The following is a 115343-nucleotide window of genomic DNA, read 5'->3' as shown; positions in this document are numbered from 1 at the left end:
TATCATATACTATTTTAAATTTAGTTTGATAACTAGGCGATGTATTCTCATCCGGTTGATTTTCAATATAGTCACCTGTCCATTCTACCCTATTCCAAACACTATCATTTAAAAGTCCATCTACTGCAGGAGGTTCTTCGTCACCTATATCATTAGTGACATATATCTTTTTAGGAACTATTTCTGTGGAATCTTGTTCTTGGGCCTGGTTTTCTGATCTGCTTGTTTCCTGTGCGCAAATAAAATAAGAAAATAAGTATACACATAGAAAAAGGGTTGGACTTCTCATTCGTGTTCGTTTTTTGATTGATGTGCATTAAAGACATGCTATTTTTTAAATCGTTACAGGTTTAAAATACTTTATGGATTTTTTAACATTCTTCATTGGAGGTCTTATTTTCAAAATAAAAAAACCATAAAATATTAATGAATAACCATTTGCAATTCAATCTAATAATTGTACATTTGCACCCCGTTTATCGGGAATGAATTGAAAATTGATAATATTTCAAGAGGTGGATACATTAAGTTATAAAACAATTTCAGCTAATAAAGCGACCATTACAAAGGAATGGATGTTGGTTGATGCTGAAGGACAGACATTGGGAAGATTGGCTTCAAAGGTTGCCAAAATATTAAGAGGTAAATACAAAACTAATTACACTCCCCATGTAGATTGTGGTGATAATGTCATTGTAATCAATGCAGAGAAAATTCAAATGAGTGGTAATAAATGGGCGGATAAAACCTATTTACGATATACTGGTTACCCGGGTGGACAGCGAGCTACTTCAGCTAGCAGCTTATTAGAAAAACACCCTGAACGTATTATTGAAAAATCTGTGAAAGGCATGTTGCCTAAAAACAGATTAGGTGCTGATTTATTCAGAAACCTTAAAGTTTATGCAGGTGCAGACCACGGGCAAGAAGCTCAAAAGCCAAAAGCTATTAATTTAAATGACTACAAATAATGGAAGTGGTTCATAAAATAGGAAGAAGAAAAACAGCAGTAGCAAGAGTTTATGTTTCAGAAGGAAAAGGAAACATTACAGTAAATAAGAAGTCTTTAGAAGATTATTTTACTACAGCTACACTGCAGTATAAGGTAAAACAACCTTTTACACTTACCGAAACTGATGGTAACTATGATGTAAAAGTCAATGTATATGGCGGTGGTATCACGGGACAAGCCGAAGCAGTTAGATTAGCCTTAGCTAGAGTAATGTGTGAAATTAATGAAGAGAATAGAACGATACTGAAGCCTGAAGGCCTTCTTACTAGAGACCCAAGAATGGTTGAACGTAAAAAGTTTGGTCAGAAGAAAGCTCGTAAGAAATTCCAATTCTCTAAACGTTAAGAATTATTTGCAAGAAATTGCATCTATTATATTTTTCCTGAATTCATATTCGGGATGAGGTTCATTGAAAATCCTGATTGAATATTTTAATCAGGATTAAATTTTAAACAAAAGTTGTCGTTGTTCCAAAGGGTACAATTAACTTTTTGGAATTTAGTTTAGCATCTAAATGGGTTAGGGCGAAGTATTTATACTGACCACCTACTCATTGCTATCTCAACGGAACGTAAACTAATTTACAAAAGATGGCAAGTAAAATTGAAGTTAAAAACTTATTGAATGCGGGTGTACACTTTGGGCACCTTACACGAAAGTGGAATCCTAACATGGCTCCTTATATCTACATGGAGCGTAACGGAATTCACGTTATCAACCTTTACAAAACGGTAGCAAAATTAGAAGAGGCTAATGAAGCTTTGAAAAAAATTGCTGGTTCAGGAAGAAAAATTCTTTTTGTAGCTACTAAAAAACAAGCAAAAGACATTGTTGCTGAAAAAGTAGCTAATGTTAATATGCCTTTCATTACTGAAAGATGGCCTGGCGGTATGCTTACAAACTTTGTAACTATCAGAAAAGCTGTAAAGAAAATGGCATCTATTGATAGAATGAAAAAAGATGGAACTTTCAAAACGCTTTCTAAAAAGGAACGTTTGCAGGTTGACCGTTTAAGAGCTAAACTTGAAAAAAACTTAGGTTCTATTTCTGAAATGACAAGATTGCCAGGTGCGATTTTTATTGTCGACACTATGCGTGAGCATATTGCGGTTAAAGAAGCACAAAAATTGAACATTCCAATTTTTGCAATGGTTGACACAAACTCTGACCCCAGACCTATTGATTATGTAATACCATCAAATGATGATGCAGGGAAGTCAATAGAAGCTATTTTGACTTCAGTAACAGAAGCGGTAGCTGAAGGTTTAGCTGAAAGAAAGGCAGATAAAGAAGCACCTAAAGAAAAGGCAGCTGCACCAACGGCGCCTAAAGCTGAGAAAACTGAAAAAGTAGCTAAAGAAAAAACGGAACAAGTTGTTGAAAAGAAAACTGAAGCCAAACCAAAGAAAACAGCAACTAAAAAAGCTAAGGCTGATGATTTAACTAAAGTAGAAGGTATTGGACCAAAAGCTGCTGAAGCCTTAGTTGCGGCAGGCGTTGCAACCTTTGTTGATTTAGCAAAAGCTGAAGCTGACAACATCAAAACCATTTTAACAGAAGCTAGTCCTAGATTGGCACATCTTGAGCCAGCTTCATGGCCAAAGCAAGCACAAATGGCTGCGGATGGTAAATGGGATGAGCTAAAAGAATGGCAAGACAACACTAAAGGAGGAATTGAAGACTCAGAAGAGTAATTTAACCTTGAGATAAAACAAAACACAAGCTTTGTGTTTTACTTTACATAATTTTTAAATACAAGAACAAATGGCAAATATTACAGCCGCTGAAGTAAATAAATTAAGAAAGGCTACCGGAGCTGGAATGATGGATTGCAAAAAAGCCTTGGTCGAAGCTGAAGGTGATTTTGATAAAGCAATCGAAATTCTGCGTAAGAAAGGTCAGAAAGTTGCGGCGAAAAGAGCTGATAGAGATTCGTCTGAAGGCGCTGCTATCGCTAAAGTAAGCGCTGATAATTCGAATGGAATTATTATTTCCCTTAATTGTGAAACTGATTTTGTTGCCAAAAACGACACTTTTGTAACATTAGCTAATGAATTAGCTGAAGTCGCACTTGGTTTTGATAGTAAAGATGCATTTTTAGCCGCTCAGTTTAACGGAATGACTGTTGCTGAAAAACTTACCGAACAAACTGGGGTTATTGGTGAAAAGATTGAAATTGGTGGATTTGAAACATTAAGCGCTCCATTTGTGGGGTCATACATTCATGCAGGCAACAAAATTGCAACATTGGTTGGTCTTTCGGCTGCCGTTGATGGTGCTGCTATTGCTGCAAAAGATGTTGCTATGCAAGCTGCTGCAATGAACCCTGTAGCACTTAATGAAGAAGGTGTTGACCAGTCCGTAATTGATAAAGAAATTGAGATTGCTAAAGACCAATTACGTCAAGAAGGCAAACCGGAAGCTATGTTGGAAAATATCGCTAAAGGTAAATTAAAACGTTTCTTTAAAGACAATACTTTAGTAAATCAAGCATTTATTAAAGATAGCAAACAAAGTGTATCTCAATATGTAAAATCTGTAGCTTCTGATTTAGAAGTAACTGGTTTTTCTAGAGTGGCTTTAGGCTAAAACCAGATATTACAACACAAAAAAGCCTGACCAAATTGGTCAGGCTTTTTTATTTTACAAACATTCCAATCCTCAAATCAGCATTAATAATTTTGATTATTTTTGTTCGGACTTCAAAAAAAGCACATGCAATACAAAAGAATTCTTTTAAAACTTAGTGGTGAAGCCTTAATGGGTGAACAGCAATACGGTATAGATGCCAAAAGGCTTACGGAATATGCAGAAGACATTAAAGCAGTTGTAGAGAAAGGAGTTCAAATTGCTATTGTTATAGGAGGAGGAAATATTTTTAGAGGTCTAAAAGGCGCTAGCGAAGGTATGGACCGGGTTCAAGGAGACCACATGGGAATGTTAGCTACAGTTATTAATAGTTTGGCCTTACAAAGTGCTTTAGAAATTGCAGGAGTACAGACTAGAGTTCAATCAGCAATAAAAATTAATGAAGTTGCAGAACCTTTTATTAGAAGAAGAGCAATGCGCCATCTAGAAAAAGGGCGAGTAGTTATTTTTGGAGGTGGAACAGGTAATCCGTATTTCACAACGGATTCGGCTGCGGTTTTAAGGGCTATTGAGGTTAAAGCCGATGTTATTTTAAAAGGAACTAGAGTAGATGGCATTTATTCTGCTGATCCAGAGAAAGATAAAAACGCAACCAAATTTGACAGTATTTCTTTTGATGATGTATTAACCAAGGGTCTTAAGGTTATGGATACAACTGCATTTACTCTAAGTCAAGAGAATGAATTACCAATCGTTGTCTTTGATATGAATACAAGAGGAAATCTGATGAAATTGATCTCTGGAGAGAACATTGGAACTATAGTCAATAACTAGTATTGGCATAATAGTTGATTTTAAAATTGAAATTTTACAATTATGAATGAAGAAGTAACATTTGTACTTGATACAACTAAAGAAGGCATGGACGGTGCGATGTCGCATCTAGAAAAAGCTTTCATTAAGATTAGAGCTGGCAAAGCCAGTCCGATGATGTTATCTACGGTAAAAGTTGAATACTATGGATCCCCTACTCCATTATCTCAAGTTGCAAATGTAAATACGCCAGATGCAAGAACGATATCTGTGCAACCTTGGGAGAAAAGTATTCTTCAAGATATTGAAAGTGCCATTATGAACGCTAATATTGGTTTTAATCCAATGAATAATGGAGAAATGATTATCATCAACGTTCCACCCTTAACAGAAGAACGTCGTCGAGATTTAGTAAAACAAGCGAAAGCAGAAGCTGAAGATGCTAAGGTGAGTATTCGCAGTGCTAGGCAAGAAGCAAACAAGGAACTTAAAAAATTAGAGATTTCTGAAGATGTTTTAGCTAATGCCGAAGTTGATGTGCAAGAATTAACAGACAAATACATTAAAAAAGTTGATGCCGTTTTTGATGTTAAAGAAGTTGAGATAATGAAAGTGTAACTTGTTTTACGCGGTTATTGTTTAGGTACACAACTAATCATTTTCTACCTTTGTTGGTAAGAACACTAAAATGTTAAAAGAGCTTTTTCAAGGTTTTTGGGCTGCACTTGCACGAATTATACTTAGAAACCGAATATTAATACTCCTTTTAATTGTAGCTGTAACAGTTTTCCTAGGTTTTCAATGGAAACATATGCGCTTTTCAAATACCGAAGCCAATGTTTTACCGGATGATCATCCAGAAACAGTGCAATACAATGCCTTTGTTGATTTATTCGGTCAAGAAGACAATGCTATAGTCTTAGCGGTTAGAGATAGTTTACTCTTTTTACCTGATAACTTTAATAGATGGAATAAGCTAAGTAAACAATTTCAAGCTGTCCCAGAAATTGACTTTGTTGTATCAACTGACAATCTTCAAGAACTTGTCAAAGACAACGAAAAACAAGAGTTTATTCTACAACCTCTAATAAAATCAGTCCCTGATACCAAAGAGAAGGTCGCTGAAATCAAAAATCATTTATTTGAAAACATGCCTTTTTATGAAAATTTAATTTTTAATAAAAAGAGTGGCACTGTTCGCACTGTAATATATCTTGATAAAGATATATTGAATACTTCCGTTCGGAATGAATTTATTCTAAATGACCTAGAAACATTAGTAAAAAACTTTGAAGAAGAAACTAGTTTAGATGTTCGAGTTTCCGGAATGCCTTATATTAAAACTTGGAACAATAAGATTATAACAAGTGAAATTGGAAAATTTATACTAGCTGCTCTAGCGGTTACCTCAATTATTTTCTTCTTTTTCTTTAGAAGTTTTAGAGCTACCTTAATTTCAATGTGTGTTGTTATAATAGGTGTTATGTGGGCATTTGGTGTTTTAGGGTTATTTCAATACGAAATAACTATTCTTACAGCTCTTATTCCCCCTTTGATTATCGTAATTGGAATACCTAATTGTATTTTCTTAATTAATAAGTATCAACAAGAGGTAAAAAAACATGGCAACCAAGCATTGTCTTTACAACGCGTAATTTCAAAAGTCGGCAACGCTACTTTAATGACTAATTGTACAACGGCATTAGGTTTTGCAACTTTTATTATTCTAGATAGCGACCTTCTAAAAGAATTCGGAATTGTTGCTTCTATTAACATTCTAAGTATTTTTCTTTTATCACTATTAATAATCCCTATTGTTTATAGCTTTATGGCTATTCCAAAAGACAAGCATTTAAAGCACTTGAGAAAGAAGTGGGTAGATCGTTTTGTAAGTTGGATGGAGCATTTGGTACGAAATCATAGAATAGCAGTTTATATTACTTCAATATTAGTTTTAGTTACCAGTATCATAGGAATATATCAAATTCAAATCACTGGTAGTCGAATAGAAGATTTACCCAAGGATGCCAAATTTTTTAAAGATATCCGCTTTTTTGAAGAAGAATTTGATGGCATAATGCCCGTTGAGGTAGTTGTCGATACTAAACAAAAAAATGGTGTACTAAAACCAGCTACGCTAAGAAGAATCAATCAATTATCGGATGAAATTGATGAAACACCAGAGTTATCAAAGCCAGTATCGATTGTAAACTTAGTAAAATACTCTAAGCAGGCTTTTTATAATGGTATTCCAAAATATTATCAATTACCAACTTCGCAAGAGAATACCTTTATAATGGATGTTGCTCGTAAGTCTTCAGAGAACGGGAATCTTTTAGAAAGTTTTGTTGATAGCACGGGGCAAACCGCAAGAATGACCACCTTCATGCGCGATGTGAAAACAACGCGAATGGAAGAAATTGAAGAAGACCTTATTGAGTCAATTGATAAGATTTTTCCAGCAGAACGCTATAACGTTTACATGACAGGGAAGGCTCTATTGTTTTTAAAGGGAACAAAATACCTAACCAAAAACCTTTTGTTATCCCTGGCATTTGCTATTGGGTTAATTTCGATTTTTATGGCTTATTTGTTTAGGTCGTTTAGAATGATCATTATATCCTTGGTGCCAAATTTACTACCCCTAGTTATTACGGCGGGTTTAATGGGATTTTTAGGGGTACCTATAAAACCATCTACAATACTTGTATTCAGTATTGCTTTTGGTATTTCCGTTGACGATACTATTCATTTTCTTGCTAAATATCGTCAAGAATTAATGGCTAACAAATGGCAAATCAAGAAATCTGTTTATAATGCACTTCGAGAAACAGGAGTAAGTATGTTCTACACTTCAATAGTTTTATTCTTTGGTTTTTCTGTTTTTATCATTTCCAGTTTTGGTGGCACAAAAGCTTTAGGTGGTTTAGTTTCAGCTACATTACTCTTTGCAATGCTCGCAAATCTAATTTTATTACCCTCATTATTATTGTCTTTAGAACGCAGTATCGCCAACAAAACGGTGCTTAAAAAACCTCAGATAGATATCTTACCGAAAGATGACGAAAAAGCCCATGGGAAATAGGGTTTTGATAACCCAATTTTTTTTACAAAAACCTATCTTTGAAACTTAATTTAGACGATACAATAATGGAGCGTATTTCCGTGAAAAAATTATTGGGCACAGCACCAATACATCAAGAAGTTGAAGTAAATGGTTGGGTTAAAACTTTTAGAAGCAATAGATTTATTGCCTTAAATGACGGTTCTACCATAAATAACATTCAATGCGTTATTGATTTTGAAAAGTTCGATGAAGCTATTATAAAATCAATCTCAACGGGAGCTGCTATCAAGATTAAAGGGAATTTAGTAGAAAGTCAAGGGCGCGGTCAAAGTGTTGAAATTCAAGTTTCTGAATTTCAAATCCACGGAACAGCTGATGCAGATACCTACCCTATTCAGCCTAAAAAACACTCTTTGGAATTCTTGAGAGAGAAGGCGCATTTGCGTGTGCGAACTAACACTTTTTCAGCTGTAATGCGTTTACGTTCTGCCTTATCCTATGCAGTTCATACTTATTTTCAAAAAAATGGATTCTATTATTTTCACGCTCCTATTATAACAGGTTCTGATGCTGAAGGAGCAGGAGAAATGTTTAGAGTTACCGCTTTAGATCCTAAAAATCCTCCATTAAATGAGAATGGTGATGTAAATTATAAAGAAGATTTTTTTGGTAAGGAAACCAACTTAACGGTTTCGGGGCAGCTAGAGGCAGAAGCATACGCTATGGCACTTGGTAAAGTTTATACTTTTGGACCCACTTTTAGAGCTGAAAATTCAAATACTTCGAGGCATTTAGCCGAATTCTGGATGATTGAACCCGAAATGGCTTTTCATGATCTTAATGATAACATGGATTTAGCCGAAGACTTTATCAAATGGGTAATAAAGTACATTCTTGAAAACTGCGGGGATGATCTACAATTTTTGGAGAAAAGATTACTTGATGAAGAAAAATCCAAACCACAAGCAGAAAGAAGTGAATTACCATTAATTGAAAAACTGAAGTTTGTAGCTGATAACAATTTCAAAAGAGTTTCTTATACTGAGGCGATTGATATTCTACGAAACTCCAAACCCAACAAAAAGAAAAAATTTGAATATATCATAGAAGAATGGGGTGCTGATTTGCAAAGTGAGCATGAGCGTTATTTAGTTGAAAAACACTTTAAATGCCCTGTTATTCTTTTTGATTATCCAGCAAATATCAAAGCGTTTTACATGAGGCTCAATGAAGACGGTAAAACTGTACGTGCAATGGATGTCCTTTTTCCGGGCATTGGTGAAATAGTAGGCGGTTCTCAGCGTGAAGAACGCCTAGAAGTTTTACAACAGAAAATGGCTGACTTAGGTATTGATGAAGAAGAACTATGGTGGTATTTAGATCTTCGTAAGTTTGGAACAGCTGTTCATAGTGGATTTGGCCTTGGGTTTGAGCGATTAGTCCAATTTGCTACAGGCATGGGAAATATAAGAGATGTCATTCCATTTCCAAGAACACCTCAGAACGCAGCTTTTTAAATTGATTTCTTTAACTTTAAGGTTAAGCAATAAACCTATATGCTAAAGCAGCACCTACAATTTAAACTTTCTCAAAAACTGTCTCCTCAGCAAATTCAGCTGATGAAGTTGATTCAACTGCCTACCCAAGCTTTTGAACAACGATTAAAACAAGAATTAGAAGAAAACCCGGCCTTAGAAAGTGGGAAAGAAGAGAATGAGACTTTAGATGACCCATATGAAGATACTTTTGACGATCTAGGTGATACTGAAAGTATATCCACCGATGATATTAATATAGATGATTATTTAAGTGATGACGAAGTGCCTGATTACCGAACTCAGGTGAATAATTATAGTGTAGACGACGATGAGAAAAGTGTACCATATGCAGCAGGTATCTCATTTAATCAATACTTAATAAATCAGTTAAATACAGTATATCTAAGTGATGAAGAATGGGCTATTGCTGAATTTTTGGTTGGTAGTGTAGACGAAAGTGGCTACATAAGAAGACCATTGACTGATATCATGGACGATTTAGCGTTTACACAAAATATATATACTGAGGAACCCCGTATTGAAAAGGTTCTAAAAATAGTACAGACCCTTGATCCACCTGGTGTTGCAGCCCGAACTTTAGATGAATGTCTAATCATACAATTACAAAGAAAAGAGACCAGTCCATCGGTTGAATTAGCAACATCAATTTTAAAAAAGTCTTTTGATCAGTTTACTAAAAAACATTACAAGAAATTAATCTTAAAGCATAGTATTACTGAAGATGAACTTAAGGACGCCATTAACGAAATAGAAAAATTAAATCCAAAACCAGGAGGCTCTTACTCCGGTAATACTAGAATGATTGAACATGTTGTTCCTGATTTTTCTATAAAGATTTTAGAAGGTGAATTAGAACTTACCCTAAATGGCCGAAACGCTCCTGAATTGCACGTATCAAAAGACTATAACAACATGCTTCAGGGTTATAAGGACTCAAAGGATAAGTCCAAATCACAAAAGGACACGGTAATGTTTATTAAACAAAAATTAGATGCAGCTAAATGGTTTATTGACGCAATTAAGCAAAGGCAGCAAACTTTATTTGTTACGATGAACTCAATTATGAGATATCAAAAAGAATACTTTTTAACGGGCGATGAGCGTAAGCTACGCCCAATGATTCTCAAAGATATTGCAGACCAAATTAATATGGATGTTTCAACAGTATCTAGGGTTGCTAATAGCAAATATGTGGATACCCCTTATGGTACCAAATTAATTAAAGAGTTCTTTTCTGAGTCTATGAAAAATGAACAAGGTGAAGACGTTTCTACCAGAGAAATAAAAAAAATACTTGAAACTGTTATCGGTGAAGAAGAAAAGAAAAAACCCCTTACCGATGATAAGCTAGCAAAAATTTTAAAAGAAAAAGGCTACCCCATTGCTCGTAGAACAGTTGCAAAGTATAGAGAACAGCTAAGCATACCTGTGGCTAGACTCAGAAAACAAATCTGATGAAAGTTCTTTTAAAATCATTCTCTTATGTATTCCACCCTTTATTTATTCCTATAGGTGGCACAGTAGCCTACTTTTTAGTTACACCTAAATATAGTTCACTTGAAATACAGAGCGGGAATATTCTACCTATTTTCATTCTAACGGTTATTATACCAATTATCTTTTTCTTTATTCTAAAAAATCTTGGTTTAATAGGCTCCATTTTTGCACCAACTCTTGCCGAACGTAAATATCCATTGTACATCAGTATTATTCTTTATCTAATGATTTTGTATAAGGTAATACCTCAAAACTATATTAATGAGCTGTATTTCTTTTTTGTAGGGCTCGTTATTGCGTCAGTATCAATATTGCTGCTACTCTTTTTAAAAATTAAGGCAAGTATTCATCTTATGGGTATGGGCAGTCTCCTGCTATTTTTGTTTGGTTTAAGCATTCATTTTGAAACTAATATTACATTTGCTATCGCAATTTTTACCATTTGTACAGGATTGGTTGCTACATCAAGACTTTTTATGAATGCCCACTCAAGAGCCGAATTATTAATTGGAATTTTAATTGGTATCTGCTCGCAATTATTTATGCTGAAGTACTGGTTATAAAATGTAAAAAACGACACCAACTCTTAAAGGTCTGAACTTAATGGCTTGATTATCGAGCAAGGCTGAACCCTTTAATAAAGGTGCTAAACTATAATACAAATGAATATTCCAAGTATTGTAACCAAAATTTAGAGTAAGGCCATATTGCCATTGAGAAATATCATTATTAGTAAACTTTAAATTTTCATTTTGACTATTGAATCTGGCGACAGACAATCTTGAAAAAAGATATTCAGCTTTAACTCCGGCATATATACGCCAAAACTTATAATCTTCAGCATTTGAAGTACGCCACCTTAACTCTAAAGGAAAAGCGATGCTATGTGTTTCAAACTTACTTCGGTTAAGACTATCACTTGATACTGATAGTTGATAATTAATGGCTGAATTTATTTCTGTAGCGATAATATTGCTATAATAAGAGTTAGTATCATAACCGATACCTACACCCAAACCAAAGTTTCTTTTTCTATTTATAGGAATGTCTTTAATAAAACCAAAATGAATATTATAAGATAAATTCCTTTGAATTGTTTCGTCAGAAGGAAGGTCAGTTAAAAAATTATAGGCTATTCCTGCGTAAAATTGATCTTCGAGATAACGACTATTATTACCAGCGGATAAGTTCGCTTCTTGCCCAAGAATTGACAAAGCAGAGAAGAAAAAGATTATAAGGAAAAACAAACTTTTACCCATAGACCACAAAGTAAAACAAAAAATACGCTTATGGCATAAAATACTTTTGATTAAAATTTCAATTAAAGATTATTAAAGATATCACCTTGAATGGTTGTATAATTTACTTTAAGCATATTGACTTTTCGCAGTTCTTTTTTAACATCTGTAACTATGCCCATTTCTGCAGTTTTATCAACCTTCAAAGAAACCATAGCTACTTTCTTCATTTCTTCAGGCATTTTCGAGACTTCTGATAACACGTAAACGCTTATATCCTCAATGTTACCGAATTTACTACCTAATTGAATTTTAGGTTCAGTTCCAACAAAAAAACCGTCTTGAGTAGATTTACCAATTAGAATTTCAATTACTTCATCTAACTGTAATATTTCTTCTGTTTCATTTGCGATTGGCAAGGTGTTTTCCACTAGTAAGTTGGTATTTTTCATGGTTGTAACTGTCATAAAAAAAAACAGCAAGATGAAAACAATATCAGGTAAAGATGCCGTAGAAATTGCTGGTAGTTGTTTTTTATTCTTTCTATTCTTTATCATAATTCCTTTTAATTATTAAACACTTCGTTTTCTATTATCTTTTGTGGATAAAGCTCTTGGATTTTTTTTATCTGCTTTTTTAAAATAACTTTTCTCTCTAAATGAGTATTTTGATTATGATATTCTTCTTCCATTTGAACATAACCTTGATTGAAAAGTCTTTTAGCCTCTCTATTCCTTAATTCATTATACGCTCCAATCAATTCATTTTGTATCATAATATAAAATCCATATGTAGTCTCTCTTTTATGAGACAAAAAAACAATTGCCTTACTCGGATTATCAGAAGAACTTTTATTTCTATTTCCTTTACAGTAAGCACAATAGTCATTTCCATTTATTGTCATACCTCCATTATCTATAAAAGCTTTTGTCAAGTCTCGTAAGCTTGTTATATCCACTACATTATCTTCAACCATTAACTGGTTATCACTATTAATATTTACTCTTAATACATTTCTTTCATTCAATTCAATTTCTGGACCAGGTTCCTTTGGAGGTAGAAGTCTATCGAACCCTTCATCTGTTTTCAATGTTGTAGTGACTAAGAAAAAAATAAGTAGCAAAAAAGCAATGTCAGCCATTGAACCTGCATTCACCTCGGGTATCTCTCTTTTTATTGACATAATTCAATATTTTTTTCTAGGATTATCTTATTGCTTTACAACACAAATAACAATCTTCTAAAAAAATAAAAAAGTAATAATGAGTGAGGACCCCACTTCAATGAGGTATTGGGTCTCAAAGAATTAATTACTAATAAAACAATGAAAAGCTAACAATAGAAAAGAGTAAGCAAATTAATGTAGTCCCTAATAGGAATGCTAATAAATCCAAAAGAATAAAATTTAATTATAAAAAAAGCCTTGAATAAAAATTCAAGGCTTTCTAACTAAAATTTAGTTTTTAACTTATTGAAGGTTATTAAAAGCATCTCCTTCAAATGTTGTATAATTCACTTTCAAGGCATTTACCTTTCTGAGTTCTTGTTTAATATCAGATATCAAACCCATATTTGCTTCCTTATCTACTTTCAATGCGGTAGTCAATACATTTTGAAGCTCTTGCGGCTTTTTCGCACGCTCAGCTAATATATACGACCCTACTTCATTAACACTAGCAAACTTATCGTTCAATTGAATTCTGGTTTCCGTACCGTAAACACTTTCATATTCGCGAGTTGGTTTTCCAGCAAACACATAAATCACTCTATCCTTTTTTTCCAGCTTTTTAATTTCAGTAGCATTTGGTAGCGTATTCTCAACCATAATAGAACTGTCCTTCATAACTGTAACAGTCATAAAAAAGAATAATAACATGAAAACAATATCAGGTAAAGAAGCAGTTGAAACCGCAGGTAAATCACCATCTTTTTTCTTAGCAAACTTGCCCATTAAATTCGTTTTAATTAGTTACTTGAAGTTTCTGCTTCAGACAATTTTTGAGGAAACAAATCTTGAATTCTTTTTACTTTATCTTTCAACTCTTCACGAACACTGCTTGGAGTTTCAGGATTTAAGTATTCAGATTCCATTGCTACGAAGTCACGATTAAATAATCGATTCGCTTCTCGGTTTCTCAAATCATTATATGCACCTACCAATTCATTCTGAACTGTGATGTATGTGGCATACTTTGTTTCTCTATCGTTCTTAAGTGATATAATTGCTTTAGAAGGATTATCAGATGAACTACCATCTCTTTTTCCTTTGCAATAATCACATGAACCATCTCCACCATTATCTAAGAATTCCATAGCAGCCTTACGTAAGTCTTTAATATCCATTAAATTCTCATCAGCTAACAACTGTCCATTCTTATTAATGTTGACAGTGAAAATATTCTTTTGCTTAATAACGACATCAGTATCAGGCGGTTCAATTGGAGGAAGCATTCTATCTAGCCCTGCATCAGTTTCTATGGTAGTAGTTACCAAGAAAAAGATAAGTAGCAAGAAGGCGATATCCGCCATAGAACCCGCATTAACCTCTGGTGCTCCTTTTCTTCTAGGCATAGTTCTTAATTTTATTTACCAATTAATTTTTTAATACCTGGCCAAATCATCAGTAAAACTGCTACAAGAGTCATTCCGAAAAACACATTAAGCATCATTCCAATTGTCTTAACAGTACTGGCTTCAGGTTGTATTTCTTTTCCTTCGAAAACGTCAACAACGGCCTGAGCTTCATCACCACTTGAAAGGGCATAACCTATAATAAAAAGTACAGCTAAACCTCCAATGGCAAATAATGCTTTTTTCAACCCACCAGGTGTAGTCATCATTTTCTTAAGTCCGTAAAACAATGCTAACGCAGTGGCAGCAATCAATAGAATCCATGTTAGAATAAACATTAGATCTATTGAACCACTATCAATTGCCGTTGGATCATCACCGGATGGCATGAAGAAGAAACTCAACGCCGCAGCAATAACACCGATAACAATTAATACAATCTTTAATATTTTCATGATTCGATAGTTTTAAATGTTATCAATTATTTTTTATGGGCAGCCAACATATCAATCAAAGAGATTGATGAGTCTTCCATATCATTTACGATACTATCGATTTTTGCAATAATGTAGTTGTAAAAAATTTGAAGAATAATTGCAGTTATCAAACCAAATACCGTAGTCAATAATGCTACTTGAATATCACCTGCAATAAGTGAAGCACTTAAATTACCAACTGCTGCAATTTTTTGGAATGCCGCAATCATACCTATTACCGTACCCATGAAACCAAGCATTGGTGCAATTGCAATAAATAAAGATAACCAAGACACATTTTTCTCTAATTGACCCATCTGAACACCACCGTACGAGACAACGGCCTTTTCAGCAGATTCTAGACCTTCGCCTATTCTATCTAAACCTTGGTAAAAAATTGAGGCAACAGGACCTTTTGTATTTCTGCAAACTTCTTTAGCTGCTTCTACGCCACCTGAGGCTAATGCATCTTCAACTTGTTGCTTTAATTTTGAAGAATTTGTGCTAGCCATATTAAGGTATATAATACGTTCGATAGCAACTGCAAGACCTAAAATTAAACATAACAATACGATACCCATGAACGCTGGTCCACCTTGGATGAATTGTTCTTTCAAAACTTGGGTAAAACCTTTGCTTGCCTCTTCTGCATCTTGAATCATCGCTGCTGAAGCTGTAGTAGTACCTAAAATAAACATTCCGGCAGTAGCCAGAGTAAAGGATATTTTTTTCATCGTGTTCAAACTTAAAATTAGTTAGTTAATAATGTTAAAGATATAAAAATTTCGCAATTATCAAATTTAAAAAAACAGCAGAGAGGAAGGGATTCGAACCCTCGATACACTTTTGGTGTATACACACTTTCCAGGCGTGCGCCTTCGACCACTCGGCCACCTCTCTATTTTTAAATAGTTAGGCTGCCCAATTAACAAAAAAATAATTAGTTAATAAAATTTAACACGTTAATTTAATCCATTTCTCCGCGCAATGAAGTTTCAAAAACCGTCTTAAATAAGCTACTTGAAATTGTGCTTCCCAAAAGATACATGGCTTTAGTTACCGCTGCCTCGGTTGTAATATCTTTACCATCAATCAATTGTATTTGCGATAGCTTTTTGCTAGTCTCATAATGACCCATTATAACACTGCCACCTGAACACTGAGTTACATTAATTATATGAAGGCCATTTTTTATTGCTTTTTCTAATAATTGAATGAACCAATTGGCAGTTGGAGCATTGCCTGCACCATAAGTTTCTAAAATCAAAACTCTCAAATCAGGTGTTTGTAATACGGAGTTGACCAAATTTTCTCCAATTCCAGGAAATAATTTCAATACTGCTACCCTATTATCTAGCTTTTTATGAGCCTTAAGTTGCGATTTATTCTTTGATGGGTTTAATAAATATGGATGATTCACTTTTAAATTAACTCCCGATTCTACTAATGGCGGGTGATTAGGAGAATCAAATGCTTCAAAATGTTCCGCATTTATTTTAGTTGTTCTATTACCACGATACAATTTGTATTCAAAGTATAAACCTACTTCTTGAATGACCGCCTGACCATTTATTTGAAGCGATGCTATTTGTATGGACGTTATTAAATTTTCCTTGGCGTCAGTTCTTAAATCTCCGATTGGCAATTGTGAACCTGTAAAGATTACAGGTTTTGATAAATTTTCTAACATAAAACTTAAAGCAGATGCAGAATAACTCATGGTGTCACTACCGTGAAGAACAACAAATCCGTCTTGACTAGTATAGTTAGATTCAATAATTACTGCTATTTCTTCCCAATACTTTAAATTCATATTAGATGAATCAATGGGAGTATCAAAAGAAATACTTTTAATAATACAATCAAGTTGACTCAATTCTGGAATATGACTCATAAGCTCATCAAAATCAAAAGCTTTTAAAGCACCGGTTTCATAATCTTTTACCATACCTATGGTACCGCCAGTATATATCAGTAAAATTCTAGCTTTATTTTGCATACCTATTGATTATATTCCAAAAACTTCTTTTGAGTTTTCAGTGGTAATTTCTGCTATAACAGAAGAATCAACATTATATATTGATTCTAGTTTATTTAAAACCTCGGTAATATATGCACTTTCATTTCTTTTGCCGCGATAAGGAACTGGTGCCAAATAGGGAGCATCTGTCTCTAAAACAATATGTTTTAAATCAACTTGATTTAAAAACTGGTCAATCTTGCCATTCTTAAAAGTAGCTACTCCACCAATACCAAGTTTCATGTTATAAGAAATAGCTTTATTCGCTTGTAAAATTGTACCAGTGAAACAATGAAAAATGCCGAACAAATCATCACCTTTTTCTTGCTCCAATATTTCAAAAATTTCATCAAATGCCTCTCTACAATGTATGACAATAGGAAGCTTATACTTTTTTGCTAGTTTTATTTGGTACAAAAAGGCTTCTTGCTGCTGCTTTAAAAATGATTTATCCCAATACAAATCAATTCCAATTTCTCCAATAGCATAAAATTTTCTTTCATCTAGTTGCTCCTCCACATGCTGTAGTTCTTCCAAAAAATTTTCTTTAACATGGGTTGGATGTAAACCCATCATCAAAAAGATATTATCTGGAAAACTTTTTTCTAAATCATACATTGATTGTGTGTAAGTAGAATCAATGGCAGGAATAAAAAACCGTTGAATTCCCAAATCAATTGCTTTTAAAATCACTTCATTTCTATCCTCGTTAAAAGCTTCACTATATAAGTGTGTATGAGTATCTGTTATAATCATGCCGCAAAAATAGGTTTATCTTTATAAACTTACATCTATACAGCACGTTCAAAAAAATATAAAAGTCACATATGAAATCCCTTAAAATATTTCTGAAATCAAAAAAATTTACTCGAATTCCTTTGGTATTAACAGCCACTAATCATTTTGAAGTATCTGCAAAAATCAATGGTATTTCTGGGCGATTTATTTTAGATACTGGTGCTTCCAATACATGTATTGGTATTGATAAGATTACGTTTTTTAATTTAATATCTGAAGCTTCAGAAATTAAGGCTGCTGGTGCTGGTGCGACCGAAATGGAAACCTTAATATCAAATAAAAATAAAGTACAGCTGGGTAATTGGAAAAAGAAGAAACAAAAAATAGTTCTATTTGATTTGGTTCATGTAAATGAAGCACTTACCGCACACCAGGCTTTACCGGTTGACGGTATAATAGGTGCGGATATCCTCAAAAAAGGAAAAGCCATTATAGATTATGGTAAAAACTACTTGTATTTATATCAATAAATTCTCCTTTAAACGAATATCTCTACCAATCATACCTTATAAATTTATCAAAAAGTTAAATTCATAGATCTTAGCATTTCAACTTGAATTACTAAGGATGAACAAATCTTTTAAATACCCAATGCTAGGGTTATTTATTGCCTTACTTGGCTTAGGCTGTCAAAATGATGATACTTACACATTTGCTGAAGAGGAAAATTTAGATAATTCTCTTTTAGAAATAATCAATGTGCGTTTGGGTTCTGCCGAGGCACTAGTATTACCAAATAACGATTACACAAGAATACCTAGTGACCCCAAAAATAAAATAACTCTTGAAAAAGTTACGCTTGGCAAATTTCTTTTTCATGAAACAGGTTTAGCATTAGCTCCGAAGCAAGAAGAGAGCAAAGGCACCTATTCCTGTGCAAGTTGTCATCATGTTAAAGCAGGATTTCAAAGTGGTTTAAAACAAGGTATCGGTGAAGGCGGTATTGGTTTTGGTCTGTTCGGAGAAAATCGTACAGTTAATGCAACCTATGATTTATCTAACATAGATGTTCAACCATTACGATCCCCCACGATTTTAAACTCTGCCTACCAAGATGTAATGTTGTGGAATGGTCAATTCGGAGGCACAAAATCAAATATAGGTACGGAATCTGAATGGACGGAAGGTACGCCAAAAGAAAATAACCTTCTAGGATTTGAAGGGGTTGAAACACAAGCCATCGCAGGCTTAGGTGTTCATCGACTTGTTATTGATTCAGATATGATAATCTCAAATGACACGTATAAGAATCTATTCGACCAAGCCTTTGCCGAAGTCAGTCCTTCTGAGCGTTATACTAAAATACAAGGCGCTCTTGCCATAGCGGCATATGAAAGGTCTGTTGTAGCATCTGAAGCTCCATTTCAAAAATGGCTTAGAGGAGATACAAATGCAATGTCAGAAACTAGTAAAAAAGGAGCTGTTCTCTTCTTTGGAAAAGGTGAATGCTATAAATGTCATTCTGGCCCCGGTCTAAATGGCATGGACTTTCACGCACTTGGAATGGGTGATTTTAAAGAAGACGAAATTATTGGATTTGTTACCGAAAATGATAAAAAAGGTAGAGGTGGGTTTACTAAAAATCCTGAAGACGACTATAAATTTAAAACACCAACACTTTATAATCTAAAAGGATTACAATTTCTAGGTCATGGGGGGAGCTTTAATAGTATTAAGGAAATAGTTACATATAAAAATGAAGCGGTACCACAAAATACCGAAGTACCGAATAGCAATTTATCACCGCTTTTCATTCCTCTAGGTTTAACCGAAGAAGAAATTAGTCAGTTAGTATATTTTATTGAAGAAGGTCTTTACGATAATAATTTAAACCGTTTTGTTCCAGAAAGCCTGCCCACCGAACAATGCTTTCCGAATTCGGATGCCCAATCAAAGATTGATATGGGTTGTGATTAAAAAAAGGAGCTGTAAAAGCTCCTTTTTTTATTTCTTGCTGTAAGCTTTATAACTCCAATGCCTTTTTTACATCACCATCCATCAACAGCTCTATTGGACTTTCCAAAGCCTCTTTTATTGCAACCAAGAAACCTACAGATTCTTTTCCATCTATAATTCTATGATCATAGGACAATGCCAAATACATCATAGGAGCAGCAACTATTTGACCGTCTTTAACAATAGGACGTTCAATTATATTATGCATGCCTAGAATAGCGCTTTGGGGTGGGTTAATAATTGGTGTTGATAACATAGAACCAAAAACACCTCCGTTAGTAATAGTGAAGGTACCGCCGGTCATTTCATCGACAGTAATTTCACCTTCACGGGCTCTAATTGCCAATCGTTTGACTTCAGATTCTACTCCTCTAAAAGTTAAATTTTCTGCATTTCTAATAACTGGAACCATAAGACCTTTTGGGCCAGAAACTGCAATACTTATATCACAAAAATCATAAGAAAGCATTTCTTTACCATCAATCATAGAATTTACAGCTGGATACATTTCTAATGCTCGAACAACTGCTTTTGTAAAGAAGGACATGAAGCCTAAACTAACCCCAAACTTTTCTTTAAAAATTTCTTTATATTCTTTTCTTAAAGCAAATATTGCTGACATATCCGCCTCATTAAAGGTGGTCAACATTGCTGTCTCGTTCTTGGCAGCGACCAAACGCTCAGCCACTTTTCTGCGAAGCATAGAAAGTTTAGAACGAGATTCTCCTCTATTTCCCCCTGTTGGTGTACCCATTGAAGGCACTGCTTTGACAGCGTCATCTTTCGTTATTCGCCCATCGCGACCTGTTCCAGAAACAGAGGAAGCAGAAATTCCTTTTTCATCTAATATCTTTTTTGCAGCTGGTGAAGGTGTACCAGAAGCATACGTTTCTTTTTTTACTTCCGTGGCTTTCGGAGCAGCCTCTTTTTTAGGCACTTCTTTTACCTCTTCTTTAGGAGCCGGAGTAGCATCACCCTCAGGTTTTTTAGCACTAGTATCTATTAAACAAACTACTTCGCCTACAGCAACAGCATCGCCTTCTTCAGCTTTTAAAGTTATAGTTCCACTTTCTTCAGCAGGAAGTTCTAAAGTTGCCTTATCAGAATCAACCTCAGCAATTGCTTGGTCTTTCTCCACATAATCACCGTCTTGCACCAACCATTCAGCTATTTCAACTTCGGTAATGGACTCTCCCGGCGATGGGACTTTCATTTCTAGAATCATCGTTTCTAACTTTATTTCGAGTTTGTAATTTTATCTAAAATTATCTTTTGTTTTATCAAAGACATATTCAATTACTTGTTCATGTCTTCTTTTAGAACGCACTGCACTACCAGCAGCTGGTGCTCCGTAAAACCTTCTTGAAGCTACTCTAAAAGTTTTGGCTTCTTCAAAATGCATTAATAAGTGACCCCAAGCCCCCATATTTCGCGGTTCTTCTTGCGCCCAAACCACTTCTTCTGCATGTTTATACTTTTTAATAATAGCTCGCATTGCTTTGGCTGGTAAAGGGAATAACTGCTCCACCCTTACCAATGCAATATCATCACGGTCTAAATCTTCCTGTTTTGCCAATAAATCGTAATAAAATTTTCCAGTACAGAAAACTAAAGTTTTTACTTTATTAACCTTGCTATTTTCATCATCTATGAGCTCTTGAAAATTTCCGTTTGCTAATTCTTCTTTGGTAGATAATACTTTTGGGTGACGCAATAGACTTTTGGGAGTAAAAACCACTAATGGTTTTCTAAATTCCGCTTTTAATTGACGACGCAACAAATGAAACATATTAGCTGGCGTGGTGACATCCGCAACATACATATTATCCTTAGCACATAATTGTAAATAACGTTCCATTCTTGCCGAAGAATGTTCAGCACCTTGACCTTCGTATCCATGCGGCAATAATAATACCAAACCGTTTTGCAGTTTCCATTTATCTTCTGCTGATGACAAATACTGATCTATAACAATTTGAGCTCCATTACTAAAGTCACCAAATTGTGCTTCCCAAATTGTTAACGTACCTGGGCTTGCCATGGCATAGCCGTAATCAAAAGCCATTACAGCGTACTCTGATAATAAGGAATTATAAATATGAAATTTACCGTTTTGTAATTCTCCAAGTTCATTTAATAGAATTACTTCTTCTTCATGCATTTCAGTCTTTATCACTGCATGTCGATGCGAAAAAGTACCTCGTTCAACATCTTGACCAGTCATTCTCACATCGTATCCTTCTTCAATAAGTGACCCGTATGCCAATAGTTCTCCCATTGCCCAGTCTAATTGGTTATCTTCAAAGTACATCTTATGACGCCCTTTAACCAAGCGCTCTAGCTTACGCAAGAACTTTTTGCCTTCAGGTAGTTTAGTGATACCGGTAGCAATCTTATCTAATTTTTTTAAATCATAACTAGTGTCAATAGGTTTCAACATCGCGTCTTCAGTTTTTTGCTGAAAACCTTCCCATTCATCATTCATAAATGGCGTAATACGTGTCTTTTCTATTTTTCTAGAATCCATCAAATCTTCTTCCAGATTCTTTTTGTATTCTACTTCAAGTTCTTTTACGTAACCCTTTTCAATAATACCTTGATCAATTAATTTTTGAGCATAAATATCTCTTGGGTTTGAGTGCTTTGAGATTGATTTATATAATAACGGTTGTGTAAATTTTGGCTCATCACCTTCATTATGTCCATACTTTCGATAACCCAGTAAATCTAAAAACACATCACGTTTAAATCGCATCCGATATTCCAACGCAAACGTTGCAGCATGAACTACAGCCTCGGCATCATCAGCATTTACGTGCAAAACCGGTGAAAGTGTCACCTTGCCCACATCAGTGCAGTAAGTAGACGATCTAGCATCTAGATAGTTAGTAGTAAAACCTATTTGATTATTCACAACAATATGTATGGTACCTCCGGTATGATAACCATCTAACCTGGCCATTTGAATAATTTCATAAGCAACGCCTTGGCCAGCAAATGCTGCATCACCATGAACTAAAATTGGCAAAACCTCCGACTCATTTTCTGGATGGCTATTATCTTGTTTTGCACGAGCAATTCCTTCTACTATTCCATTAACAGTTTCTAGGTGCGATGGATTAGGTGCAATATTCATGTTGACCATTTTACCCGAGTCAGTTTCGCGCATTGAGGTCCAACCCATATGATATTTTACATCACCATCAAAAATTGCTTCTTCGTAATCTTTACCATCGAACTCACTAAAAATGTCTTTTGGTGATTTACCAAAAATATTAGTTAAGACACTTAATCGACCCCGGTGAGCCATTCCCATTACAAATTGCTTAACCCCTGCGTCTGCAGCCTTTTCAATAATAACATCAAGGGCAGGTATTAAAGATTCTCCCCCTTCTAAGGAGAATCTTTTTTGTCCAACATACTTCGTATGCAAGAAACTTTCAAATGAAACGGCTTCATTTAGTTTTCTTAGAATATTTTTCTTTTCATCAGCTGAAAAATTCGGGTGATTATCATTATTATTCAGCCAATCTTGTATCCATTGAATACGATCAGGTGTTCGAATATACATGTATTCGACTCCTATCGCATCACAATAAATTTTTTCTAAATGATTGATAATATCGCGTAAAGAACTTTGCCCAATCCCAATGATATTTCCAGCATCGAACTTGGTGTCTAAATCACTTTGTGCTAAACCAAAGTTCTCCAGCTCCAAAGTTGGATTATACTGTCTTCTTTCTCTAACTGGGTTGGTTTGAGTAAATAAATGACCTCTTGATCGATAGCCATTAATCAAACGAACGACCTGAAATTCTTTTTGAAGTGACTCGGGAATGGCTATTTGTTGCCCATTGGCCAACATACTGCCTTCACCTGCCAAAATATCAATATCTAGTTCTTCAAGAGAACTCTCCAGTCCGAAATCAAAACCTTGAAAAAAAGCACGCCAACTGGGCTCAATACTATCAGGGCTTTTTGTGTATTTCTCGTATAATTCCGCGAAAAAAGCGGTATGTGCAGCGTTTAAAAAGGAATATTTATCCATTGTAGTGCATTACCAAAAGGTGCAACAAAATTTAATCAAAAATACAACAAATCGCATTTACCACCGTAAATTGTGCGGTAAATTGAAAAACTTTATCATGAAATCACAATTTTCCAAATTCCTATTACAAATCTTATCAATTTTCATTTTTTGTTGTTCTACTATTTTGAATTCTCAATCAAATGGTAATAATGATTTTTGGAAAGATGTACAATTTGGTGGCGGTATCAGTCTGGGTTTTGGAAATCAAAGCTTTAATTTGGGAGTTTCCCCAAGTGGTATTTTTCAGGTTAATTCAGATTTTGCAACAGGTTTGAGCCTCAATTTCAACTATTCAAAGTTTGGTGACGACAAATTATTGGCATACGGTCCCAGTTTCATCAATTTTTATAATCCTCTGCCCTATTTACAACTATCAGGCGAATTTGAACAATGGCGAATTAATATTGATCAAAATTTTAATAGTATTAGCATTGAAGATAATTATTGGTATTCTGCACTATTTTTTGGAATAGGCTATACCCAGCAAAATTTCACTATTGGAATCCGTTATGATGTCTTATTTGATGAAACTAGAAGTCTTTATGCAGACCCCTGGATACCTTTTGTTCGCTTTTATTTCTAACGATATTGGTTTTTGAACCAAACTTTTTGAAATTCTCTTTCAAAAACTAAAAAGGCCACTTCTTTTGAAACCTCAACGATATCATTAGTTTGAACTTTTTTTAAGCTATTTTCAGATATGTCAATTACATATAATAAATTCAAATAATCATCAAACTTTTCAAGTAACAACACGTATAATTTCTCTTGTAATAACTGTAGAATGTCCTTATTAGATGAAGAAATCGGTATTACTAAAGACACATTGGAACGCTTAAAATCTTTTTTGATTTGTAAAACTAGTTTTTCTTGCAACGAAAATTCTTGAAGTTTCCTAAATATTTCTTGGCTTTTTTCAAAATCTATCATAAAAGGTCTTCGTTAAAAACAAAACTTTATTGTTTGTAAACCTTGCCATCCTTCATTACAAAAACAACGTTTTCTAAAGTCTCAACAGCATCTAGTGGGTTTTGCTCAACGGCTACAATGTCAGCAATAAAACCTTCTTTTAGCTGCCCTAGCTCTTCTTTCATTCCAAGCAATTCAGAATTGGTTAATGTTGCTGATTGTAAGGCATCCAGCACTGGCATTCCAGCTTTATGCATGTAACCAAACTCTTTACCATTATCTCCATGCGGGGAAACTCCAGCATCAGTACCAAAGGCAATCGGCACGCCTTTTTTATAGGCTTTTTTGAAAGTTCTTTGACTAACCGGACCTATTTCTTTAGCTTTTTTTGCAACAACAGGGGGCAGAAATCCAGGAATATCAGCCATCGCAGCGGCAGCTTTACCCGCGGAAATAGTTGGTACTAAAAAGGTATTATATTTTATCATTAAATCCATTGTAGGCTCTTCCATTAAGGTACCATGTTCAATGGTCTTTATACCCGCTCTTATAGCTCTTTGCATACCTTCATCACCATGAGCATGAGCAGCTGTTAGCATACCATAATCATTAGCTGTTGTTACTATTGCTTTAATTTCTTCTTCTGTAAACTGAGGATTTTGCCCATTTTTTGCTACGCTCATGACACCGCCAGTAGCAGTAATTTTAATAACATCTGCACCATTTTTGTATCGTTGGCGTACTGCTTTTTTAGCATCTTCTGGTGAATTTACAACACCTTCTTTCGGGCCTGGATTACCCATTAATTCTTTTCGCATTCCATTAGTTGGGTCAGCATGTCCACCGGTAGTACCAATTGCTTTACCAGCTGTAAAAATTCTTGGCCCTACCACTATACCGCGATTTATAGCATTTCTTAAAGCAATATTAACACCAGAACCACCTAAGTCACGAACTGTAGTGAATCCTGCCATCAATGTTTTTTTTGCATAAACAGTTGACTGAAAAGCAACGTCTACATCATTTTTTGTAAAGCGTTCTATATAACGAGTTGGGCTAGACTCACCTTCCATATGCACATGCATATCAATGAAACCTGGCAAAACTACCTTATTCTTCAAATCAATAATCAAATCATTCTCTGAACCTACTATATATCCAGATTGAATAGACTTTATTTTATTGGCAGATACAATAATAGTTTTTTCAACACTTGTTTTTCCAGTGTTTATATCCATTACACTTCCGCAATGTAGATATGTATCTTGCCCCATTAAAAGTCCAGTAATTAAGAAAAAGGCTGAGAATAATGTTAATATTTTCATTTCAATAGTATTTGGTGATTATTATAAAGCACCAAAAGATAAATAAAAAAGGAGGACATCACTGCCCTCCTTTTTTATTTTATTTGATCTGAAAAAATTAAACTGAAACTTTTTCTTCTGATTTTCGAATCTTCTTTTCCCAGTCCCAAGCAGATTTCATGGCATCATCTAAGGTAGATTTGGCCTTCCATCCAAGGGTTTTATTTGCTTTTGTAGTATCAGCAAACGCTTGAACAACGTCACCTTCTCTACGAGGAGAAATCCTATAGTTTAGTTTTTCACCTGTAACTCTTTCAAAACTCTCAATAACTTCTAAAACCGAACTCCCTGTTCCAGTCCCAAGGTTAAAGACTTCAAAATTTTCTTGATTCTTACCCTCTATTAGTCTTTGTAGTGCAGCAACATGAGCTTTTGCAATATCAACAACATGAATATAATCTCTAATACAAGTACCATCTGCCGTAGGGTAGTCATCTCCGAAAACGGATAACTGCTCTCTTAAACCGATTCCGGTTTGAGTAATGTATGGTAGTAAATTTTGAGGAACACCTATTGGCAATTCACCTATTTCTACTGTTGGATGAGCTCCAATTGGGTTAAAATACCTTAAGGCAATAGCCGCTAGTTGCGGATTAACTTTACAAGTATCTTTAATAATTTCTTCTCCAACTTGTTTTGTATTACCATACGGAGATTCAGCAGGCTTAACAGGAGCATCTTCAGTTATCGGCATAATATCTGCCTGACCGTAAACGGTGCACGACGAGCTAAAAATAAAATTAGCATCGCCCTTTTTAGAAAGCTCTTGCAACATATAAACTAAAACTCCAATATTATTCTCATAATATAAAAGCGGATTTTCAACACTTTCACCTACAGCTTTTGAAGCGGCAAAATGTATTACTCCTTCAATATCAGAATGTCTTGAAAAGAAATCTTGGACTTTGTTCTTATCTCTTAAATCAAATTTTTCAAAAATTGGCTTTTTACCCGTAATGGCAACTATTCCATTCATTACATTTTCTGAAGAATTACTAAGATTATCTATAATTATTACTTCAAAACCTTCATTTTGAAGTTCTACGACTGTGTGAGAGCCAATAAAACCCAAACCACCTGTAACTAATATTTTTTTCATCAATAAGAATTTTTTATTAATTGTATCTTTTTTAAAATATTTGCATTTTCCGGAGAATACTCAAGACCACCTTTCATAACTTCTATTGCCTTCTTCTTTTGACCTTTACGATAATAATAGGCACCTATAGAACCATAAGCATTACCAATTGCTTCTTGATTAAAATCCATTGTAGACTCCTCTTTATTTTCAATAAGTCGTTCCAATTGAAATAAATACTCTTGCCCTTTTAGTTTATTATTATCGTTAAAACTTTTTGCTACTAAAAATGAATAGAGATATGTTCTATAGCGATTGTAAATACCAAATTCTTTTAGAAAAGGGTATTTTTTGAGTAAAGAGTCTAGATCAAATTCTCTCTCAGCGCTAACGTTTTTTTGTGCCAAACGATCAATTTCAAACGTCGCTATATAATTTTTAGCATCTAAGTTGTCAGGGTTAAGCTTATGAATCTTATTTGAGTAGTATAAAGCTTCACTTACTCTTTGAAATTTATGAGCTCTATCAGCCAAAACAACGTAATAAACCTCTAATAATTTGTTTTGACATTCTTTGTTATTAATTAAACCTAGTTTTTTTTCAATTGTAGTGTAATCATCATCTAACCACTTATTGTTTGTTAAGATTTTACTTAACTTATATTCCAGATAATCAACATCTTCATAAGAGTCAGCATATTTGACAAACCAATTAAAATTATCAATTCTAGAAAAATCTAATTTATCGATTAAAAAATGAAGAGTTGTCTCAGTAACAATTGCGGCCTTTTTGTTCGTATAAACCTGTTGAGATTTTAGAAAATTATTGTACGCTAGTTCGTATAACTCTTTATTTAAATAAGAAATACCTCTATTAAAATATTGAATCCCAATTAACTCTTCTTTTGCAATACTACCGTCACCGTAAAAATATTCATTAAACGCACGATTATAACCTAATCTATTTACATCGACAGACGTTATTAATTTCATCTCGACCAATTCATCTACTGCTTTCTTCATGAGAGTCTCTGATGGAGCGTAGGAGCCTAATTTACCTGGAACTGTAGTCTCTACTAAAATGTTTAATGTTCTAGGATAAGCTACCAGAAATACGTGAGTCGGTGTTTCCTTAATTTGGTAGGGTATTTCCAAAAAATCAAAAATATGAGCATAAAGGGCAGTCCCTGTTACGCAATTATAAGTTGCATCTTTAAAAATATCTGAGAAATTAGAATCTAGTTCATACTTTTTAAAAAACCTTTCATGAACTTTATTAAATACGTATTTAACCTTTTTCTTATCATTATAAGAACTGACTTTAGTCTTTGTCTTATTGAAAAAATTATTCAACTCAAGATGAATAATCGATGCTTTATCCGCATTATACAATGAATCAATACTCAAAAGAGCGTCAATAAAATTATAGTCTGAATCATTGGAGGCAATTTTATTAAATTGCCTAGCCTCAAAATCAGAGTAAAAGGCAAAATTTAATGAATCTGTTTTATTTTGACCAAAGAAATTCAAAGCAATAAAACAGAACACTAAACCTAAAACCTTATTCATTTTTCTTGACACAATCAATAACTAATTTGGTAATGAAATTGATTTGTTCGTCATCAAGCTCTGTATGCATAGGAAGTGAAATCACCTCTTTGACCAGTTGATTAGTGACTTTGAAATCAGCTTCATTGTAACGATTATCTTGATATGCCTTTTGCAAATGCAAAGGAATCGGATAATACACTCCACATGGAACGGCATTTTCATTTAAATGTTGTACCAATCTGTCTCTTTTTTCTCTCAAAATACGCAAGGTGTACTGGTGAAATACATGACAATCACATACTTCACAAATACCATCACAACCATTCACTGTTTTAGGAAGAATTATATCCCTTTGATTTTTAAAAGCTTCATTGTATTTTCTTGCAGTAGCTCTTCTTTTTGCATTATAAGAATCTAGCCTAGGAAGTTTAGCTCTTAATACTGTTGCCTGTAAAGAATCTAGTCTTGAATTAACGCCAACCACATCATGGTGATAACGTTCATACATTCCATGATTTACAATACCCCGAATAATATGAGCTAAATCATCATCATTGGTGAAAATTGCCCCTCCATCACCGTAGCATCCTAAATTTTTTGACGGAAAGAATGAAGTAGATGCCACATGACCAATGGTGCCCGATTTAGCCTTTTTACCGTCTTTAAAAGTATGTGTTGCACCAATACCCTGGGCATTATCTTCAATTACATATAGGTTATGTTTTTCAGCTATCTCCATAATTGCATCCATATTTGCACATTGTCCAAACAAATGCACAGGAACTATGGCTTTGGTCTTTGGGGTAATGGCTTTTTCAATTGCTTTAATATCAATATTAAAAGTGTCAACTTCTACATCAACCAAAACAGGGGTTAATTGTAAAAGAGCAATTACTTCAACAGTAGCAGCGAAAGTAAAATCTGCGGTAATCACCTCGTCACCTGGCTTTAAGTCCAATCCCATCATACAAATTTGTAAGGCATCAGTTCCGTTAGCGCATGGAATTACATGTTTAACTCCTAAATAATTCTCAAGCTCTTTTTGAAAAGCATGTACCTCAGGTCCATTTATAAAAGCCGCAGTCTCTAAAACCTGTTGCATTGAAGAATTAACTTGACCTTTAATTTCTTCGTATTGACCAACCAGGTCAACCATTTGAATCTTTTTCATGCTTTTTGAATTTTTATTGGATTCTGTGCTTCTTTAAAGCCCAATACCTCAGCTTAAAATTAGAGTTACAAAATTAACAAATTAAGCAGGGCTGATTCAGGTTTCAACTAAGAAATGTATTTTAGCGCAAATACTTTTTTTGTACCATATCTATAACATACTAACACAAATTGCTTGGTTTCATTTGAAATTAATTGCCAGCTTTAAACCTAAAATCAAACTTTTTGTTCAAGGTAGACAAAGAACCTATGAGATTTTAGAAAATCACATTGATAAAGACAATAAAACAATTTGGATGCACGCTGCGTCCCTAGGAGAATATGAACAGGGACTTCCTTTATTAGAAGAATTAAAAAAGAATTTCCCTACCCATAAAATTGTGCTTTCTTTCTTTTCTCCATCAGGGTATGAAATCAAAAAGGATAAAACTCCGGCCGATGTTGTCGTTTATCTTCCAATGGATACAGCAAAAAATGCTAAAAAATTTATTTCTTTAGTAAAGCCTGAACTAGCCATTTTTATTAAATATGAAATCTGGCCAAACTATTTAAAACAATTAGAGCATCAAAAAATAAATGCGATTTTAGTTTCAGCAATTTTTTCGGATAGACAGATTTACTTCAAGTCTTATGGTTTTTTTGTTCGCAAAGCTTTGAAAAAATTTCAGCATTTTTTCGTGCAGGATGACCATTCCATAAAACTGCTCGAATCTATCGGGTTTAATAACGTAACACTAAGTGGTGATACACGATTTGACAGAGTCTCGCAAATAGCAGAAAATGAAAATCAACTTGATTTCATGATTGAATTTAAAGGTCAATCTACCTGTGTCGTTGCTGGTAGTACTTGGCCAGAAGATGAGCAAGTTCTCATTAACTATTTTAACAATTATACCGAGAATATAAAGTTTGTTATCGCACCTCATAACATAAAACCAAACCAGATACGTAAACTAAAAGAGTCGATAACTAAAAATGTAGTGCTCTATTCTGAAATGGATGCCACTAGTCTGAAAGAAGCTCAAATAATCATTATTGACATTATTGGACTATTAACCAAAATTTACAGCTATGCTGATATTGCCTATGTAGGCGGTGGTTTTGCGACAGGGCTTCATAATACTCTCGAACCAGCGGTCTTTGGAATTCCTGTTATCATTGGGCCAAATTTTAATGGATTTAAAGAGGCTGAAGATTTGGTAAAACTCCACGGTGTTATCAGTATTGCAAACAAAATTGAATTTAGAGAGCAAATTACTAAACTTATTGACGACACCGCATACTGCCAAAAAACAGGACAAATAAATACCTCCTACATCAAAAATAAAATTGGAGCAACTAAACATGTCATAAATTATATAACTCAACTTTTTTAATTTTTGGCTAGCTTTAGCAAATTTCAACCTCCATGGATAAACGTATTTTAAGAATTTCTTTAACCGCTGCTCTAGCCGGCTTCTTATTTGGTTTTGACACTGTAGTCATAAGTGGTGCCAATCAGCCCATAAAAGAGTTATGGGGCACAAATTGGTTTTTAGGCGATACCATTTTTACTTTTCACGGGATCTTCATCATGTCTATGGCACTTTGGGGAACAGTTCTCGGCTCACTCTTTGGCGGTATACCAACAGATAAGTTAGGTAGAAAAAGAACCTTATTTTGGATTGGAGTATTATATTTTATTTCGGCAGTAGGTTCGGCTTTGGCTCCTGAAGCTTATAGTTTTTCTTTATTTAGATTTATTGGAGGAGTAGGTGTAGGTGCCTCATCCGTTGCTGCACCAATATATATATCAGAAATTTCAAATGCTGGTAATCGAGGTCGTTTGACTGCCACCTATCAATTCAATATTGTTTTTGGTATTCTAATTGCTTTCATATCAAACTATCTTATCGGAATATTTTTTAACGCCGATGTTTCTTGGCGGTGGATGTTAGGCATGGAAGGGCTTCCTGCATTGATATACACTTTTATGGTATTAAAAATACCTAATAGCCCTAGATGGTTGCTTATGAAAGGGCACGAAGACAAAAAAGCATTAAATGCATTATCCTTATTGGGTGTTGACAGCCTAGAGGCATCAAATAGAATCAAAGAAATAAAAGATGCTTTGATAAAATCGGCAACTACTACTAAAGAAAAGCTTTTTTCAAATAGATTTAAAAAACCTTTGTTCTTAGCATTCTTTTTAGCCTTATTCAATCAATTGTCCGGTATTAATTTTGTGCTGTATTACGCACCTGAAATTTTAGAACGAGCAGGTCTTGGTTCAGGAGAATCATTATTCAGCTCTATTTCAATCGGTGTGATTAACCTCATCTTCACATTTGTTGGTATTTCACTTATTGATAAACTAGGCCGAAAACAGTTAATGTATATAGGTTCATTAGGATACATTCTTAGCTTAGCTGTTGTTGGCTGGTGTTTTTATAGCGGGGCTAGTTCAATTGTGTTACTTATTTTTATCTTAATATTTATTGCATCTCACGCCGTTGGCCAAGGCGCAGTAATTTGGGTGTTTATCTCTGAAATATTCCCAAATAAAGTTCGTGCATATGGCCAATCATGGGGCACAGGTGTTCACTGGGTATTTGCTGCTTTAATCACCTTATTAACACCTACATTTCTAGATGCTGAAATCGGAATTTTCAAAGAGAATCCATGGCCCATATTTATTTTCTTTTCAACAATGATGGTACTTCAATTGTTATGGGTGTTGTTTGTAATGCCCGAAACAAAAGGTATTTCATTAGAAGATTTAGCCAAAAAACTAAGTGGTAAAAAATGACAACCACTCATCGAAACAAAACAGCCACACATGCCTTAAACCAGGTATTTAATCGAATAACTACTTAGGTTTCAAGGTATTTATCATCAGTTTTATGTACATTGAAACAAATTAATCAATTATGGAAGAACAACTATCTTTTGGAGACAAGCTTTTAGAAGGCTTTTTAAGAGTACTGGTCTTTGCTTTAATATTCATATTAATTGCAATTCCGCTTTGTATCTTATTAAACAAAATAGGACTAATAGGATAAAAATAACAAAGCATATAATAGTAAAAAGCCTTTCAATTGAAAGGCTTTTTTATTGCTATAAACTAAGTTTACCCAAATATCAATTAGTAAATCAAATTTTAAAAATTGAATTTAATTCTTGATAAAATTCGTTAATTAAGGACAACATACCACTAAATGAAAAAGCTTCTTGTTTCCAAGAAGCTTTTTATTTTGTGCGGGCGGAGAGACTCGAACTCTCACACCTCGCGGCACTAGATCCTAAGTCTAGCGTGTCTACCAATTCCACCACGCCCGCAAAAGGACTGCAAATATAATTCAATTTTCGTATTGTGAAATAGCAAAATTGATTATTTCGATTTGCCTATCAAAAATTTGAATTTGCTGGAAGAGGTTTCGTAATTTTATACCTCTTTAAAAAACCGTATGGATACCATTAAAAATTATATCGCAACTCATAAAGAACGTTTTCTAAATGAATTAATTGAGTTACTTAAAATACCATCTATCAGTGCAGACCCTGCTTATTCAAAAGACGTGCTGAAAACTGCCGAAATGGTAGAGCAATCCTTAAAAGATGCTGGTTGCGATACTACCGAAATTTGCAAGACTAAAGGATATCCAGTAGTATACGGTGAGAAAATTATAGATTCTAGTTTACCAACAATATTGGTATACGGCCATTATGATGTACAGCCACCAGATCCAATGAATTTATGGACATCACCACCTTTTGAACCTGTAATTAAAAAAACGGAACTACACCCTGAAGGAGCAATTTTTGCTCGTGGATCTTGTGATGACAAAGGTCAGATGTACATGCATGTCAAGGCCATTGAATTTATGATAACAAATGACTTATTACCCTGCAACGTTAAAGTCATGATTGAAGGTGAAGAGGAAGTAGGTAGCGATAGTTTGGCTGACTTTTTAGAGAATCATAAAGAAAAGCTTTCCAATGACATTATTTTAATTTCTGATACTGGAATGATTGCCAATGATGTACCTTCAATTACCACTGGTTTAAGAGGTTTAAGCTATGTTGAAGTTGAAGTAACAGGGCCAAATCGTGATTTACATTCAGGAATTTATGGCGGGGCCGTACCAAACCCGATTAATGTTTTGAATAAGATGATTGCTTCATTACACGACGAAGACAATCGCATTACCGTTGCTGAATTTTATGATAAAGTTGAAGAAGTTTCAAATGAAGAGCGTGCTGAAATGGCAAAGGCCCCATTTGATTTGGATGAGTATAAAAAAGCCTTAGATATTGATGATGTTTATGGTGAAAAAGGATTTACCACTTCAGAACGCTATAGCATAAGACCAACTCTTGATGTTAACGGTATTTGGGGAGGGTATACTGGAGAAGGGGCTAAAACCGTTATCGCGAGTAAAGCCTACGCTAAAATTTCTATGCGTTTAGTACCGCACCAAGACCCAGATGAAATTACTGAATTATTTATAAAACACTTTGAAGCTATTGCACCCAAAGGAGTCAAGGTAAAAGTAACTCCTCATCACGGAGGTTTGCCTTATGTAACTAATATGAATAGTCTTGGATACCAAGCTGCAGCAAAAGCTTATGAAAAAACCTTTAACAAAACTCCTATCCCAGAACGTACTGGTGGAAGTATTCCTATTGTTGCGCTGTTCGAACAAGTTTTAGGCAGTAAAACCATACTTATGGGCTTTGGTCTAGATAGTGATGCCATTCACTCACCAAATGAACACTTTGGAGTTTGGAATTATCTAAAAGGTATTGAGACAATTCCATATTTCTATAAGTATTTTACAGAGTTGAACTCTTAGCTGGTTTTCTTAACAAATTTGGTAATTATAACAATTTGTTGCGCGCCTACTTTGCCTTCAATATATTCAGCATTTTCTTTGTCTAATGAAATACGACGAACTGGAGTACCTTGTTTAGCTATCATACTTGAGCCTTTTACTTTAAGGTCTTTGATTAAAACCACATTATCTCCATTTTCTAAAATCACCCCATTCATATCTCTATGAATAATTTTATCGCTTTCTAAAAGACCCTCACCGGTAGCTTTAGCCCAATTTAATGTTTCATCATCTAGATACATCATATCTAATAGATCTTGCGTCCACCCCTCTGATTTTAATCGTGATAACATTCGCCAAGCAATAACTTTCACAGGATTATGTTCACTCCACATACTATCATTTAAACAACGCCAATGATTGGCATCCATAGCTCCGGGATTTTCGATTTGATTTTTACAAGTATCACAAACCAACAGACTACCATCTAAGCCACCAGAAGATACAGGTGGTACCTCATAAGTTGAAAAATTAGCAGTGGCACCGCATAACTCACAGTTACTACCAGTCCTATTTATTAGGTCTTCTAGCAATCCCATTTAGACTTATTTTATGGATACAAACTTAACCCATTTAGAAAAATATTTACTCTACACTTGTAGAATTAAAATTATTACTCTATGTTTGTAGAGTTAATTCTAATCTTGTAGAGAATGCAGTTATCTAAAACCGAGGAAGAACTTATGAATATTTTATGGAGGCTTAAAAAAGCTTTTATGAAAGATTTACTAGAAGCGTATGAAGAACCTAAACCAGCCACAACAACAGTGGCAACATTATTAAAACGTATGTCTGACAAAGGTTTTGTTGCATACAAAAGTTTTGGACGCTCTAGAGAATATTATCCTTTGGTTAAGAAAAAAGATTATTTCTCCAATCATGTAAACGGGCTCATTAAAAACTTTTTTAATGATAGTCCAAGTCAATTTGCATCCTTTTTTACGCAATCAACAGACTTGAGTAAGGAGGAATTGGAGGCTTTAAAAAAATTAATAGACCAAGAAATTAAAAGAAAATAACATGCTCATTTATCTCTTAAAATCTGCGGCTTGCATGGCCATATTTTTACTCTTTTATAAACTTCTTCTAGAGAAAGAAAACATGCATACATTCAAAAGATGCTATCTAATGTTAGCATTAATTGCATCTTGTGTAATTCCTGGTTTGGTATTTATCGAGTATGTAGAACCTACAGTAACTGCTTACAGCAATACAAACACCATTGTTGAAACTTCAAATCCAATCATCATTGAAACTGCGGCAAGGGATATTGACGTTATAAATTGGTCTTTAATCGCTTGGTCTATTTATAGTATAGGTGTTGTAGTTTTTGGTGTTCGGTTTTTGAGAAATCTTTTTCAAATATTAAATCGCATTCGAAAAAACCCCAAACTTAAAGAACCTTTTAGTATTAAAGTTTTAGTATTAGAGCAGCTGCCTCCGCATACTTTTTTTAAATATATCTTTTTAAACAAAGAAAAGTTCGAAGCTAATTCTATCCCAAAAGAGGTGTTGCTGCACGAAGAAATTCATGCCAAACAACGCCACAGTATAGACGTAATTTTTATAGAATTTTTACAAGTGATTTTATGGTTTAACCCATTAATCTTTTTTTTTAAAAAATGTATTAAACTAAATCACGAATTTCTAGCAGATAGCGCAGTTATTAAGAAAACTATTTCTCCTAGTAATTATCAAAATACGCTGTTATCCTATTTATCACAGGATAGTTTAGAGAAGTATCAATCAGTTAATATGGCAAATGCCATTAATTATTCATCAATCAAAAAACGATTTAAAGTCATGAAAACACACACATCAAAAAAAGCAATTTTATTAAGAAGTTTATTACTCCTGCCGCTTTTGGCCTTAATGCTATATGGATTTAGCGAGATTAAAACTATTGAAAGGACTAATCCTGAAGTAGAAAAACACATCAAAGAAGAATTAGATAAAGTAAATCAGTTAGAAGTAAACTATTATCTAGATGAGGCATCAGAAAAAATGATGTTAGAATACCAGCAATTTATTGTTGATTATGAAAAAACTAATACAATAGAATATAGTTCTTATCAAAGAGTGATTGCCATCTATGATTTAATGACAGAGGAACAGCGAAAATCAGTTAAAAAATATCCTGAATTTCCAGGCTTGAACAACAAAATTTCTAAAAGCAAGCCTCTATCATTATTAAAATTTGAGGATTATAAAAATAAACAAAAATATGCTATATGGATTGATGGCAAAGTGGTGGATAATAAAGTACTAAATGAATTCAAAGCATCTGACTTTGTTTATCATTCGCAAAGTTTTGTATACAAAAACGCTAGAAGCAAAAGATTTCCACAGGAATATCAAGTTAGCCTTTATACAAAAAAAGGATTTGAAAACACATTCAAAAAAGAAGGTGTAAAGAGTATGGACTTAGCAAAATTCAATGTTCTAGCGGAGAAATACAATGCAATCTCGATAGAAAAGCGGGTGATTCCTTTAGAAGATTTAAAAATCTTAGAGTCTATTTATAGAAAAATGAGCAGTGAGCAAAAAGAAAATGCCCAAGCTTTCCCAGAATGTTTATCAAAAAACATTCAAAAAGGGGCATCTCGTGAACAAATGAAGGAGTATAATGCCTTAGCAAAAAAATACAATGAAATGTCTCGTGACAACATGCGTATTTATGTAAAAGATGTGGAGCGTTTGGAATATATATACGGTTTGATGTCCGACAAACAAAAAGCGGATGCAGAGCCTTTCCCAGATTTTCCTAAACCCCCACCTGCACCTGAAACTCCTATATATTTAAGTAATAAAAACACAATTATTGCAGTTCAAGAACCAGCTTCGCCAAGTCTCAATACTATAAAGGGCAAGGCAACTTCTATTCCGCAACCCCCTAGTCCAAAAGTCATAAAAGGTCAAGCAAGTACTATTCCAGCTCCTCCACCACCGCCAATACCACCTTCACCATTAGACCATATAATCGACATGGCTAAAAAAGGAGCTAGTTTCTATTTTGAAGGAAAGAAAATTTCTTCTGACAAGGCAATTGAGCTAATAAAGAAAAACAAAAGCCTAAATATTTCAACTACAAAAAGTAATTCTAAGAATCCGCAGGTAAGAATTTCTAAAGAAGCTATTAAAATTGGTAGCTTGAATAAGAAAAAAGATTTATTAAACTATGCTAAAGAACTAAGAAATAAAAAAGCGCGATTTTATTATAATGATGAGCATATTTCGGCAGAAGAAGGTGTAGTTTATATTGCTGCCAAAGAATATGATTATGTAGAAACATTACCTTGGATAAACAAAACACCCGAAGTAAAAATTTACTCTAAATAGACTATTGTAAATTATAATTTGATGTTAAAGCCTTCTAAATGAAGGCTTTTTCTGTAACAAATCATAAATACTTGCGTTAAATAACTACCGTCATTAAAAGCAAAGCCGAGAACCACATGCCTTTCGACTGCCCTTAAGGTGACATTGAGAACAAATTCATCAAACCAAAAACGAGCACTATTATGTTACAACGATTCTTTATCTTTTGTTCAGGAGCTGACACAGATATTCTTTCAACTTGTTCCAACGGAGAACGCAACAAATATGCAGGTATAGGCGCAACAGTATTCTTTACTGCCGTTATGGCTTTTATAGCAAGCGGATATGCACTTTATACTGTTTTTGATAATGTATATACCGCTATTTTTTTCGGATTCATTTGGGGTCTTCTCATTTTTAATTTGGATAGGTACATTGTGTCTACAATTAAAAAAAGAGACAATATTAAAAGTGAATTATTTCAAGCAGCCCCAAGAATTATTTTAGCGATTATAATTGCTATTGTAATCTCTAAGCCCTTGGAAATGAAAATCTTTGAAAAAGAAATCAATCAGGTGCTACTTGAAGAAAAAAATGCAATGACCCTAGAAAACAAGGAGCAATTGGCTTTGCAATATACCCCAAACATTGAAGCACTAAATCAAGATATAGCCAACTTAAAAAGTGAAATCACCCAAAAAGAAAGTGAAACTAACGCATTATACGATACCTATATTACAGAAGCAGAAGGCACTGCTGGAACTGGATTATTAGGTAAAGGTCCAGTTTATGAAGAAAAGCGTCAAAAACATGATGCATACTTAGCCGAATTACAAAAATTAAAAGCAACAAATGCCGCAAAAATTATCGTTTTAGAAAATGAAATTGTAGCCTTGAATGAAGATTACAATGGTGCTGTGATTAATTCACAACCAATAATCGATGGTTTTGATGGTTTAATGGCTAGAATCAATGCTTTAAACAAATTACCATGGTTACCTTCATTTTTTATTTTCTTATTGTTTCTAGCTATAGAAACGGCTCCTATCATTGCTAAGTTATTGGCACCAAAAGGAGAATATGATTATAAATTTGAAGAAGGTGAAAGTGTTGTTGCAACTTGGGTAACTCAAAAAGTGGCTCAACGCAAATTATTACTATCTACTGATTCGGTAATGAATCAAGATATTTATGAGGATATTAAATCTGAAGAAGAACTATACCGGTATAAAAAGAAGAAAGCAGAAGAACTACTCAGACTTCAAGCAGATTCTTTTCATAAAACTCAAGTAAAAGGCCTATAGTCTAAGCTTCTATTTTAGAATATGCTTTAAGGGCGATTACCAAACTATCCTTCCAATGAGGAATTGCTAGGTTAAAAGTACTCTTAATCTTTTCTTTGTCAAGCACACTAAATTTAGGCCTTTCAGCCGGAGTAGGATATGATTCCGAACGAATTGGTTTTAATTCAATTTGAATGTTTTGTCCGTCAAAAATTGCCTTAGCAAAATCATACCAACTAGCAACCCCCTCATTGCTATAATTATATACTCCATAATCAATACTATGGGCTTTAATGATATACAAAATAACTTGGGCTAAATCTTTAGCATAGGTTGGCGTACCTACCTGGTCATAAACAACAGAAAGTTCATCACGTTCATTACCTAATCGTATCATAGTTTTCATAAAATTGTTGCCAAATTCTGAATACAACCATGATGTTCTTATTATAAAATGTTCATTTAAATTATTAATGATAGCACGCTCTCCTTTATATTTGGTATCACCATAAAAGCCAATTGGTCTGGCAATAGCCTCTTCATTATAAGGTTCATTTAAATAACCATCAAATACAAAGTCGGTAGAAATATGTATTAATACTGTTGTACTTTCATTACAGCTTATTGCTAAATTTCTGGCACCTGAAATATTTACTTTTCGTGCTAAATCTGTATCAGATTCTGCCTTGTCAACATTAGTGAATGCAGCACAATTAATACAATAGGCATAATTGTTAGTAGTAAGTTCTTGTTGCACAGACACCAAATCAGTAATATCAAGCTCTTTTGAAGATTTAAAAACAAAATTAAGCTCTTCATGAGTTGTTTCGGATAACGCCTTTATTGTATTACCTAATTGGCCGGAAGCCCCTGTTACAAGAATATTCATTTTTTAGAGTTGGTATTTTATAATATTAATCTAAAACTACTTCATTAAAAGTAGGTAGTATTTTATCTTTATCAGATATAATAAGTTCTGATTCTTCAATTATCCAATCAATTTTAAAATCAGGATCGTTATACAAAACTCCACCTTCTGACTCTTTATTGTAAAAGTTATCACATTTATAGAAAAAAGTAGCTGTTTCACTTAGTGTTACAAAACCATGAGCGCAGCCTCGTGGAACAAACATTTGTTTTTTATTTGCTGCAGAAAGTCGACTTGTAACAACTTTTCCAAAAGTTTTTGATTGCGGTCTAATATCTACGGCAACATCTAAAACTTCACCTTCTAAAACGCGAACCAATTTTGCTTGTGCATATTGCCCTTTTTGAAAGTGAAGACCGCGTAATACACCTCTTTCCGAAAATGATTGATTATCCTGAACAAAAAAAGGTTTTGCCCCAGTAATTTTTTCAAATTTTTCTTGATTAAAACTTTCAAAAAAATACCCGCGTTTATCTTCAAAAACTTGAGGTTCTAAAATAAAACAACCCTCTATTTGAGTTTCTGTTACTTTCATAATTTCATTAAATAACTTCTAATAAACGCTTACTATAACCGCTTTTTAAAAATGGTTGAGTTAATTTTTTAAATTGATTTTTTGTTATGTAACCCATCTTATAAGCAGATGATTCAATAGCACCAATTTTTAAACCTTGACGTTCTTCAATTACTTGGACAAATTGCCCTGCTTGCATTAAAGAATCAAAGGTGCCTGTATCTAGCCAAGCTGTTCCCCTATCCATTATACTAACTTGAAGGTTCCCTCTTTTGAGATACTCTTTATTCACATCAGTAATTTCAAGTTCACCACGTGCACTTGGGTTCATATTTTTTGCGATTTCAACTACATCATTATCATAAAAATAAATACCCGGTACTGCATAGTTGGACTTTGGATCTTGTGGTTTCTCTTCAATGGAAATAGCTTTGCCATTATCGTCAAACTCAACAACACCATATCGTTCAGGATCATTCACATGATAAGCATAAATAATTCCACCTTCAGGGTTATTATTAGATTGTAGAAGATTTTCTAAACCAGTACCATAAAAAATATTATCACCTAAGATTAATGCAACTTTATCATCACCAATAAATTTTTCTCCAATTATAAAGGCCTGAGCAAGACCATTAGGCTCTTCTTGAACTGCATATTCAAAACGGCAACCGTATTTTCTTCCATCACCTAATAATTTTTTAAAAAGAGGTAAATCATGTGGTGTAGAAATAATTAGAATTTCCCAAATTCCAGATTCTAAAAGGGTAGAAAGTGGATAATAAATCATAGGTTTATCGTAAACAGGCATTAATTGTTTACTGACTGCTAGTGTTAAAGGATGCAATCTGGTTCCTGAACCTCCTGCTAATATGATTCCTTTCATGCTATAATGTTTATTTATAATTTCTTGTTATACAAATTTTGAATCGAGTTTAGAAACATATCTATTAAGATACCATTCTATCGTTTTTTCAATTCCAGTTTCAAAATTTTCATCTGCTTTCCAACCCAAATCATTTTCTATTTTTGTGGCATCAATTGCATATCTGAAGTCATGACCTGCTCTATCATTAACGTAAGTGATTAAATCGTGATATGATTTTTTATCTTCCCGAGGACTTTTCTGGTCCAGCAAATCACATACCTTTTGAGCGATATATAGGTTATTACGCTCATTTCGCCCACCTATATTATAGGTTTCACCTGATACACCTTTGTCATAAGCTAGCAAGATCCCCTTACAATGATCTAACACATAAAGCCAGTCTCGAATATTAGAGCCATCACCATAAATAGGAATAGATTCTTTAGATAAAGCCTTTCTTATGATTGTCGGAATTAACTTTTCATCATGCTGTTTTGGTCCATAATTGTTGGAACAGTTAGTTGTTACTACATTCATACCAAACGTATGATAGTAACTTCTGACAATAAAATCGGAAGATGCTTTTGAAGCACTATAAGGACTATTAGGTGCATATGGCGTTGTTTCCATAAACAACCCTTCTTCACCTAAAGTGCCATATACTTCGTCAGTAGACACGTGATGAAAACGTGAATTCTTATAGGCTTCTTTGTAAATTCCAGGGCCAATCATCCAATGTTTTTTTGCCACATCAATAAGGTTAAAAGTACCAATGATATTGGTCTGCATAAAAGCATCAGGATTGGTTATTGAGTTATCTACATGAGATTCAGCTGCAAAGTGTATTACTCCCTGAAAATCAAATCTTTTAAAAAGCTCTTCCAATAATCCTCTATCACAAATATCTCCCTTAATAAAAGTATATCTTTCTTCAATTTTTAATTCCTTTAAATTTTCCAAATTACCCGCATAAGTCAAAGCATCAAGATTAACTAAATGCACCTCTTTATTCATTTCTAAAAAATAAGGAACAAAATTAGAACCAATAAAACCTGCTCCGCCGGTTACCAAAACGTGTGTCATACTATATAAAGTTTATTACTACTTATATTGTAAATATAATCTTACTTTAAAATTAGAATTAATTATTGTTGTGAAAGCGTGGTTTTAGGTTGTAGAATGCTATTCTTAATGCATTTAATCCAAGCCCAAACGCGAATAAAACAATATAAAGACAATACCTATTTTGCTTGAAAAGTTTTTCTTACTTTAGTTTAGGCATAGCACCTTAAAAATGAACAACCAACCTGTAGATAAACCCTATGTTCTAGCTGTTGATGACGAACAGTTAAATATTGAACTACTTAAGTTTATACTTGAGCGTAATGATTTTGAATATCAAGGCACCAATGATGACGACTACTTCTTTACATTGTTAGAAGAAAAACTTCCTGATCTCATTTTACTCGATGTTATCATGCCTAGAATAGACGGTTTTGAACTTTGTCAAAAGCTAAAGTCCTATTCAGAATATCGTAATATTCCAGTTATTTTTTTAACAGGAAAAGTAAACATTAAAGATAAGGTCAAAGGTTTTGAAGTTGGTGGTATTGATTATGTAACCAAACCATTTAATGAGCAAGAGCTTATTGCCAGAATTCAAACACATGTTGAATTAGTTAGGGCTAAAAACCAAATAGAAAAACAAGCTGAAAATCTTAGGCAATCAAATATTCTTAAAGACAGAATGTTCTCTATTATCGGACATGATTTAAGATCTCCTTTGAGTGCAGCGAAGCTAAAAATGGACTTTATAATGCGGGGTATCATTGACCCAAAAGCAGATAATTTTATAGATGGCACAGTTTACGAACTTTTAAAAACAATGGATGAAGCTTTAAACCTACTTCAAAACTTATTGGGTTGGGCTAAATCAGAAAGTGACCAAATACAAATCATTCCTGAAAAATTAGATGTCCTAGATTTAGTAGAACAAACTTTTAGATTGTTAAAACTAGGTAGTGAACATAAGAAAATTGAACTTATTAATAATGTTACGAAAGATAGCTGGGTATTTGCTGATATGAACACAGTTAAAACCGTTCTAAGAAACTTACTTTCAAATGCAATTAAATTCACACCTATTGAAGGTACTATCAAGGTTAATGGTTTGTTCAACAATTCGCACTTAACTATTGAAATAGAAGATAACGGTCAAGGTATACCCCCTGAGGATATTAATAAAATTTTAAACCCTAATGAACATTTCAGCAAACTTGGCACAGAAAAAGAACCTGGCACAGGACTTGGTTTAATACTCTGCCAAAATTTCATTGAAAAAAATGGAGGCTCACTAAATATCCGGAGTGAAGTTGGAAAAGGAAGCGTTTTCTATTTCAACCTACCATTATTTCAAGAAGAGGTTTAAGCAATCACTTCTGAAGTAGTTCCTCCTCTTTTAGCTCTTTCCCAATTAACGGATTGATTGCCTTTTAAATACCTACCAAAACCTAAGAAAACGGAAAGGTTCATAATGAAAAAATAGTATGGTACAAATAGAATTTTAAGTCGAATCTGTCTGTTTTCTAAAAACCATCCAAGTAATGAAGCGGCGTAAAAAAGTACTTGAGCCCAGAACAAAAGACTAAATACTCCGAATTCAAAAAGACCTTCGTTTTGCGTTAAAATAAAGTTTATTGGAATCAACAAAAGCAATAATAATGGCGTTAATGTCCAACGTAAAACACGATGCGAGATGTATTGAAATGATAAAGTACCATATTTAAAAAAGTTCAATAAGGGAGCAAGTCTAACAACTGATTGAATGCCTCCTGCAGATATTCTAATTTTTCTTTTCAACTCTTCTTTAACATTGGCAGAGGCATTTTCGATGGCATAGGCATCAGGATTATATTGAATTGTATTCCCTTTCATAGCAACTCTTAAGGAAATCATGAAATCGTCTAATAAGGTGTCTTTTTCGACCTCTTGCCATAATTCAGTTCTAATGGCGAAGAGTTCTCCGGCCGCACCAACTACGGAATACAATTCAGCGTCCCATTTTTTTAACTGAGATTCATATTTCCAGTACATTCCTTCCCCAGCACCAGCAGCACTGTCGGCATCTTTTGAATAAATACGTTTTTCACCAGAAACACAACCCACCTTTGGGTTCCTAAAAAGTTTTACGATTTCTTTTATAGAATCTTTACCCAAGTTTGTATTACCATCTGAAAAAATCACAATGGGGGTTTTAACATGCTTCATTCCACGATTCATCGCTGCAATTTTTCCATTACGCGCTGACTCATGCAAAACAGAGACCTCCTTGTATTTTTTTAATAACTCAGGAGTTCCATCATCTGAACCATCAGTGACCCATAATTGAGTAACCTTTTCTTGCGGATAGTTTAAATTTTTAGAGTTGGATACTTTTTCTTCTAAATAGTCTTTTTCATTATAAGCCGCTACAAAAAGTGTCACATCTGGTTCATAATCTTCATTACCAGTAAATGGTTTGCCTAGACCAAATAATCGTCGAAGTTTGATAATACCAAACAATAAAATTCCATATCCTAAATAAGAATAAAAAATAATGAATAAGGCTACCCAAAAAATGATTTTTAACGACTCCATAGTATTATAATTTAAATCAAACTGGCTTCTTTTTTCTTAACAGCTTCCCATATTCCCGTGTTGTGATTAAATTGTTTGATGACCCTAGCAGGGTTACCAACAGCAACTGAGTATGGTGGAATATCTTTTGTAACAACACTACCTGCGCCAACCTGACAATTTCTTCCAATAGTCACCCCTGCTAAAACAACAGAATTAGCTCCTATATGAGCTTCATCTTCAATAATAGTCGGTCGAATATCTAAAGCTTGTTGACTTGAGTTTTTAGAACCGTCAGCATAACCATGATTAAAACCAGATACAAAAACATTTTGACCTAAACCTGAACCATGACCCATACTTACAGGACCTATAACCACACTGCCAATACCAACTCTAACCCTATCACCTAATAAAACATCACCCGAGCCATTATTGACGGTGCAATAAGATTCGATTGTAGTTAGCTTTCCTACTTCAAATCTTTTCCACGGAAAAACATCGATACGACTATTTCTTCTAATGGTTGCCCCTTTACCTTTTTTGTGTTTCAATGGATTTAAAAAACACCTTACCCATAATCTAGGTCTCGGGTTTCTTTTTGGAGCAATTAACTTCAGTGCAAATTGCTTCAACTTAGGGTTCGATTTTATTTTATTGACAATACCCATAATTAAAAATTTAGGCAGATTGTTTAGTTACTTTTAAAATACAATTGTAAATCTCGTTGACATTGTTTTCCCAACTATGCGAAAGACCAAAAGCCTTCCTTTTAGCTTGTAATTCGGAGGAATCTTCTTTTAATGCTCTTTCAATTAATTCCACATAGTCTTCCGAAGTTTTACCTAAATAGGTATGCTCGGCAAAATACTCCATTGCTTTTGTTGCTGAAGCCACTGTAGGTTTTCCCATGGCCAAATATTCATCTATTTTTCTAGGATAATTTCCGATAGTTGCATCATTAATCAACTGAGGATTAATAGCTATATCAAATCCTTTAATATAGTTAGGCAGCTCCGAAGCATCCCTGCTTCCTAAAAAATATATATTATCAATTTCATGTAATTCTGAAGTGTTGAAAGCATCATCTTCAGGACCTACAAGAACAATATTCCAATCTGGTCTAGCTTTCGCTACATCTGCAATTATTTCAATACTCAATCTTCTACTACTTAAAAAACCTACGTAGCCGATTATTGGTCCTTCAAAATCTTTTAAATCTGTTGGAATCTCAATCTCCCTCAATTGATCATTAAACAGAGAGGTGTCGCAACCTTGACCTACCATATAAGAATGCTCTGTGAATTGTTTTCCATATTCGGTGTAGAGAGTAGAGTTATTAACTACACAATCAGCTTTTTGTATGAGCTTAGGCTCTAAACGAACGCCATTTTTTCGCCAATATGGATTCTTGGTTAAATAATCACGCATGTAATACACGTAAAACGAAGGATGTAGATATTCTTTAATGTGTTGCCCTAAAAACATTGAGCTATCATTAAAAATGATATAGTCTTTAAAACCTAATCTTTCAATGGCATCTGCCACATCTGTACAAAATCGTTTTGCGTTGATTTTATTTAATTTATCAAACAACCAACTGGCGTTTAAAAAGTTAGCTGACTCGGTAAGTGTTTTTGGATAAAGATTCCACATTGATTCATTTAATTGAATCAAATCATCTTTTAAGCCTTTTCTTATTTGTACTCGTTTTTTTATTTTTTGAGTTTGTCGTTCTCTATATTGTGAGACTCTATCCATCGGTGGATTCACGTAAAGTACTCGATTATTCTTAGCAAACTCAACAGCAATATTCTTACAATTACTGCCAATTTCAATATCCCAAGCTTGAATGCCCATTACTATAATATCTTTGCCTTTAATCATACCATTGACGTATTTAGTTCTTCATAAACATCTTCATAAAGTGCTAAAACATTTTCTGCCATTGCCTTCCATGAAAAATCTTTCGCTCGTGAAATACCTTTTTCTGATAAAACTTTTGCCAACATTTGATCTTCAACCAATGTCTGCATGGCATTAGAAATTTCTTTAGGTTTAAAAGGGTCAATAATCAAAGCTGTTCCTTCACCCGCAACCTCTGGCATTGATGATGTATTTGAAGTAATTACTGGCACACCACATGCCATGCCTTCTAAAATTGGAATTCCAAAACTTTCACGTAAAGAAGGGTACAAGAAAATAGTACACTGACTTATAATCGCAGGTAATTGCTCATTTGGAACATAACCTAAAAGATGAATTTGTTTTCTTAATTCAGGATGGCCAATGGAACCTAATATTCTTTGCAATTCGTTTTCATCATAATCTAACATCACCAATTGGTATTGATTAGGGTACTGCAAATTGAAATCTGCAAAAGCCCTCAAGGCACCAATCGTATTTTTCTTTGGGTCGGTATTACCTAAAAAGAAGAAAAACTTTTCAGGAAGGTTAAACTTGGTGGTTATTGAAGAAAGTACTCTGCTATCCGTAACTTTTTTAAAATGCTCACCCACGCCATTGTATATAGCATGTAAACGATCATCTTTAAATCCAAAATACTTATTGATTCTGTTTTTTTCATAGTTAGAAACGGTAATAACTTTTTTGCTTTTTTTAATCACAGGTGGCACAAAATACCTACGATACATATTCCCAAGTTTCTGATACCAGGTACCATCTTTCTTAAAAATACTTATGCTTTCTAAGTAAATTATATCATGTAGTGTGGTTACAAGAGGAACTTTGCAAAATATTGGACCTGTATTACTAGTGCAATGCAACACATCACAGCCTTCGCGAAATGCTGCTTTTGGAAGTTCCCATTGCTCCCAACCTGGATAACCAAACTTTGAAGTTAATTCTACTATCTTGAAATTTGGAGCATCCGGAATACAAGTATTGTCTTCATCAGGTTTTACAAAAATGACATATTCATTGGTTTGGTCAATATTTTGTAGATTTTTGATGAGCTCTAAGGCTACCATATCCATACCGTGCTTCTTTTTTCTAAAGAGCCGTTGTCCTTCAATTCCTATTTTCATATTATAAATTTTACTGGCCACTAAGGGTACCGTGCTGGGTATGAATGAATTTTTTATTAGCTCCTTTTAACTTGAATAAGGATAAAAACATCAAAACAAATGCTTTAGGTAGTGTCAAAACCGCTTTCAAGGTTGATAAACTGTAGAACTTTCTTGGTATCGACAATGCGAACGCCAAAACAGTAATTGCAAATGTGATATACCAGTATTCAGAAGAAATAAAACTTGTAACATTTTCAAAAAAGATATCTATTAAAGCGTAAATACTTGTTAGTACAAACACAAGACCTAATAACAAAATTCTTGGCGGAGAAATCATTTGATAAACTTTATCAGCAAAATCAAAATTGCCCTTAAAGATTAACTCTTTAATACCTGAAAGTACATATCTTCTAAAATATATAAACTGTGCTGAAAGCCATCTTTTACGCTGGTTAGAAAACACTTCAGATTTTTGAACTTTTTCATCTAAAACTAAAGCCTTATGCAAGTATTCAATCTTAGTTTTATCTCTTAATAGTTTCAATTCCAGTTCTTTATCAAAACCTCCTACAGCATTTACATTAGCCATTGTAGACTTAAAAAAATGATAGTCAAAAGCCATTCCTGAACCTATTAAAGCCGATGAAAGGCCTAATACTCTGTGTCCTTTTCTAAAAATATGATTATTTACCTCTTCACTTATAGCGTCAAGTATTGCGAATGCAGTATTCGTATTTTTCGCCATACGGTGGCCTTGAACTACCTTATAACCTTTATTAAAAGCATCATTAATTCGCTCAATAAAATCAAACTCCATAATATTATCCGCGTCAAGAACAAGAGCAACATGGTACTGATCACCAATTATATCCATCGCTTTATTTAAGGCCTTGGATTTAGTGCTTTTTTCAAAGGATACCTCAACCAATTCTATGGGAAGTTTACGAAGCTTATTTAAGGTGTTCTCTTGAAATGAATCTGCTATAATGACAACATCAAAAAGTTCTTCGGCATAACTTTGTTCTAAAGCTCTTCTTGCCACCTCAACGATAACATTATCCTCCTTATAACCAGGAATCAATACAGCAAATTTTCGCTGTTTATTAATAATTACTTTTTTCTTTTTTGCCTTGAATATACCGGCAAAAGCAAATAGAAAAATATAAATGGATGCAAATCCGAAATAACCTATGAGTACTATTTCAATTGTATTGATTATGACCTTAAATGCATCCATTCTAACTCGATTAAAATTAAATTAAGAGTTCACCAATTGTTGAATTGATTTATCTTGAAGTGTACTATCGAAGTACTTAATGGTTTTTTCTAAACCTGTTCTTAAATCAACACTTGGCGTCCATTCACTTAGCTTTTCTTTTGCTAGTGTAATATCTGGCTTGCGTTGCATAGGGTCATCAGAAGGTAAAGGCAGATGAATGATTTTTGATTTTGAACCCGTCAAATCAATAATATTTTCAGCCAATTCCAGCATAGTGAATTCACCCGGATTTCCAATATTAATTGGCCCAATGAAATCATCTTCTGTATCCATCATTTTAATCATTCCATCAACTAAATCGCTTACATATTGAAAGCTTCTAGTTTGAGTACCATCACCAAAGACGGTAATATCTTGCCCTTGTAAGGCTTGCATGATAAAATTTGAAACTACTCTACCGTCATCCGGCTCCATTCTTGGACCATATGTATTAAAAATTCTAATGATTTTTACTAATACATCATTTGACTGATTATAATTTACAAAGAGCGATTCGGCACATCTTTTCCCTTCATCGTAACAAGAACGAATACCAATTGGATTAACATGACCCCAATAATTTTCTGGTTGTGGATGTACTTCTGGATCACCATAAACCTCACTAGTTGAAGCTTGTAAAATCTTGGCGTTAATACGTTTAGCGAGGCCTAACATATTAATTGCACCTAAAACGGAAGTTTTAATAGTTTTTATTGGGTTATGTTGATAGTGAACCGGTGAAGCCGGACAAGCTAGATTATAAATCTCGTCAACTTCAATAAAATAAGGCAAAGTGACATCATGCCTAATCAGTTCAAAGTAGGGGTTATCCATTAAATGGACAATCTTGCTCTTACGCCCAGTAAAATAATTATCCATACAAACAACTTCATTTCCTTCTTTTAGAAGACGTTCACATAAATGTGAACCAACAAAGCCTGCACCTCCTGTAACTAAAATTCTTTTCATCTTTTTACTTTCAAAAATTGATTAAACCTCTACTGATTCTTCTGCTTTAATTGCAGCACGTCCTATGCTATAGTAATTGAAACCTATTTCTTCCATTTCTTCCGGATCGTATACGTTTCTTCCATCAAAAATTGTCTGCTCATTCATCAACTTCTGTAGTATTCTAAAATTCGGCATTCTAAATTCAGACCATTCCGTAACAACAATTAGTGCGTCTGCGTCAATAGCCACGTCATATTCATCTTTAGCATATTCAATTGAATTACCCAATATTCGTTCTGCTTCTTCCATAGCTACAGGATCATAAGCACGAATATTTGCGCCCATTGCTTTTAACTGTTCTATAATTACTAAAGAAGGAGCCTCTCTCATATCATCTGTTTTTGGCTTAAATGCTAAGCCCCACATTCCAAATTGTTTTCCTTTTAGATTTTCACCAAAATGCTTTTTGATTTTTTCAACTAAAGTTGTTTTTTGTCTGTAATTAACAGCTTCAACTGCTTTAAGAACTTCTAAAGAATGTCCATATTCATCTGCAGTTCTAACTAATGCTTGTACATCTTTTGGGAAACAACTACCTCCATACCCGGTACCAGGGTAAATAAACTTATTCCCAATTCTAGTATCTGAACCAATACCCTTACGAACTAAGTCTACGTTAGCGCCAACTAATTCACATAAATTGGCAATATCATTCATAAAACTAATCTTAGTAGCCAACATAGAGTTAGCTGCATATTTGGTCATCTCAGAAGAGAAAATGTCCATAAATAATAGTGGGTGACCGTTCATCAAGAAAGGCTTATAGAGTCTATTCATTACTTTCTCAGCACGCTTACTTTCAATACCTACCACAATACGATCTGGTTTCAAGAAATCATCAACAGCACTTCCTTCTTTTAAAAATTCTGGATTTGATGCAACATCAAATGGTATACGTACACCTCTACTTACTAACTCTTCTTCAACAGCAGCTTTTACCTTAAAAGAGGTTCCAACTGGCACTGTACTCTTAGTAATAATTACTTTGTAATCTTCCATATGTTGACCTATTTCACGAGCAACACCAAGTACATACTTTAAATCAGCACTACCATCTTCATCAGGAGGAGTACCAACTGCAATAAACACAGCATCACAATCTTTAATTGCCTTTTGCAAACTTGTTGTGAAAGAAATTCTACCTTTATCAATGTTACGTTCTAAAAGCGCATCAAGGCCTGGTTCATAAATAGGAACTTCTCCATTACGAAGCATATCTACTTTCTTTTTATCAATATCAACGCAGGTAACGTTTATTCCCGTTTCTGCAAAACAAGTGCCGGTTACCAAACCAACATACCCTGTACCAATTACTGCAATATTCATTTATTAAGTTTTTTCGTTATTTATTTGTAAATATTATCTTACATTAACTAGATTAAAAAATTATGTTGTGAAACGTAATTTAAACGTTGTAAATACGTAATTAGAGTTATTGGGCATACCAATCTAGATCTTGAGTACCACCTGAATTAGCCCAGTTTACAAACCGCGGGTATTGTAAAATAATAGGAACACTTTCTGGTGGAGTTTGAAAACCTTCGTAAATATTTAAAGCCCATGGCAGATTTGTACTCGTCTTATAATAACGGCCTATTGATGCGTCACTGAAATCATCTTGTGTCCCTAAGTAATCTGCTTTACTTGTAGGTGGTAAATCTGGTAAATGTATTTCTTTAGCTCTATCTTGATTTGCAATTAAAAAAGCATTGAAAGGTACCTCACCAAGAATTTCAGCATCTACAGGCGTTGAAAAGTCTATCGTGAGATTAATAGTATCGCCTAATAAGTCAAAACAATCACCTGCCACAATTATGACAGTTTCGTCAGAGTTAGTTCCGGTCTCGGTTCCATTCGCCGCAATGGTTTCATAATTACCATTAATGACCTGACCTTCAATACCACTAATATTACTCGGGTTAATTGGAAAAGTGAAAGCAAAACCATTGTGTAATGCCCCTCCAATATTCTCTATGGTAAATGAAGCATCAATTGATGTTACCAAATTATTGCCATTAGCTATAAGATTAAAAGAATATTCGACAGCTAAATCATTAAAATCATAATCGCCTTGACTAGGCCATAAATCCTCATAAACTAATTTACCGGTAGAATTCACAGACGGTAAAAAATTATTAAATGCTTTATTTGGATCAAATGGAAAATCATCTAATTCATCGTTTATGCCATCTCCATCAGCATCATTGGCTACCTCTATTTCGGCAAAGTCGCCAACCTGAATTGCATCTGGTGGATTTGCTCTAGCATAAAATACCGCATCATTAAAATCATCATCTGTTGCGACATCTCTTCTTAAATCTTCGAATCCAAGTAATGTCAATTCTCGTGCCTCATCATAAAGCAGTACCATATGATTACGGGTAGCTTCAGTTGATTCAGGATTAAAATCTGGGTTAGAGTAATAAACTCCATTACCATCATTGACACCACTACCAAACCAACCATTTGCTGCTAAAAACCATGAAATAACCGTATTTTCAGGAAACCTTCCTAGATAAACTCTATCACCAGAAATCAAACCTCCTCCTGAGCCAGAAAATGAAACGTTTGGAAAAATCACACGATGCTCAACGATGTCATTGACCGTTGCTGGTTCATTACCCAAAGTATATGAATAATACCCCAATACATTGCGATAACCTGCCCCTTCAGAAACAAAAGTTACCCATACATCGGCCTCTTCGGTTATAATTAAACTTGTTTCTTTACCTGCTAAAAATTCAGGATTTGAAGATGGAATTCCACCAGGAACATTTTCGGGTAGAGAAGCATTTATATCGTCTAATAAATTTTGTTGAATTACATCGGCAAATGCTAAGTTATCTGGTACACCTTGCGCATTAAAAGTATCAATAAAAGTATAATCGGCCTTTCCTTGTTGTGAAATATAAGTTCGCAGCGGTCTTTCAACACCCTTTCCGGCAGTACCACTACGCTCATAAAACTGATTGTAATCAAAAACAACTTCCTCTGAATCCACCTTTAAACGAACATCATCAATAAGACCAATATAATTTGTGAATATCAAAAGACTATCTAATCTTGAAGACACTGTTAATTGCTTTTCAAAATGACCTTGGTCATTAAATGTTCCGCTGCCAATAGATAGGCTATCTTGAGTTCCAACTTTTGAGTAAATAGAAAAAGTGGCTCCTTTTAAAAATTCAGGAGCATCTAACACCAAGTTTATGTTTTTACTAGTTGGATACTCAAATGACGTTGAAACGTTTAAAACTGATAACGGGTCATCAATAATTTCATCATCATCTGTAATTACCATCTCATCATCAACTATAGGTTGATCTAAATCTTTCTCACTTACACAAGAAAAAAAGAAAAGAGATATTAAAATTAATTTAAAAAAATGTTGATTTTTCATGGGGACTGTGGTTAAGAATGAACTATTTTGTGATGAGTTATATTCCATAAAATTGCTCGCCAAAAAGCCTTCAAATGCTTAAACTGTCTTTTTACAATGAAGGTTATTGTATTCTTAGGAATGGAGATAATTGTTTGAAATAACAAACTCACAAACAAATGGGCAGGCTGAAAATTACGTCTAGCATAAACGATTCGATTACGAGCAATGTAATACGTTTTTAAAGGGCTAGACTTTCCTGTTGAAAGGGACTCTTTATGTAAAATATATGATTTTGGTTGATAGTATACTTTGTAACCTTTGCGTTTTATGGCTTGGGCCCAATCATGCTCTTCGTAATAGAGAAAATAAACTTCAGTCATCATGCCTACCTTTTCTAAAACATGACGAGGAACCATCATTGCAGCACCATGAATTGATTCAGTCTCTGTAGGTTCATCGTAATCACCATTATCTTTTTGATGATAGCCAATACTGTTATTTCTGATAGTCCAGTGGTTCATTGGAGTATAGCCAGCATATTGTATTAATGATGGATCCCAATGGAATTTAATTTTAGGGCTAACCATACCAATAGTTGCATCACTTGCCAAGGTTTGAACCAATGGTTGAATGAAATTTTCTGGTACAATAGTATCATTGTTAATAAAAAGCAAGTATTCACCTTGAGCTACTTTTACTCCCAAGTTATTACCACCTGCAAACCCTAAATTTTCTTCACTTTTAATTAAGTTGACCTCAGGGTACTGTTCTTTTATAATATCCGGATTATCATTAGGCGAAGCATTATCAACAACAATAATTTCAATATTATCATACGACAAATTCCTTAATGAATCGAGCATATCTAAAGTGACACTAGACTCATTATAATTAATGGTTATTATAGAAACCAATGGGTTATTTGTTTTCATAATTCTGTTTTTAAGCCGGACTTAGGTTTCTAATTTGTTTTAATTCTCTTTCGGTTACCTTTTTAGCTTTTTCAGCAATGATTTTTTTATCCATTTTTGGAGCAATGAACATGAATACCATACCTGTGTACATTAAAATACAAGTAGGAAATTGTCCAAAAACACCATTACCATATGATGCACCCATAATACCGAACATGCCGCAAACCAATGCGGCTATTTGCCCTTTTAGCCAAGGGTCCTTTATTTTAAACATCACATTATAAGCCCCGGTTATCAATACGAAGAATAAAATAAAGAGATGTAAATAGAGACCAACAATACCCGTATCCGCCCAAATAGCAACAAACCAACTATCAGTAGCCGTATTTGCTAAAAATGTATTTGGTGTAAATCTTTGTCCCCAGTTACCGGTTGAGCCTATTCCACCACCAAAAGGTCTAGAAGCTAAATAGGTTGATAATTTTCTTTGATTTGCTAAACGAACTTGTAATGAGGCATCATTAGGATCAAATGCCGTTCTCATTCTTCTAACTTGTGCATTATTATTCATTATAGTGGTATGTGCAAAAAACACATATACTCCTATACCCATAATCGCGCCGGCAACCAGAATTGGAATGTTTTTTCTTAAAATCAAAAACATAATACCACCCGCAGCAGGAACCGCAATGGCACCTCGTGTTCCAGAAATTAACATACCATATAATCCTGCTAACGAAACAACAATGCAGAAAATTCGAAACTTCTTACTTTTTGCAAAAAGTGCCAATACACCGAATACAACTCCTGCATGACCTTGTGAGGCTCCAAACTGTCCCGCATCAGAATAAAAAGAAAATATGCGGAGTTTTCCAAAAAGCACATGTGTTAATGCCCCACCATTGTCCAACCATTTTTGTTCAAAAGGGTCTACACCAAAAAACAACTGTTGACAACCTTTTAAGGTTCCAAAAAAGGACATTAATCCCCAAATAATCAGAAAGAACTTTAGGTCTTTAGGTTTATTAAAAATGATAAATAGTAAAGGAACAATCATCCATTGGTAAAGGGCTAAGCCACGCATAGCGTAAAACCAAGCTGCAAAACTTGCAGCTTCCGGATTGACAGCCTGAAACAAAGCGTAACCAAACCAAATAGTTACAAGAAGACTAAGTTGTGATTTTGCTCTACTCCAAGGTATTTTTATTTTAAAAGCCTTAAAGAAAAGCGCTAAATACATTAGAAACAGAAGACCATCAATCAGCAATCCCCAGGTCATAGGCACATATCGTCCAAGACCTAAAATTGTGAAATTGAGTACAAAAATGGTCATTATTCCAATTTTCGGCTTTGCAAACAATACGCCCAAATAGACAATAGCAATAGGTAAAATGATAATAGCTAAACCTACAATCAATCCTTTTGTTGCTGTTAAATGCGCACAGGCAATTGTCAATGAAAGAAGAATTGCAATTGGCAATGGTTCCTTTAAATAATCCGTGCCATATGTTTTATGAAATGGATTCATCGACCGATATAAGTATTTAAGTTTTTGAAAAAGAAAATACCCTCAGGTAAAATTTGTTTCGATTGTATTTGAATCTCTTTTCGTAGAAAATAAAAACCTAAGAAAATTCCTAAAAGGGTAAAAAGAACAGTACCTAAAGCAACCATAACGAGGCTTTCAAAGACAAATACCGCTAAAACATCTATCAAGACATTGGCGATAGTCATAAAAATGACCTTATATAAGTTCAGTTTTGGCCTATTAATACTATCCAACAAAACACCCGTGAAACGGTCAATAGGTAGTAATAACGTATATACTGTGAACACCCTAAAAACGAGGGTTAATAAAGGCAAAGAATCTGCATAAGCATCGCCACCTAAAATTAATATCAAGTATTCTGCAAAGACAAAACAAAAAATAGCCACCGGTATAAACAATAAGGTTATTGCTCCAGAATAGGCGTAAAAGATTTTACGAACTCCATCCAAATCTCCAGCAATGGCTTTTTTAGACATTCGGGGATAGGCAGTCATTGTAAAGCTTCTAAGCGGGATGCCTAACAAATCGGTTAATTTTAAAGGGATAGCGTACATTGCGATTCCGGCAGAACCCAAAATAGGGCTTAATCCTATTATTAACGTATCGGCACTTTTAAGAAGACTTGACCCTATTAAGGTTCCCATAGAGTATTTACCAAAATTGATAAGTTCTTTTTCTATGTTTTTATCAGCATGTTTTAGAAAGACTAAACCATCCCACTTTTTTATAGTACACCAAAGGCTAGAAATTAAATTAACGGCAAGGTTGACCAAAACAATTTCTAAAAGCCCAAGATTAAACCAAAGTCCATTACCTATTAAAAACACGACAAAAAGACCAATGTTCGCAAACCTTACATGCATCATCCGATTGAAGTTTTGCTGCGCTTGAAAAAGAGCAGAAGCCGTATTCCAGCCCAAATTGCATAACGCTAATACCGGATACCAAGTTAGAAATAGTTGGTATCCTTGGTTTATACTCACATTACTAAAGTTCAAAACACCAAGAACTGTCCAACAAAACAAACCAATTAAACCTAAGAGAATGAGGTTTATTCTATAGGAAGATCCTAATAAGTTTTTAAAACGATTCTTATCCGCCCCTGCTAATAATCGGACTACTGATGTTCTCGTCAGACCAAACCTTAATAAATCAACAAACGTTGCAAGGGTTATGAAAAGAACCCAATCTCCAAATAGTTCTTTACTCAATTGGCGAGTTAACAACATGAAGCTCAAAAGACCTAAAAAAGCAATAACTACGTTCGTTAATAATGACGAGATATTCTTTTCTTTCCCAATATTTTTAAGTTTTTGAATCATTAGGCAACAGATTTTTTAGTGAAGAACCTAAATTGCACTACCTTCTTAATCCATCGTCTAATAATTGATCGCTTCTTAGGTATATCTCCCACAACTGTTTCCATTTCGAGTACCTTAACTCCATTCAAAATAATTGAGGGTTCTGGTCCAGTGGTCGCTTCGTTAAATAAAGTCAAGGCGTTTTTATCTGCTTCACCCCACGCCCTATTTGCTCTTGTAACTAAAAAGGTAAAGTCCATCGTTGCCGCTAATTTTACTGGGAACGGGTTTTTAATGATACTTGGTAATTCTAGAATGATAAAGTCATAAAAACTGAAGTCTTTTATAGAACCCGTTTCATCAAACTCTTCAACCTTAGATATTTTATAAAGTTGGTCACTTACCTGATACTGAAGTTTTTGATAACAGGGTTCTTGTAACTCTAAGTCAAAAGAATCGTAAGTAACATGCAGTGTTTTATAATCTAACTCACAAAGTTTTGTAATCAAATGTTTGCATATAAATGTTTTTCCCTCTTCATCTTGAGTAGAAAAGAACATGTTCACAACAGGCATTTTGCCTTTTTCTTTCTTAAACTGATTTAAAATAATGTTTCGAGAAATCGCATTAACTGCCTTGTTGGTTAAATAATCAAAATCAATTTTTTTGCTATTCTCATTTATAACAGGAAATATGGAGGAGACTTTCAAATCAATCTTGTCTTCTGCCCTTGCAGCTGTATTTAAATTACCATCTAAAAATTCAAGAATCAGCACAGTAAAAGTCACAAGAATAAAACCGGCCATGCCAGCTACGATGACCAAAATCATGCGTTTACTAGGTTTTGGATTTATAGGGAAGAAAGGAACTTCTATTAATTTTAAATTTGATTTTAATTCAACATTTTGTTGTCTTAGTTTGGCTAAACCAAGACTATGTAAAAGGCTTAAATATTCGCGCTCTGCAATATCAATCTTTCTTTCAAGTCTTTTCATTGTAGCACCTAAAGGGGAGAAAACCTGATATAATTTTTCAAATTCTAGGCGCTTTTGATCCATTACTTTTAATTGCGCTTTGGTACTTTCAAAAAGTATGGTGTTTTCTAACCAATCAGTTAAAATATCAGTTGAGGCTAAGGTTTTTTCATCATAATCTGTTGAGTATAAATCATTCACCCTGGTTCCTAAACTTTCCTTTAGTACTAACCCTCTTTTTTCAAGGGCAACGACATCCTTAGCATTTTGTAGTCTCTTTACCGAGTCTGTTTCAATACCTAGAGATTTCATTGATATTTCGAAATTCACATCGGCCAATTCATTTCTCAATGTCATAATCTCCTCACTTGAAAGTCTCTTTTTTTCATGAGACTCAAGTTTAGATTCTAAAGTGTTTAATACAGCTTTGGCTCCATAATGCTTGATATGAACTTTTTGATATTCTAGTTCAAAGTGCTCCTTTTCTGAAGCTATATGCTTTGTCTGTTCATAGTAGTTGATGATATTATGAGTTCTATTGAAATCAAGAAGCTCATCTTCAGCAGAACGTAAATGCTTGGTAGAGGTATTCAATTGCCCTTGAAAATACTTTACAACGGCATCAGATTGGTTAACTTTTATCTCTGCATTTAATTTGACAAAAACTTCAGCCAAAATCAATAATGTATTTTGACAAATAGCAGGATCTTCTGATTCAAATTCAATATCCACAAAATCACTACTCAATATTCTACGAACACTAATACGTCCAATAATTTTTTCTATACTATAATCTGGATGCTTCAGATTTATAAGCTCGTAAATAAAATTGGTATGATTAGAATTCTTTAGTTTTTCAAAATTTTCGAAGGTTTTACCAACATCACCTTTAACAGCTAATTTTTTAACCTCATCCGGAACAATTTCCATTAAGGCATCATATTTTTCTCTTGAGATTACTTTTGTGTTCACACTATCTAATGACATGTGTTGTGCAAACAATTTTAGGCCAACCGTTTCAATTGTAGTTCGAGCCTTAATAAGATTTAATAGGTTATCGTAAGCAGTATTTGTAGCTCTAAAGTCTAGTTTTGTGTTATCTAATTCAATTGTTGACCCAGAAGCAATACCAGTATAAACTCGAGCCTTTGAATTGAAAACTTTGGGCTGATCTTGGGTAAGAAAAAACACTAATGATGCCAAAATAATTGGCACCAAAATTAATAGGGCAATATGCCTTAATAGTAATCGAACAAAAAATAGAAGATTGAACTTCATACTTAAAACTCTATTTTGATACCCACTGTTCCTTCTAAAGATTTCAGGGCTATTAAAAATTCTGACCGTTGGGCCTCAAAAGAACTGATGGACTGATTTAACATCTGCTGCAACCTTGTATATTCTGTAACATTTATCACTCCATTTGCGAAGTCTTTATCCGCTCTAACAGATTGTACTTTGTATGATTCAACAATTGAATTTGAAATAAAAAACAAACGGTGCGCTTTTATCAAATCATTATACTGACGGACAATAAGTTGTTCTAATTCCCATTCAGCAAATTCTTTTTGATATTTAGATTTATCAGCCTCAGCTTTGGCATTCTTAATTTCTCTCCCTCTATTGAAAACAGAAGAAAGTGGTAATTTTATGGAAGCTCCAACAACGTATCTACTTTGTTCAGTAGAAAAAAGTGTCTGACTACCTGGGTCGCCAGCTATTTGTTGGTTACTAAGATTGTCAAAAATGCCGTAGTTGTAACCTGCATCTAGATTAATATTATTTAACCAAGCCTTCTTCGCTAAATCTATTTGACCATCCCAATATTCATAATCTGAATCGAAAAATTTCAGCCTAGGAGAATTGTGTTTTGCAATTGTTATTAAAGTATCTAACTGAGGAAGTCGCTGAGATATATCATTTTCTTCAAGACCACGATTTACAAAATCATTTATGGTTTGGGCATGAGAAGAAAACGCGATAAAAATAAGCGCTAAAACTAGTATTCCTTTCTTTATCATTACTATACATTCTCCTTTTGAAATACAGCTTTGAAAGTTCTCAAGATGATCCACATATCTATCATGAAGGCATATTTGCTGTTGGCATATTCCACATATTTCACATCAAGTTGTTTTCTTTCTTCAGTTGACATTTTTGAACTTCTTCCACGTGCCTCAACTTGCCATAAACCAGTAATACCTGCAGGCCCATTAAAACGCTCTGTCCACTCATCTGTGGTCAACATTTCGGCTTCGTATAGAGGTAGCGGTCTATTACCAACAATTGACATATCACCTTTTAAGACGTTAATTAACTGCGGTAGTTCATCAATACTTAGCTTTCTTATAATTTGACCTACTTTGGTGATTCTTGGATCGTTATCAAATTTTACAAAAGCACTTTTAGCACTTTCTTTTCTTTTTTGATTATGTAATACCTCATCAACTTCCGTATCATCACCAATAAGCATTGTATTAGTTGTATTCGTAACTTCTTTTGCCGAATTAGTCTCCGAAGCTTGCTCGGTTTCCTCTTCGTGACCATATTGATTAAGATGTTCAAACTCTTTTAAACGCTTATCAGCATCAGGGTACATTGAACGCAGCTTGAGAAAGTTGAATATTTTATAGCCCGTACCTACACGTTTTGAGATATAATAAACCTTACCCTTAGATTCTAATCGAATTGCAAGAACAACCAATATGAGAAATGGTGCGGCTACTAATAAAACAGAACCTGCTAATAATACATCGAAGGCTCTTTTAAAAAAGCCAATTTTATATTTTTGGGTTTTCTCTGTATGAGTTTGTATTTTTTGTTTTCTTAAGTTCGTTTTAAGCTCTTTAAGAAAATTTACTCTTTCAAGAAGACGAGAAAAATCTACTGGATGAATGAAGAAGTCATCAAAACCTCTGTCCATGGCCAATTGCTTTTCTTGTTTACTCATTTGATTTCCTAATAATAAGAATGGAATTTTATTAGAAGGGTCAAATGTTTTATTGACATAGCTTTTAAATTCAACTAAATCAGCATCCGATAAACTAAATTCGCATAAAATCGCGTCTATATTGTCTGAAGTACCGTGCCATTTACCGTTATGATATTCTCCTTGATTATGAAGCCATTTCAAGGCATGAGAAACTGTTTCAGCATTATATACCTGTACTAAATCTGAATCACGATGAAACTCCTCAACTAAGCGTTGATTCGTACCTATATATAGTATTTGTGTTTTTTGTTGGGTTATAACTTGCATTCTAACTTCGAATTAAAAGTTTATCAACTCTAATCAGTAGTTCTTCTGGGTTAAAAGGTTTTACCATATAATCATCTGCTCCCAATCGCAAACATTCCACCCTATCGGCAGAACTATCTCTACAACTAAGCACGATAATTGGAATATCTGAAAAAAGCCCTGTTTCTTTAATTCTTTTAATTAGTTCAAACCCATCCATTTCTGGCATTTCAAGGTCAGTGATTATTAAGTCTGGCATGTTTCCTTCTTGTAACCAAGTTATGGCTGCAAGTCCGTTATCCATTGTATCAACCTGGTAAGATTGTCCCAAAAATTGTGCTACCAACTCGCTTAAAGACTGTTTATCATCAACTACTAAGATTTTCATTTTGTAAGATTTTTTGTACTTATTATAACGAAATGTAGTACTTATATTACTTTTTATAAATTCAATGTTGTAAAACCACGAGTATCCGTGGTAAGCTTATTGAATACGTATGTTGGACCTGTATATAAGACTAAAAACGAAATCACTTTTAAAAGAATTCTAACTCGTTTTAATATAAAAGCAAATTCATCTTCCATTTCAAAGCACGAAGAAACTACACTTATTAAATCACTATTTTGAAGCAGAGTTTAAATAACAACAACCATAGTTTAACGGATAAAAGCTGTAGACGAATAAGCTCAATTAAAGCAAGCAAAAAAATAATTTATACTAATTAAGAAATAAAAAAATAAGATTACATTCTTTTAATTGTAGTCTTTTTCCTTCTTTTTAATATATTCGCATAGTTCCCTAAACATTTGTTTTAAATACATATCTATGAAACGGGAACTACTACTCACCATTTTTTTAATTACATTTTATTTAAGTCATTGCCAAAACTGTAATTGCGATATAACGCTTAATGGATTATCATCAACCTCTTTAAATATTATCTGGGCCAGCCAGACATCTTATTCCCCTGGTAACACAATTTGCATACCAAGTGGTACTTACCGTGGTATTCGATTTTACGATTTTGAAGGAACCGAAGCAGCTCCTTTAACCATAATTAACTGTGGTGGTAAAGTCATAATCGATGAATCTCATTATTCAGGTATTGATTTTCAACGTAGCAAATTCATTCATTTGACAGGTACTGGAGATTCCATTTATCAATACGGTTTTGATGTTGTAGATACTGGTGGTGGTTCCGTTGGTGTAAATCTTCAAAACTTAAGTACTGATATAGAAGTGGATCATATTGAAGTCTCACATGCTGGTTTTGCCGGTATCATGGCTAAAACAGATCCACAATGCAGTCGCCCTGAAACTTGGCGTCGTAATGGTTTTATAATGAAAAATTTGAATATTCATGATAATTACGTTCATAATACAGGAGGTGAAGGTTTATATATAGGCTTTACTGGCGGTTATAAATTAAACTCTAACCGATCCTGCAGTGGCGATCCTATTTATGGGCATTGGTTAGAAAATGTAGATGTTTATAATAATATTTTTGAAGATATCGATTGGGATGCCATACAACTAAATCTGGTAAGAGCAAATGGTATAATTAGAAATAATACCGTAAAAGATTATGGCACTGATGGTCGGTGGGGTCAATCATTTGCTTTAAGTTTAGGTGGAGGTATTTACTCAGTCCATAACAATTACTTAGAAAACAATAATTTAGGAAAAGGTTGGGGCATGCAGCTCATTAGTGGTCAAAGCGGCACAAAAATCTTTAACAATGTTTTTGTTGGCCCAAAAAAACATGGCATCTTTCTTCATCAACGACATGATTTTGATGACCTAATGAAAGGATATTATATAGTCAATAATACAATCATTGAACCAGAACATGCAGGAATACATTACAATTCAAAAATTATACATCCTATTAACCCTCAAGATAAGTACAGAAAGCAAGACGAGGTACCCAATTTTTTTGTAAATAATCTAATTGTAAACCCGGGGTACGATTTTGAAGGAGGAAATACCTGGAAACAAAACCAAGAAAGCTATGTTGACTTCAATGATAAATCAACAAGAGATAGTATGGCTATTAACATTTATACCAACTTACTGACGCGAGATATGGATACACTTGGACTGGTTGATGTTACAAATAACAATTTCAGTCCGGCCACTTTAAATTCTAATCTAGTGAACTCAGGTACTGATATATCATCTTGGGGAATCACTTTTGATATTTCTACTCAACCAAGGCCTTCAGGTCATAGTCATGATATTGGCGCTTTTGAATTTCAACAAACAAGCGGTAATTTCCTCAGTGCGGTTTTACCTAATTTAATTGATAATTCCCCTTCTGAAACGAGTCTGTTTTATCCTAACCCAGTAAAAACTTCTTTTCAGATTATTAATAAGAAACAAGAAAAGGTACAACTAGAAATAATTTCTTTACAAGGGCGAATAATTTATCAGAATGAATATACAATGGGTAACAATCTCAATGTAGAAGAATTATCATCTGGTTTGTATATCATTAGATTAAAAGCGCAAAACTTTCAAGAGCTTCATAAAATAATTATTCAATAATTAAATATCCTAGTAAAAGTCTGAACTATTTAAGTCCTATCCGAACTTAGAATGTAATCTGTATTTGTAATCTCCATTACTTTTGAGATGGCATTGTTTTGCTTTCCAACTATGGAAACTACTTTATTATTTTTACCTGCATCCTTATAGAGTTGTTCAAAAAATAGGGCTGCAGATGAGTCCATCTCCGTGATATTCTCAATACTTATTACTATAATCTCCGTGGATTCTAATATCGTATCAAAATATATTTTTAAGGCATTGGTGTTTTGTGAAGTTACTCTACCTAAAATTTCAAAAAGACCTCTATTTTCTTTTATTTCTAAAGCCATACGTCATGAATTTTTATTGCTTTACACCATAGCAAAGCACTTAAATAATAACGTATATAATTACTTTTATTGTAGTCTTAATCTTACTTTTTATTATAATAAATTGAGGCGTTTCATCAAACTTGGTCTGTTTGATCTACTGATTGGAATAACATTACGTTCAATTAACACGCTATTATCTTGAATATCAATTATTTTAGTGAAATTGATTATGTAAGACCTATGAATTTGCATAAACAATGATTCTGGTAGTTTTTCTTTAATTTTTTTAAGGGTAGAATGAACTCTATGAAAAGAATCAGTTGTTTTGATCTCTATATAATCACCTTTGGCTTCAATTATTAAAATATCTTGAAACTTTAATTTGATTAAACGTCTATCAATATTGATATATAATTCTCCATTATTGGTTGACGCTCCAGACGCGGCATTTTCAGAATCGTTGGAAGGTGCTACTGGAATGGAATTCTTTAATTTCGAAATTGTCTTTTGAAAACGATCTACGGTAATTGGTTTGACTAAATAATCAACTATAAACTCATAAGAGTACGCTTCAATAGCGAAATCAGTATCAGATGTGGTAAATACAACTCTTGGTGGATTCTTTAAGGTTTGAATGAAATCAATACCAGTCAAAAAAGGCATATGAATATCCAAAAAAATCACATCAACTTCGTTTTGATTCAAATACTTTAAAGCTTCCACTGCATTAGGAAATTCGGCTAGGACATTTAAATCAGTAGAATTTTCGCATAAGTTTGATACGATAGCTCTTGAAGTTAATTCATCATCAATTATAATACAATTCACTTTATGAGATTTTTAATATAAACTCTTCAACCTTATTCAATACCTCTTCAAAGTCGCTATTCAACTTTTCATCACCATATTTTAAGCCCTCTTCATGCTTAATGGCAAGTTTATATGCATTATTCAGCCCTAAAATACCTAATTTATGTTTAATCTTATGCACAACTTTTGCTGATTCTTCTAACTCATTATCAGCAAGATATTTTAAATAATCTTCTTTTTCTTTAGGAAACTCTGCCTGTATTATCGCTAAGAATTTTTTTTCAAACTCTTCATTACCCCCGGCAATTTCTTTGATATAATTTAAATTAGGTACTTCACCCATTATATTTTTGTTTTAATAGTAAAATAAAAGGTTGTTCCTACGCCTTCTTCAGATGAAAGCCAAATGTCTCCTTTATAATAATTGATTATTTTCTTTACCAATGCCAATCCAATTCCGGTAGCATTTGCATCATTTTCCAATTTCTTGAACATATTAAATATTCCAGCTTGTAAATGGGCTGGTATTCCTTTGCCATTGTCTTTAATGCTAAAAAGCCACTTATCTTCATTTTCTTCTGCAGCAATGACTATAAAACCTTCTTCTTCAAATTCAAGTGCATTTACAGCATTTGTTAATAGATTTTTGAACAACTGTTCAATTCTATATTTACCAGTCTGCAATACCGGTAGTTTATCTTTAATTACAATTTTTATAGATGGTGGAACATATATTGTTCTTTCAATTTCTTGTATTAAGTTATTGAGATCAACATTTTTTATCTTTTCTTCAAGAGAGTCAATTGTAGCATGCCTTAAAATACCATCAATTAAACTATCCATTTTATGAAGGTTTTGAAATATTAGATTAAAACTCTCTTCATTTTCTGTTTTAAGTTCTTTCTCAACATCTTCTAAAACCCAGCTAACTAGTGAATGAATATTACGGATTGGAGATTTTAAATCATGTGAAACCATATGAGCATAATTATTCAATGACTCATTTTGTTGTTCTAAATTTCGAAGCAGGCTGTCTTTTTCTGCCGTCATTTCAACAATCTTATTCGTTTGATTTTCTATATTCTCTAGTAACTTTTGAGGATCAAAACCTAATTCACCATTTTCACTTTCATTGGTTCTACTTTCCATAAAGGCCACAGCCTTACTCAAAGCCTCTAACACCTTTCTTTGACTTTCCGTCTCTCGATTCAATCTTTTATTGGCCTCATAAAGCTCCGTTGAGCTCAACGATGTTGCGCGCTGAATCATACTAAGTTTATCGTCATAATCTGAATACGACTTTTCAATCGATTCAAAGAATGATTCGATACCAGGATGATTCTTTAAATCGTCTGGTAAAAACTTTTTTATTTGACGTTTCAGCAGTGAGTGCATTATTCGCTCATTAAAGTTAAAGTCATCGTCTGATTATGAAGCTGACATTCGTTTTTTCCTGCGAATGGAGCCATTTCACCATATGAATAGAAGCCAGTAATCATAGCTTGGTTTCCAATAACATCTTTCACCTCTTCTATTTCTTCTTCGGTACGTTGTGCCAACACAAGTTTTCTACCAACACAACTAACTAATATAGCAAGTTCTGGCTGATTAGTTCGGTTGTTCATAGCCAGTTCAGCTGCATTAGAAGCACCATTAGCGATATCATCCATGGTTGACATCATCAATTGTACTTTGGAATTTACAGGCACATCACCAGCTAAAATCATTGAATTTGCTTCTTCATCAATATTTAGTATGGTACGTACTAAAGGCTCAGCATCCTCACTTTGCTGCACTGTTAATGGATATAATAATGCTGCTTGCGGTAAATCTTTGGCTTTTTCTCCTAGGTATTTTTTGTATAGGTCAAGTGCAGGTTGCCCGTCAATCTCGTATAAAACATTGCCTACGGATTTCGTAATTGTTCTTTCAGGTCCAAATGGTGTCCAACCTCCATAATTCGCATAAGAAACTTCTAAAGCTTCTCCATAAAAACCAATAGCTACTACCTCGCCTTGTTTTGGACTCTCGTTATACGAAGTGAGTGTTTTTTCAAATCGTGCTCCATCACCACATAAACCGCCTGTAATAGATGCCTTAAAATTTTCGTCTGACTCTAAACCTTCAATTAGACCACTTCCATTAACAAAACTTCCGTCAGAAACAATGAACATATGATTTAAATCTTTTTTGTCAAACTTATCAGAAATTGCGCTACCCATTTTCTGAATATCAACATAATCAGAAACATTTTCACTTACAATTTTAAAAGAAGTTTTCTCAAACTCAATTGCTGTAAAAGTTATAGTCTCTTCATAAACACTAGTTTCCATTATTTCACCAGATGTAGAACCAAAAACTAATTCTCCATCAGGGAATATTCCTCTAACTTCATCATATATTTTATCCGATTCCAAAATAAACCGGTCTGCAAAAACCAGTACTAAAGGTTTTATAAGTTTAATCTCATCATTTAAAACCCACTCTCCATTCTTTGTTCTTTTTCCTTGACTAATTTTCATCTTTTTATTTTTTTAAAGTGAAGTAAAATGTTGTTCCTTTCCCTATTTCGCTTTCTAACCAGACTCGACCTTCATATCTATCGATTATCTTTTTCACAATAGAAAGACCAATTCCGGTAGAACGCTCATTATTTCCAATAGATTGGAATATTTGAAAAATCTTTTCGTGATATTCTTTTGGTATACCAACTCCATTATCTTTCACGCTAAATTCCCAATGCGTTGGTGTCTCTTTACAACCAATTTCAACAAGACCCTTTTCTTTTTCAATATTGACAACTGCGTTACTTAAAAAGTTCTGGAATAACTGATGAATCTTGGTTTTATCTGCAAGAATTATGGGTAATTTATTAGTAACCTTAATTTTTACATTATCTGGTATAAAAATAATTTCTTCAATACTTTGAATAATCTCATTAATATCAACCTCTGTATTATCTAAAGCCTCATTATTTACCGTAGAATAATTTAAAATTCCAGTGATTAAATTGTCCATTCCTTCTACTTTCTCTTGCATCATTTTTAGGTTATACCTACCACTTTCATCAAGCTTATCTTTATAATCATCATAAAGCCATGTTGCTAATGCACTAACACTACGTAGAGGAGATTTTAAATCGTGTGAAACAATATGCGCATATTCTTGTAAGCCCTTATTACTAGCCTCCAATTCGTTTACTAATTCTTGTTTCTGATTTTCAAGTAATTTTTGTTTTGTGATATCTAAATGAACACCTATTGAACCTAAAATTTGTCCATTCTCATCATAACGTGGTGCACCACTTATCAACCAATGCCTTTTAGTATTATCTGCAAGCGTTACCTCTACTTCATAAGAATCAGATTCATTTTTTGTTCGTTTTTTAAACTGAGATTTCATCTTTGACATATTGAGTTCGTCTAAGCCCATAATATCAAGTACATTTTTACCTATTAGACGGTCTATGTCTATTCCAATCATCTCAGAATACCTGTTATTGACTAATAAAATTTTACTGTCGGCATCAATCTCAACCAATCCTAAATTCATATTAGCTATTATACTACCATATTTTTCTTTCTGAATTTCTAGATTTCTTCTGTAGTTTTTTCTGAAGGTTACGTCATTATAACTCCATAAATGGCCTTTATAAACGTCATCAATAAATAAAGGAATATAATCACGTTCAAAGGTTCTACCATCTACCAACTCTAGTTCGTCAGAAAGTACTAGTTCTTTCTTTTCTAAAACATGGTTTATTCTTTTTACAGTATGTTCAGGATCTACAAAAAGGTGTTTGTACTTCTGTAATGACTTTTCACAGTTGATACCTTTGAGTTTCTCAGGTGCTAAGGGTATTTTAAAAAGATTACAAAACATTTGATTGGTCAATACCATTTTGCGATTTTCATCTTCTAATAATATTCCAGTTTGAAGGTTACTGATTAAAGTAGTCAAACGCTCTTCAGACGCTCTTAACTTTTCTTCGGATATTTTATCATTAGTAATATCTTCGATTAGTGCTACCTTATAGATGATTTCTCCATTCTCGTTCCTAACAGCGCTAACAGAGGTTTTACCATAAATAGTTTCTCCATTTTTCTTGTGAAAGATTCTAACAATTGAAAATTTATCAGATGCACCACGTTCAGTATTTTCAAGTAAATCTTTATAAAGGCTCACATCTTCAATAGTGGAGATTTTATCAATACTTAATTTTTTTAGCTCATTAGTGGAATACCCTAGTAATTCAACAAATGTCTTATTCGCTTTTACAATTTTATCGTCTACAATTAGCACTATACCCAAAGAAGAGTTTTCAACGATAATATCTTGTTGTTTTTTTTGATCTTCAAGTAATTGTTTAATCTCCTCTTGTTTTGTTATATCTCTTATTACACCTTGAGCAGCAATTGGTTGTCCTTTTTCGTTGTAAATTAAACTCGCATTAATATTGACATATTTTTCACCTTTATTCTTAGTTATTATTTTAGCATTATAATTTTTAAGTACGCCAACGTGCAACAAAGATTTAAAAGATTCGGCAGTATATTCCAAGTAGTCTTTATGAACCAAATCACCTAAAACGACGTTTTCTTTAGTATTATCATATCCTAAAAATTCCTTGGCACTTGTATTCATGTTCAAGACTTTGGTAGTCATGTCCATTACAACATAAGGATCTATGATGTTTACAAAAGCTCCATCGATTCGCGAACCTTGATTATCCAACATTGCCTCTAGCTTACCATTGGCCTCTTTTAGGTGCAATGAAGCATCGTAAAGCTCTTTTGATTTTTCTTCCAAAAGTCGCTCTGCGGCTTGTCGGGCTTTTTTCTCTCGAATTAAAGCGCGATGTAAAATGGAAACATCGGTATTATCCATTTTGTTCAATGACAAATTTGACTTCTGTCCCTTCTTCATTTAATAATTCAAAATCAATCTGTACCTGCTTGTTAAAATGTTCAAAGGTTTTGTCCATCAATCCATGTGCTAATGCATACAATCCTCGTGAAGAATTATAAACCATAACCAAAGAATTATCCGTTCTTTCTAAAACTTTAAAAGAAGGTAATTCTGCATCAGGGTATAATTTTTTTACATGAATATGAATGTGATCTTCTATAGAATTTAAAAGACCAATTGGGTTTTTATAACTGCTTACAACTTCTGGATGCGTTTTTATTAAACCGCCGAATAAATAATGACCAAATGAAAATAACAAATCGTTTGCTGATGTGTTAGCTATGGAACTAAGATTAGTTAATAGCTGCACCATTTCATTAAAGTCGTAAGTACCAACAGATGTATAAGCACCTTCAGATTTAAGGTCCGAACTTTCAATAATAGCATCAACAACTTCTAAACCAAAAGTTGATTCCACCATTTCTAAGAATTCAGTAAATACAATTCCCTTCATAATTATAATAATCTAGCATTATAAAATAAAGGTAAGAATTGGACTACTGCAGGTAAAAATATTGTTGTGAATTTACAATTTTTGTTAGGCTTTGATTAACTCACTTATTTCCCAATAATCAAAAACACGCTTAAGTTTAAGCTCGTAATCTTCATATTTTAAGGGCTTTATGATGTAACCGGCTATCCCTATTTCGAAGCATTTTAACAAATCAACTCTATTTTCAGATGTGGTCAAAATAATTGTAGGTAGATATTTTAAACGTGCATCTGCTTTTAAGATATTCAAAAATTCAATGCCACTCATCCTTGGCATATTTAAATCTAGAAGAATAATATCAGGTAAACTCCCCTCATTTAAGATGCCTAAAGCTTCTTCTCCGTTTTTTGCTTCAACAATAACATGCTTTGATTCCATTTTTGCAACAGCTCGTTGCATTTTCATGGTTTCAATCATATCATCTTCTATAAAAAGTACATTCACAAATTCACATTTTAAGGATTGCAAAATTGGTTTAAATTGTAAGAATAAACCAGTATTGGGGGATGAAAAGTAATTTACTGTCGATGAATAGCAAAAAACTATAGATGAAATTAGTAAAAATATTCTTACAATTGAGGTTAGTTTTTATTTTCTTGATTATTTTTCAATAGCAGCCTATCTTTTTTGGTTAATTTAGAAATCACCAATTCATAAGAGTGGTCTATCAACTCTTCAATAAGGCTCGGATTTAAGCTTTCTAAATAGAGTGTATTCCAATGTACTTTACTCATATGATAACCTGGCCTGACACCTTCAAATGATTCTCTTAGTTCAATCGACCTTTCAGGATCACATTTAAGATTTGCTTGTGATGGCAAACGCTCTAAAGGAACTAGTGCGAACATTTTACCCATAACTTTAAATACCAACGTATGTTTATCAAAAGGGAACTCTTCGGTCACTCCATTTTTAACAATGCAGTAGTCCCGAAACTCTTCTACATTCATTTAGTTAATACCATTAGAATCGTAAACTATTACTTTATCCCAGAGGTGACTGCACTCTTCTATAAACACTAAATGAGCAGCCTCATTTTGATATGCTTCTTGGGCCTCTGCTGATTTAAAGGTTACAATTAATGAATATGTAAAAGAGCCGTCAACTACATCTCTTGATGCTTTTGGCGCTGTTCCTATAAATTTGGTTTTAGCATATTCAGAATTTGACAAAAACTTTTTCAAAGACTTTTCAAAGTGGTCTTTGTCATTTTCGTTGGTATCATCTTTAAACCAAAAATAAACGGTATGAGCAAAGCTCGAATCAAAATTATTCATATCCTTATTTTCTTGTGCAATTATGTTTGAAAACAAACCAATAAACAATAGTGTACAAATTAATTTATTCATTATTTATTCTTCTAAGAGTTGTTTTTCTCTGTTACTAATTTCCAAAGCTGAATAGTCAAGTTTCCAGCCTATTGTTTCTACAATCTTTTCGATGAGCAAAACCGCTTCAAGAGCTTCTTTTTTTGCCGTATCTATCAATCCGCTTTCTGGAATCTTCTCTCGGATATGTTCTTTTGCATTTTGATTTAATTGAGTTAAATCATCAGGTGAAAAAGAATTAAACAATCCGTTTTTAATATCGTAAAATTGAATATCAGGTTCAATTGAGAGTATTTCGGGTTCCGGAAAATCTTTTAATATTATTCGTTTAGAATTATTATCTGCTTCTAGTCGCAATTTTTTTAAATCATACCCTATTTGAGCTTTTGCATTAATGACCACTAATGCTTTCTTTTTACTACTTAATATGCTCATGAAACCATCTTTGATGTTTTCATACCGATAAATTTCAGCAAAATCTCCTTCGACTGAAACCAACTTGCAGACACTTTTGATTTTATCTAGTATTACGGTAGATTGATGTTCAGTAAGCTCTCTCTTCTTCTTTTTAGTAAACATTGAATATACCCAATACATCAATATTGCTCCTAAAATGAGTCCTAAAAAAGCTTCTATTAAACTCTCCATTTTGTAAAAACTAATCCATTATTTTATAAAGTACTGGTCTACTTGGGCTCGCATCGTTTTCAATTGGGGCTACCTGAAGGTCTAAAAAATAAGTGCCATCTTCAATAGTATTACTAACATATATAAATTCCGTTATAGTAGCATTACTTCTTATTTTACCTTTGGTATTCCAAAAGGTATGATGACAAATAAGTACTCCTTCATCTCTTTCTTTATCTACAGAAGGTAAATCAATTAACAAATGTTCTATCCCTTTGGTCTTTAAAAATAGTATCGCATCTTCTAAAAGATAAGGCGGATTCGTATTTGAATACTGCATACTATTTTTGTTTGGCAAGTTTGGCAACGTTCTTATAACAAGAGCTTTCCTTTTTTTGTTCCCTAAAGCATATTGTAATTGCTTTTTTGAAATAACTAAATCTTCATCCTTTTTTTCGGGTGCTACCGTTACGACCTCAGCCAAAAAGAAAAAGTTCTTTAAGTTTTGATTTATGGAATGAAACTCTTCAGTAATATGACCCGCACACTCCGTATGGGTCACATGTGAATGAGGGTTAAACCATATGTTATTAAAGTTAACCGACGAACCTTCTGAAACTTTACCAATAAATCCATCTTCTTCATGGGGCCTTATTTTAGGGTGACCCAAATACCAAGCATTTACATTGGTTTCATCACCACGCAAAGCAATTGAAATATCTAAAGGTTTAGATAAATCAATTTTATAATTCCTTGAATTATGTTTGATAGTTGCAATCATCATGACAAATTAAGCATAAAGAGATGACTTGCAATTCCATCAGCTAAAAATTTCCCTTTATTGGTCGTCATTAGTTTATCGCCATCTACAAACAACAAGTGCTCATCTATATACTTTTGAGCTTGGTTAATAAGATAATCCCTGTAATTAACCCCAAAATCTTCTTTTATTCTAAGTAACGACACTCCCCATATAGTGCGAAGACCAGTCATTACATATTCATTATACTTGTCTGTAGTAGAAAGGGTCTCCACCTCAATTGGAACCTTATTTTTTTCAATAGACTCGATATACTTTGAATTATTATTGATGTTCCAACCACGTTGTTTTCCATCATAGGAATGAGCTGATGGACCAATACCTATATACCTTTTTTGTTGCCAATAGGCCGTATTATTTTTTGAGAAATATCCAGGTTTACCAAAATTTGAAATTTCATAACATGAATATCCCGCATTGGTTAAAGTCTCATTTAAAATTTGAAAGTGTCTTTGTGCTACTTCATCGTCGACATCTTCAACGATACCTTTTTCTATAAACTTCTTTAATGCAGTTTTTGGTTCTACTGTGAGCGCATAACTTGAAATATGAGGAACATCAAAAGACAGGGCTTTTTCAATATTACTTTTCCAACGTTCATCTGACATACCAGGAATTCCATAAATCAAATCAATAGAGATATTATCAAAATATGATCTTGCTGTAAGAATACAATTCTGAGCTTCTTGGGCGTTATGAGCCCTATTCATTAGTTTTAAATCTTCTTCAAAAAAAGATTGAACTCCTATACTTAGCCTATTAATTGGGCTTTTATACAATTCTGATATTGCGATATCATTTAAATCATCAGGGTTTGCTTCCAATGTAATTTCAGGGTCAGAAATAACCCTATAATTTTCATAAACGGAATTTACCAATTGTTCTATTTCTGAAACACTTAAAACCGAGGGCGTACCACCACCAAAATAAATAGTGTGAATATTTTCACCTTTGAACTCGTTCTTACGCAAGTAAATCTCATTACAAAGCGCCTCGACCATTTGAGACTTCTTTTTCATATTGGTTGAAAAATGAAAATCACAATAATGGCAAGCTTGCTTGCAAAATGGAATATGAATGTAAATACCAGCCATTATCCAATCTTCTTGGGATTCTGTTTTACAAAGGCACCCCAACCTGAATAAGATTTACCAACCTCTACCCGACCTTCATTATAAAAATGACACACGGCAGCGGCTAAACCATCTGTACTATCCAAGTTCTTTGGTAATTCCTTTAATCCCAACATACCCTGAAGCATCTTAGCCACTTGTTCTTTACTGGCATTTCCATTACCAGTAATAGCCATTTTAATTTTCTTAGGCAGGTATTCTGTTATTGGAATTTGTCTTGATAAACCAGCCGCCATTGCAACGCCTTGAGCACGACCTAATTTCAACATTGATTGTACATTCTTTCCAAAGAAAGGAGCTTCAATAGCTATTTCATCTGGATGATAGGTATCTATAAGTTCAATTGTACGTTCAAAAATCAGTTTTAATTTGGTGTAGGGATCATTGTATTTTTTTAATAACAATTCATTCATTTGAACAAACTGCATTTTTTTATTCACCACTTTTATTATTCCGAAACCCATAATGGTAGTTCCAGGATCAATACCTAATATGATTTTCTCGTTTGCCAATTTAGTTTGTGGTATTTAAAACCAGTGGAAGTCTAAACTTCATACTTACAGGGTTTCCTTGTTTTAATGCTGGAGCAACAGTCGTTAAATCATTCAAACGACTTGAAATCTCTGCATTAAACCCTGGTAGTAATTCATTGATTTTTACATTTTCTTCAATCTCAAGAATGGTAATAAAACCATGCTCATCAATTTTAAAATCAACGTGGAGGGTCTCGTTAATATCTGTATCTACTTCAAATTGCGCATCACTAAAAGCTGAAGAAAAATAATTAAACATATTTTCTTGAAAGCAACTTCTTTGAGTACTCTTAGGTGCATTCTCATCGCAAGTATCAAAGAGCGGATAAGAATCTACATCATTCCAGTCTATGGCTAAAAGATCTTCTTGCACCTTATTTTCCGTACGAACTGCCTTCGATTGAAAAAGTTCGCAAGAAGTTAAAAAAACAACCATTAATAAGAACAAAAACTTTTGCATTGTAGCCTTAAGAATTTGGCTGAAATTACAACATTTGAGGTAATTTAATCTTTTGCAAAATGGATTTCTTCTTTCAGTTCTCGAATGCGCTTTTCAGCACGCTCTTTTAAAAAAGGAGGTAGATTTTTGTATTGCGAAATTAAATTTTCATAATATCCTATTTTAACCTTGGGGTCTTTGTAATATTCATCCGCAATAATAGAGACTTGCCAATAATGTAACATATTACTCTTATTTTCTTCCCAAGCCTTGGTATAGTACTCTAGTGATTTTTTAAGCTCGTCCTTCAGATGAGCTATACGTCCTAAGCTTTGATATTCAATATCAAAAACATATTTTCTGGCTTCTATTGATTTTAAAACATAAGTCTCAGCGCTATCTAATTGTTGTTCCATTAAAAAGACCTGACCCAAACCCATATAAGCTTCAGGTTCATAATTAGGTATTTCTTCTAACTTTCTATAGGTGCTTTTAGCCTTTTCATAAGCTCTGATATTGCTCTGAGCGTAACCCAATTTTTTATAAACAAAGGGCTTTTTTTCGCCAAGTTCAACCAGGCGTTCAAAAAGTGAAGCAGCACTTTCATATTCACCGATATCAAACTTAGTTAAGGCTTTTAAATTGATTAAAGCCACGTCATTCGGAGCTGTTTTTAAACCTAATTCGATAATCCGTGTTGCATTTGCAGGTTCTTCAACACCAACATAGTATTTGCCCAGCAAATAAATACTTCTTAAATGAGTACTATCTAATTGTACAGCCTTCTTTAAAGCTTTGTTTCCTGTCTTATAATCTGAGGTTGATTGTAATGATTTACCCAAGTAATAATAAAATTCAGGATTATCACTATTACTTTGAGTTAATGCTACAAATACGCTTTGAGCAGCAGTATAATTTTTGGTCTTGTCAAATAGCTTACCCAATTCAAATTTAGCCAAGGTATTAGTTGGGTATTTCTGCAATAAGCCTTCATACTGCATTATGGCTTTTTGGGTATTGCCCATTGCAGCATAAGAACGAGCTATCTGCAAACTTGAATTTTCATCCCCTAGTTCTGCATAAGCATTAATAGCCTTGGTATAATTACCTAACAGATACAAACTATCAGCAACGGCTGAAGCCGAAGTTTGGGCCTCGGCTTGAGAAAATGTGATTAGAATTAATAAGAAAAAAAAACCTTTCAATTTAAATGCAGTTGTTCATTAATTTTCGTTTTTAGAAGCGTTAAATCTTTTTCAAGTGCAATGATAACTGGGTTGTCTCGATTAGCGCTTTTCAACAATCTTTTTCGTTCATCTACTAGTTTATTATATTTAAGTATTTGTGATTTAACCATTGGTCTAATGCCATCAGCATCAGTTGCCATTTTTGGAAATGGAATTGGTGTTTTTGAAGTATCACTTAGGCGAAAAGTAATGGGAATTGAAAACGGTACTTCTACGACTTCGCCGTCCTGCTTTCCAGGCGTCATATGTGGTAAACGTTTAATAATACGTACCGCCTCTTCTTCTAACAATTGATGTGGACCTCGTTTTCTAATATTAGTTATGGAGCCATCTTTAGCTATTGTAAAAACAACACTTACACGACCTTGAATACCTTGCTCTTGGGCTTCTTTTGGGTAATTAAAGTTTTTTCTAATATGTTTTTGCAAACTTTCTTGAAAACAATCTTTAGGGTTAACAGCACCCTCACAACCTGGGAAAACAGGAATCTCTTCTACGATGGCAAAAGGAATTAACGAGTCCTTTTTCTGTATTTTTGTAACCTTATAGTCAACGGAATAACCCTTATTTTCATTTATTGGATTTATGCTAGATATTTTGAATGAGAGATTGTCATCAGATAAAAATAGTGGTCTTTCCGTTCCTTTAATATGCTCTAAATATTGATTGACTTTTCCAATTTCTTCACTGGTCATATCTTTTATTTTGCCAACTTGATAAAATTCTCCCGGACCTAGGTTTTTATCTTCTTTTTTAATTGACCGAATAGTGAAGTCCTTTTTATCAATAGAAACCTTTAAATTTTCTCCTAGAGTTTTAAACGCTTCATATTCGTTTAAATAAGAATCATATTTTTCACTACTCGGCATATAAATGTCAACTAAAACTTCTTTCAATTCTGAAGTAAATTCGATATCCTGAGAAGAGTTCATCTTATTATTAACGTGATATAAAGCAAGCTGTTGTTCAAAAAAATCCCGTTTTGAAAGTGGGTCTATATCTAAATCATACTTAAGGTCAACTCGAAAGGCAATTCTAATTAATTCTTCAAGGCTTTTATTTTGTAAATGATTCTCAATTGATTTAAGTAAAGCTGCATCACTTTCATTTAAAGCAACTTCACTTTCAACAGATTCTTGCTTAATTTCTTGCTCACAAGAAGTATACAACAACATTCCCATAATTGCGGGCAGCAATAACAAGTACTTTAACTGAACTACTTTTTTTGATTTTGTTTTACTTAACATGACAATTCGTTTTTTGATTAATGATGATTTAAAAAATTGATTGACAAAACTGATATGCTGGGTTTGAAAAACCTCAGCTAATAATAATTGATATTGTTCTTTTTTATTGGTTTTGGCGACATGGGCATCTGCAATAAATTCATGCAGTTCTGACATTCGAGATTGATAGATATAGACCAAGGGGTTGAACCAAAACACAATCCGCATCAGTTCAAAAAACAACAAATCCAACGAATGCCATTGTTTGATATGAACCAGTTCATGTGCTAAAATATTAGGTTCTTTTTCTCTAGGTATTCCATCACCTAAAAACACATGTTTAAAAAATGAAAAGGCAACACTACTCTTGGTGACTACTACTTTAGTAAAACGAGGGTAATACTTTTTTTGGCCCTTCAATCTTAAGACTTCTATGCGATATAATTTCACTACAAAAAGTATGGTGGTCAATCCAATTCCAGCGAAAAAAATCCATTCATACCACAACCATTGCGACCAAAAAGAAGCTTTTTCAACTTCTGTATTCAATATAACCGATTGTAATTGAAAAAAGGCTTGCGGATAAGCAACTAAATCCGAAGATACGGTAGTCTTTAAAGCTTCTATTTTGACCCACGGTAATACCAAAGAAATGATAAAGGTTACTAGTAAGTAAGCCCTATTCCATTGAAAAAAAGTCTCTCCTTTCAAAAAAAGGTCATAAACCAAAAGAAAGGCCAACTGAAAAATTAAAATTTCTAGGAGATACGTTATCATTTTTCGTCTTCTTTAATATGTTTCATGATAGCCTCTAACTCAGACATATTGATATCATTTTTCTTCATAAAAAAGGATACCATACTTTGAAAAGAACCTTGAAAATAACCATCAACTAATTTGTTAATGCTCTGATTACTATACTCCGATTTTGGTACTATCGGGTGATAAATATGTCCTTTTCCAACTTTTTCATGACCGACAAAACCTTTATCCTCTAGAATACGAATTATGGTAGAAACCGTGTTATAGGCTGGCTTTGGTTCTGGAAGCTCTTCAATCAGTGCTGCTACATTAGCTTTTTTAAGTTGCCATAGTAATTGCATTACTTCTTCTTCTGCCTTTGTAAGCTGTTTCATTGAACTAAGTTTTTAGTTTTACGATTCAAATATAACTAAATTTTTAGTTTAAACTAATTTTTTAGTTATAAAATTATATGGCCTTGTAACAAATCCGCCCTAAATTTGTCTAATAGTAAACTAACTAGCACTCAATTGAGCTATCAAAACAAATCATCAATCAAATCTCAATAATCTAGTCAAACTTAATTATGGACATTGCACTTCTTGTTATTGGATTTTTATGCATTCTAATTGGAATACTTGGCAGTTTTTTACCGGTATTACCAGGCCCACCTATTAGTTGGATTGGTTTATTGTTATTACATCTGACTGAGGCTGTACCTGAAAACTGGTGGTTTTTAGGAATCACACTTTTCTTTGCCTTACTCATCACTATTATGGACTATGTGATACCTGCCATGGGAACAAAAAAATTCGGTGGTAGTAAAGCTGGAATGTACGGCAGTATTATCGGATTATTAATAGGACTTTTTCTACCCATTCCGGGCGGTATAATTATAGGCGCTTTTGTGGGTGCTTTTGTTGGAGAAATGTCAAAAAACACCGATCAGAAAATAGCTCTAAAAGCTGCTTTTGGTTCTTTTTTAGGTTTTTTAACCGGAACTTTTATGAAGTTCTTAATTACAATAATTTACGCAGGGCTTTTTATCTGGAAAGCTATTGAGCATGGTGGAGCATTGTTTACATTCCAATAAGTCGCTCTTTTGGAAATAAAGCTAGGAGCTAAGGTATTTTTGAAATTAACTCCTACTCCATCCATTCCACTTTATCTGCAATAGGAGTTCGAGTACCTTCCGATAAATCTTCATTAGAATACCCCATATAAAAGAAGCCTAAACATTTTTCGCCCTCCTTAAAGTCAAAAAACTCATCCATGTACTTAATGAGACCAGGAGAACTCCAATAACTACCTATGCCTAATTCGGTAGACAAAAGCCACATGTTTTGAACCGCCATAGCTACTGCTGCTATTTCTTCCCATTCTGGGAGACTCTCATTTGGGTCACGCTGCATACAAATAGCCACTATTGCACTTGCTTTTGATGGATTATCGAGTAATTTTTTAATCTTTATTTTCTTAGGATTTGGCACAACCTCTTGGTATTTATTTGCTAAAAAAGTACCTAATGCGTCCTTAGAATTACCTTGCAACACTTTAAATCGCCAGGGTTCAGTTTTCTTGTGATTAGGAGCCCAATTTCCCGCCTCTAGAATGGCCTCTATAATTTCTTTTGAAATAGGTTTATCGTTATATTGAACTGGAAATACAGAACGTCTTTTCTTTATTATATCAATTATCATAGCATTAGATTATGACGTCAAAATTATCAAATTATTAGCTATCAAAGAGTAAGTCTAAACAATGTTTTAGGGCAAGATTATGATGGTCATCTTTCCATAATACAGACAATACAGCTCTTTGTTTAATTTTTGCTAATTCAATAAACTTGACATTTAATTGAAAACCGTGTTGTAATGCTGTTGGCACTATAGAGATACCTAAACCATTTTCAACTAATTTAAATATAGTTTGCGCATGGACTGATTTGTGTGATATTTGAGGTTTAAAACCAGCATCTTCACAAATACTGATTACAGTATCATAGTAAAGTGGGCTATAGTCTTGAGAAAAAAGAATAAAATCAGCTTCAAACAACTGCTCAATTCCTTTAAAATTTGATGGATTCAAAGCATGATTTTTTGGTAAAACCAAAGAAAAAGTATCCTCAAAAACTGGTTTAATTCTTAATCCTCTTGGAATTCTTGATAAACGAACAAAACCAATATCTAATTGATTTTTTAAGATAGCATTCACTTGAGCCTTATTAGATAACTCTTCTAAACTTGTATGAATTTCAGGATATGTTTCCTTCAATTGCAAAAGCATACTGGGAATAACTTCTTGCATTGCCGAGCCCAAAAAACCAATTCTAATCTCACCCAATTGACCTTTACCAATTAGCTTAACTTGTTTAGTAGTGTGCTCTAAATGCGACAAAGCAGCTTCCAACTCCTTTTTCAAATAATCCCCTGCGGGTGTTAATTGCACCTTTTTTTTGTCCCTAATAAAAAGTTGCGTTCCTAAAATTTCTTCCATTTGTTTGATTTGGCGACTTAGACCCGGTTGAGAAATAAATAGTCTTTCGGCGGCTTTTCGGTAGTGCAATGCCTCAGCGACCGCCATAAAATATCTATAATGACGTAATTCTAATTGATAACTCATGGTTATTACTTCTTGATAAAATAGGTATTGGTAATTATTAAAAATACGTTTTAATTTTGATAGTATATCAATTTGAATTAAGCCTAGGAGATATTAAAAAACATTAACCAAAAATTCGACGCGGGTGTCGAAATATTTAATCTCGATAATCGATTAAACAAATCATCAAGATGGAGCAGCTTAAAACAACTTTTTTATATGGAGAAGAGCATCTGACAAGTAGTATCGCTTTAGGTTTAGCTAGAGGGCAGATAAAAGGTGAAATATCAAAAAAAGCTAAATTAAAGATTCTTGAATCGGCTCAAAGAGTAGCCTCTATTGTTGACAAGGGCAATATCGTTTATGGAATCAATACCGGGTTTGGGCCACTTTGCAACACTAAAATTTCAAGAGAAGACACTAAAATTTTACAAACTAACATTTTGAAAAGTCATAGTGTTGGCGTGGGTGAGCCTATTGAAAAAGAAGTAGCAATACTTATGCTCATTCTTAAAATACATGCGTTAGCAAAAGGTTTTTCAGGCATCGCATTGAGTACCTTAGAACGTATGTTATGGCATATTGAAAATGATATCATTCCTATTGTTCCTTCACAGGGTTCAGTCGGTGCTTCGGGAGACTTAGCGCCATTATCACATTTATTTCTTCCATTAATTGGTCTTGGAAAAGTTGAGTATGATGGAAAAGAATGCTCTATGAAAAACTTATCAAAACAATTGAATGTAGCCCCATTAACCCTAGGGCCAAAAGAAGGATTAGCCTTAATAAATGGCACACAATTCATTGCTGCTCACGCTGTAAAAGTGGTTGAAAAATTGAAACAAGCGCTTTCACATGCTGATATTATTGGCGCAATGATGATTGAAGGCCTACAAGGGTCTATTAAACCCTTTTTTGCAGCATTACATGAGTTAAGACCTTTTAAAGGAAACCAGCACGTAGCCGGCAGAATTAGAACATTACTTCAAGGTTCTGAAATATTAGAAGATCATATTGATTGTGAGCGTGTTCAAGATCCATATTCTTTAAGATGTATGCCGCAAGTTCATGGTGCTTCACGAAATGCTTGGTTACATTTAAAAGAGTTACTAGAAATTGAATTGAATTCTGTAACGGATAATCCTGTCATTATTGATGAAGAGTTAACCATTAGTGGTGGAAGTTTTCATGGTCAACCATTAGCCATGGCATTGGACTATGCAACATTAGCAGCCTCTGAGTTGGGCAATATATCTGACCGACGAATATATCTTGCTCTTGAAGGCAATAGCGAGGGCGTTCCCAAATTGTTAATGGATGATACTGGCATCAATAGCGGATACATGATTTTACAGTATACCACAGCAGCTTTAGCTAGCGAAAATAAAGGGCTGTGCTTTCCTGCAAGCGCCGACAGCATACCAACATCTTTAGGTCAAGAAGACCATGTTAGTATGGGATCTATTAGCGGACGTAAAGCGCTTCAAGTGCTGAACAATGTTGAAAAAATTCTAGCGATTGAGCTGCTTACAGCGGCTCAAGCCTTTGAATACAGAAAACCTTTAAAATCAGGTGTTTTATTAGATGAAATTCACAAACATGTGCGAACAAAGGTTTCTTTTGCTGAAAAGGATCGTGTTTTCGCCGATGATATTGCATTAGCAATTGAAATTTTGAAATCGGGAGAGATAACGGATCTTATAACGAAAACCATGTATGCTAATAACTTAACCTGGGAAACCCTACATCGTGTAGAATTTGAAACCTTTTAATATGAAAAAAGCAATACTTATAGGTCCTTTTACACAAATTCTTCCTCTTAATAAACTACCCTTGAGAGGAGCGCTAAAAGATGAGCAACTTGAAGTAATTAATCAAGGTGGAATCGTTGTTTCAGGTGGAAAAATTACAGCTATTGGCGCTTATGAAGAATTAAAAAAAGGTAATCATGAACTAGAAGTAATTAAGGGAAGTCAAGTATGTATCCCTGGATTAATAGATGCACATACCCATATTTGTTTCGGCGGTACTAGAGCTAATGATTATGCTATGCGCAATTCAGGAAAGTCATATTTACAAATAGCAAAAGCCGGAGGTGGAATTTGGGATACGGTCACTCAAACAAGAATGGCAAGTAAAAAACAATTGATTGATGGTATTATTCACCGCAGTAACCGTCACTTAAAAAATGGAGTAACTACCCTCGAGGTCAAAAGTGGTTATGGTTTATCGGTAGATCAAGAGTTAAAAATGCTACGTGCCATTAAAGAGGCAAATTCTCAGGTAAAACAAGATTTAATAAGCACTTGTTTGGCAGCACATATGGTGCCTAAAGATTGGAACAATTCAGCAGAAGCATATCTTCTAGAAATCAGTGAGTCTCTATTTCCTACGCTTAAAGCTGAGGGTCTTACACAAAGAATTGATGCCTTTATTGAAGATAGTGCTTTTTCAGGTTTAGAAATTGCCCCTTATTTTAAAGCGGCAAAAAAACAAGGTTTTGATATCACAGTACATGCTGACCAATTTACACCTGGTGGAAGTGAAATTGCTGTACACTACAAAGCAATTAGTGCTGACCACTTAGAGGTTAGTTCTCAGAAAGAGATTGACTTACTTGCTCAAAGCAAAACAATTGCAGTAGCATTACCAGGAGCTTCAATTGGTCTTGGTTGCGATTTTACTCCTGTTAGAAAATTATTAGATGCTGGGGCAATTGTAGCTATCGCAAGTGACCACAATCCAGGTTCAGCCCCAATGGGAGATTTACTAACACAAGCTTGCATCCTAGGTGCCTTTCAAAAACTTTCAAATGCTGAAGTCTTAGCAGGTATAACATTTAGAGCGGCAGCAGCTTTAAAACTAAAAGATCGTGGAATACTTGAAATAGGTCACAAAGCTGATTTTGTTAGCTATCCAACTAATAACTATCAAGAAATCACATATCAGCAAGGGCAATTAAAACCAAATGGCGTATGGAAGAATGGAACTCTAGTGAATCCTAGTTAAACTTTAAAAAAGTAATGAAAACAATAATAGAAAACTCTTTTAAAGAGCTTATAAAAAAAGGTATTCCTTCTGAATTACCAACTAGTAAAGATTACCCTAAAGGGGGGAACCCAGCGCCAAAAAGAAAGGATATCTTAAGTCCAGAAGAAAAAAAACTAGCCATCAAAAATGCCTTGCGCTATTTTCCTAAATCATGGCATCTTGAACTGGCGAAAGAATTTGCAAAAGAATTAAAAACATATGGTAGAATTTATATGCATCGGTTTAAACCGGATTATCAGATGTTTGCGCGACCTATTCATGAATATCCTGCAAAATCTCAACAGGCCGCTGGTATTATGTTGATGATTCAAAATAATCTAGACCCAGCTGTTGCGCAACATCCTGAAGAGCTAATAACTTATGGTGGTAATGGCGCAGTATTTCAAAATTGGGCACAGTACCTTTTAACTATGCAATACCTGTCTGAAATGACAGAAGAACAAACACTACACATTTATTCAGGTCACCCAATGGGATTATTCCCTTCTTCAAAAGAAGCGCCAAGAGTCGTAGTAACTAATGGCATGATGATTCCTAATTATTCAAAACCGGATGATTGGGAGAAATTTAATGCCTTAGGAGTAACACAATACGGCCAAATGACGGCAGGTTCTTATATGTACATTGGTCCGCAAGGCATTGTTCATGGGACGACAATCACCGTAATGAATGCTTTTAGAAAAGTACTTCAAAAAGAGGAAACACCCGCTGGCAAAATCTTCCTAACCGCTGGCCTTGGCGGTATGAGTGGAGCACAACCCAAAGCAGGAAATATTGCAAAATGTATCACCATTTGTGCTGAAGTAAATCCGGTTGCCGCAAAAAAAAGGCACGAACAAGGTTGGGTTGACGAACTCATTGACCAAATAGACATTCTGGTTAAAAGAACTAAGGAAGCCATTGCCAATAAGGAAGTAGTATCAATAGCCTTTATAGGCAATGTAGTTGAAATATGGGAACAGTTTAATAAAGAGCAAATTTTTATTCATTTGGGTTCTGACCAAACCTCTTTGCATAATCCTTGGGCTGGTGGATATTACCCCGTTGGTTTATCATTTGAAGAGGCTAACAAGTTAATGGTTATAGCACCTGATACATTTAAGGCAAAAGTTCAAGAATCTCTTCGAAGACAAATAAATGCAATTAATAAACATACAGCTAGGGGAACATATTTCTTTGATTACGGAAATGCATTTTTACTTGAGGCTTCAAGAGCTGGTGCCTCCGTCATGGCAGAAAATAATATTGATTTTAAATATCCATCTTATGTACAAGATATTTTAGGACCAATGTGTTTTGATTATGGTTTTGGACCATTTAGATGGGTTTGTACATCCGGAAAACCAGAAGACCTCAGTATATCAGATAAAATTGCAGCTAAAGTTTTAAAAGAAATCAAACAGAATTCACCTGAAGAGATTCAACAGCAAATGCAAGATAATATCACTTGGATAGAAGAAGCGGAAGACAATAAGCTAGTTGTAGGTTCACAAGCACGAATTTTATACGCTGATGCAGAAGGTAGAATGAAAATTGCTGAAGCTTTTAACAAAGCCATTCAGAGTGGAGAAATTTCCGCTCCGATAGTCCTTGGACGTGATCACCATGATGTTAGTGGGACGGATTCTCCATATCGAGAAACCAGTAATATATATGATGGTAGTAAATTCACAGCAGATATGGCAATTCACAATGTAATTGGTGATAGTTTTAGAGGTGCTACTTGGGTATCTATTCATAATGGCGGTGGTGTTGGATGGGGTGAAGTCATCAACGGTGGTTTTGGCCTACTTCTGGATGGTTCAGACGAAGCGAACAAACGTTTACGAAACATGCTTTTTTATGATGTAAATAATGGTATCGCAAGACGTAGTTGGGCAAGAAATGAGGAAGCCATTTTTGCCATTGAAAGAGAGATGGAACGTTCTCCTGGTTTAAAAATTACCATACCAAATTTAGTTAATGAAGATATTTTGAATAACTTGATGTAATCATGCAACTTTATAATCCCCCATCGAAAGAAAATTGGACTGGTAGAAAATCTAAGGACCAGTTGTATTTGCATGAAAAAATTGAATGCAAATCAATATCAGCATTTGTTGCTTCGTCAAAATCTTTTGCGATTCTTGGGTATTCGTGTGACCAAGGCGTTCATCGCAATAAAGGACGAGTTGGTGCTAAAGAAGGTCCAAAAGTAATTAGACAAGCCTTGGCAAAAATGCCTAATCATTTGGCAATTGAAACAAAATTATTTGATGTCGGAGATCTTTATTGTATCGATGACCAATTAGAGGTAGCCCAATCACAACTCTCTAAAACGGTAAATCAATTATTAGATAAAAATGTATTGCCGATTTTAATAGGTGGTGGGCATGATATTGCCTACGGACATTTTAATGGTATCAAACAACATTTATTAAATCAAAATAAACGTCCTAACATAGGCATCATAAATTTTGATGCTCATTTTGACTTAAGAGAAGATAGTTCAGGAGCTAATTCAGGCACTCCATTTTTTCAAATAGCAAATGAGAATGACCCTTTTCACTATTTATGTTTGGGTATTCGCAAAGATGCTAATGACAAAATCTTATTTGAAACTGCACAAGAATTAGATGTTACGTATGTAGATAGAAATACCTTTCGTATTCAATTCGCTAAAGAAATTAATACCTGGATTCGCGCTTTCATGGAAAAGGTGGACTATTTATATGTAACCATTGATTTAGATGGATTTTCATCAGCATTTGCACCTGGAGTGAGTGCTCCTTCTCCAATGGGTTTCTCTCCTGATATTGTTTTAGAATCTTTGGAAACTATTATAGCTTCTGGTAAGCTCATAAGTATTGATATTGCTGAAATGAATCCGAAATATGATATTGATAATCATACTGCAAAACTTGCAGCATCCTTAATTCACAAGGTTCTTCATTCGGAATTTGCATAAACAAAAAAAGCCTCCCATAAGGAAAGCCTTTCATTGGTTTGCACAATTTGTGCATCACCTGGTTTCAATAATATTGAAACCCAACACAACAGTACAAAGATATAAAAGAAATTTAGCTATTTGTGTTTTTCCCAAATCAATGCAGCTGCTCCACAAATAGCAGCAGTTTTTCCAGGCATTCCCGATCCTATAATTTTCACTTTGCCTTTATAAACGTCTAATAAAAACTCATTGAAATATTTGTTCAGAGGATCTAAAATCCATTTACCACTATTGGTCAATCCTCCCATTAAAACAAATGCTTCTGGTTGCGTAAATGCAGTAAAATTTGCTAAAGCTTGCGCCATCATTTTAGCAGTATAATCAAATGCTCTTATAGCAATAACATCTCCTTCTTCTGCTGCCTGAGTAATTTCTTCACCATGTAAATCACGAAAGGCTATTGTTCTAAAACGACTATCATCCATATACTTACTCAACATATACATAATGGTACGTTTTAAACCTGTTGCTGAAACATAGGCTTCTAAACCTCCACGTACTCCCAAACCTGTTAATCGTCCATCACCAATAGTCATGTCAACATGACCTAATTCTCCAGCAAATCCATCAAAACCGTCAATTAATTGTCCATTCGCAACAATGCCTGCGCCGAAACCTGTGCCCAATGTTATGGCTATAAAATCTGTCATATTACGACCACTGCCAAATAACATTTCTCCTAAAGCCGCTGCACTTGCATCGTTCATAATCCGCATTGGCATCGGCATTATTTCTTTAAATTTTTCAAGAATTGGAACCTGACCTTTCCAAAGAAGATTAGCCGCATTCTCAATAGTACCTCTTTTACTTGAAGCATTTGGAGCACCAATTCCACATCCTATTATAGTTGATTCAAAATCAAGTGATGCAACGAGCTCATCAACTGTTTCTTTTGTTTGGCTTAAATAGGCTTCAAGATTTGGAAACTCTTTCGTTCTAAAAAAAGTGTTACCATAGGTCTTGCCCTGTTTATCCACCAAACCAATTTTTGTTTTGGTACCTCCAATATCGATTCCAACTACCAAGTCCATACACAAAGAATTATGTATTTAAAGATAGCTCGTTTTTGTCAAAGAAAACTTTTAGTAATCATTTCTTAAAAATGAGAATTTTTCAACAGGTTCTAAACGAATAAAGTGATTAAAAAAACCATGAGTGCTGCAAAAAGACCTGTTATTAATGCTCCTAAAGTATATAGTTTATAGCCTGTTTTAATATCCATACCCGTTAATTGTGTTACCACCCAAAATCCGCTATCATTAGCATGAGGTACGACCAAAGCACCTGCACCAATTGCAATGACCACCATTGCCCTTTGTATTTCAGTATCAAACCCCATGGAAACCATTAATGGTGCCATTATTGAGGCAGCGGTTATCAATGCTACCGTAGAAGAGCCTTGTGCAGTTTTAATTGCAGCAGTTAGAATAAAGGGCAACCAAATACCCAAACTAACCCCGGACAACATTTCTGCTAGATGATCTCCAATACCTGAGTTTTGAAGGATCTTTCCAAAAATTCCTCCCGCTCCAGTTATTAATATGATTGATGAGGCGCTTAAAAGCGCTTTTCCTACCCATCCTGAATCAGATAATAACTGAACGTCGAATTTTTTTGGCAACAAGAATGACAGAAGTACACCAATAATCAAAGCAATAATAGGAGAGCCTATAAAACCTATAAATTTGAACCAAGACGTATCTGCGTAAGTATCATCCAATAAAAAAGTTGACAATGACTTACCCACTATTAATAAAATAGGAATTAGAATGGGTAAAAAAGATTTAAAGGCACTAGGCGCTTCTATCATTTTTGCTGTAATCTGCTCTTCAGATAATTCAGGATTAGGGTCAATATATGTCTTGCCTGCTATTCTTTTAGAGTAAATAATTGCGATAATCAGTGACAAAGCACTTACGCTAATACCTATTAACATTACCAAACCAATATCAGCTTCTAATATAGCTGCAGCAGCGATTGGACCAGGTGTCGGAGGTACCATAACATGAGTTAATAACAAACCCAAGGCTAAAGCCACTGAGGTTCCAGCAATTGAAAGTCCGGCCTTTTTAGATAAAGATTTATTTAATGGATTTAAGATGATAAATCCGCTATCAGAAAAAACAGGAATTGAAACAATGTATCCAATAATCGCCATGGCGGCATGAATTCTTTTTCTACCAATAATTTTAAGTACTACTTCAGCCATTTTATAAGCACCACCCGAGTTCTCTAAAAAAGCCCCTATAATTACACCAAGTAAAATAACTAAACCAATTTTTCCTAAGGTGCCACCAAATCCTTCTTCAATGGAAGTTAAAATCATTTCAAAGGGCATATTGGCCGCTAAAGCATAGAACAAAGCCGCAACCAATAAAGCTAAAAATGGATGTATTTTCCACTTTACGGTAAATAATATGATGAATGCAACACTAACTAAAAGCAAAAAAATAATCATGTTCAGTTATCTTTTATGTTTCTTTAAATATTCTTAGACTGCTGAGTATGACAAAAACCATATTTTATAGTAGCATTATGCTCATCTTACTAGCTTCTTGTAATATAAAAGAAAAAAGCGATGATAGTATTAAGCCATTAAAAAAACTAAGCTATCATGAATCTTATTTGTTAGAAATTTCAAAGCTGCCAGTAAAAGAAAATCCATTAAAAGACACTATTCAGATGGTAAAAATTAGAGGTGGTAAATTCAGTATGGGCGGAATTACGAATCAAGCTCGTGAAGATGAGTTACCTTCTCATCAAGAAATTGTTTCTGTTTATTGGATGGATATTCATGAAGTAACGAATAAGGAGTTTAAAGAATTTATTGATGCCACAGGTTATGTTACCACTGCTGAACGACCTATTAACATTGATGATATGACCTATGATCCTGGAGCGCTAATATTTGACGAAACTAATCCTTCTATGTGGTGGAAGTTTGAACTCGGTGCTAACTGGAAAAATCCATACGGAAAAAATAGCTCTTTGAAAGGTAAAGATAACCACCCCGTCGTTCAAGTTTCATGGTATGACGCTATGGCTTACGCACATTGGTCTGGAAAAAGCTTACCTACTGAGGTCGAGTGGGAATATGCGGCTAAAGGTAACACTCAAAACACGAAGTATTTTTGGGGTAATTCATTTTCAAAAGCAATTCAACACGCTAATTTTTTTCAAGGTGAATTTCCAAGTATAAACAGTAAAGAAGATGGCTTCACTAAAACGGCTGCTGTAAAGTCTTTTCACAAAAACGGTTATGGTTTATATGATATGGCGGGTAATGTATGGGAATGGTGTCTAGACACTTACTACCCTAACGCCTATACAATTCGCGATAAACGAGAAGACGGTTATTTTAAAAAATACTTCAATAAAAGCCAAGAAAAAGTAGTACGTGGTGGTTCTTTTCTTTGTGCTGAAAGTTACTGTACTGGCTATCGACTTTCTGCTAGAATGAGTTCAACACCTGATACTGGTCTAGAACATACCGGATTCCGATGTGTTATTAGAGAATAGAAACAGTTCTATTACTATTACTATTTGATTTTGTTGATATCTAATATTGGATATATTCCAATTATTAGGATATATTCCATAATTTAGTTATCCCTTTTTAGTAAAACCCAATTTTGACACCTTATTGAAGGCAAAATGGTTGATTGAACTACCCCTGAATAAGGTATCAGGGTTTCATCCGGATAACTATGAATAAGACCATTTTACATTTAGATCTTGATACATTTTTTGTATCCGTAGAGCGACAAATTAACTCTGAACTACAAGGCGTACCGTTATTGGTAGGTGGCACTACTGACAGAGGCGTTGTAGCTGCTTGCAGTTACGAAACGAGAGGGTACGGTGTTCATTCCGGAATGCCTATGAAAATGGCAAGAGAACTATGCCCTGAAGCTAAAGTAATTAAAGGTAACGCAGGCACCTACAGTAAATTTTCAGATAATGTTACAGAAATCATTAAAGAGGCGGTACCTCTTTTTGAAAAATCAAGTATTGATGAATTCTACGCAGACCTTTCAGGTATGGATCGCTTTTTTGGTAGCTACAAATACGCCTCTGAGCTTCGACATAAAATCACTAAAGAAACAGGACTTCCAATCTCTTTTGGGCTTTCAACAAATAAGGTGGTTTCAAAAGTGGCTACAAATGAGGCCAAACCCAACAACCAGTTAAAAATAGATTTTGGTTTTGAAAAGACTTTTCTAGCACCATTATCGGTAAAAAAAATACCTATGGTAGGTGATAAAACCTACCAAACCTTGCGCAATCTGGGTATTCGTCAAGTAAAAACCATACAAGAAATGCCGATGGATGTTATGCAACGTGTACTGGGAGCTAATGGCAAGGTTATTTGGAAACGAGCAAACGGAGTAGATAATACACCCGTAATACCTTTTCATGAACGTAAGTCTATTTCTAATGAACGTACGTTTGATCGCGATACTATTGATGTTGTAAAACTAAAAGGGATTATCATAGCAATGACTGAAAATTTAGCGTATCAGTTACGGCGTGGAGAAAAATTGACAGCCTGTATTGCAGTAAAAATTAGATATTCAGATTTCAATACTTATTCAAAACAAATGCGTATTCCCTATACAAGCGCTGACCATATTTTAATTCCAAAAATCATGGGTTTGTTTGATTCACTTTATAATAAACGAATGTTGGTGCGACTAGTCGGAATTCGGTTTAGCCATCTGGTATCGGGCAATTATCAAATCAATCTTTTTGATGATACTGAAGAAGCTCTTAATCTTTATATGGCTATGGACAAAGTACGTAATCGCTTTGGTGACCGTGCCGTTATTAGAGCTTCGGCTATTGGTGCAAAAACTATTGGCAGAATGCAGAACCCATTTAATGGACAACCACCTATAGTATTGGCGCATAGAAAACAATAATATGTATCTAAACTGTCATACATATTACAGTCTACGTTTTGGAACATTTTCTGAAGAAGAATTATTACAATTAGGACAAAAAAACCAAGTAAAGCAATTGGTGCTAACTGATATAAATAACACCTCAGCTTGTTTAAACTTTGTACGCGAGGCCTCTAAATATAATATCAAGCCTATTATAGGTATCGATTTTCGAAATGGTGTGGACCAATGTTTTGTGGGCATTGCTAAAAACAATGATGGATACCAAGAACTAAATAAATTTTTATCACACCATCTACATACAGGCATTGAAATACCTCAACAGGCACCAGTTATTGAAAACACCTTTACCATATACCCCTTTGAAAAGGTCCTTTTAAATGAAAAGGACAAATTTTTAGACAATGAATTTATTGGTATTTCTATAAAAGATTTACGTAGACTCCCCTTTTCAAGATTAAAAACATACAGTGATAAACTGGTTGTTCAACAACCAGTAACTTTTAGAAATAAACGAGATTTTAATGCCCATAGATTACTACGAGCAATTGATAACAATGTACTCTTGAGCAAGCTAGAAGAAAAAGAAGTAGCGAGTGAAAGTGAGCAAATGTATCCTATTGAAAATCTTGTAGAAGTCTTTTCTGAATACTCCTTCATTTTAGAAAATACCGAACGATTACTTCATCAATGCAATATCCATTTTGATTTTTCAACCAATCGTAAACCTCAAAATTTAAAAAATTACACTACAAGCAAAGAAGATGATCAAAAACTTCTTGAAAAACTATGCAAAGAAGGTTTGATTAAACGCTACACAAAAATCACAAAAGTCATTAAAAACCGTCTAGAAAAGGAGCTAACACTTATAAAGCAAATGGGCTTTATCTCTTATTTTTTAATCAATTGGGATATTACTTCTTATGCAAAAAAGAATGATTTCTACTATGTGGGTAGAGGTAGTGGCGCTAATAGTATTGTTGCTTATATACTTTATATAACGGATGTAGATCCGATTAATCTTGATTTATATTTTGAACGGTTTATTAACCTTTATAGAGCCAACCCACCAGATTTTGATATTGATTTTTCATGGCGTGATAGAGAACACATGACTCAGTATATTTTTAATCGATTTGATCATGTGGCATTAGTAGGTACTTATGTAACTTTTAAACGAAAGGGGGTTATTCGTGAATTAGGTAAGGTGTTCGGGCTACCAAAAGACGAGATAGATATATTGAGCGATGGAGGTATTCCATCGGCAAAAGCAGATAGTATGGCTAGGCTTGTTCTAAAATATGGAAGTCTTATTGAAGGTATGCCCAACTATGTTAGCGTTCATGCTAGTGGAATACTTATTAGCGAGAAGCCTTTACAATCTTTTTCAGCAACATTCATGCCTCCCAAAGGTTTTGCTACCGTTCATTTTGACATGGTCATTGCAGAAGATGTTGGGCTTTTTAAATTCGATATTCTTGCACAACGCGGCCTAGGAAAAATTAAAGATACCGTAGCCATTGTAAAACAAAACCAACCTGAAAAAGCAAACTTTGACATTCATAATGTCTCTGAATTTTATAAAAACCCTGTAATTAATAACCTGATTAAAACAGCGCAATGCATGGGTTGTTTTTATGTTGAATCACCTGCCATGCGTATGCTTCTAAAAAAATTAGAAGTGGACAATTATTTAGGCCTAGTAGCTGCTAGTTCTATTATTAGACCAGGTGTTTCAAAAAGTGGTATGATGCGCGAGTATATTCTTAGACATAGAACCCCAGGCAGAACAGAAGAAAAAGCACATCCAGTAATGCTAAGTATCATGCCTGAGACTTATGGTGTCATGGTCTATCAAGAAGATGTAATTAAAGTAGCTCACCATTTCGCAGGATTAGATTTGGGAGAGGCAGATGTTTTACGGCGTGGAATGAGTGGTAAATTTCGTTCGCGTGCCGAGTTCGAAAAAGTGAAAGATAAGTTTAGAAGTAATTGCGTAACAAAAGGATACTCAGCACAATTAATTGATGAAATTTGGAATCAAGTAGCAAGCTTTGCTGGGTATGCCTTCGCTAAAGGACATTCGGCTTCATATGCAGTAGAAAGCTATCAAAGCCTCTTTCTCAGAGCCTATTTTCCGTTAGAGTATATAGTTGCAGTACTTAATAATGGAGGCGGATTTTATCGTCCTGAATTTTATATACATGACGCTCGAATGATGGGAGCAACTATTCATCCTCCATGTATTAATCAAAGTCAAATTTCAAATGTTATTTATGGAACAACCATTTATTTAGGGATGCTATATTTACGAGATTTAGAACACCGTGTAATGGAACGTTTTTTGAACGAAAGAAAGCAAAACGGAACATTTAAATCGCTAGAAGATTTTTTAGATCGCGTTCTAATTTCAATAGAACAGATAAGTATTTTAATACGTATTGATGCATTTCGTTTTACAGGTATTAATAAACATAAATTACTTTGGAAAGCACATTTAATACTTACAAAAACCAAACGAGTAGATCATCCAAAACTATTTCCACCTAAGCATCGTAATTTCCAGATTCCTGAATTAAATACCACATATTTAGAGACTGCTTTTGAACAATGGGAACTTTTAGGTTTTCCGCTGTGTAGTCCTTTTAATTTACTTGAAGAAAGTCCAAAAACAACAAATGGTCAAAAAGACCTAGCAAAATACCTCAATAGAAAAATAGATATCTATGGGTATTTAGTTACCGTAAAAAACACAAGCACACATACTGGAAAACGCATGTATTTTGCGACACTTTTAGACCAAAACGGAGAAGTATTTGATACTGTACTCTTTCCGCCAATAGCAGCTAAATATCCTTTTCACGGAAGAGGTATTTATCGATTTTACGGCAAAGTGGTTAGTGAATTTGGTTTTCTTAGTATTGAAGTAATCAAAATGCAAAAACAAAAATATGTGCCAGACCCCAGATATGCCGATATGAAAACCAGTAAAAAATTGATGAAGCCAAGAGCATCGAGAAAAGATTCTCCCATTCAAGGTAATTCATAAGCTAAACAAATCTTCCCTTCACTAACTAGCTAGCTAGCTAGCTAAGTTAGAAAAATGAATAGGTATAAAAGAGTTCAATAGCTACCAACTAAAAAGAGCTTCGTCTTTCGACCGAAGCTCTTTTACGAGAACACTATATGAAAATGAAAAAATTTATTTAGCTAATTATTATGGTGTAAATGTAGGTGTAGGGCCCATGCCTTGTAAATTATTGTTGTGAACCAAGGTGCTTTTGTGGTAAAGCGCGTTTTTTTAATGATATAAGCACTACACTCATAAATTCTAATGGCTCTCTATCCTTTTACCTGCAAGATTAAAGTCAAAAAATAATCTCATCCAAAAAACAATTTAACCTAATGAGTTGAACTAAAAAGAGCCTCGTCTTTTAGGACTGAGGCTCTTTTACGAGAACACTATATGAAAATGAAAAAATTTACTTTCTGAATTATTACATGATAAATGTATAAGGACTTCAATAGCAATTAAAAGAAATGATGTGTAACACAACTAAAATGTAGTGAAGTAAGAGAACTATGTAATCAAAGTAAAACTAAACGGCTATTTTACGTAGTGCATTAACTAAATAATCAATATCACTCTTTGTAATATAAATAGCGAAAGAAAGCCTTAAAGCGTTTAAACCATGGCTACTCATAGGTCTACAGTCAATACCGTAATCATCCCAAAGTTCTTGTTTTGCAGTATTTACACTCTTTCCTCGTATCTCAACCACCTGAATCGCAGCTGAAAGTTCATCTAAACCAGGACTCTTTATTGCAAATCTTGAGTCGTCCTCAATTTTAGAGCGAAAGTACTGTTTCAATTCAAACGTACGTTGGTGTATTTGCTTTGATCCAATGGTATTGTGAAAATCTACAGCGGCACCCAACCCCAGTACTTCAGGTAAGTTCCTAGTATTGTAATTTTCTAAACGCCGAATGCTTTTATCAGTATGCCCCCTGGCTACCATCAAAGGCTTCAAATACTTTTGACTATCCTTTTTTGCATAAAACACCCCAATACCCTTTGGTGAGAATAACCATTTATGAGCACTTGCCGTATAATAATCACAACCTAAATCATTTAAATCAATGGTAAACATTCCTGCTGTTTGTGCCCCATCAACAGCTACCAAAATATCTTTTTCATGTGCCATTTTAGAAACTTCTTTTACAGGTAGTAGCATACCATTTGTATTTACAATATGGCACATTGAAATTACTTTAGTTTTTGATGTTATAGCTTTTTCATAGACATCAACTAAATCGGCAACACTTTCAGGAAGTATGGGCAACTCTGGCCGTACTATCTTAATTCCTTTAGTTTCTTGCCAAACCTCCCACGGAATACGACCGCTAGAATGTTCGTGATTCGCTAGAATAACTTCATCCCCGGGTTGTAAATCAAAACTACGTGCAATAAGGTTCATACCTTCCGTGGTATTATGAATCAATGCAATCTCTTCGGTAGTGACTGAAAATAGATTGGCGACCTTTTGTCTTACTTCTTCTTTCTCTTCTCTCCAACCGCCCCACATATATTTCGAAGGAAAACCATCTAGCAAATTTCTAAACTGATTTGTTGCTTGTTGAATATGAGTGGATGATGCTCCAAGTGAAGCATTATTAAAATAATGCAATCCTTCAAGAAGTTGAAATTGAGATTTAACCAAATGCCAATAGTCTTCATTGTTGGCAAATGCATCTAATCCTGTGGAGTTCCAATCTGCAGTTAAATTACTCCCAAAGACTGGTAAGGCAATAGCACCTAAACTTCCTTGACCTAAACGGGTTAAGAACTTTCTTCTTGAATCATTACTCATTTTCTATGGATTTTTCAGGATTTGAATCCTTATAAAAATACATTAGAAAAGAGGAATTGAAGAATTGATTATTTAAAAGCCTGATGTCCGGTAATATCAGCACCTGTTATCAAGAGGTGAATGTCATGTGTTCCTTCATAGGTAATAACACTTTCTAAATTCATCATATGGCGCATGATACTATATTCACCTGTTATACCCATTCCGCCAAGCATTTGTCTAGCCTCACGAGCAATTTTTATAGCCATATCAACATTATTACGTTTTGCCATAGAAATTTGAGCAGTTGTTGCTCGCCCTTCATTTTTTAATTGACCTAAACGAAAGGCTAATAATTGTGCTTTTGTTATTTCGGTTATCATTTCAGCTAACTTTTTTTGTTGCAATTGAAATGCCGCAATCGGCTTACCGAATTGGATGCGCTCTTTGGCATAACGCAAAGCAGTATCATAGCAATCCATAGCAGCACCTATTGCGCCCCACGCAATCCCATATCGAGCAGAATCTAAACAACCCAATGGAGCCCCTAAACCAGATTTGTTCGGTAATAAATTCTCCTTTGGAACTTTGACATCAGAAAAAATTAGCTCTCCCGTGGCCGAAGCTCTTAAGGACCATTTGTTATGTGTTTCTGGAGTAGAAAAACCTTTCATTCCTCTTTCTACAATGAGACCATGGATTCTACCTTCTTCATTTTTAGCCCAAACCACAGCAACATCTGCAAAAGGAGAATTTGATATCCATAGCTTAGCCCCGTTCAACAAATAATGGTCACCCATATCTTTATACTTGGTTTCCATGCCACCAGGGTTAGAGCCATGATTAGGCTCCGTCAAACCAAAACATCCCATCCATTCTCCAGAAGCTAATTTGGGTAAGTATTTTTTTCGTTGCTCTTCAGTTCCATAGGTGAAAATTGGATACATCACCAAAGAAGACTGAACGGAAGCTGTTGAACGAACACCACTATCGCCACGTTCAATTTCTTGCATAATAAGGCCATAACTTATTTGATCCAAACCGGCACCACCATAGGCTTCGGGAATATAAGGTCCGAAAGCACCTATTTCTGCCAAGCCACCAATAATTTGATTCGGAAATTCTGCTCGCTGGGCGTAATCTTCAATTATTGGAGAAACATCTCTCTTCACCCATTGACGCGCAGCATCACGAACCAATAAGTGTTCTTCAGAAAGTAAATCATCTAAATTGTAATAGTCAGGAGCTTCAAATAAATCAGGCTTCATGCAAAATAATTTTAATCAAAGGTACTAAGCAAATGTAACATTTCACACGCATAATGTTACATTTTTAAGTAGAAGTCCTTCGTAAGTTCTTGATAGTCCAACGTGTATTCATGACGGTTTATTTCAATCACCAATTCCTTTTCTTGTGGAATGGTTTGAGTAAATGAAAATTGAATAAGACTTCTTTTAATAACCGAGGTAGCCGTTCCTTTTACTCGGGTTATTTGGCAGACAAATAAACCTATTTCTTGCGCCAAACTTATGAATCTGTCTTCTTCTTTATAAGGAATTATGGTTGCAAATTCACCTTCTTTTGAAAGCAGCTTTGAAACCCCGTTAATCAATTCATCAAATGGTAATGAAAGTTCTTGCCTGGCAATATCTCTTGCCATGTCACCACTAGTTACGACCTCTGAATAAAATGGTGGATTAGAAACAATCAAGTCGTATTCGTCCTCCATTTCTTCAACTAATTCGTGTAAACTGGCATGGTAACAAAATAATCGGTCACCCCATGCTGAGGCTTCAAAATTTTCAACACATTGCTCATATGAATCTTCATCCAATTCAATCGCATCTATAGTCTCCGCAATTGCACGTTGGGCAAGCTGCAAAGCAATTAGGCCAGAACCCGCTCCTATGTCTAAAATAGAGTTAGGCTCCTTATCCAATGAAACCCAAGCACCTAGCAAGACCCCATCGGTTCCCACTTTCATGGCACATTTATCTTGATTGATTGTAAATTGTTTGAATTTAAAAGGCTTGTTCAATTTTTATATACTGTTACATAGAGCGAAGTCTCTAGAACCATATGGTCAGGTTAATCTCGCATCAGATTGAGGTTACTAAATTAAAACTATTTCATTCTTTTAGCTGGCCCGCTAGCCGCGTTTCTGAACCTTCCAGTTCTAATAATGCATCCCCTAGCTGTGAGCGCATATCATTTGCTAATAATTTTATTTTGGCAACTACTTCGGGTTTTTCTAATGCAAGATTTTTGGTCTCACTAATATCATTTTCTAAATCGTACAATTCAATTTCCTTTATTCCAATTATTTTATATTCCCCCGGCAGACCGTCCTTTCCCGGTTCTTGTCCCCTCATGGTACGATAGCTATGCGGAAAATATAGTTTCCATTTTCCATAACGTACCCCATGTAGTTCATTCTTTTTATAATAGAAAAAATAAACGTCTTGAGGGCTTTTTTCGGTTTCACCCTTAAACAATCTCCAGGCACTTTTGCCATCAATTTCGTTTATCGGAAGATCAGCCCCTACCATTTCTGCAAGTGTTGGTTGAATATCAATAGCCATTAGTGGTGTCTTTAGCGTAGTGCCGCTGGGAATTTTTCCAGGAAAATGAGCAATGAAAGGCTCTCTTTGCCCTCCTTCCCAAGCAGTACCTTTACCTTCGCGCAATGGTTCAGCACTTCCTGAATGATTGCCATAAGCCAACCAAGGACCATTATCAGATGTGAAAATAACCAAGGTATTATCGTCGATATGAGCATCTTTTAACGTCTTCATAATTTGACCGACTGACCAATCAATTTCCATTATAACATCGCCGTAAAGGCCGCGTTCTGATCTACCTTTAAATTTATCTGAAACAAATAAAGGTACGTGTGGCTGTGGATGTGGAACATACAGAAAAAATGGCTTATCCTTATTACGCTTTATAAATTCAACGCTCTTTTGAGTTATTTGGGTGGTTAGATTGCTTTGATCCGTCAAAGTATCTATAACGACTTCATTTTCATATAATGGCAACGGGTCAAAATCAAAAATAGGTCCCTGCTGGGGGTGATTAGGCCACATATCATTAGAATATGGAATACCGAAAAATTCATCAAAACCATGATTCAAAGGCATATAATCAGGATGGTCGCCTAAATGCCATTTTCCAAAAATACCGGTGGCATACCCTTTTTGTTGGAGCATTTCTGCGATAGTAACTTCTTGATGGGCAAGCCCAATTTTTGCATTTGGCATCAATGCACCATGAATACCTATTCTATTAGGGTAACAACCCGTTAAAATTGCTGCTCTTGAGGCTGAACAAACTGCCTGGGCGGCATAAAAGTTAGTTAATTTAAGCCCCTCAGAAGCCATTTTATCTAAATGTGGAGTTCTAATATTTGGTGAACCGAAAACACCAAGATCTTGGTATCCTTGGTCATCAGTAAAAATCAAAACAATATTAGGTAAGCTATCTGATTTCGGTATTTTGTTGATTCTCTTTTGGCAAGAAATCAACAAAGTAAATACAAGAAGAAAAATACTCCGGTACATTTATGAAGGCCAAGGTTGCCCCTAAATGTAGTATTTAAACTTTAATTTCTAGAATAAATACAAATCTACTAAACCTTCGGGAGTAGACACATGAACGGTTTTAGATGCTCTATCTACCTTGGTTACAATTTCATCAGTAACGGGAATGAGCAACTCTTTATCTCCTTTTTTTGCTTCAAAAAGCACTTGAGAAGAAGAATCGTTAATAGCTTCAATTATGCCTATATCACCATGTACAGCATCGAGTAAAGTGAAACCAATAACTTCATGATAATAAAATTTATCACCCGTTAACGGCGGAAGTAAACTTAGAGGAAGGTACAGTTCTGCTCCTATGATTCTATTAGCAGTAGCCTCGTCTTTGACTTCTTCAAAATCAATACGTAGTAATGCTGATTTATGAAGTCGACATCTATCAATAAAAAATGGAACCAGATTGTTTCCTATTGAAACCAATACTGATTCCATGTTTTCGTATAAATCAGGTTCATCGGCATCAATTTTTGCTAACACCTCCCCTTTAAAACTATATTTTGAAACAACTTTGCCTAGGTAGAAACAATCTTCCTTGCGCATCGTTTAAAAAATTACTCTTTTGGAGCTTCTTCTTCGGTTGCCTCTGGTGCAGCTTCTTCAGTCTTCGCTTCAGCAGCAGGTGCTTCTTCTTTAACTTCTTCAACAACCTCAGCAACTTCTTCTTTTACCTCTTCAACAGCTTCTGTTGTTTCAGCCGCAGCTTCCTCTACTACAGGTGCGCTTTCTTCAACAACTTCCTCTGCCTCTTCAACCTCTGGTAAAGCAGCAGCGGCACGTTTATCACTAAATTCTTTCTCAGCCTCTAGTGCCTTAGCTTTAGCAGCAGCTTCTTCATTGCTTAAACCATCTTTTTTGGCTTGAACAGCAGCTTCTTTTTCAGAAACCCAAGCGTTAAATTTTTCTTCAGCTTGCTCTTCAGTTAAAGCTCCTTTTCTAACACCACCTAATAAATGATGTTTTAACAAAACACCTTTATAAGAAAGTATAGCTCTCGCAGTATCTGTAGGTTGTGCACCATTGTTTAACCATTGTACAGAACCGTCAATATTCAATTCGATCGTTGCAGGGTTGGTATTAGGGTTGTAGATTCCTAATTTCTCTAAGAATTTACCATCTCTTTTTGAACGTGCGTCAGCCGCAACAATCCAATAAAATGGTTTTCCTTTTTTACCGTGTCTTTGTAATCTAATTTTTACTGGCATATCACATTAATTTGTAGGGTGCCCGACCCTTGTTATTAATTCTTTTTTTCGCTTTAACTATTAAGCGGGTGCAAAAATACATTAAAATAGCAGTTTTACAATAAATATTTCGCACTTTTTATTGGTTAATAACTACTTACAATTAGTTTTTATCAAAATAGCTCTTTTAGGTATTTTTATTCTTTACTTTTTAATTGGTTTACGCCCTTGGACACTGCTCAAGGTAAAAGCCCAAATTGACAGAATTTAATATATGTACCTAATCTTTGATACTGAAACTACTGGACTTCCAAAGCGTTGGAATGCACCAATTAGTGATACAGACAACTGGCCACGTTGTATTCAAATTGCTTGGCAATTGCATGACGATATGGGCAACCTGTTAGACCATCAAGATTACTTGGTAAAACCTGACGGATTTAATATTCCATATGAAGCCGAACAAATTCATGGTATTTCGACCGCTTTAGCCGAACAAAATGGTATTCCACTTGCCGAAGTTTTAGACAAATTCAATAAGGCCATGAGCCGAACAAAATTTGTTGTTGGTCAGAATGTGGGGTTTGACGTTAATATCATGGGAGCTGAGTTTTATAGGCTTAGTGTCGAAAATCCGCTTCAAGAGTTACCAGTTTTAGATACATGTACCGAGCACACGGCTCAACTTTGTCAAATACCAGGTGGTAGAGGGGGTAAATTTAAACTACCTACACTAACAGAGCTTCATGAGTTTCTTTTTAAAAAACCATTTGCAGAAGCACATAATGCCACTGCGGATGTAGAGGCAACAACACGTTGTTTTCTTGAACTCATTCGCAAACGACAATACACCCAAGAACAACTTGATGTTCAGCCGGATTACTTCAAAAATTTCTCTGAAGCCAATCCTCAAGAAATTGAATTAATAGGGTTAAAACACATCAACCTAAAAAAAGCTTCAAAGAAAATAGCTGATGCGCTTTGGGAAACAGCTACAGTTGGCGTATCAGAAGAAGAACTGAATGAAAATATTGCTCATCTAGAAGACGCACCCTTTGCACATCTTCACAACCATTCTCAGTTTTCGGTATTACAATCTACTATCAATATAAAAGCTTTAGTTCAAGCCGCTGCCGAAAATAAAATGCCTGCAGTAGCCCTGACCGATCATGCAAATATGATGGGTGCTTTCCACTTTGTAAAAGAAGTAAAAGCCCATAATAAAGCCGTTCAAACACAAAATGAAGAAGCAAAAGAAAAAGGTGAAGAAGCGAATGCGCAAGAGATAAAGCCCATTATAGGTTGTGAATTTTTTGTTTGTGAAGACCACACCAATAAAAATGTCAAAGACTACGGTTATCAGATTGTACTCTTGGCCAAAAACAAAAACGGCTATCACAATTTGGCTAAAATGTCATCTATCGCCTATACCGACGGTTTTTATTATGTGCCGCGAATCGACAAAAAAGTAATTGAACAATACAAAGAAGATATCATAGTGCTAACTGGTAACCTATACGGTGAAGTACCAGGTAAAATTTTAAATGTTGGTGAGAATCAGGCTGAAGATGCACTTCTTTGGTGGAAACAACAGTTTGGTGACGATTTATATATCGAACTGATGCGCCATGGTCAAGAAGATGAGGATCGCGTAAATAAAGTGCTTTTAGAATTTTCTAAAGAACATAAAGTAAAAATCATAGCCAGTAATAACACCTATTACTGTGCCAAGGAGGATGCTGATGCTCACGATATTTTACTTTGTGTTAAGGATGGTGAAAAACAAACCACACCTATAGGTAGAGGACGTGGGTATCGTTATGGTTTACCCAATCAAGAGTATTATTTCAAGTCTCAAGATGAGATGAAAGCCTTATTTAAAGATGCTCCAGAAGCAATTTTAAATATTGAAGAACTCATTAAAAAAGTGGAGCCTTTTGAACTAGCAAGAGATGTACTACTTCCAAAATTCGATATTCCTGAAGACTTTAAAGTAGCCGAAGATGCTGTTGATGGAGGAAACCGAGGAGAGAATGCCTATTTACGACATATTACCTACGAAGGCGCCAAAAAAAGATATCAAGAGATTACGCCAGAGATTGAAGAAAGAATTGACTTCGAATTAGAAACGATTAAAAATTCCGGATATCCAGGATACTTCTTAATCACCGAAGATTTTATCAGAGAGGCTCGTAATATGGATGTTTCGGTGGGGCCCGGTCGAGGTTCTGCCGCTGGATCCGTGGTAGCTTATTGTTTGACCATTACCAATATTGACCCTCTTAAGTACGATCTGCTTTTTGAGCGATTTCTGAATCCTGATAGGGTATCCATGCCTGATATAGATATTGACTTTGATGATGAAGGTCGTGGTCGTGTAATGGATTATGTTATCAATAAGTATGGTGCTAATCAAGTTGCTCAAATCATCACTTATGGCACCATGGCAGCCAAGTCATCTATTAGAGATACCGCACGTGTACTAGATTTGCCATTGGGTGATGCCGACCGCATTGCCAAGCTGATACCCACCATGTCTAAACTAGGCAAAATCTTTGGAAAGTCAGATGCTGAGTTAAAGAAGAAATTTCGTGCGGATGATTTAGAAAAAGTGCACCAGTTATTAAACATAGCTGAGGGTGATGACCTTGAAGGACAAACCTTAAAAATGGCCCGAACTCTAGAAGGGTCGGTTCGCAATACAGGTATTCACGCTTGTGGGGTAATTATCACCCCTGATGATATCACCAATTTTGTTCCCGTTGCAACAGCGAAAGATTCCGATTTATATGTCACTCAATTTGACAACTCTGTTGTTGAGAGTGCCGGCCTGTTAAAGATGGATTTTTTAGGATTAAAAACCTTAACCCTAATAAAGGATACTGTCAAAATCGTGAAGGCAAAACATGGTATTGAATTGGTGCCCGATGATTTTCCGCTTGATGATGAAAAAACCTATGAGCTTTTTCAAAGAGGAGATACCGTTGGTATATTTCAATACGAATCACCAGGAATGCAAAAACACATGAAGGATTTAAAACCTTCAGTTTTTGATGACCTTATAGCCATGAATGCCTTATACAGGCCTGGACCTATGGAGTATATTCCCGATTTTATTCAGCGGAAAAATGGGATGGCAGAAATCAAATATGACCTTCCAGCGATGGAAGAATATTTGAAAGAGACCTATGGAATTACGGTTTATCAAGAGCAGGTGATGTTACTATCACAAAAACTGGCCGGGTTCTCCAAAGGTGATGCTGATGTCTTGCGTAAGGCTATGGGTAAAAAGATATTTGCCGTACTGCAAAAAATGAAACCCCAATTCTTGGAGGGTGGAATAGCCAACGGACATCCAGAAGAAATTCTTGAAAAAATATGGAAAGACTGGGAAGCCTTTGCAGCTTACGCCTTCAATAAGAGTCACTCTACTTGTTATGCTTACATAGCGTATCAAACTGCCTATTTAAAGGCGCATTACCCAGCGGAGTACATGGCAGCTGTGCTTTCTAATAATATGAACGACATCAAACAGGTGACCTTCTTTATGGAAGAATGTAAACGAATGGGACTTGAGGTTCTTGGTCCAGATGTCAACGAATCATATTACAAATTTGCCGTTAATAAAAAAGGTGCTGTTCGTTTCGGAATGGGTGCTATAAAAGGTGTAGGCCGTTCAGCTGTTGAAACTATTGTCGCGAACAGAAAAGAAGAAGGCAACTTTAATTCTGTTTTTGATTTAGCTAAACGCATTGATTTAAGGGCAGCCAACAAAAAAGCTTTTGAAAATTTAGCCGTTGCTGGAGGGTTCGATTCCTTTGGAACAACCCATAGAGCGCAATATTTTCATACCGAAGGTGATAATGTTACTTTTTTAGAAAAAGTAATTAAATCTGCCGCAAAATATCAAGAGAATAAAAACTCATCACAAATGGACATGTTTGGTGGTATTAGTGAGGCACAAATTCCTGAACCCATCGTACCACCCTGCGAAGAATGGGGCACCATGGAAAAACTCAGACGTGAAAAAGAAGTTGTTGGTATTTACATTTCTGGGCATCCGTTGGATGACTTTAAAACTGAAATTAAAGCCTTTTGCAATGCTGGTATTTCACATTTAAACGAGATAGAAAATTACATAAATCGTGAACTATCTGTGGCCGGTGTTATTACTGATGTTCAGCACCGAATTTCTAAAAACGGAAAGGGTTGGGCTGCCTTTACCATGGAAGATTATACCGATTCTTTTGAATTCAGAATATTTGGAGAAGAATACTTAAAGTTCAGGCATTTTTTAATGATCAATTCATTCGCTTATGTAAAGATTTTCATTAAGGAAGGGTGGACTAATAGAGAAACGGGCAAAAAAGGTGACCCTAGAATGCAGTTTAATAGCTTTATGTTACTACAAGAAGTGATGGAAGCCTATGCGAAAAAATTGACTATCAAGTTAGATATTGCAGCCTTACAAGAAAAGCGCATACACACTTTAAAAGACACCTTAAGGTCTTATCAAGGTAATCATCCATTGAATTTTATAGTTTATGAAATGGAAGAAGAAATTAAATTGAACTTATCTAGCAGAAAGCAAAAAGTACAAATTACAAGTGAGTTATTGCATACCCTTGAAGAGCAAGAGGTTCATTATAAATTAAATTAAAAGACCAAATTCAGTTGCCATAGCAACCGAAAGAAGGCTTGAATAATAGTTTTTAGTAATGCCCTGATAATCAAAACGAATGTTGAGATGGTAAGGAAACAGCTAGATATTTGACTAACTTTGTATAACAGTAAATATAAATAAACATGGCACTAGAAATAACAGATGCAACTTTTGATGAAGTTGTTTTAAAAAGTGATAAACCAGTAGTAGTAGATTTTTGGGCAGCTTGGTGCGGTCCTTGTCGTATGGTTGGCCCTATCATTGATGAAGTAAGTTCAGACTATGATGGTAAAGCTGTGGTCGGCAAAGTTGATGTAGATGCTAATCAAGAATTTGCAGCTAAATATGGAGTAAGAAATATTCCTACGGTTTTAGTATTCAAAAATGGTGAAATCGTAAATAGACAAGTTGGCGTTTCGCCAAAGAAAGTTTATACTGATGCTATTGACGCTTTATTGTAGCGCATCACTATTTTAGTTAAAAATTAGAAAAGGTCTGGTGAAAACCAGACCTTTTTCTTTTATCTTAGGTTCGCAATGGAAATAAAATCAGAGTTAAATAAGGGCCAACTTTTTCAGAATCTTGAATTGCTTTCAAAACAAGTAGTTGAAGGCTTTATTAGCGGTATTCATAAAAGTCCTTTTCATGGTTTTTCTTCAGAATTTGCAGAACATAAAATTTATAATAGTGGTGAAAGCACTAAACATATAGACTGGAAACTTTTTGCTCGTACAGATAAATTATACACCAAACGCTACGAAGAAGAAACCAATCTTCGTTGTCATATGATTCTTGATAATTCGGCGTCTATGTATTATCCTCAAATCAAAAATTTAGCAATAGACAATTTGAACAAAATAGGGTTTGCTGTTCTTGCCATTGGCGCTATTATGAATTTACTTAAAAAGCAGCGCGATGCGGTAGGTTTAAGCATTTACTCAGACACTTATGACTTTTACGTAAATGAAAAAAGTAGTGAACGCCATTTTCAAATGTTATTGAGCAAATTGAATGCTGTAACGACAACGTCAAGCTCATCTACTGAAACTAGAACCTATCATTATTTACATCAGATAGCTGAAAAAATTCATCGTAGAAGTCTCATATTTCTGTTTTCAGATATGTTTCAAACTGAAGTTGAAGAAAAAGAGCTTTTTGAATCTTTACGGCATTTAAAATACAACAAACATGAGGTAGTTCTTTTTCATCTAACAGATGCAAAACACGAATTAGCTTTTGACTATGATAATACTCCAAAACGATTTGTTGATGTGGAAACAGGCAAGCACATTGACCTATATGCTGATAGTATCAAAGAAGCCTACCAAAAGAAGTTGAAGAGCTACCTAAGCGATTTAAAGTTGAAATGCTCACAATACAAAATAAAGTATGTTGAAGTAGATGTACGTTCCAATTTTTCGAACGTACTAAATACTTTTATGACCGAGCGACAAAAATTTATTTGAATTAAAAAAATTGTTTGTCGAAACCAAAAAGGAGTGTATATTTGCACTCGCTTTGCAAAAAGCAATTTGAACAAGATTTGAAGCTAACTGTTGTTAGCGTCTTTTAAGATAAAATCATTGGTCTGGTAGTTCAGTTGGTTAGAATACCTGCCTGTCACGCAGGGGGTCGCGGGTTCGAGTCCCGTCCAGACCGCAAAAGCTCTCAAGAAATTGGGAGCTTTTTTGGTTTTATCATACAAAAAGTGGGCTATTAACAAAGATACTAATCGATAATTTTAAACCCATTTCAGTAAAATATTTAGGCAAAATTAAATTCAAAGAAACCATAACTATAAAACAATCAATACTCAAAATTGAAATCTAACGAATGGTTAGTTAAGTTTAATTGGACCAAAACATATGTTAGAATTCGTATACTATTTTTTAATTTAAAGCAGTAGTAGTATTTCTTTTTCAATTCATCGATAAATACAAGAAAGCTAAATCAAAAAATTGTAATTTGTTTTATTAATGTACCTCCAATCATTAACCATTTGATTAACTAAGTTTTTGAGAAACTTTTTTATTATTTCATGCTGTTTACTTTCTTTAATCATTTTTCCGGTTAGAGGACAGGCTCAGAATATCTCTATTACTAATAAAATTGAAGATATTCTTATTAAAAAAGATTCGTCTTTTGTAAAACATGTGAATGTCACATTTAATAAAAGTGATGAATTAATTTTATACCCAATTTTTTATGATAGTGAACTCGAGAAAATATTGGATATTAAGGTTTATGTCAAAAAAGGCAAACATTTTAAGCCTTTAAAAAATCAAGTAATCACAGAAGAAGATGTAGAACTTGAATATATCGCTAGTAAAAAAGTGAAAACAGTTGTGATACCTGCTGGAGCAGACGCCAAAGTTTCATTTACTGTTGTTTGTAGCGAGCTAATGTATTTCGCCGATTTACGTTTTTTTTCAAATAATTTAATCGACACATTAAAGTATAAGATAACAGTCCCCGACACATTCAAATTCACTTATAATATCATTCATAAAGATTCACTGAAATATGTAAGGGTTGATTCTATTAAGACAGCTAATACCACCAAATGGAATATAAATGTTATTCCTGAAAAAGTAGAGCCTGATATCTTAACATTATTTGGACTTTACAGAAACAAGAGAGCGCCTTTGATGAGAACTATCGTAGTTCCTAAATCTCACAAAGGCAGCGAAAAGAGATATATGAATGATTGGTATTTACAAAAAGTACAAAGTAAAAGAGGACTTAACTCAGAAGTAATTCAAAAGATTAACGAACTAACCAAAAATGAATCCAGACCTAACCAAATCCTTGAAATATTGTATGATTATGTAAAAAATAATTTTAAGTATGTAGCTATTGAAATAGGAATGGGGGCCTTTATCCCCACACATGCAAATGAGGTTTTTTCTAACAAAGAAGGTGATTGCAAGGATTTATCTAATTTTCTTTCGGAAGCATTAAACTTTAAAGGAATAAACAGTGATATTGCACTTGCAGCTACGTATGATCATATTAGCGATTGTGATTTCCCTTCGTTGAGTTCTGCGAATCATGTTGTTTGTATAGCTTATATAGATGGTATCCCTCTTATTTTAGATCCGACGGACCCTATTCATTCACCCAAAACCCCTGTTCAAAGTATTCAAAATCGTTCTTTATTAATAATTAATAAAAATGGTGGAGATTGGCATAAAGTTAAAGGATTTAGCTCTCAACAAAACTTAATTGAATACCATATAGATTTAGAAGAAAATTCAGATCACACGTCAATGTTAGGTAAATTTCAAGCTATGTATTTTGGGATTTCAGGTAATTTTATACGACGTGAATTCATCCGTTTGGATGAGGATAAGGTCAATACTTTATTAAAAAAACATTATAAGACGGTTTTGAATAACCAATCAATTGAAGAATTTAAGATTGAACCTAAAAACAGAGTAATAGACGCAAAGGGTAACTTATCTATAAAAGGAAAGATAATTAATGATATAAACACTCGAATTCTGTTTCTTGATTTTTTACCGCGACCCTTTGAGACACTGACACGAAATGAGCTGTTAATAGGGACTCATTTAGGCAGTAATTTAAGTAAAAAAGTACACTCAACTATTAAAATGAAAAATGAAATACGATCTTTTAAACCAATCGAGCACTTATTTTCAGAAGAAGGTGTATCCCTACTATTTAAAATATCAAATCCAAGTGAATCTGTAATTACTGTCGATTACGAGTTTTCATGCAATTACGTTTCTGTGAATAAAGAGAATATTCAAAAAATAAATAATATTTTAACCTCCTTTAAAAAGGTAATAAATGACCCAATTATTCTCAATAAAAAATATTGAAAAACATATTGTTTTCTGCATATTATTTGCAATATCAACCGGTGTTTTAGCTAACGATAGTATTCCCAAATCAGACTTTCTTGAATATTGTAAAAAATCTGATGCATATCTGAAGTTTTCTTATACTGATATAACCTATAGAAAAGTCTGGGGCAGTTATAGAAAGTATGTCACGGTTAATAATAAATTGGTCGTGAACAATAGAGCTGGTGTAGATAAATTTGCTTACCTAAACTTATCAGAATATGTTAGCAACAACATTTATGAGATTGATGTTAAAACCTTAAAATCTGATGGGTCCGTTGTCGAATTAGATTCTAGTAAAGTTTTTCAAATAAAGACCAATAATAAGAAATTCGGGCCTATTAATTACCCCATCCCAGGGGTTGAACCTGGTGATACTATTGAAACCAATTTCACCTATACTAAATATACTAAGACACATCAAATGATGGATTTCGTGAATCTATATTCAAGTGTTCCAAGTTTGAACACGGAATACTCAATTAAGTCGAATCCAGAACTTGACATAAGGTATAAGAGGTACAACAATTTTCCTAAACCTCAGGTGGTATCAAATGATACGTTACTTTATTGTGTGTTTAAAATGGAAAAAATAAAAGGATTGGAAGAAAATGAAAATACCTGTATTCCTTGCGAGTTACCTTATCTGTATTACTCAATGGAAAAAAAGGATAGCGAACTAATAAGTTGGAAAGATATATACAATCAAGAATTTAATTTCATTACGCAACCTATTTCTTTGGATAATAAAAATGCTTCTTTTTATAATAGGTGGAAAAAAGGTCTAATTAATCAAGCCAAGGATAGCAGTAAATACTACAAATTCAAACTTTTGCATAATGATATTATGACTAATATGCGAATGGAATTGGCTGAAGAGGATGAATTATTGAAATCTAGCGGTTATTTCCTTAAGGAAAAAAGATTTAATCCACAGAGCATTCGAAGATTATTTAGGCAAATCTTAGAAGATTTAGAAATTAACTATTGGGCTGTATTTGCCAGAAGTAAAAGGGCTGGGAAGATTGACCCCCATTATATAAGAAAAGGCGAGTACGATCATATATTTTTTGCATATACCGATGACAAAGGTATCATGAACTTGCTTTATCCTCATGAGGCTTTTTACAAATACCATATCAACGAAATTCCTACGTCACTTTATAACACCGATGCCCTTATTGTAAGGCCATATTTTACAGAAAAAATCAAAAAGAAGGACAAGTTTATTGGATATGACCTTGAACTAGCTCAAACAGATTCAGTTACCGTTAATATGGTCAAACTACCCGCAGCAAACTCAAGCCATAATTATGTGAAACAGGTATTTTATAGTAGTGTAGAAATGCAAGAGGAGAAGATACCTTTAAAGTATAGGTTTTCTGTATCTGGAGGACTCTACACGGAATTGAAAAGTTTTTTTGAATTGTTATCTCAAGACAAAGATGCGAGCGATTTTTATGATGCTTTAAACGAGTTTGAAGGTGATGAAAATCTGATAGAGATTGATACAATTACTAGTGCTTCATTTAAAGAGGTTAAACCTTTTCGCTATACAATGAATGCGGAAGGTTCTCTAAACGGTATAGTATCTTTTCTAAATAATAAGATGGCTATTATTTCCTTGGACAAGTTATTGCAACATAATACAATTGAAAGTAATGAAACTGCTTCAAAACTTAATTATTATCTTGATTATAGTTATTCAGATGACATAATAGCCATATTTAAATTTCCATTTAGGGTTGAAATACTAGATACTGATAGTTATAATATTGATGTTAATAATGAATACGGAGAGTATTTTTTTAATTTAAAATTAGTAGGAGATAATGAAGTTACACTTCAATCCAACTATAAAATCATTAAAGAAATGATTCCAAAAAATAAATATAATCTGCTGAAAAAAATGAATCAATTATTACAGGAGATTAGAAATAGGCGTATTATCGTAAAAATGAAAGACCAATAATTTACGATTAATTTTTAGGTTAAACTAACGTTCTTTTAAAGGTAAAGCTCCACAAAAGATTCTCCAAGGCGCCTTTATATTTATAAAAATTCATTGAATCATTATCATGAAATTCTCAATATTAAAAATAAAAGAATCAAAATATTAGTTCAGTTTCTCAAAAGTATAGTATAAAGTTTGTCAAGCTTTGGGGCTTGCAGTACAATACAGGGTTTGGTCCGTTTCTATTTAGAAATAGAGTCATTTACTACTTCGCCTAAAGCATTCAGCTCTTCATCTAAGTAGTACAACCCATCAAGGTAAGGAGTATATTTTGAAATTGCAGTTCCAAGAGTATTCTCTGAAAGTTCACCCTTTTTATTATAACGTTTTATTTGTGTATACATTCCTGAAGGCTCTAACTCATATTCATAAATAGCGGTGCCATATTCATCTTCTATTGGCTTCAAATCAGTTCCAAAATAGGATGTTCGAGTAGTTTCCCCAAGTGAAGCCCATTCATATTCGATTTTATGATATCCATTAGGGCCTATTGCAGGTTTTGATTTTTTATCCAAATATTTTAGGTATACTGTATGTCCTAATTCATTCAAAGCCCAAAATTCAAATGACACTCCGTCATTATTATTTGTCCTCCTATTATATTCATTAAAATAAACATTGCCTACTTTATACTGGCGTTTATTATAAATATAATTAACTGCGCTTACACCTTCTAAGTTTCTGATTCTTCTATTAGACGAGTCATAGTATTCTGTTCTTGTTAAGTTGTTGTATTTATTATAATAGAATCGAGTTATTGCAACACCTTTTTTCAATTTTCCATTTGATTCATATTGAAATTGAATTGAATCTAAACCTGCATTGTTTAAAACAAATTTCGTTTTAAATACCCCATTTAATGAAGTTGACTTCTTATTTATATCATAATTTCTCCGTTCTAATAGTTTCCCATCCTTTCTATATTCATAAATATTGTATGTAATTCTATCAGTTGCAATAGCTAACTCGTTATTTGCATTAAAATATGTGGTGCTTGATTTATTTCCATTTTCATCGTATTCCCATTTAATTATTGCAACGTCTGACTCAAATTCTTTAAGGCTACCGATAGAGTCATAAGTTGAAGTTTCAATTGTGTTGCCATGCTCATCGTATTGATATCTGTATTCAACAATGCCATCATCCATTTTTGCAAAACTACCATCTACATCTAGATAGATTTCTGATATCATTTTATTTCTTCTGTTAAAACGTTTTTTAGTTATCGCAACATTATTTTCGTTTTGTACTATATCACCATAAGCATCTAAATTTTGCTCTTTTATTATACTATCTCCTTCATAAATGTACTTGGTTGCACCCCATAAGTCATCACTGTATTTTAAAACATAGTCTGGATAATAATAGGCTAGTAATTGTATTCTACCTAATGAATCATACTCTTTTACTTGTTTAAAATAATCGTCATTAGCAATAATCGGTTGATGAGTTTTATTAAATCTTTTTATCAGAATTTCTCTATCAAATAAGTCATATGTATATTCATAAATAGAAGCCCCATTATCATCGTAAGTAGGCTTACCATCTTTATTTAAAGATGTTACCTTAATAACGTTACCCCTCTCATCGTAATCATATGCAAGATGGTAGTCTCCTAAGTGAAAGGCAAAATTTTCTTTTTCATCATATAGACGGTAATAAATTTTTCTGTTTTCTTCATTATAAACTAACTCACGTCGAGCGATATACTCCTTGTCATTCTTTAATCTTCTGCGCTTATCATAATTCTCAATAAGAATAGTCCTTTCCTTTTCGTCAAGAACTCTTTTCTGATGATAAACACCTTCCTTGTTTAAGGTTATTCTCCCTTTCTTATCTAAATATGTAGAATAGTAGGACTCTGTATTGGAATCATATCTCCATATGGTTTCATAAATAGAATTCTTTTCAATTCTTTCCCTATTACCATTAAAATAATGAGTTGTCAGATTGTTTTTTGCGTCTAAACTGCTTACCCTTAAACTAACTTTTAAATTTTGATTATATGATTCATCAGAATTTAAATAATGAACTTCAAAAACATCCTTTTCTTTTTCTATTATTTTAGTAATCGCAGTTTCAAAATATCCCCCATTAATCAGTTTTCCATCTTTGAAAAACTTAACTATTTTCTCCTTGTGTCCATTATATAAGATTTCATAAGTCTCTCCATGCTTAATATCTTTTTCACCAATTGGGTAAGAGGTTAATATCTTATGTGTAAATGTGAAATAAATACTTCGAAAAAAACGAGTGCGATTCTTTGAAAAATCATAATATTCATAAATATCCTCATTTTCATAGTATGAAGTTTGTCTTAACCAATCATCTATTTTTAGCTCCCATTGTCTCTGTTCTTTCCAATTACTATTGTGATCTGTAATACTATCATAAGCCTTTTGAAGGCTATCTAATTTTTTTATATACTTTATTTTTAAATCCTTTATGGTTTTTAGCGATAAACCCCCTAAACCTCGACTTACTAAATCTTTTCGTAACAGTCGTGCGCAATACTCGGTTATATTAAAATGATACTGCTCATGGTTAAGAACATTGTAACTATCGTACTCATCTTTTAATCGTTC

The 115343-nt window shown here is 34.2% G+C and carries 100 protein-coding genes and 3 tRNA genes (2 of these 103 cut by a window edge); 35 read left to right on the top strand and 68 right to left on the bottom strand.

Annotated elements, in window-relative coordinates; all coding sequences use genetic code 11:
- Window positions 1–289: the start of a DUF5916 domain-containing protein gene (locus RM520_RS05010; protein WP_311387194.1), read on the bottom strand. It extends 2393 nt beyond the left edge of the window; 289 of the gene's 2682 nt are visible here — the first part of the coding sequence; its start codon is at window positions 287–289; its stop codon lies off the left edge, out of view.
- Between the two features lie 226 nt (window positions 290–515).
- Here RM520_RS05010 and rplM point away from each other — a divergent pair, with 226 nt between their 5' ends.
- The 10 genes from rplM to RM520_RS04960 all read left to right on the top strand — a co-directional run bounded on the left by rplM (window position 516) and on the right by RM520_RS04960 (window position 11100).
- A complete protein-coding gene (gene rplM / locus RM520_RS05005; protein WP_311384604.1) occupies window positions 516–971 on the top strand; it encodes a 50S ribosomal protein L13 in 456 nt (151 codons plus the stop codon).
- Window positions 971–1357 (top strand): 30S ribosomal protein S9, encoded by a 387-nt coding sequence (gene rpsI, locus RM520_RS05000; protein ID WP_311384603.1) that lies wholly within the window; start codon window positions 971–973, stop codon window positions 1355–1357. Before rplM ends, rpsI begins: the two co-directional genes overlap by 1 nt.
- A gap of 245 nt (window positions 1358–1602) precedes the next feature.
- Window positions 1603–2706 (top strand): 30S ribosomal protein S2, encoded by a 1104-nt coding sequence (gene rpsB, locus RM520_RS04995; protein WP_311387193.1) that lies wholly within the window; start codon window positions 1603–1605, stop codon window positions 2704–2706.
- Window positions 2707–2776: 70 nt separating this feature from the next.
- Window positions 2777–3601 (top strand): translation elongation factor Ts, encoded by an 825-nt coding sequence (gene tsf / locus RM520_RS04990; protein ID WP_311387192.1) that lies wholly within the window; start codon window positions 2777–2779, stop codon window positions 3599–3601.
- A gap of 126 nt (window positions 3602–3727) precedes the next feature.
- The gene (gene pyrH, locus RM520_RS04985; RefSeq protein ID WP_311384600.1) at window positions 3728–4435 is read left to right on the top strand and encodes a UMP kinase; all 708 of its coding nucleotides are present in this window, start codon (window positions 3728–3730) and stop codon (window positions 4433–4435) included.
- Window positions 4436–4477: 42 nt separating this feature from the next.
- Window positions 4478–5032 (top strand): ribosome recycling factor, encoded by a 555-nt coding sequence (frr, locus tag RM520_RS04980; RefSeq protein ID WP_311384599.1) that lies wholly within the window; start codon window positions 4478–4480, stop codon window positions 5030–5032.
- 70 nt (window positions 5033–5102) lie between these two features.
- Window positions 5103–7499 (top strand): efflux RND transporter permease subunit, encoded by a 2397-nt coding sequence (locus RM520_RS04975; RefSeq protein WP_311387191.1) that lies wholly within the window; start codon window positions 5103–5105, stop codon window positions 7497–7499.
- A gap of 65 nt (window positions 7500–7564) precedes the next feature.
- Window positions 7565–8998 carry an asparagine--tRNA ligase gene (gene asnS, locus RM520_RS04970; protein WP_311384895.1) on the top strand — a complete coding sequence of 478 codons (1434 nt, stop codon included), beginning with the start codon at window positions 7565–7567 and terminating at the stop codon, window positions 8996–8998.
- Between the two features lie 39 nt (window positions 8999–9037).
- Entirely contained in the window at window positions 9038–10495 is a 1458-nt protein-coding gene (gene rpoN / locus RM520_RS04965; protein ID WP_311384597.1) for an RNA polymerase factor sigma-54, read from the top strand.
- The gene (locus RM520_RS04960) at window positions 10495–11100 is read left to right on the top strand and encodes a hypothetical protein (protein WP_311384596.1); all 606 of its coding nucleotides are present in this window, start codon (window positions 10495–10497) and stop codon (window positions 11098–11100) included. The genes rpoN and RM520_RS04960 overlap by 1 nt, the downstream gene beginning before the upstream one ends.
- Here the strand turns inward: RM520_RS04960 and RM520_RS04955 are convergent.
- From RM520_RS04955 to RM520_RS04910, 10 genes are all read right to left on the bottom strand, one after another.
- The gene (locus RM520_RS04955) at window positions 11095–11796 is read right to left on the bottom strand and encodes a porin family protein (RefSeq protein WP_311387190.1); all 702 of its coding nucleotides are present in this window, start codon (window positions 11794–11796) and stop codon (window positions 11095–11097) included. The two genes, RM520_RS04960 and RM520_RS04955, sit on opposite strands and share 6 nt — an antisense overlap.
- Window positions 11797–11858: 62 nt before the next feature.
- Window positions 11859–12332 carry an ExbD/TolR family protein gene (locus RM520_RS04950; RefSeq protein WP_311387189.1) on the bottom strand — a complete coding sequence of 158 codons (474 nt, stop codon included), beginning with the start codon at window positions 12330–12332 and terminating at the stop codon, window positions 11859–11861.
- 8 nt (window positions 12333–12340) lie between these two features.
- Window positions 12341–12958 (bottom strand): ExbD/TolR family protein, encoded by a 618-nt coding sequence (locus tag RM520_RS04945; protein WP_311387188.1) that lies wholly within the window; start codon window positions 12956–12958, stop codon window positions 12341–12343.
- A gap of 285 nt (window positions 12959–13243) precedes the next feature.
- Window positions 13244–13726, bottom strand: coding sequence for an ExbD/TolR family protein (locus tag RM520_RS04940; RefSeq protein ID WP_311384592.1), 483 nt, complete (start codon window positions 13724–13726; stop codon window positions 13244–13246).
- A gap of 14 nt (window positions 13727–13740) precedes the next feature.
- Window positions 13741–14346 (bottom strand): ExbD/TolR family protein, encoded by a 606-nt coding sequence (locus RM520_RS04935; protein WP_311384591.1) that lies wholly within the window; start codon window positions 14344–14346, stop codon window positions 13741–13743.
- A gap of 11 nt (window positions 14347–14357) precedes the next feature.
- The gene (locus RM520_RS04930; protein WP_311387187.1) at window positions 14358–14801 is read right to left on the bottom strand and encodes a hypothetical protein; all 444 of its coding nucleotides are present in this window, start codon (window positions 14799–14801) and stop codon (window positions 14358–14360) included.
- 26 nt (window positions 14802–14827) lie between these two features.
- Entirely contained in the window at window positions 14828–15556 is a 729-nt protein-coding gene (locus RM520_RS04925) for a MotA/TolQ/ExbB proton channel family protein (protein ID WP_311387186.1), read from the bottom strand.
- A gap of 78 nt (window positions 15557–15634) precedes the next feature.
- Window positions 15635–15722 (bottom strand) — tRNA-Ser (locus tag RM520_RS04920).
- Window positions 15723–15789: 67 nt separating this feature from the next.
- Window positions 15790–16821: an asparaginase gene (locus tag RM520_RS04915; RefSeq protein WP_311387185.1), complete on the bottom strand. Its 1032-nt coding sequence runs from the start codon at window positions 16819–16821 to the stop codon at window positions 15790–15792.
- A 9-nt stretch (window positions 16822–16830) separates the two neighbouring features.
- Window positions 16831–17598, bottom strand: a complete 768-nt coding sequence (locus RM520_RS04910) for a TatD family hydrolase (RefSeq protein ID WP_311387184.1) — start codon at window positions 17596–17598, stop codon at window positions 16831–16833.
- Between the two features lie 71 nt (window positions 17599–17669).
- Here RM520_RS04910 and RM520_RS04905 point away from each other — a divergent pair, with 71 nt between their 5' ends.
- Both RM520_RS04905 and RM520_RS04900 read left to right on the top strand, forming a co-directional pair.
- Window positions 17670–18110, top strand: coding sequence for a retropepsin-like aspartic protease family protein (locus RM520_RS04905; RefSeq protein ID WP_311387183.1), 441 nt, complete (start codon window positions 17670–17672; stop codon window positions 18108–18110).
- A 97-nt stretch (window positions 18111–18207) separates the two neighbouring features.
- Window positions 18208–19557, top strand: a complete 1350-nt coding sequence (locus RM520_RS04900; RefSeq protein ID WP_311387182.1) for a cytochrome-c peroxidase — start codon at window positions 18208–18210, stop codon at window positions 19555–19557.
- Between the two features lie 46 nt (window positions 19558–19603).
- Here RM520_RS04900 and odhB read toward each other — a convergent pair whose 3' ends face one another.
- Together odhB and RM520_RS04890 are read right to left on the bottom strand one after the other, a co-directional pair.
- Complete coding sequence (gene odhB / locus RM520_RS04895; RefSeq protein ID WP_311387181.1) at window positions 19604–20821, bottom strand: 2-oxoglutarate dehydrogenase complex dihydrolipoyllysine-residue succinyltransferase; 1218 nt, start codon at window positions 20819–20821, stop codon at window positions 19604–19606.
- A gap of 30 nt (window positions 20822–20851) precedes the next feature.
- The gene (locus tag RM520_RS04890; protein ID WP_311387180.1) at window positions 20852–23644 is read right to left on the bottom strand and encodes a 2-oxoglutarate dehydrogenase E1 component; all 2793 of its coding nucleotides are present in this window, start codon (window positions 23642–23644) and stop codon (window positions 20852–20854) included.
- A 97-nt stretch (window positions 23645–23741) separates the two neighbouring features.
- On the opposite strand from RM520_RS04890, the gene RM520_RS04885 reads away from it, so the two are divergent.
- Window positions 23742–24269, top strand: a complete 528-nt coding sequence (locus RM520_RS04885; protein WP_311387179.1) for an alpha-ketoglutarate decarboxylase — start codon at window positions 23742–23744, stop codon at window positions 24267–24269.
- On the opposite strand, the gene RM520_RS04880 is transcribed toward RM520_RS04885, so the two are convergent.
- From RM520_RS04880 to RM520_RS04860, 5 genes are all read right to left on the bottom strand, one after another.
- The gene (locus tag RM520_RS04880) at window positions 24266–24616 is read right to left on the bottom strand and encodes a hypothetical protein (protein ID WP_311384582.1); all 351 of its coding nucleotides are present in this window, start codon (window positions 24614–24616) and stop codon (window positions 24266–24268) included. The two genes, RM520_RS04885 and RM520_RS04880, sit on opposite strands and share 4 nt — an antisense overlap.
- A gap of 26 nt (window positions 24617–24642) precedes the next feature.
- Window positions 24643–25920 carry a metal-dependent hydrolase family protein gene (locus tag RM520_RS04875; RefSeq protein ID WP_311387178.1) on the bottom strand — a complete coding sequence of 426 codons (1278 nt, stop codon included), beginning with the start codon at window positions 25918–25920 and terminating at the stop codon, window positions 24643–24645.
- A gap of 97 nt (window positions 25921–26017) precedes the next feature.
- Complete coding sequence (gene galE, locus RM520_RS04870) at window positions 26018–27058, bottom strand: UDP-glucose 4-epimerase GalE (RefSeq protein ID WP_311387177.1); 1041 nt, start codon at window positions 27056–27058, stop codon at window positions 26018–26020.
- On the bottom strand, window positions 27058–28605 hold the full coding sequence (locus RM520_RS04865; protein ID WP_311387176.1) for a hypothetical protein: 1548 nt from the start codon (window positions 28603–28605) through the stop codon (window positions 27058–27060). Before RM520_RS04865 ends, galE begins: the two co-directional genes overlap by 1 nt.
- Window positions 28598–29758, bottom strand: a complete 1161-nt coding sequence (locus RM520_RS04860; RefSeq protein WP_311387175.1) for a DegT/DnrJ/EryC1/StrS family aminotransferase — start codon at window positions 29756–29758, stop codon at window positions 28598–28600. The genes RM520_RS04865 and RM520_RS04860 overlap by 8 nt, the downstream gene beginning before the upstream one ends.
- 184 nt (window positions 29759–29942) lie before the next feature.
- On the opposite strand from RM520_RS04860, the gene RM520_RS04855 reads away from it, so the two are divergent.
- Both RM520_RS04855 and RM520_RS04850 read left to right on the top strand, forming a co-directional pair.
- Window positions 29943–31133, top strand: coding sequence for a 3-deoxy-D-manno-octulosonic acid transferase (locus tag RM520_RS04855; RefSeq protein WP_311387174.1), 1191 nt, complete (start codon window positions 29943–29945; stop codon window positions 31131–31133).
- 32 nt (window positions 31134–31165) lie between these two features.
- Entirely contained in the window at window positions 31166–32545 is a 1380-nt protein-coding gene (locus RM520_RS04850) for a sugar porter family MFS transporter (protein ID WP_311387173.1), read from the top strand.
- A gap of 448 nt (window positions 32546–32993) precedes the next feature.
- Here RM520_RS04850 and RM520_RS04845 read toward each other — a convergent pair.
- Window positions 32994–33075 (bottom strand) — tRNA-Leu (locus tag RM520_RS04845).
- A gap of 128 nt (window positions 33076–33203) precedes the next feature.
- Between RM520_RS04845 and RM520_RS04840 the strand changes: the two genes are divergently transcribed.
- The gene (locus RM520_RS04840; RefSeq protein WP_311387172.1) at window positions 33204–34592 is read left to right on the top strand and encodes a dipeptidase; all 1389 of its coding nucleotides are present in this window, start codon (window positions 33204–33206) and stop codon (window positions 34590–34592) included.
- Here RM520_RS04840 and RM520_RS04835 read toward each other — a convergent pair.
- The gene (locus RM520_RS04835; RefSeq protein WP_311387171.1) at window positions 34589–35170 is read right to left on the bottom strand and encodes a PhnA domain-containing protein; all 582 of its coding nucleotides are present in this window, start codon (window positions 35168–35170) and stop codon (window positions 34589–34591) included. The two genes, RM520_RS04840 and RM520_RS04835, sit on opposite strands and share 4 nt — an antisense overlap.
- A 114-nt stretch (window positions 35171–35284) precedes the next feature.
- Between RM520_RS04835 and RM520_RS04830 the strand changes: the two genes are divergently transcribed.
- The 3 genes from RM520_RS04830 (at window position 35285) to RM520_RS04820 (ending at window position 39253) form a co-directional block, all read left to right on the top strand.
- A complete protein-coding gene (locus RM520_RS04830; RefSeq protein ID WP_311384572.1) occupies window positions 35285–35650 on the top strand; it encodes a BlaI/MecI/CopY family transcriptional regulator in 366 nt (121 codons plus the stop codon).
- A gap of 109 nt (window positions 35651–35759) precedes the next feature.
- Entirely contained in the window at window positions 35760–37970 is a 2211-nt protein-coding gene (locus RM520_RS04825) for a M56 family metallopeptidase (RefSeq protein ID WP_311387170.1), read from the top strand.
- Between the two features lie 182 nt (window positions 37971–38152).
- Window positions 38153–39253: a DUF4407 domain-containing protein gene (locus RM520_RS04820; RefSeq protein ID WP_311387169.1), complete on the top strand. Its 1101-nt coding sequence runs from the start codon at window positions 38153–38155 to the stop codon at window positions 39251–39253.
- 1 nt (window position 39254) lies between these two features.
- Here RM520_RS04820 and rfbD read toward each other — a convergent pair whose 3' ends face one another.
- Genes rfbD through rfbB form a run of 4 tightly spaced genes read right to left on the bottom strand, consistent with a single transcriptional unit; the run spans window position 39255 to window position 42625 of the window.
- Window positions 39255–40121 carry a dTDP-4-dehydrorhamnose reductase gene (gene rfbD, locus RM520_RS04815; protein WP_311387168.1) on the bottom strand — a complete coding sequence of 289 codons (867 nt, stop codon included), beginning with the start codon at window positions 40119–40121 and terminating at the stop codon, window positions 39255–39257.
- A 25-nt stretch (window positions 40122–40146) separates the two neighbouring features.
- The gene (gene rfbC / locus RM520_RS04810; RefSeq protein WP_311387167.1) at window positions 40147–40695 is read right to left on the bottom strand and encodes a dTDP-4-dehydrorhamnose 3,5-epimerase; all 549 of its coding nucleotides are present in this window, start codon (window positions 40693–40695) and stop codon (window positions 40147–40149) included.
- Between the two features lie 7 nt (window positions 40696–40702).
- Window positions 40703–41560: a glucose-1-phosphate thymidylyltransferase RfbA gene (gene rfbA, locus RM520_RS04805; RefSeq protein ID WP_311387166.1), complete on the bottom strand. Its 858-nt coding sequence runs from the start codon at window positions 41558–41560 to the stop codon at window positions 40703–40705.
- Window positions 41561–41587: 27 nt separating this feature from the next.
- Window positions 41588–42625 (bottom strand): dTDP-glucose 4,6-dehydratase, encoded by a 1038-nt coding sequence (gene rfbB, locus RM520_RS04800; RefSeq protein ID WP_311387165.1) that lies wholly within the window; start codon window positions 42623–42625, stop codon window positions 41588–41590.
- 211 nt (window positions 42626–42836) lie between these two features.
- Here rfbB and RM520_RS04795 point away from each other — a divergent pair, with 211 nt between their 5' ends.
- Window positions 42837–43970, top strand: a complete 1134-nt coding sequence (locus RM520_RS04795; protein WP_311387164.1) for a hybrid sensor histidine kinase/response regulator — start codon at window positions 42837–42839, stop codon at window positions 43968–43970.
- On the opposite strand, the gene RM520_RS04790 is transcribed toward RM520_RS04795, so the two are convergent.
- The 15 genes from RM520_RS04790 to RM520_RS04720 all read right to left on the bottom strand — a co-directional run bounded on the left by RM520_RS04790 (window position 43967) and on the right by RM520_RS04720 (window position 62201).
- On the bottom strand, window positions 43967–45178 hold the full coding sequence (locus RM520_RS04790) for a glycosyltransferase family 2 protein (protein WP_311387163.1): 1212 nt from the start codon (window positions 45176–45178) through the stop codon (window positions 43967–43969). The two genes, RM520_RS04795 and RM520_RS04790, sit on opposite strands and share 4 nt — an antisense overlap.
- 11 nt (window positions 45179–45189) lie before the next feature.
- Window positions 45190–45711: an acyltransferase gene (locus tag RM520_RS04785; protein ID WP_311387162.1), complete on the bottom strand. Its 522-nt coding sequence runs from the start codon at window positions 45709–45711 to the stop codon at window positions 45190–45192.
- A 127-nt stretch (window positions 45712–45838) separates the two neighbouring features.
- Entirely contained in the window at window positions 45839–47044 is a 1206-nt protein-coding gene (locus RM520_RS04780; RefSeq protein ID WP_311384563.1) for a glycosyltransferase, read from the bottom strand.
- Window positions 47041–48204, bottom strand: a complete 1164-nt coding sequence (locus RM520_RS04775) for a glycosyltransferase family 4 protein (RefSeq protein ID WP_311384562.1) — start codon at window positions 48202–48204, stop codon at window positions 47041–47043. The genes RM520_RS04780 and RM520_RS04775 overlap by 4 nt, the downstream gene beginning before the upstream one ends.
- A gap of 10 nt (window positions 48205–48214) precedes the next feature.
- Window positions 48215–49423 (bottom strand): glycosyltransferase family 2 protein, encoded by a 1209-nt coding sequence (locus RM520_RS04770; RefSeq protein WP_311387161.1) that lies wholly within the window; start codon window positions 49421–49423, stop codon window positions 48215–48217.
- A gap of 21 nt (window positions 49424–49444) precedes the next feature.
- A complete protein-coding gene (locus RM520_RS04765; RefSeq protein WP_311384560.1) occupies window positions 49445–50413 on the bottom strand; it encodes a UDP-glucuronic acid decarboxylase family protein in 969 nt (322 codons plus the stop codon).
- A 21-nt stretch (window positions 50414–50434) separates the two neighbouring features.
- Window positions 50435–51781, bottom strand: coding sequence for a UDP-glucose dehydrogenase family protein (locus tag RM520_RS04760; RefSeq protein WP_311384559.1), 1347 nt, complete (start codon window positions 51779–51781; stop codon window positions 50435–50437).
- A gap of 106 nt (window positions 51782–51887) precedes the next feature.
- Window positions 51888–53855, bottom strand: coding sequence for an LruC domain-containing protein (locus RM520_RS04755; protein ID WP_311387160.1), 1968 nt, complete (start codon window positions 53853–53855; stop codon window positions 51888–51890).
- 11 nt (window positions 53856–53866) lie between these two features.
- On the bottom strand, window positions 53867–54769 hold the full coding sequence (locus tag RM520_RS04750; protein ID WP_311384557.1) for a glycosyltransferase family 2 protein: 903 nt from the start codon (window positions 54767–54769) through the stop codon (window positions 53867–53869).
- Window positions 54770–54779: 10 nt separating this feature from the next.
- A complete protein-coding gene (locus RM520_RS04745) occupies window positions 54780–56279 on the bottom strand; it encodes an O-antigen ligase family protein (protein ID WP_311384556.1) in 1500 nt (499 codons plus the stop codon).
- Window positions 56276–57622 (bottom strand): oligosaccharide flippase family protein, encoded by a 1347-nt coding sequence (locus RM520_RS04740; protein WP_311384555.1) that lies wholly within the window; start codon window positions 57620–57622, stop codon window positions 56276–56278. Before RM520_RS04740 ends, RM520_RS04745 begins: the two co-directional genes overlap by 4 nt.
- Window positions 57622–59853 (bottom strand): GumC family protein, encoded by a 2232-nt coding sequence (locus tag RM520_RS04735; protein ID WP_311384554.1) that lies wholly within the window; start codon window positions 59851–59853, stop codon window positions 57622–57624. Before RM520_RS04735 ends, RM520_RS04740 begins: the two co-directional genes overlap by 1 nt.
- A 2-nt stretch (window positions 59854–59855) precedes the next feature.
- Complete coding sequence (locus RM520_RS04730; protein WP_311387159.1) at window positions 59856–60596, bottom strand: TolC family protein; 741 nt, start codon at window positions 60594–60596, stop codon at window positions 59856–59858.
- 2 nt (window positions 60597–60598) lie between these two features.
- A complete protein-coding gene (locus tag RM520_RS04725) occupies window positions 60599–61834 on the bottom strand; it encodes a sugar transferase (protein WP_311387158.1) in 1236 nt (411 codons plus the stop codon).
- Between the two features lies 1 nt (window position 61835).
- Window positions 61836–62201, bottom strand: coding sequence for a response regulator transcription factor (locus RM520_RS04720; RefSeq protein ID WP_311387157.1), 366 nt, complete (start codon window positions 62199–62201; stop codon window positions 61836–61838).
- Window positions 62202–62639: 438 nt separating this feature from the next.
- On the opposite strand from RM520_RS04720, the gene RM520_RS04715 reads away from it, so the two are divergent.
- Window positions 62640–64361 (top strand): T9SS type A sorting domain-containing protein, encoded by a 1722-nt coding sequence (locus RM520_RS04715; protein WP_311387156.1) that lies wholly within the window; start codon window positions 62640–62642, stop codon window positions 64359–64361.
- Between the two features lie 29 nt (window positions 64362–64390).
- Here the strand turns inward: RM520_RS04715 and RM520_RS04710 are convergent, their stop codons facing one another.
- From RM520_RS04710 to RM520_RS04625, 18 genes are all read right to left on the bottom strand, one after another.
- Complete coding sequence (locus RM520_RS04710; protein WP_311387155.1) at window positions 64391–64693, bottom strand: STAS domain-containing protein; 303 nt, start codon at window positions 64691–64693, stop codon at window positions 64391–64393.
- A 93-nt stretch (window positions 64694–64786) separates the two neighbouring features.
- Window positions 64787–65503, bottom strand: a complete 717-nt coding sequence (locus RM520_RS04705) for a LytR/AlgR family response regulator transcription factor (RefSeq protein ID WP_311387154.1) — start codon at window positions 65501–65503, stop codon at window positions 64787–64789.
- Between the two features lies 1 nt (window position 65504).
- A complete protein-coding gene (locus RM520_RS04700; RefSeq protein ID WP_311384547.1) occupies window positions 65505–65828 on the bottom strand; it encodes an Hpt domain-containing protein in 324 nt (107 codons plus the stop codon).
- Entirely contained in the window at window positions 65828–66880 is a 1053-nt protein-coding gene (locus RM520_RS04695; RefSeq protein ID WP_311387153.1) for a sensor histidine kinase, read from the bottom strand. Before RM520_RS04695 ends, RM520_RS04700 begins: the two co-directional genes overlap by 1 nt.
- Window positions 66880–68007 carry an FIST signal transduction protein gene (locus tag RM520_RS04690; protein WP_311387152.1) on the bottom strand — a complete coding sequence of 376 codons (1128 nt, stop codon included), beginning with the start codon at window positions 68005–68007 and terminating at the stop codon, window positions 66880–66882. Before RM520_RS04690 ends, RM520_RS04695 begins: the two co-directional genes overlap by 1 nt.
- Before the next feature lie 4 nt (window positions 68008–68011).
- Window positions 68012–70372, bottom strand: a complete 2361-nt coding sequence (locus tag RM520_RS04685) for a PAS domain-containing sensor histidine kinase (RefSeq protein WP_311387151.1) — start codon at window positions 70370–70372, stop codon at window positions 68012–68014.
- Window positions 70365–70907 carry a heme NO-binding domain-containing protein gene (locus tag RM520_RS04680; RefSeq protein ID WP_311384543.1) on the bottom strand — a complete coding sequence of 181 codons (543 nt, stop codon included), beginning with the start codon at window positions 70905–70907 and terminating at the stop codon, window positions 70365–70367. Before RM520_RS04680 ends, RM520_RS04685 begins: the two co-directional genes overlap by 8 nt.
- Before the next feature lie 84 nt (window positions 70908–70991).
- Window positions 70992–71390 carry a response regulator gene (locus tag RM520_RS04675; protein ID WP_311384542.1) on the bottom strand — a complete coding sequence of 133 codons (399 nt, stop codon included), beginning with the start codon at window positions 71388–71390 and terminating at the stop codon, window positions 70992–70994.
- A 137-nt stretch (window positions 71391–71527) separates the two neighbouring features.
- Window positions 71528–71896, bottom strand: a complete 369-nt coding sequence (locus RM520_RS04670) for an MmcQ/YjbR family DNA-binding protein (protein WP_311387150.1) — start codon at window positions 71894–71896, stop codon at window positions 71528–71530.
- Complete coding sequence (locus RM520_RS04665) at window positions 71897–72295, bottom strand: Dabb family protein (RefSeq protein WP_311387149.1); 399 nt, start codon at window positions 72293–72295, stop codon at window positions 71897–71899. It abuts the gene before it with no gap.
- Window positions 72296–72298: 3 nt separating this feature from the next.
- Window positions 72299–72922 carry a DUF4230 domain-containing protein gene (locus RM520_RS04660; RefSeq protein WP_311387148.1) on the bottom strand — a complete coding sequence of 208 codons (624 nt, stop codon included), beginning with the start codon at window positions 72920–72922 and terminating at the stop codon, window positions 72299–72301.
- Window positions 72923–72932: 10 nt separating this feature from the next.
- The gene (locus RM520_RS04655) at window positions 72933–73682 is read right to left on the bottom strand and encodes a cyclase family protein (RefSeq protein WP_311387147.1); all 750 of its coding nucleotides are present in this window, start codon (window positions 73680–73682) and stop codon (window positions 72933–72935) included.
- Window positions 73682–74815 carry a radical SAM family heme chaperone HemW gene (gene hemW / locus RM520_RS04650; RefSeq protein WP_311387146.1) on the bottom strand — a complete coding sequence of 378 codons (1134 nt, stop codon included), beginning with the start codon at window positions 74813–74815 and terminating at the stop codon, window positions 73682–73684. Before hemW ends, RM520_RS04655 begins: the two co-directional genes overlap by 1 nt.
- Window positions 74815–75366, bottom strand: a complete 552-nt coding sequence (ruvC, locus tag RM520_RS04645) for a crossover junction endodeoxyribonuclease RuvC (RefSeq protein WP_311384536.1) — start codon at window positions 75364–75366, stop codon at window positions 74815–74817. The genes hemW and ruvC overlap by 1 nt, the downstream gene beginning before the upstream one ends.
- Before the next feature lies 1 nt (window position 75367).
- Window positions 75368–75847 (bottom strand): hypothetical protein, encoded by a 480-nt coding sequence (locus RM520_RS04640; RefSeq protein ID WP_311387145.1) that lies wholly within the window; start codon window positions 75845–75847, stop codon window positions 75368–75370.
- Window positions 75848–75891: 44 nt separating this feature from the next.
- Window positions 75892–77031, bottom strand: coding sequence for a tetratricopeptide repeat protein (locus RM520_RS04635; protein ID WP_311387144.1), 1140 nt, complete (start codon window positions 77029–77031; stop codon window positions 75892–75894).
- The gene (locus RM520_RS04630) at window positions 77028–79076 is read right to left on the bottom strand and encodes a TonB family protein (RefSeq protein ID WP_311387143.1); all 2049 of its coding nucleotides are present in this window, start codon (window positions 79074–79076) and stop codon (window positions 77028–77030) included. The genes RM520_RS04635 and RM520_RS04630 overlap by 4 nt, the downstream gene beginning before the upstream one ends.
- Window positions 79073–79435 carry a BlaI/MecI/CopY family transcriptional regulator gene (locus RM520_RS04625; protein WP_311384532.1) on the bottom strand — a complete coding sequence of 121 codons (363 nt, stop codon included), beginning with the start codon at window positions 79433–79435 and terminating at the stop codon, window positions 79073–79075. Before RM520_RS04625 ends, RM520_RS04630 begins: the two co-directional genes overlap by 4 nt.
- A gap of 191 nt (window positions 79436–79626) precedes the next feature.
- On the opposite strand from RM520_RS04625, the gene RM520_RS04620 reads away from it, so the two are divergent.
- Window positions 79627–80133: a DUF456 domain-containing protein gene (locus RM520_RS04620; protein WP_311387142.1), complete on the top strand. Its 507-nt coding sequence runs from the start codon at window positions 79627–79629 to the stop codon at window positions 80131–80133.
- 52 nt (window positions 80134–80185) lie between these two features.
- Here the strand turns inward: RM520_RS04620 and RM520_RS04615 are convergent, their stop codons facing one another.
- Both RM520_RS04615 and RM520_RS04610 read right to left on the bottom strand, forming a co-directional pair.
- Window positions 80186–80740 carry a nitroreductase family protein gene (locus tag RM520_RS04615; RefSeq protein ID WP_311387141.1) on the bottom strand — a complete coding sequence of 185 codons (555 nt, stop codon included), beginning with the start codon at window positions 80738–80740 and terminating at the stop codon, window positions 80186–80188.
- 34 nt (window positions 80741–80774) lie between these two features.
- On the bottom strand, window positions 80775–81662 hold the full coding sequence (locus RM520_RS04610; protein ID WP_311387140.1) for a LysR family transcriptional regulator: 888 nt from the start codon (window positions 81660–81662) through the stop codon (window positions 80775–80777).
- Window positions 81663–81832: 170 nt separating this feature from the next.
- Here RM520_RS04610 and hutH point away from each other — a divergent pair, with 170 nt between their 5' ends.
- The 4 genes from hutH to hutG are packed head-to-tail and all read left to right on the top strand — an operon-like array spanning window position 81833 to window position 87639.
- Complete coding sequence (hutH, locus tag RM520_RS04605; protein WP_311387139.1) at window positions 81833–83413, top strand: histidine ammonia-lyase; 1581 nt, start codon at window positions 81833–81835, stop codon at window positions 83411–83413.
- A gap of 1 nt (window position 83414) precedes the next feature.
- Window positions 83415–84650, top strand: coding sequence for an imidazolonepropionase (gene hutI, locus RM520_RS04600; RefSeq protein ID WP_311387138.1), 1236 nt, complete (start codon window positions 83415–83417; stop codon window positions 84648–84650).
- A 14-nt stretch (window positions 84651–84664) separates the two neighbouring features.
- Window positions 84665–86683: a urocanate hydratase gene (hutU, locus tag RM520_RS04595; RefSeq protein ID WP_311387137.1), complete on the top strand. Its 2019-nt coding sequence runs from the start codon at window positions 84665–84667 to the stop codon at window positions 86681–86683.
- Window positions 86684–86685: 2 nt separating this feature from the next.
- Window positions 86686–87639 carry a formimidoylglutamase gene (hutG, locus tag RM520_RS04590; protein WP_311387136.1) on the top strand — a complete coding sequence of 318 codons (954 nt, stop codon included), beginning with the start codon at window positions 86686–86688 and terminating at the stop codon, window positions 87637–87639.
- Between the two features lie 116 nt (window positions 87640–87755).
- Here hutG and RM520_RS04585 read toward each other — a convergent pair whose 3' ends face one another.
- The gene (locus RM520_RS04585; RefSeq protein ID WP_311384524.1) at window positions 87756–88712 is read right to left on the bottom strand and encodes an ROK family protein; all 957 of its coding nucleotides are present in this window, start codon (window positions 88710–88712) and stop codon (window positions 87756–87758) included.
- A 92-nt stretch (window positions 88713–88804) separates the two neighbouring features.
- Window positions 88805–90139 (bottom strand): GntP family permease, encoded by a 1335-nt coding sequence (locus RM520_RS04580; protein ID WP_311384523.1) that lies wholly within the window; start codon window positions 90137–90139, stop codon window positions 88805–88807.
- Window positions 90140–90186: 47 nt separating this feature from the next.
- Between RM520_RS04580 and RM520_RS04575 the strand changes: the two genes are divergently transcribed.
- From RM520_RS04575 to RM520_RS04565, 3 genes are all read left to right on the top strand, one after another.
- The gene (locus RM520_RS04575; protein ID WP_311387135.1) at window positions 90187–91200 is read left to right on the top strand and encodes a formylglycine-generating enzyme family protein; all 1014 of its coding nucleotides are present in this window, start codon (window positions 90187–90189) and stop codon (window positions 91198–91200) included.
- 188 nt (window positions 91201–91388) lie between these two features.
- Window positions 91389–92603, top strand: a complete 1215-nt coding sequence (dinB, locus tag RM520_RS04570) for a DNA polymerase IV (RefSeq protein WP_311384521.1) — start codon at window positions 91389–91391, stop codon at window positions 92601–92603.
- A gap of 1 nt (window position 92604) precedes the next feature.
- Window positions 92605–95634: a DNA polymerase III subunit alpha gene (locus RM520_RS04565; protein ID WP_311387134.1), complete on the top strand. Its 3030-nt coding sequence runs from the start codon at window positions 92605–92607 to the stop codon at window positions 95632–95634.
- A 550-nt stretch (window positions 95635–96184) separates the two neighbouring features.
- On the opposite strand, the gene RM520_RS04560 is transcribed toward RM520_RS04565, so the two are convergent.
- From RM520_RS04560 to RM520_RS04535, 6 genes are all read right to left on the bottom strand, one after another.
- Complete coding sequence (locus RM520_RS04560) at window positions 96185–97456, bottom strand: aminotransferase class V-fold PLP-dependent enzyme (RefSeq protein WP_311387133.1); 1272 nt, start codon at window positions 97454–97456, stop codon at window positions 96185–96187.
- A gap of 68 nt (window positions 97457–97524) precedes the next feature.
- Window positions 97525–98703, bottom strand: coding sequence for an acyl-CoA dehydrogenase family protein (locus tag RM520_RS04555; RefSeq protein WP_311387132.1), 1179 nt, complete (start codon window positions 98701–98703; stop codon window positions 97525–97527).
- Between the two features lie 56 nt (window positions 98704–98759).
- Window positions 98760–99419: a tRNA1(Val) (adenine(37)-N6)-methyltransferase gene (locus RM520_RS04550; RefSeq protein WP_311387131.1), complete on the bottom strand. Its 660-nt coding sequence runs from the start codon at window positions 99417–99419 to the stop codon at window positions 98760–98762.
- Window positions 99420–99564: 145 nt separating this feature from the next.
- Window positions 99565–100896, bottom strand: coding sequence for a sulfatase family protein (locus tag RM520_RS04545; protein WP_311387130.1), 1332 nt, complete (start codon window positions 100894–100896; stop codon window positions 99565–99567).
- Between the two features lie 147 nt (window positions 100897–101043).
- Window positions 101044–101571 (bottom strand): ribosome maturation factor RimM, encoded by a 528-nt coding sequence (gene rimM, locus RM520_RS04540; protein ID WP_311387129.1) that lies wholly within the window; start codon window positions 101569–101571, stop codon window positions 101044–101046.
- 11 nt (window positions 101572–101582) lie between these two features.
- On the bottom strand, window positions 101583–102233 hold the full coding sequence (locus tag RM520_RS04535; protein ID WP_311384514.1) for a 30S ribosomal protein S16: 651 nt from the start codon (window positions 102231–102233) through the stop codon (window positions 101583–101585).
- 253 nt (window positions 102234–102486) lie between these two features.
- Here RM520_RS04535 and dnaE point away from each other — a divergent pair, with 253 nt between their 5' ends.
- The 6 genes from dnaE (at window position 102487) to RM520_RS04505 (ending at window position 112716) form a co-directional block, all read left to right on the top strand.
- Window positions 102487–106872 carry a DNA polymerase III subunit alpha gene (gene dnaE / locus RM520_RS04530; protein WP_311387128.1) on the top strand — a complete coding sequence of 1462 codons (4386 nt, stop codon included), beginning with the start codon at window positions 102487–102489 and terminating at the stop codon, window positions 106870–106872.
- Window positions 106873–107018: 146 nt separating this feature from the next.
- Window positions 107019–107336, top strand: coding sequence for a thioredoxin (gene trxA / locus RM520_RS04525; protein ID WP_311384512.1), 318 nt, complete (start codon window positions 107019–107021; stop codon window positions 107334–107336).
- 75 nt (window positions 107337–107411) lie between these two features.
- Complete coding sequence (locus tag RM520_RS04520) at window positions 107412–108341, top strand: DUF58 domain-containing protein (RefSeq protein ID WP_311387127.1); 930 nt, start codon at window positions 107412–107414, stop codon at window positions 108339–108341.
- Between the two features lie 119 nt (window positions 108342–108460).
- Window positions 108461–108534: transfer RNA gene (locus RM520_RS04515), tRNA-Asp, on the top strand.
- A gap of 356 nt (window positions 108535–108890) precedes the next feature.
- On the top strand, window positions 108891–110720 hold the full coding sequence (locus RM520_RS04510) for a transglutaminase-like domain-containing protein (RefSeq protein ID WP_311387126.1): 1830 nt from the start codon (window positions 108891–108893) through the stop codon (window positions 110718–110720).
- A complete protein-coding gene (locus RM520_RS04505) occupies window positions 110689–112716 on the top strand; it encodes a DUF3857 domain-containing protein (protein ID WP_311387125.1) in 2028 nt (675 codons plus the stop codon). The genes RM520_RS04510 and RM520_RS04505 overlap by 32 nt, the downstream gene beginning before the upstream one ends.
- A 224-nt stretch (window positions 112717–112940) precedes the next feature.
- Here the strand turns inward: RM520_RS04505 and RM520_RS04500 are convergent, their stop codons facing one another.
- Window positions 112941–115343, bottom strand: the 3' portion of a protein-coding gene (locus tag RM520_RS04500) for a hypothetical protein (RefSeq protein WP_311387124.1). Its footprint extends 258 nt past the window's final position; only the last 2403 of its 2661 coding nucleotides appear in the window; its start codon lies beyond the right edge, outside the window; its stop codon occupies window positions 112941–112943.

Origin of the sequence: Croceitalea vernalis (assembly GCF_031846405.1) — a bacterium.
In the GTDB taxonomy this organism is placed as follows: domain Bacteria; phylum Bacteroidota; class Bacteroidia; order Flavobacteriales; family Flavobacteriaceae; genus Croceitalea; species Croceitalea vernalis.
Note: the sequence above shows the minus strand (reverse complement) of the source record. Positions and strands in the feature narration are given on the sequence as shown.

Excerpts from the sequence above, each read along its gene's own strand:
- rpsI (WP_311384603.1), top strand. The coding sequence starts at position 971 with ATGGAAGTGGTTCATAAAATAGGAAGAAGAAAAACAGCAGTAGCAAGA.
- rpsB (WP_311387193.1), top strand. The coding sequence starts at position 1,603 with ATGGCAAGTAAAATTGAAGTTAAAAACTTATTGAATGCGGGTGTACAC.
- tsf (WP_311387192.1), top strand. The coding sequence starts at position 2,777 with ATGGCAAATATTACAGCCGCTGAAGTAAATAAATTAAGAAAGGCTACC.
- pyrH (WP_311384600.1), top strand. The coding sequence starts at position 3,728 with ATGCAATACAAAAGAATTCTTTTAAAACTTAGTGGTGAAGCCTTAATG.
- frr (WP_311384599.1), top strand. The coding sequence starts at position 4,478 with ATGAATGAAGAAGTAACATTTGTACTTGATACAACTAAAGAAGGCATG.
- RM520_RS04975 (WP_311387191.1), top strand. The coding sequence starts at position 5,103 with ATGTTAAAAGAGCTTTTTCAAGGTTTTTGGGCTGCACTTGCACGAATT.
- asnS (WP_311384895.1), top strand. The coding sequence starts at position 7,565 with ATGGAGCGTATTTCCGTGAAAAAATTATTGGGCACAGCACCAATACAT.
- rpoN (WP_311384597.1), top strand. The coding sequence starts at position 9,038 with ATGCTAAAGCAGCACCTACAATTTAAACTTTCTCAAAAACTGTCTCCT.
- RM520_RS04960 (WP_311384596.1), top strand. The coding sequence starts at position 10,495 with ATGAAAGTTCTTTTAAAATCATTCTCTTATGTATTCCACCCTTTATTT.
- RM520_RS04955 (WP_311387190.1), bottom strand. The coding sequence starts at position 11,796 with ATGGGTAAAAGTTTGTTTTTCCTTATAATCTTTTTCTTCTCTGCTTTG.
- RM520_RS04950 (WP_311387189.1), bottom strand. The coding sequence starts at position 12,332 with ATGATAAAGAATAGAAAGAATAAAAAACAACTACCAGCAATTTCTACG.
- RM520_RS04945 (WP_311387188.1), bottom strand. The coding sequence starts at position 12,958 with ATGTCAATAAAAAGAGAGATACCCGAGGTGAATGCAGGTTCAATGGCT.
- RM520_RS04940 (WP_311384592.1), bottom strand. The coding sequence starts at position 13,726 with ATGGGCAAGTTTGCTAAGAAAAAAGATGGTGATTTACCTGCGGTTTCA.
- RM520_RS04935 (WP_311384591.1), bottom strand. The coding sequence starts at position 14,346 with ATGCCTAGAAGAAAAGGAGCACCAGAGGTTAATGCGGGTTCTATGGCG.
- RM520_RS04930 (WP_311387187.1), bottom strand. The coding sequence starts at position 14,801 with ATGAAAATATTAAAGATTGTATTAATTGTTATCGGTGTTATTGCTGCG.
- RM520_RS04925 (WP_311387186.1), bottom strand. The coding sequence starts at position 15,556 with ATGAAAAAAATATCCTTTACTCTGGCTACTGCCGGAATGTTTATTTTA.
- RM520_RS04915 (WP_311387185.1), bottom strand. The coding sequence starts at position 16,821 with ATGCAAAATAAAGCTAGAATTTTACTGATATATACTGGCGGTACCATA.
- RM520_RS04910 (WP_311387184.1), bottom strand. The coding sequence starts at position 17,598 with ATGATTATAACAGATACTCATACACACTTATATAGTGAAGCTTTTAAC.
- RM520_RS04905 (WP_311387183.1), top strand. The coding sequence starts at position 17,670 with ATGAAATCCCTTAAAATATTTCTGAAATCAAAAAAATTTACTCGAATT.
- RM520_RS04900 (WP_311387182.1), top strand. The coding sequence starts at position 18,208 with ATGAACAAATCTTTTAAATACCCAATGCTAGGGTTATTTATTGCCTTA.
- odhB (WP_311387181.1), bottom strand. The coding sequence starts at position 20,821 with ATGATTCTAGAAATGAAAGTCCCATCGCCGGGAGAGTCCATTACCGAA.
- RM520_RS04890 (WP_311387180.1), bottom strand. The coding sequence starts at position 23,644 with ATGGATAAATATTCCTTTTTAAACGCTGCACATACCGCTTTTTTCGCG.
- RM520_RS04885 (WP_311387179.1), top strand. The coding sequence starts at position 23,742 with ATGAAATCACAATTTTCCAAATTCCTATTACAAATCTTATCAATTTTC.
- RM520_RS04880 (WP_311384582.1), bottom strand. The coding sequence starts at position 24,616 with ATGATAGATTTTGAAAAAAGCCAAGAAATATTTAGGAAACTTCAAGAA.
- RM520_RS04875 (WP_311387178.1), bottom strand. The coding sequence starts at position 25,920 with ATGAAAATATTAACATTATTCTCAGCCTTTTTCTTAATTACTGGACTT.
- galE (WP_311387177.1), bottom strand. The coding sequence starts at position 27,058 with ATGAAAAAAATATTAGTTACAGGTGGTTTGGGTTTTATTGGCTCTCAC.
- RM520_RS04865 (WP_311387176.1), bottom strand. The coding sequence starts at position 28,605 with ATGAATAAGGTTTTAGGTTTAGTGTTCTGTTTTATTGCTTTGAATTTC.
- RM520_RS04860 (WP_311387175.1), bottom strand. The coding sequence starts at position 29,758 with ATGAAAAAGATTCAAATGGTTGACCTGGTTGGTCAATACGAAGAAATT.
- RM520_RS04850 (WP_311387173.1), top strand. The coding sequence starts at position 31,166 with ATGGATAAACGTATTTTAAGAATTTCTTTAACCGCTGCTCTAGCCGGC.
- RM520_RS04840 (WP_311387172.1), top strand. The coding sequence starts at position 33,204 with ATGGATACCATTAAAAATTATATCGCAACTCATAAAGAACGTTTTCTA.
- RM520_RS04835 (WP_311387171.1), bottom strand. The coding sequence starts at position 35,170 with ATGGGATTGCTAGAAGACCTAATAAATAGGACTGGTAGTAACTGTGAG.
- RM520_RS04830 (WP_311384572.1), top strand. The coding sequence starts at position 35,285 with ATGCAGTTATCTAAAACCGAGGAAGAACTTATGAATATTTTATGGAGG.
- RM520_RS04825 (WP_311387170.1), top strand. The coding sequence starts at position 35,760 with ATGTTAGCATTAATTGCATCTTGTGTAATTCCTGGTTTGGTATTTATC.
- RM520_RS04820 (WP_311387169.1), top strand. The coding sequence starts at position 38,153 with ATGTTACAACGATTCTTTATCTTTTGTTCAGGAGCTGACACAGATATT.
- rfbD (WP_311387168.1), bottom strand. The coding sequence starts at position 40,121 with ATGAATATTCTTGTAACAGGGGCTTCCGGCCAATTAGGTAATACAATA.
- rfbC (WP_311387167.1), bottom strand. The coding sequence starts at position 40,695 with ATGAAAGTAACAGAAACTCAAATAGAGGGTTGTTTTATTTTAGAACCT.
- rfbA (WP_311387166.1), bottom strand. The coding sequence starts at position 41,560 with ATGAAAGGAATCATATTAGCAGGAGGTTCAGGAACCAGATTGCATCCT.
- rfbB (WP_311387165.1), bottom strand. The coding sequence starts at position 42,625 with ATGACACACGTTTTGGTAACCGGCGGAGCAGGTTTTATTGGTTCTAAT.
- RM520_RS04795 (WP_311387164.1), top strand. The coding sequence starts at position 42,837 with ATGAACAACCAACCTGTAGATAAACCCTATGTTCTAGCTGTTGATGAC.
- RM520_RS04790 (WP_311387163.1), bottom strand. The coding sequence starts at position 45,178 with ATGGAGTCGTTAAAAATCATTTTTTGGGTAGCCTTATTCATTATTTTT.
- RM520_RS04780 (WP_311384563.1), bottom strand. The coding sequence starts at position 47,044 with ATGATTAAAGGCAAAGATATTATAGTAATGGGCATTCAAGCTTGGGAT.
- RM520_RS04775 (WP_311384562.1), bottom strand. The coding sequence starts at position 48,204 with ATGAAAATAGGAATTGAAGGACAACGGCTCTTTAGAAAAAAGAAGCAC.
- RM520_RS04770 (WP_311387161.1), bottom strand. The coding sequence starts at position 49,423 with ATGGATGCATTTAAGGTCATAATCAATACAATTGAAATAGTACTCATA.
- RM520_RS04765 (WP_311384560.1), bottom strand. The coding sequence starts at position 50,413 with ATGAAAAGAATTTTAGTTACAGGAGGTGCAGGCTTTGTTGGTTCACAT.
- RM520_RS04760 (WP_311384559.1), bottom strand. The coding sequence starts at position 51,781 with ATGAATATTGCAGTAATTGGTACAGGGTATGTTGGTTTGGTAACCGGC.
- RM520_RS04755 (WP_311387160.1), bottom strand. The coding sequence starts at position 53,855 with ATGAAAAATCAACATTTTTTTAAATTAATTTTAATATCTCTTTTCTTT.
- RM520_RS04750 (WP_311384557.1), bottom strand. The coding sequence starts at position 54,769 with ATGAAAACAAATAACCCATTGGTTTCTATAATAACCATTAATTATAAT.
- RM520_RS04745 (WP_311384556.1), bottom strand. The coding sequence starts at position 56,279 with ATGAATCCATTTCATAAAACATATGGCACGGATTATTTAAAGGAACCA.
- RM520_RS04740 (WP_311384555.1), bottom strand. The coding sequence starts at position 57,622 with ATGATTCAAAAACTTAAAAATATTGGGAAAGAAAAGAATATCTCGTCA.
- RM520_RS04735 (WP_311384554.1), bottom strand. The coding sequence starts at position 59,853 with ATGAAGTTCAATCTTCTATTTTTTGTTCGATTACTATTAAGGCATATT.
- RM520_RS04730 (WP_311387159.1), bottom strand. The coding sequence starts at position 60,596 with ATGATAAAGAAAGGAATACTAGTTTTAGCGCTTATTTTTATCGCGTTT.
- RM520_RS04725 (WP_311387158.1), bottom strand. The coding sequence starts at position 61,834 with ATGCAAGTTATAACCCAACAAAAAACACAAATACTATATATAGGTACG.
- RM520_RS04720 (WP_311387157.1), bottom strand. The coding sequence starts at position 62,201 with ATGAAAATCTTAGTAGTTGATGATAAACAGTCTTTAAGCGAGTTGGTA.
- RM520_RS04715 (WP_311387156.1), top strand. The coding sequence starts at position 62,640 with ATGAAACGGGAACTACTACTCACCATTTTTTTAATTACATTTTATTTA.
- RM520_RS04710 (WP_311387155.1), bottom strand. The coding sequence starts at position 64,693 with ATGGCTTTAGAAATAAAAGAAAATAGAGGTCTTTTTGAAATTTTAGGT.
- RM520_RS04700 (WP_311384547.1), bottom strand. The coding sequence starts at position 65,828 with ATGGGTGAAGTACCTAATTTAAATTATATCAAAGAAATTGCCGGGGGT.
- RM520_RS04695 (WP_311387153.1), bottom strand. The coding sequence starts at position 66,880 with ATGCACTCACTGCTGAAACGTCAAATAAAAAAGTTTTTACCAGACGAT.
- RM520_RS04690 (WP_311387152.1), bottom strand. The coding sequence starts at position 68,007 with ATGAAAATTAGTCAAGGAAAAAGAACAAAGAATGGAGAGTGGGTTTTA.
- RM520_RS04685 (WP_311387151.1), bottom strand. The coding sequence starts at position 70,372 with ATGGATAATACCGATGTTTCCATTTTACATCGCGCTTTAATTCGAGAG.
- RM520_RS04680 (WP_311384543.1), bottom strand. The coding sequence starts at position 70,907 with ATGAAGGGAATTGTATTTACTGAATTCTTAGAAATGGTGGAATCAACT.
- RM520_RS04670 (WP_311387150.1), bottom strand. The coding sequence starts at position 71,896 with ATGAATGTAGAAGAGTTTCGGGACTACTGCATTGTTAAAAATGGAGTG.
- RM520_RS04665 (WP_311387149.1), bottom strand. The coding sequence starts at position 72,295 with ATGAATAAATTAATTTGTACACTATTGTTTATTGGTTTGTTTTCAAAC.
- RM520_RS04660 (WP_311387148.1), bottom strand. The coding sequence starts at position 72,922 with ATGGAGAGTTTAATAGAAGCTTTTTTAGGACTCATTTTAGGAGCAATA.
- RM520_RS04655 (WP_311387147.1), bottom strand. The coding sequence starts at position 73,682 with ATGATTGCAACTATCAAACATAATTCAAGGAATTATAAAATTGATTTA.
- hemW (WP_311387146.1), bottom strand. The coding sequence starts at position 74,815 with ATGGCTGGTATTTACATTCATATTCCATTTTGCAAGCAAGCTTGCCAT.
- RM520_RS04640 (WP_311387145.1), bottom strand. The coding sequence starts at position 75,847 with ATGCAAAAGTTTTTGTTCTTATTAATGGTTGTTTTTTTAACTTCTTGC.
- RM520_RS04630 (WP_311387143.1), bottom strand. The coding sequence starts at position 79,076 with ATGATAACGTATCTCCTAGAAATTTTAATTTTTCAGTTGGCCTTTCTT.
- RM520_RS04625 (WP_311384532.1), bottom strand. The coding sequence starts at position 79,435 with ATGAAACAGCTTACAAAGGCAGAAGAAGAAGTAATGCAATTACTATGG.
- RM520_RS04620 (WP_311387142.1), top strand. The coding sequence starts at position 79,627 with ATGGACATTGCACTTCTTGTTATTGGATTTTTATGCATTCTAATTGGA.
- RM520_RS04615 (WP_311387141.1), bottom strand. The coding sequence starts at position 80,740 with ATGATAATTGATATAATAAAGAAAAGACGTTCTGTATTTCCAGTTCAA.
- RM520_RS04610 (WP_311387140.1), bottom strand. The coding sequence starts at position 81,662 with ATGAGTTATCAATTAGAATTACGTCATTATAGATATTTTATGGCGGTC.
- hutH (WP_311387139.1), top strand. The coding sequence starts at position 81,833 with ATGGAGCAGCTTAAAACAACTTTTTTATATGGAGAAGAGCATCTGACA.
- hutI (WP_311387138.1), top strand. The coding sequence starts at position 83,415 with ATGAAAAAAGCAATACTTATAGGTCCTTTTACACAAATTCTTCCTCTT.
- hutU (WP_311387137.1), top strand. The coding sequence starts at position 84,665 with ATGAAAACAATAATAGAAAACTCTTTTAAAGAGCTTATAAAAAAAGGT.
- hutG (WP_311387136.1), top strand. The coding sequence starts at position 86,686 with ATGCAACTTTATAATCCCCCATCGAAAGAAAATTGGACTGGTAGAAAA.
- RM520_RS04585 (WP_311384524.1), bottom strand. The coding sequence starts at position 88,712 with ATGGACTTGGTAGTTGGAATCGATATTGGAGGTACCAAAACAAAAATT.
- RM520_RS04580 (WP_311384523.1), bottom strand. The coding sequence starts at position 90,139 with ATGATTATTTTTTTGCTTTTAGTTAGTGTTGCATTCATCATATTATTT.
- RM520_RS04575 (WP_311387135.1), top strand. The coding sequence starts at position 90,187 with ATGACAAAAACCATATTTTATAGTAGCATTATGCTCATCTTACTAGCT.
- dinB (WP_311384521.1), top strand. The coding sequence starts at position 91,389 with ATGAATAAGACCATTTTACATTTAGATCTTGATACATTTTTTGTATCC.
- RM520_RS04565 (WP_311387134.1), top strand. The coding sequence starts at position 92,605 with ATGTATCTAAACTGTCATACATATTACAGTCTACGTTTTGGAACATTT.
- RM520_RS04560 (WP_311387133.1), bottom strand. The coding sequence starts at position 97,456 with ATGAGTAATGATTCAAGAAGAAAGTTCTTAACCCGTTTAGGTCAAGGA.
- RM520_RS04555 (WP_311387132.1), bottom strand. The coding sequence starts at position 98,703 with ATGAAGCCTGATTTATTTGAAGCTCCTGACTATTACAATTTAGATGAT.
- RM520_RS04550 (WP_311387131.1), bottom strand. The coding sequence starts at position 99,419 with ATGAAAGTGGGAACCGATGGGGTCTTGCTAGGTGCTTGGGTTTCATTG.
- rimM (WP_311387129.1), bottom strand. The coding sequence starts at position 101,571 with ATGCGCAAGGAAGATTGTTTCTACCTAGGCAAAGTTGTTTCAAAATAT.
- RM520_RS04535 (WP_311384514.1), bottom strand. The coding sequence starts at position 102,233 with ATGCCAGTAAAAATTAGATTACAAAGACACGGTAAAAAAGGAAAACCA.
- dnaE (WP_311387128.1), top strand. The coding sequence starts at position 102,487 with ATGTACCTAATCTTTGATACTGAAACTACTGGACTTCCAAAGCGTTGG.
- trxA (WP_311384512.1), top strand. The coding sequence starts at position 107,019 with ATGGCACTAGAAATAACAGATGCAACTTTTGATGAAGTTGTTTTAAAA.
- RM520_RS04520 (WP_311387127.1), top strand. The coding sequence starts at position 107,412 with ATGGAAATAAAATCAGAGTTAAATAAGGGCCAACTTTTTCAGAATCTT.
- RM520_RS04505 (WP_311387125.1), top strand. The coding sequence starts at position 110,689 with ATGACCCAATTATTCTCAATAAAAAATATTGAAAAACATATTGTTTTC.